Here is a 115,343-nt window from a genome sequence, read left to right on the forward strand (position 1 = left end):
CCGGTACCACTACACCGTCGCCTGGATCGACCTGCTGGCCCGCGGCGCCGCGACCGGCCGCAGCGTGCTGACCCGGGGATCGCACGCCGACCCCGACCTGCTCGGGCGCTCGGCGGCCCGGGACCCGCTGGGGTTCGCGCCGCGCTCGCCGCTGGCCGCCCCGCCGTGGGTACCGTCCGGACTGCTCAACCGGGCCTCGGTACGGGCGTTCAACGAACTGTGGTTCCGGAAGGCGCCGCGCGAGCGCCGTGGCGAGGTCACCTCGATCCCTTCCTTCTTCCACCCGCTGGACGGGGTGCGGGGGTGGAACCGGCTGTACGGGCGGCACGGGTTCGTGCAGTACCAACTGGTGGTTCCGTTCGGCGCCGAGGACACGCTGCGCTCGGTCGTACGGGATCTGTCCCAGGCGGGGGTGGCGTCGTTCCTGGCCGTCCTGAAGCGGTTCGGCCCGGGCAACCCCGCGCCGATGTCGTTCCCGATGCCCGGCTGGACGCTGGCCCTGGACATCCCGCTCGGCGACCGGCGGCTGCCGGACATGCTGCGCGACCTCGACCTGCGGGTGGTCGGCGCCGGTGGGCGCGTCTACCTCGCCAAGGACTCCACCCTGCGCACCGACCTGCTGCCCGCGATGTATCCGCGGCTGCCCGCCTGGCGGGCGGTCCGGGCGCGGGTCGACCCGGACGGCGTGCTGCGTTCCGACCTCGCCCGGCGGCTCGGGCTGTGACCCTGTGTCTCTGTGACCCTGTGTCTCTGTGACCCTGTGACCCTGTGACTCTGTGACTGTCGAAAGCGCACGAAGGAGATCGTCGTGAAGAACGCCGTGGGCGGCGTGGACACCGTTCTGCTGTTCGGTGGCCGCAGCGAGATCGGCCTGGCCGTCGTCCGCCGCCTGGTCGAGGGCGGCGCCCGCTCGGTGCTGCTCGCCGTCCGCGGCGGCAAGCCCGACCCGGACGCCGTGGCCCGGTTGCGGGAGTGCGGGGCGACGCTTGTCGACGGACTGGAGTTCGACGTCACCCGCCCGGACACCCACGAGGCGGTGGTCGAGGCGGCCGCCGCCCGGCTGGGCGACCTGGACGTCGTGATCGACGCGGCCGGCGTGCTCGGCTCCACCCCGGCGTACGAACAGGATCCGGAGAGCGCCGCGGACGCCGCGGTGGTCAACTTCGCCGGGCACGTCAGCCTCGGGCTCGCGGTCGCCAACCGGCTGCGCGGCCAGGGACACGGGACGCTGGTCGTGCTGTCGTCGGTGGCCGGAGTCCGGGTCCGCCGGGCCAACTACGTCTACGGCGCGGCCAAGGCCGGGCTGGACGGGTTCGCGCAGGGACTCGGCGATGCGCTCGCGGGTTCCGGCGCGCGGGTGATGGTGGTCCGGCCCGGCTTCGTGCGTACCCAGATGACCGAGGGGCTCCCGAACGCGCCGTTCGCCACCGGGCCCGAGGAGGTCGCGCAGGCGGTGGTCACCGGGCTCGCGCAGGGCCGGGAGACGGTGTGGGCGCCGGCCAAGCTCCGTCTGGTGTTCGGCGTACTCCGTCTCGCCCCGCGCGCGGTCTGGCGCCGGCTGCCCGGCTGACCGTTGCTCTTCCCGGCCCCGACTGCCGCCGCGGCTGCCCGCACGGTCCGCGACCTGGGTAGATTGCGGCGGGTGAGGCCGGTCAGGATCCTGTCGACACTGTGGGGGCGCTTCGAGGTCGCGCTCGCCGAGGTGGCGAAGTTCGGGACCGTGGGTGCCGCCGCCGCGGCCGTCGACATCGCCGGATCCAACCTGCTGCGGTTCGGCGTCGGCATGGAGCCGCTCACCTCGAAGGCGCTCTCGGTGACCCTGGCCGCGACGGTCGCCTTCCTCGGCAACCGGTTCTGGACCTGGCGGCACCGGGCGCGGCACAGCCTGGCCAAGGAGTACCTCCTCTACTTCGCGCTGAACGCCGTCGGCCTGGCGATCGCGCTCGCGGTGGTCGGCTTCACCTACTACGTTCTGCGACTACACGGACCGCTCGCGTACAACCTGTCCGCCAACGTCGTCGGGCTCGGGCTGGGCACGTTGTTCCGCTTCTGGTCGTACCAGAGGTGGGTGTTCCTGCCGCCGGAGCTCCCGCCGGTCGATCCGCACACCGGGCTGCCGGTGCCCACCGAGGGCGAGCCCGATGCCGAGGGCGAGCCCGAACGCGCCGGAAGAGGGAGTCAGGGGTGAGCCGGGCGACCGAGGAGTCCAACCGCCGGATGCTGCGTGCCCGGGACGCGATGGACCGCTCGTACGCCGAGCCGCTCGACGTCGCCGAGCTGGCCCGGATCGCGCACGTCTCGCCGGCGCACTTCATCCGGACATTCCGGGCGACCTTCGGGGAGACCCCGCACCGCTACCTGCAGCGCCGCCGGGTGGAGCGCGCGATGTTCCTGCTCCGCGAGACCGACGCGCCGGTGACAGAGATCTGCTTCGCGGTCGGCTTCGGCAGCCACGGCACCTTCAGCCGGACGTTCCGGGACATCGTGGGCCAGTCGCCCTCGGAGTACCGCGCTCAGTCGCCCCGGCTGGGCGCCCCCTCGTGTTTCGTACGGGCGTGGACCCGGGTGAGTAGTGAGCAGTTTCGGAGAAGCGGCCGTACGCCGGGCTCCGTAGGTTGAGGGGCATGTTCAACACCACGCGAATTTCACAGATCTTCGTCCTCGACCAGGACGAGGCCCTCGACTTCTACGTCGGCAAGCTCGGACTCGAGGTCAGCGCCGACATCGATCTCGGCTTCATGCGCTGGCTGACCGTGCGCGTCCCCGGCGACGGCGACCGGGAGATCCTGCTGGAGAAGCCCGGCCCGCCGTCCCACGACGAGGCCACCGCCGCGCAGATCCGGGAACTCGTCACCAAGGGCGCGCTGGGATTCACCGTCGGCTTCACCACCGACGACTGCCAGAAGACGTACGAGACCCTGCGGGCCAAGGGGGTCGAGTTCACCGACGAGCCGACCGATCGGGACTACGGCATCGACTGCGGCGCGCGGGACCCGTTCGGCAACCACTTCCGGTTCGTACAGCACAAGACGCCGACTTCCTGAAGAGGCAAGAACTGCGCGGGCCGACCGAGGTGGGCGATGTGGAGCCCCACTCGGTCGGCCCGTTGCCGTTGCCGGTCGGCGTCGGTCAAGCGTCTGTCGACGTCGGACGGTCAGGCGGTTTCCTCGCGGGCGGAGTCCAGGCGGGCGTGCGCGATGACCGAGTGCAGCGCGCGGAGAACCGCGCCCGCCTCGGCTCCCCAACTGGACAGGTAGGAGAACTGCCACCACCACAGGGCCTCGTCGATCCGGCCGGCCCGGTGGTGCTTGAGCCCGTGGACGAGCGCGGCCGCGATCCCGGCGAGGTCGTCGGACAGCCGGCCGTTGAGCAGCTCCGGCGGCTGGGCGTAGGGGTCGAACACCTCGGTGTAGACGTCGACGTCGGTGAGAAGGTAGCCGAGCCGCTCGCGCAACTCGTCGAGGTCGGGGTCGGGCCCGATGTCGGGTTCGAACCGCTCGACGGGTACGACGTCGCTGATAGCGCCCAGCCGGCCACCGGCCAGCATGAGCTGGCTCACCTCGAGCAACAGCATGGGCACGCCGGTCGCGAGGTCCTCCGCCCGGGCGATCTCGCGCAGGGCGATGAGGAAGCTCTCCACCTGGTCGGCGATCTCCTGCGCGAAGTCCTCCACCTCGCTGGGTGGCGTCTCGCTGGTGGTCGCCTCGTCGAACCCAGCGGTCTTCATCTCACTTCCCCCCGTCTGCGTCTGGACCTCCATACCGGCCTTCGGGCCGGCCGCGGCGTCGGCTTCCGCGACGCCGCGCGATGCACGCGGGCCGGTGTGCGGGCGCCGCGCCGACTGCTCGGCGCGCAGGCCGTTCACGTCAGGTCGGCCGTTCACGTCAGGCATCGAGCAGTCTCCTTCCTTCGAACGCCCGTCCGAGGGTGACCTCGTCGGCGTACTCCAGGTCGCCGCCCACCGGCAGACCACTGGCGAGGCGGGTCACCCGCAGACCCATGGGACCCAGCATGCGCGCGAGGTAGGTCGCCGTCGCCTCCCCCTCGAGATTCGGGTCGGTCGCCAGGATGACCTCCTGCACCGTCCCGTCGGCCAGCCGCTGCATGAGCTCCCGTACCCGCAGGTCGTCCGGCCCGATGCCTTCGATCGGGCTGATCGCACCGCCGAGAACGTGATAACGACCGCGGTACTCCCGGGTGCGCTCGATCGCCACGACGTCCTTCGGCTCCTCCACCACGCACAGCACCGTAGGGTCCCGGCGGGTGTCGCGGCAGATGCGGCAGCGTTCCTCCTCGGCGACGTTGCCGCATTCCTCGCAGAAGCGCATCTTCTCCTTGACCTGGACGAGCACCTCGGCCAGTCGGCGGACGTCGATCGGGTCGGCGGCGAGCAGGTGGAACGCGATGCGCTGGGCGCTCTTGGGACCGATCCCGGGCAGCCGACCGAGCTCGTCGATGAGGTCTTGGACCACGCCCTCGTACATGCGTACCTCTGCTCTCTCGCGGCTGTGCGGCTCCCCACCGCTCGGTGCGGACGGCTCGCCGCGTCTCGGCCTAGCCGGGCAGTCCCAGGCCGCCCGGCATCCCGCCGCCGAGGCCCTGGGCCAAAGGTCCCAACTTCTGCGAGGCCAGCTCGCGCGCGTTGTTGGCGGCGTCCCGGACGGCGGCGACCACCAGGTCGGACAGCGTCTCGGTGTCGTCGGGATCGGCCGCCTCGGGCTTGATCTCGATGCCCTGAAGCTCGCCCACGCCGTTGACGGTCGCGGTCACCAGACCGCCTCCGGAGGTGCCCTTGACCTCGGTCTGGGCGAGTTCCTCCTGGGCGGACATCAGGTCCTGCTGCATCTGCTGCGCCTGCTGGAGTAGCTGCTGCATGTCGGGCGTTCCGCCAGGGAACACGATGATCTCCCTCGTCTTGGGCCGCGGAGCTTCTTTCCCGCCGGAAATCTTCCGCCCCGAGACCGCCGTGCGCAGGCCCCGAAAGGACCTCACACGGGCCCTGTTCGAGACGAACCGACCGGCGTACGACGAGCCTACGATGCCGCACCCCCAGGAGGGATGCCGGTCCCTGGGGCTTTCCGGGGCTGGAGCTGATCGCGGGACCTCCCGGAACTCCCGCCCGGTCCACTCACCGCCCGCCCAGCGTTTTGTCCACAACCGCCTCACCGGCGAGTTTCTCCACGGCCCGCGAGCGGCCCACGCTCCCGGCCCGCCACTCCCCCGAGCATGAGTCGCGATCGCTCAGGCCCGTCCGCTCTCGGAGGAAAGCCCATGCCGGCCACGCCCTCGCCCACTCGTTCGCCCCTCGCTCGTTCGCTCGCGGCTCACTCGTCCCGCACCGGACCAGACGTCGCCACGCGACCATCCGACACCGGAGCCCACTCGGCCCGGCGTCCACACCTTCGACCCGCGCTACTCACCGCCGCGCTGGGCGCGACTCTCGGCGCCACCGTGTGCATGTTCGGTGTAGCCGTCGCTCCCGTGCAGGCGGCGACCACCGTCCGCGTCGCCGGCGCGATGCCCGACTCGGAGCTTCGGGGAAGCGTGGACCGTTGCGTCGGCGCGCAGGTCCCGTGCGCCACGTGGGCAGGCACCGGCGACGACCACACCGCCCGCCGGCCGCTGGACGGCTTCCTCGTCGGGCCGGTCCCGGCCGGGGTCGGTGCGCTCGTCACCGACTTCGCGTTCGAGTGGGAGGAGGTCGAGCACCGCAGCCGGGTCTGGGAGAGCGGGCCGGACTCGGACGGCGGCTACCACGTCGACCTGACCGTCGACGTGCTGCGCGGGGAGTCCCTGACCAGTGCGAAGGCGCTGCGCGACTACCTCACCGACTACTACGAGCGTGACCCCGCCATCTGGCGGCTCGACGCGTTCAAGCAGCACGGGCAGCCGGGCTGGCACGACGACACCATCGCGTTCTGGCTGGCCGCGCCGGGAGTGGGGGTGGCGGTGAAGGTCGACCGGGAGCGGTTCGGCGCCGGCGACCTGCTTCGCACCGCCTACGGCATCCGACCGGTGACCGACCGCTGAACCTAAGCCTCGCCGCGTTCAGGCTCCTCCGGCCGGGTGTGCCCACCGCGGGTGGTGCCCTCCGGGCCGGAGGGGTCGTCGATCAGCTCCGGCTGCCTGGCGTATCTCGTCTCCGGCATCCGCAACGCCAGCAGCGGACCGAACACCAGGATCGCCGCGGTGGCGCCGAACGCCGACCCGAACGACAGGTTGTCCACCAGTACGCCGGCCACGAGCGGCCCGACGATCGCGCCCAGGTCGGAGGACATCTGGAAGACGGCCACCACCTGTCCGCCGCGCCCATGCATGATGTCGCCGATCACCGCACCCGGGGCGACACCGAGGAAGGCAGCCCCGACGCCGAACAACCCCATCGCGAGGAGGTACGTCGGCACCGTGGAGGACACAGTCACCACCACCATCGCCACGAACGCCACCGACCCGCCGAGGATCATCGCCGGACGACGGCCGGCCTGGTCGGCGACCTTTCCAGCGGACACGAGGGACAGCGCCTGGGCGACCGACCCGACCAGGAAACCGATACCGGTCCAGATCGCGCCGACCTTCAGCCCCTCCACGACGAACAACGGGATCAGGCTCGACCGGACACCGAACAACGCCCAGCCGGTACCGAAGTTGCTGACGAGCGCGGCCTGGTAGGCCCGGTGACGAAACGCCTGCCGCAGGCTCGTCCGGTTCGCCTCGCCGTCCTGCCGGCCGAGTCGCTCGTGCAGGGTCGTGCGCGCCAGCGAGAGGGCTCCGATCGTGCCGGCCACCGCGAGCGTCGCGCCGTAGACGAAGAACGGCAACCGGGGCGAGACCTCGGTGAGCAGGCCGCCGACCACTGGCCCCATCAACCCGCCGACGAGGAACCCCGCCTGGAACAACCCGTTCGCCCGGCCCCGTCTGTCGGCGTCCACGACGCGCAACAGCAACGAGACCGCGGACACGGTGAACATCGCGCTGCCGACACCGCCGACGGCGCGCAGGACGAGGAGTTGGAGGTAGCTCTGGGCAAGGCCCGCCACGGCCGAGGACGCGGCCACGAAGAAGATCCCGGCGAGCATGACGGTGCGCTCGCCCACCCGGTCGACCAGCCGCCCGGCCAGCGGGGCCGACACGAACCTCATCAGTGCGAACGCGGAGATCACCGCGGCGGCCGCGGTGTGGCCGACACCGAAGTCCCGGGCGAACACCGGCAGTGCCGGGGCGACCACCCCGAAGCCGACGGCTACCGCGAACGCGATCGCGGCGAGGACGGCGACCTCGCGCGGCATACCGGCGAACGGATTGGATGGTCTTCGCACAGGCGCAGATGGTCCCACAACGGTAAGGACCGTCGTATCCCGGTGTCGCTGACCGGCCAGTGCACCGCGAGGACAAACCCGCTGGTCAGCGCGAGCTCTTGCCGAAGGCCTGCTCCGCTGAGAGGCCTCTCCCGTTGAGGGGACCTTCCTCTAGTTGAGGGGGATCTCCTCGATCAACTGGGCGCCGAACTCGCGCTCGAGGAGGTCGGTGTGGGACCTCGGGTCGTCGGACAGCGAGTTGTCGGTGTCGGGGTCGACGTCACCGTCGGGATCGTGGGCGGGCTCGGCCGGCCGGGGGGTGTTACCCGCGGCCGCGGCGGCACGGGCCCGGGCGCTGGACATCGGGCGGGATCCGTTCCCCTGGCTGCCGGCGCCGCTCTGACCGGCAGGCGCGCCCCGATCGGTGCCGCCTCTCCGATCGGCGCTGCTCCTCCGATCGGCGGCATCGTTGTGATCGGAGCCGGCGTTCTGCTCGGCGGCGTTCTGCTCGGCAGCTCCCGAGCCGCCCGGGGTGGACACGGCAACGTCGGCCCAGCCGGAGCCGTTGTCCCAGCCGGTGCCCTTGCCCTGCCCGGAAGCGCCCGCCTGACCCGGACCGTCCGGGCGGTCGGCGCCGCCCCGATCGCCGCCGCGGGGTCGGTCACCAGGAGATCGGCCGGCAGTTCGGTCGTCGGCGGCGTGGGTGCGTTCCCCGGCCGGGGACCCGTCGTCGGCTGAGCGTTCTGAGGCAGGCTCGCCGGGTGGGGTGGAGCCCGGCACCGGCGCCGGGCTCGGCCAACCGTCGTCCTGACCGGCCGGGTCTGGTGCGTCCGGAGTCGGCCCGGCGTCGCTGTCGCGGGAGCGGCCGTTCGTGGCAGCCGGTGCACCTCTGCCGTCGTCGGCCGCCTCGCCCCCCGGCCGGGTCGTACGCCCTGAACCCGGGGAGTCGCTGCCGCCACCCCGGCCGGCTGCGGCCCGACCGCCCGGATTGCCGGCGCCGGATGCACCGCCGCGGGGTTCGGCAGCCCCGCCGCCCGGCCCCTGGCCGCCTCTGCCCGAGCCCGAACCGCCCGATCCCGGACCACCTGGTCCCGAGCCACCCGGGCCCGAGCCACCAGAGCCACCCGAGGGGTCGATGATCGCCTCGATCCGCCAGTCGACGCCCAGCACGTCACGCAGCGCCTGCCGCAGCAGTTCGTCGCTGCCGCTGCGGGTAAACGAGTCCCTCGCGCCGGCGTTGACGAGCGCGACCGTGAGGGTGCTGCCGTGCAGGTCGGCGACGTGGGCGTTCTGACTCAGCATCACCCAGCTGAACCGGCGCTTTCCCTTCACCGCCTCGAGGACGTCCGGCCACAGCCGGCGTACGTCGGTGATTCCCAGCGCGCCCGGCGTCCCCGCGCCCGCGGACGCCGCGCCACCCGACGCCGCGCCGTCGGACCCGGCACCACCGGACACCGCAGCGCTCGCGTCCGACTCCGCCGACGTGGATCCACGAGTGTCGGACCCGTCCGGCACAGCTCCACCCGGGGCGGACCCGCCCGTCGGCTCGGTGGACGGCGCGGACACCGACCAACCGGCCTGGTCGACGGACGTGCCGGCGGCCGACGCGTCGGAGGGCTCGTGCGGAGCCTGGGGAGTACCCCAGTCGGCGGCGGCCGCCTCGGCGGCCGAGGGCCGGGCGGGGCCGTCCGACCGCGCGGACTCCGGCTCCCCGGCACCCACCCCGGGATCTTGCGTCGCAGACTCCGGCGGCGGAGCCGCCACCGGAGTGGAGCCGGCGGGCTCGGCCGCCGAGGGCCGAGCGGAAGTTCGTTGCGTGGAGGCCGGTTGCGCTGCGGGGGTGTCCGCGTCGCGGCCGGTGGCCTCGCCCGCCCGGGACGAACGCTCGGTGTTCACGGCGTTGCGCGCCGCGTCGCGCCCGCCGCCCACCGAGGGCCGCTGGCCCGACGGGCCCCTGCCCAGCTGGTCCCTCGCGGCGGCCGCGCCACCGGCCGAGCCGGCCGAACGTGCCGAGCCGGCCGAACCCGTCGACTCTGCCGAACCCGTCGACCCTGCCGACCCCGCCGAACCACTGGGGCCGGCCGCCGACGGCACGTCCTCCCCGCCCGCGATGGACAGCCGGCGTTCGAGCCGGTCGAGCCGGGCGTGCAGACCCTGCTCGCTGTCGTCGACCGCGGGCAGCAGGATCCGCGCGCAGATCAGCTCCAGGTGTAGGCGGGGCGCGGTCGCGCCGCGCATCTCGTTCAGTCCGTCGTTGACCAGGTCGGCGGCCCGGGTGAGCTCCGCGGTGCCGAGACGCGCCGCCTGAGCGGTGAGGCGTTCGGCCTGGTCGGCCGGCCCTTCGAGCAGGCCGCGTTCGATCGCGTCGGGTACCGCCGAGACGATCACCAGGTCACGAAGCCGGCGCAGCAGGTCCTCGGCAAAGCGGCGGGGATCCTGCCCGGACTCGATCACCTTGTCGACGACGGTGAACACACTGCCGCCGTCACCCGCCGCGAGCGCGTCGACCACCTCGTCCAGCAGCGACTCGTGGGTGTAGCCGAGCAGCCCGACCGCCCGGGCGTAGGTCACGCCGTCGTCTCCGGCGCCGCCGATCAACTGGTCGAGCACCGAGAGGGTGTCGCGGACGGACCCGGCGCCGGCCCGGACGACCAGCGGCAGGACGGTCGGCTCGACCGGCACGCCCTCGCGCTCGCACAGGTCGGCGAGGTACTCCTGCAGCAGCTTCGGCGGGACCAGCCGGAACGGATAGTGGTGGGTGCGAGACCGGATGGTGCCGATGACCTTCTCGGGCTCGGTCGTGGCGAAGATGAACTTCAGGTGCTCCGGCGGCTCCTCGACCAGCTTGAGCAGGGCGTTGAAGCCCTGCGTGGTCACCATGTGCGCCTCGTCGACGATGTAGATCTTGTAGCGCGAGGACACCGGTGCGAAGAACGCCCGCTCGCGCAGGTCGCGGGCGTCGTCCACGCCGCCGTGGCTGGCCGCGTCGATCTCGATCACGTCGATGCTGCCGGGTCCGCCGCGGGCCAGGTCGCGGCAACTCTGGCACTCACCGCAGGGCTCGGGAGTGGGACCGACCTCGCAGTTGAGGCAGCGGGCGAGGATCCGGGCGCTGGTGGTCTTCCCGCAGCCACGCGGACCGGAGAAGAGGTACGCATGGTGCACGCGGTTGTTGCGCAGCGCCTGCTGCAGCGGCTCGGTGACGTGATCCTGGCCGATGACCTCGGCGTACGTCTGCGGTCGGTAGCGACGGTAAAGGGCGAGCGGCGCTTCCACGATAGGGACCCTAGCCCGCGCCACCGACGGTCGCGGAGCAGCGGGCCGGCTCGGCGCGGCCGCACCGCGCGCCGGTCACGACGCGAGGCACGTCGAGGGCGGCGGTGGTACGAAAGGACTCCCCGCGCACCCGGTAGAGCTTGCTTACCCTTGCTGCCTTCCGGCCCTGGGGGAGTTGGGCAAGGTACCGCCGCGCGGGGAGCCGCGGAGCAGTCTACGCGAGACCTGCACGACCTCGCTCACCGCCGCCGGGCAAGTCGGGACAGAGCGACTCAGGGCTCTTCAGAGGGCACAACCGCACCCAACCGGCCGTTGTCCACCCCGCCCCCGGTTGGCCCGGCGGACCAGCGAGCGGGTACTGTCTCGCGCGGAGGATTCGCCTAGTTGGCCTAGGGCGCACGCTTGGAAAGCGTGTTGGGAGCAATCCCTCAGGGGTTCGAATCCCCTATCCTCCGCCAGCGCCGACACCCGAGCGTCAGCAGTGAAAGGTCCCGGACCGGAGTTCACCGGCCGGGACCTTTTCGCGTCGCCGCCTGGCACAGGCCGGCTGATACAAGAAGACATGCCTTCCGAAAACCGCACAGCCGAGGTCGCGGCGGTCATGGAACACCTGCGTGAGGCGTGGCGCGCTGCCGACATCGACCCTCGTCTCTGCGGGTGAGCACATAGGTCGCGTGCGGCTGGCGGGTCGCCACCACGAACGTCGTTCTCCGGCAATGACCCGGCGGACACTCGGAAGGTCGCTCAGGCGGCGAGGACATGGTCCATCCGCCGGGCGACCCGTCCGTGGAACGCGAGCGTCGCCACCGAGCAGGCGATGCCGGCCAGCAGGGCAGTCCACCACAGCACACCCGGGCCGAGACCGGAGTACAACCCGACGCCCAGGGTGAGGGCACCGAACCTCGCCGTCCCCCAGACCCAGCCGAACGCGCCCTGGTAGCGACCGCGCGCGTGCGCCGGGGCGAGGTTGGCGATGACCGACGCGGCGATTCCGGCGACGACCACCTCGCCGACGGACCAGACGACCACGGAGAACGCATAGCCCGCGACCGTGTTCGCGAGACCGGTCATCGCCACACCGACGGCGACCAGGACACCGCCGGCGCACTGCACCGGAAGCTGCGGTAGCCGGGCCAGCCGCGCCGTCACCACGGGCTGGAGGAACACCACCATCACCGCGTTCAGGGCAGCCATCGCGCCGTAGACCGACGGGGACAGGCCGCTGTCGTGGATGGCGAGCGGCAGCGCCACCTCGGTCAGCGAGTAGACGAACAACTGGACGCCGAACAGCGGAAGCAGGGCCAGTCCGAGCCGGTCCCGCAGGACGACCCCGTAGCCGATGCCGTCCTTCCGCTTCGGCGCGTCCCCGCCCTCGTCCGTCCCCGCGTCCGCCGCGGGCCGGTGTTCGCGCAGCCGGAACGCCACCACGGCGGCGAAGACCAGCATGCTCCCGGCGTCGACCGCGAACAGCAGCCAGTAGCCGCGCGCGGCGAGGAACCCGCCGAGCACTCCGGCCACGGCCGTACCGATGTTCACACCCCACTGGAACAGCGCGTACGCCCGCCGCCGGTGTTCGGCGTCCACGGCGTCGGCCAGCAGCGCGTACGCGGCCGGGCTCACCATCGACCCCGCGGCGCTGATCAGCAGTGCGGCGGCGGCCATCGTGGCCACGCCGGGAGCGAGGAAGAGCGCTCCCTGTCCCACCGACGCGGCGACCAGCCCGGCCAGCATCGTCGGACGCCTGCCGATCCGGTCCGCGAGCAGTCCGCCGACCGCAGGTCCGAGGAGGTTGCCGGCGCCGAGCGCGCCGAGGACGTAGGAGACGTGCGTCCCGGTGACGCCGCGGGTGGCCAGGAAGAACACCAGGAACGGGGTGACGAGGTAGCCGAGCCGGTTGACGACCGTGCCGGCGAAGACGGTCCAGACGACGGGTGGAAGCCCGCGGAAGGAGGAGAGCATGGCCAGACCCTGCGGCTAAGCCCATCCGCCGGGCCATTGATTAAGCTCAGTCCGAATCCAACCGCCCCGAAGAGGGCCGGACGGCACGAGCGACCCGACCGGTCGGCAAGAGGTACGTGAGGAGTACGCATGGAGTCGGTGCTCAGCTTCTCCACCGCGGACCTGGCGCTGACCCGGTACGCCGTCTCGCCGATGTGGGAGGTCGTCACCAGCTTCCGGCTGCTCCGGGGCGAGGTGGGCCCCCCGCTCCACCGGCGCTGGGCCGCACAGGTCCGCCCCCGGCTGGTGAGCGCCGGACTCGACCGCGGCTGGCTGGCCGAGCTGATCCCGCCGAACGGCTACCTCGCCGACTTCCTCAATCCCACGCCCGCCTCGCCGTTCCCCGCCCTGTCCGGGGAGCTGGAGACGATCCGGGCGACCTCGGCCGACCAGGTGCGGATCGAGCTGGACATGTTGGCGGCCGACCGGGACGGGGACAGGCAAGCCGGGCGGGGCGGCGGCCGGTCGGCCCGGTCCAGGCTGCTGTACGACGCGCCCGAGGAGGCGCTCGCGAAGGTGGCCGCCGAGATCGAGACGTACTGGGAACTCGCCCTCGCGCCCTACTGGGCCCGTATCCGGCACCTCCTCGAGGCCGACGTCTTCTACCGGGCCCGGCAGGCCGCCGAGCACGGCTCCGCCCACGTCCTCGACGAACTCCACGACTCCGTGCGCTGGGACGACGGCACCCTGCGGCTCGTCCGCCGGCACTGCTCGATCACCCGAGGCCAGGCGGGCGGAGGGCTGCTGCTGGTGCCGTCGGGGTTCGTGTGGCCGCGCGTCCTGACCCGGTCGGTGGCCGGCGAGCCGCCGCAGCTCGCCTATCCCGCGCGCGGGGTCGGCAACCTGTGGGAGCCGCGGACCCCGACGTCGGCGGCGGCGGTCGCCGGCGTTCTGGGGCGATCGCGTACGCGCATCCTGACCGAGCTCGACACCCCGTCCTCGACCACCGAGCTCGCGCGGCGGGCCGGCATGTCCGCCGCCGGGGTCTCCCAGCACCTCACCGCCTTGCGGGACGCGGGCCTGGTCACCGCCCATCGCAGTGGCCGGTCGGTCCTCTACGCCCGTACGTCCGTGGCCGACGCGCTGCTGACCCCCGACGCAGGCTGAACCTCCCCCGCTGTCAGTCCCAGTACGGCCGGACCTCGATCGCGCCGCACCTCGCGACCGGGTGCCTGGAGGCGACCTCGACCGCCTCGTCGAGGTCGGCGCACTCCAGCAGGTCGTACCCCGCGATCTGTTCCTTGGTCTCGGCGAACGGGCCGTCGACCACCAGCACGTCCTCGCCGCGGACCCGTACGGTCCTCGCGTCGGCGACCGGCCGCAGCCGGCTGCCCTGCAACCGCACCCCGCGTGCGTCCATCTGCTCCATCCAGGCGATCGAGTCCCGCCGCATCGCGGCCGACTCCTCCGGACCGCGCTCTTCGCCCTCGGCCCAGCACACCAGCATCATGAACTTCATCTCGGTCGCTCCTTCGCTCACTTCGGTCGCTCACTTCGGTCGCTCACCGGGCGGCGGCGACCATCCGGTCGAGGGTGGTGCTCATGTGCCGGCGCAGCACGGCCAGCCGGCCGGCGACGACGGCCTCGGCGCGCTCGGGGTGTTCGCGGACCGCCACGGTGAGGCCGGACTCTCCCGGACCGTGCACGAACGTGTGCCGTACGCGGGTCCGGCCGGGCGCGTCCGCCGGCAGCAGTTCGTAGGTCCAGACCGAACCCGGCCGGTCCGGGTCGTCGGAGGCGTCGAGCACCACCCACGCGAACACCCGCGGCCGCGTCGCCTCGGTGACCACACAGGTCACCCGGCCGACACCACCGTGCGCGAACCGGTTCGTGGCCGCGAACCGCGCGCCGGCCACCGGACCGCGGCCGGGGTCGCGCCAGTGCGCCTCGACGCACTCCGGGCTCCACTCCCCGATCCGGGTCACGTCGGCGAGCAGGTCCCACATCCGTTCCGGTGGTACGTCCACGACCCGCTCCAGGTCGACCCGCGCCCCGTGTACCTGGATCACCAGTTCTCCGCCCGGTTCGTCTCGTACGCCGCGAACGCCTCGTACGTCTGACACATCGGATTCCGTGCGCACTGCTTCCTTACCGGATACCCGTTGCCGCATGTGTTCCTCCTCACTCCCTCTCCGCTCCATGTCCGCTCCCAGTCCGCTCCCTGTCGGTTGCCGTCGACCACCTGACGAGCGACTCCGGGTCACATCGACAACGCTCCGCGACCGAGGCCGCACCGGGGTGGCCGGGAAGGAACGAACCGAACGCCCGGAAGCGGCCCCGCGAACCCCGCCGGTCCGCCTCCTGCCGACCAGCGAGCAAGGGTGCGCTGATCTAGGCTCTCCGGATGAGCGCGACCCCTTCCCCCTCCGCTCAGTCCGGGCTGCCCGGTCTGCCGGGCGGCCGCACCCTCGTGCCGTTACGCCCCTGGGCCGGCCGGCACCGCAACCGCCGCAGAGTGCTCGCGCCGGTCGGCCTCATCGTGGTGATGGCCGCACTCGTCACCCCGCTGATCGGGCTCACCGTCCTGGGCGCGGGACCAGAGCCCGCGGCGCTCGGCACCTTCTTCGCGTTCCTGCCGGTCGTCCCGGTGGTCGCGGTGTTCTTGTGGATCGACCGGTGGGAGCCCGAGCCCGGTCGGCTGCTGCTGATGGCGTTCCTCTGGGGAGCCGGAGTGGCGGCGCTCGCCGCGGCGGTCAGCAACTTCGCGCTCAACTACGCCTGGTCGCGCACCGTCGGCACCGAGGTCGGCGACCTGGTGAGCACCGTGGTGACCGCACCGTTGGTGGAGGAGGCGGTCAAGGGTGCGTTCCTGTTCGCACTCCTCGCCACCCGCCGGCGCGAGGTGGACGGCGTCGTCGACGGGATCGTCTACGCGGGCCTGGTCGGGGTGGGGTTCGCGTTCAGCGAGAACATCCTCTATCTCGGCACCGCGATCGCCGAGGGCGGACTCCACGGCGGCATCATGCTGTTCGCCCTGCGGTGCGTGCTGTCGCCGTTCGCCCACCCGATCTTCACCGGGATGACCGGGCTCGCCGTCGGCATCATGGTGCGCAGCCGGCGACCGATCCGGTTCGTCTACCCGCTGGCGGGTTACCTCGTCGCCGTCGGCCTGCACGCGCTGTGGAACGCCTCGGCGTCGCTGCTCAGCCAGCCCGGCTTCCTGCTCGTCTACGCCCTCTTCATGGTGCCGGTGTTCGCCGCGATGGCGATGGTGGTGCTCTGGCAGCGGCGCCGTGAACAGCGCATCGTGGCGAGCCAGCTGCCGCGGTTCGTCGCCGCCAACTGGATCTCGCCGGAGGAGGTACGCCTGCTGTCCAGCCTGGCCGGACGCAGCGGATGGCGCTCGGCGGTGAAGCGCAGGTGGGGCGCCGAGGCTGCCCGGGCCGTCCGCGACTACCACACCGCCGTCACCGAACTCGCGTTCTTCTACGACCGCTACCAGCGCGGCGCGATCGGGTACGACGCCGACCACTGGCGCGACGACCTGATCGGCAAGGTGCTGGAGGCCCGCGAGCGGGCCGTGCTGCACCCGCGGGCGATGGCGACCGCCGAGGAGGTCACCGGTCCGCCGCCGGCCCACCGATCGGCCGAACCGATCAGCTGAGCCCGTCAGCTGAACCCGATCGGGCGAGCGGCCGTCAGCCGAGCCGACCCCGCAGGGCAGCCTTGACGTCGGGTACCGCACTCGGCGTCATCGAGAGTTCGTCCACGCCCATCCGAATCAGCCGGACCGCCGCGTCCGGCTCCCCCGCGAGCTCGCCGCACACCGCGACGTGCCGACCGGCCGCTCGCGCGGCGTCGACGAGCGTCGCCAGCAGCCGCCACACCGCCTCGTGGCCGGGCTGGTAGAGGTCGCCGACCGCGTCGTTGGTCCGGTCAGCGGCCATGACGTACTGCGTGAGGTCGTTGCTCCCCACACTCACGAAGTCGACCTCGGCGCAGATCTCGTCGGCGGCCAGGGCGGCCGCCGGGACCTCGACCATCACCCCGACCTTCGCCGGCCGGGCGAACGCCGTCCCCTCGGCCGCGAGCTCCCGGGCCGCCTCCTCGACCAGGAGCCGGAACCGCCGCGCCTCCGCCGCCGTCGTCACCATCGGCGCCATCAGCCAGACCTCGCCGCGCCCGTACGCCGCGCGCAGCACCGCCCGCAGCTGGGTCCGCAACAGGTCCGGGTGCGCGAAGGCGTAGCGGAGCCCGCGCAGCCCGAGCGGCCCGTGACGCCACGGGTCGAGGTCCAGGGCCGGCAGCAGCTTGTCCCCGCCCACGTCCAGGGTGCGGACGACCGCGCGCCGGTCACCGAGCTCGGCCAGCACCTCGCCCAGTTCCTCGGCCTGCTCGTCCTCGCCGGGCAGGCGGGGCCGGTCGACGTAGAGGAGTTCGGTACGCAGCAGACCCACCGCGTCCGCACCGGCGGCCACCGCGGCGCGCGCCTCGGCCGTACCGCCGACGTTCGCGCTCACCGTCACCGGCGTCCCGTCGGCACGCACCACCGTGCTCGCGGCCTCCGCGCGGGCCCGCTCCCGGTCGGCGGCGAGGTCGCGGGCGGCCTGCCGGGCGGCGGACAGCTCCGACTCCGGCGGGTCGACCCGCACCTGCCCGGTACGCGCGTCCAGGACCACCGGCGTACCGTCGCGAACGTCCAGCACCGCCGGGCCGAGCCGGACCACCATCGGCAGGTCGAGGCCGCGGGCGAGGATTGCCGCGTGGGACGTACGCCCGCCGCGCGCGACCGCCAGGCCGGCCACCCCGGCCTCGCCGAGGGCCGCGACGTCGGAGGGAAACACCTCCTCGGCGACCACGACGGCACCGGAGACGTCCTCCGGTCGTACCGACGGCCGGGCGTCCACGCCCAGCGCGCCGAGCACCGCGCGGCCGAGGTCCTCCACGTCCACCGCGCGTTCGGCCACCTGGTCCGCGCCGCCGGCCAGCAGGTCGCGCGCCTCCAGCACGGACCGCCACCAGGCCACCTCGGCCGGCGTGGCCCGGTCGAGCTTCGCCTCCGCTCCCGCGTGCAGCGCCGGGTCGGCGAGCATCGCCTGGTGGGCACCGGCGATGTCGGCGCCGGACCCGCCACCGGCGGCTCGGCTGCCGAGTTCGGCGTCCACCTGCTCGACGGCGGCGGCCAGCCGCCTGCGTTCGGCCATCGGGTCGTGGGTGCCACCGGTCGGCGGCAGCCGGGGTTCGGTACGTCGCAGATGCCGGGCCGGCGCCACCACCAGCCCGGCCGAGGCGCCGACACCTCGCAGAGTGCCGGGCTCGGGCGCCGCGGACGCCGCGGGCTCGGCCCGCGCCGACGGCTCGGGCGGCACCGGAGGCCCGGCTGCCGACATCTCTTCGTCCAGCTCTCCGAACCCCGCGTCGGCCAGGGCGAGCACCGCGTCCACGGCTGCCCGGGCGTCCGGACCGGTCGCGGCGACCTCGATCTCCGCGCCCACCCGCAGGCCCTGGGCGACCACCGTGAGCACACCGGCCGCGTCCGCCCCGGGGCTTCCCGGCCGGCCGACCGTGACCCGCGCGTCGTACTCCCGAACCAGGTGCGCCAGCGCCGCCGCCGGTCGGGCGTGCAACCCGGCCGGGTTACGCAACGTCGTCCGCGCCCGTTCCTCGCCCTCGACAGGCTCCTCCGCCGGCCCCCGCGACTCCGGTGACTCCGGCGACTCCGGCATCCCTGCCATGCTCGCCCCGGCGGTGGGCGCGTACGCAGCCCGCGCCTCGGCGGCGACCTCGGCCGGCCCGGCGCCCCCTGCCGCGGTGGTAGCGGCCGCGACCGCGCCCTCCACCAGCGGCGCGTCAACGAGCAGAACCCGGTCCGCCTGGTCCGGGTCGAGCGTCTCCAGGACGAGTTCGGCAGTGAGCTGCGCGCTGCCCAGGTCGTACAGCACGACCACGCCGGCACCTTCGTCCGGACCCGCCTCGGCGAGCACGGACGTCACCGCCGCCAGGATCGCGTCGAAGCTGGTGCCCACCCCGCCGTCGTCGGTACCGCCGACCGCGCGGATGTCCACCTCCGGCGCCATCTGGGCGGCGAGGGTGCGTACGCCCTCGGCCAGGGTGGCCACGTGTGCGACCAGAACCAGCCCGACCGGCGTCGCCATGCCTACGCGGAGTGGTCGGCGACGTCGGCGAACACCCGGAACAACAGCGCCGACGACGTGGCGCCGGGATCCTGGTGACCGGCGCTGCGCTCGCCGAGATAGCTCGCCCGGCCCTTGCGGGCGATCAGCGGGATGGTGGCCCGCATGCCCTCCTCGGCGGCGTCGGCCGCCGCGGCGAGCGCCTCCCGGGTGGATCCGCCGGCCGCGACGACGCGCTCGGCCGCCTGCACGGCCGGGTCCCAGGCGTCGACCATCGTCTTGTCGCCCACCTCGGCCTTGCCGCGCGCCACCACGCCGCCCAGGCCGGCCCGCAGGGCACCCGCGAGGTCGGCGGCGCCGAGCTCGTCGCGCCCCTTGACGCTGGTGGCGGCACGCAGGAACGCCGTGCCGTACAACGGGCCCGCGGCTCCCCCGACCTTGGAGATCAGCGCGGTCGCCACCGCCTGGAGCACGTCGGCGGGCGTACCGGGCTCGGTCTCGGCAAGCCGGTCCACCGCCGCCTTCATGCCGCGGTCGAGGTTCTCACCGTGGTCCGCGTCCCCGATGGCGGCGTCGAGTTCGATCAGGTACGTACGGTTGGCCGCCACCACGGCCGCGTAGTCGGCCACCACGCGGAGCAGGTCCCGCGTGGTCATCGACAGGTCATCGGAGGGCATGCGGCGTCACCGTCCCCAGCGCAGGGCGGGCGTGTGCACGGGCGCGTCCCACAGGTCGATCATCTCCTCGTCCAGGCGCAGCAGGGTGATCGACATGCCCGGCATCTCCAGCGAGGTGATGTAGTTGCCGACCAGCCGCCGCTCGACGGCGATGCCGCGCTGGGCCAGGACCTTCTCGGCGTGGGCGTAGGCGATGTAGAGCTCCATCAGCGGAGTGCCGCCCATGCCGTTGACGAACAGGAGCGTCCGGTCGCCGGACTCGAACGGCATGTCCTCCACGATCGGGGCCAGCAGGCGTTCCACGATCGCGTTCGCGGGCTCCAGCGGTACGCGTTCCCGGCCGGGCTCGCCGTGGATGCCGATGCCGATCTCCATCTCGTCCGGCCCGAGCTCGAACGTCGGCTTGCCGGCGTGCGGCACCGTGCACGAGTCCAGCGCCATCCCCATGCTGGCCACGTTGTCGTTGACCCGGCGGCACAGCGCAGCCACCGAGGCCAGGTCGTCACCGCGCTGGGCGGCCGCGCCGACGATCTTCTCCGCGAGGACCGTGCCACCGACCCCGCGCCGCCCGGCGGTGTAGAGGCTGTCCCGGACCGCCACGTCGTCGTCGATCACCACCGCCGCCACCTCGACGCCCTCGGCCGCGGCCAGTTCTGCGGCGGTCTCGAAGTTCAGGACGTCGCCGGTGTAGTTCTTCACGATGTGGAGTACGCCCGCACCGCCGTCCACCGCCTTCGTCGCGGCGAGGATCGGGTCCGGCGTCGGCGAGGTGAACACCGGCCCGGGGCAGGCCGCATCCAGCATTCCGTACCCCACGAAGCCGGCGTGCAGAGGCTCGTGCCCGCTGCCGCCGCCGGAGACCACGCCGACCTTGCCCCGGCGGGGCGCGTCCACCGACACCACGTAGTCGGGGTCCAGATGCACGCTCACGAGGTCGCCGTGCGCGGCGGCCAGGCCGGCCAGTGCCTCCGCGACGACGTTCGCCGGATCGTTGATGATCTTCTTCATCCCCGCACCCTCCCACCGTGCAGTCCTGGCGTCACCCTGTTGGTCCTCCCGGGTTCGGTCCCACCGAGTTCGGTCCCACCGGGTTTTTGGGCTCCCGAGTTCGGTCCTACCCGAGCGCTCCGCCGCCGACCCCTGACTCGGCCAGGGGGCAGCGCCGGGGAACGATTCGGCCTACGGTGAAGACACCCAGCGCTTCTGCCCGGTCACTCGCGGGAGCGCCACTACACTGCCCAACCGTGATCTTCAAGCGCGTCGGCGACGGACGCCCCTATCCCGAGCACGGCACGACCCAACGCGAGTGGGCCGAGCTGCCGCCGCGCCCGATCCGGCTGGACCAGTTGGTCACCACCAAACGCACCCTCGATCTGGACACCCTCCTCGCGGAGGACTCCACCTACTACGGAGATCTCTTCGCCCACGTGGTCGAATACCAGAACGAGCTGTACCTCGAGGACGGCTTGCACCGGGCACTGCGAGCCGCCCTGCACCAGCGCATGGTGTTGCACGCCCGCGTGCTTCGGCTCAAGGGCTGAGGATTTCCCGAACGGGGAAGGGGGCGCACATGGCATGGGACGACACCGCCGAGCTACGCAGAGCCCGGCGGCGGCGCAGGCGGAGGATCCGCGGTCCCCTCACCCTGGTCGTCCTCATCGGCCTCGTCGCCGGAGCCGGGTGGTTCGGCTGGCACGCGGTCCTCAGGGCCATCCCGGGCGTCGGGCCGGACCTCGTGTGCAGCACACCCTCGCCGGGCCAGAAGCAGCGGATCACGGCCACCAAGGTGATCGTGAACGTCTACAACGCGAGCAAGATCGGCGGACTCGCGGAGCGTACGGCGACCGACCTCCGCCAGCGCGGCTTCACTGTCGGCACCGTGGCCAACGACCCGAAGAAGGCGACCGTGAGGGTCGCGGAGGTTCGCGGCCGGGCCAAGGACGCACCGGAGGTCATCCTGGTCGCCGCGCAGGTCGCCAAGGAGAAGGTCAGCGTGGACGACCGGACCGACGCGAGCGTCGACCTGGTCCTCGGCAGTGACTTCCACGGCTTCGTCACCAAGGCGCCGACGGCCATGGACGTCACCACCACCGTGCCGGTCTGTGTGAAGCCGAGTCCCACGCCGGGCGGCGTCGCCGGCTGACGGCCCGCACGCCACCTGCCGGCCCCGCGGCCCGACCCTCCCGGGATCAGGGCCGGCGGACCCACCGCATCCGCGGGTGCGTCGTCGACGGGTGGCCTTCCAGCCAGCCCGCCAGCCGGCCCGAACGGCTCACCGACCGCAGCCGGCGTTCGGTGGCCTCGCGTACCCGCCGCGGAGCGACCACGAGCAGGTCGTCGCCCGCCTTCAGGATCGTGCGCAGCCCGGGCACCAGGCTGCGGCCCTCGCGGACCACCAGCGCCACCGACGCCCCTTCGGGCAGCCGCAGCTCCCCGACCTCGACGTTGGCCAGCCGGGACCGGGGCAGGATCCGGATCTGCAACAGGTCTGCGTCCAGGCGTTCCAGCGGCGCGGCCTCCACGTCGAGGTCGCGCACCTCGTCCTCGCCGCCGAGCCGCAGCACCTTGCCCACCCACGGCAGGGTCGGAGCCTGCACCAGCGTGAACACCACGACCAGGACGAAGACCACGTTGAACAACCGGTCGGCGCGCTCCAGCCCGGCGGCCAGCGGGATGGTGGCGAGCACGATCGGCACCGCACCGCGCAACCCGGCCCAGGCGAGGAACACCTGGTCGGGTATCCGCGGCCGGAACGGCAGCAACGACACCACCACCGACAGCGGCCGGGCCACGAAGGTCAGCGCCAGCCCGCCGACCAGGCCGGCCAGGACGTCGCTCCAGTCCAGCCGGCTCGGCCAGGCGAGCAGTCCGAGCATCACGAACAACCCGATCTGGGCCAGCCACGCGAGCCCCTCCACGAAGGACCGCGTGGTCGGCCGGTGCGGGAGTTCGGCATTGCCGAGCACGAGGGACGCGACGTAGACGGCGGCGAAACCACTGCAGTGCACGAACGACGTGAACGCGTACGCCAGCACCGCGAACGACACCACCGCCAGCGGATACAGGCCCGACGACGGCAACGCCACCCGCCGCAGCAGCCATGCACCGCCCCACCCGATGATGAAGCCGAGCACCGTGCCGCCGGCGAGCTCGCCCGCGATCAGCCCGACGATGCGGGGTACGCCCTCGTGCGTCAGGGCGGAGGAGCTGAGCAGGGTGACCAGCAGGACGGTCGGGGCGTCGTTCAGGCCCGACTCGGCCTCCAGAACCCCCGCCAGCCGGCGGGGCAGCGGCACCTTCCGCAGCACCGAGAACACCGCCGCCGCGTCGGTGGGCGAGGTGACGGCGCCGAGGAGCAGGGAGAGCCGCCAGCCGAACCCGAGCGTGCCGTGCACGATCACCGCCACCACGACCACACTGACCGCGATTCCGACGGTGGCGAGGACGAGCCCGGGCAGCATCGACCCGCGTACCTCGGCCCATCGGGTGGTGAGGCCACCTTCGGTGAGGATGACCACCAGGGCGGCGAAGCCGAGCGCATGGGCGAGCTGGGCGTCGTCGAACCGGATGCCGAGCCCCACCTCGCCGAGCGCGACGCCCATCGCGAGGTAGATCAGCAGGCTGGGGAACCCGAACCGCACCGACGCGCGGACGGCGAGGATCGCCAGCAGCAGGACCAGGGCGCCGTACAGCAGGAAGTCGTTGAGCTCGGCGACTGTGATCATCGCCGGCACCTCCCCCCGCCCCCGGTCGACCCCGGTGGGGCCCAATTCTTCGCCAATGCCGAAGGGCCTGGGCACGTCAGGTACTCGTGCCCAGGCCCTCCTGCTGCGGTGGCGGTGGGATTTGAACCCACGGAGGGTTGCCCCTCACACGCTTTCGAGGCGTGCTCCTTCGGCCGCTCGGACACGCCACCGCCGGGTAGGTTACCGGACGGGGCGGGAAGCGCCTCACACGCCCCGGCGGGCGGCGAAGAACCGCCGCAGCACCTCGCCGCACTCCTCGGCGAGCACGCCCCCGACGACCCGCGGCCGGTGGTTGAGCCGGCGGTCGCGTACGACGTCCCACAACGAGCCGACCGCACCGGCCTTGTCGTCGTACGCACCGAACACCACCTGGTCGACCCGGGCCTGCACCAGCGCGCCCGCGCACATCGTGCACGGCTCGAGGGTCACGACGAGCGTGCAGCCGGAAAGCCGCCACTCACCCAGCGCGGCGGCCGCCTCCCGGATCGCCAGCATCTCCGCGTGGGCGGTGGGGTCGCCGGTCGCCTCCCGCGCGTTGCGCCCCCGGCCGATCACGGCGCCGTCGGGGCCGAGTACGACACAGCCGACGGGTACGTCACCGGTGTCCGGGGCCAGCGCGGCCTCGGCGAGGGCGGCCCGCATCGGGTCCTCCCAGCCGGACCCCTCGCACCCGGACCCTTCCCCGCCGGGCCCCTCCCCGCCGGAGCTCAGCGGACGGCCTCGAGCGCCTCGGCGAACCCCAGGCGTTCGGCCAGGAACGCCACCGCCGCCGCGGGGGGCGTGCCGATCGCCTCCGCCAGGCGGTTGAGGTCCTCGGCCCGGATGCCGAGGTCGTCCAGCAGCCCGGCCTCGCCGATGGGTTCGGACGGCAGCTCGACCGGCTCGTCCTCGTCCTCGTCGAGGTCGGTGGCCGGCACCGGCACCTCACCACCAACGTCGCCTGCGACCACGGCGGCGAGCCGGTGTTCCTCCGCCAGCTCACTCACCAGGGCCTCACCGACCGGAGAGCGGAACGTCTCGGCCCCGTCGGACACGTACACCCTGGGTTCCTCGTCGCCTTCCACCCGAACGACGCCGAACCAGTTCTCCTCCTCGACGAAGACCAGGACGATCTCGTCGTCGGACTCGACCTGATGTACCGCGTCGACCACGTCCTCCACGGTCTCCACGTCGTCGAGGTCGGTCTCACTCGCCACCCACTCGCCCCCACTGCGGGCGAACGCCGCCGCGAAGTACGACACCGCGCACCATTCCTTCGAGTTCTCGATCTGCACCTACGGCTTGTCTGGACCTGTCTTTCGCCGGGGTCCGCGATCGAAACCTAAGGGTCGCGATCCACGACGGTGCGGGTCGGCCGACATGCACATGGTCGGCGTGGTCAGCCGACCGAGGCCTCGACCGCCCGCTGGAACGCCGGGCCGTACCCGAGGCGCTCGGCGATCTTGGACAACATCTCGTCGGGGTAGAGGTCGAGGTCGTCGCACAGGGCGCCCATCTCCATCGCGGCCATGCCGAGGTCGGCCACGATGGTGAGGTCGCCGGCGGGCTGTGCCTGCTCCTCGTCGTCCTCGATGGGAACCGGCAACGCCAGCTCGTCGAGGACCTCCCGGGCCAGCGGCCAGTCGGTCGCCGCGGTCACGTCGGAGAGGAGGTAGCGCACCTCGTCGCCCACGACCCGGACCAGGATGAAGAAGTCGTCGTCGACCGAGACGGAGCCGATGCAGCCGATGTCACCCTGCATCTGGCGCAGCGTGCGCACGAACGTGTCGAGGTCGCGCGCCGCCGTGGTCGCCAGTGACGACGCCCGCCAGCAGCCTTCCTCGAGGTAGGTGACCACCGCGAAGTCGATCGCCGTGCTGCTCTCCTCGGCCATGTAGGGCATCGTGGCAGACCCGCGCGAAAATGCACCGGCTTTTCCCGCCCTTTGTTCGCCCGATCCGTACCTTTTCGCGGAACTTCCACCGAAGTTCCACCGAACCCGGACCGCACGCCTTGATCGGACGTACGCCTCGATCGGACGTACGACGGCTACAGCGCGCGGCGCAGGGCCTTGCGCTGCCGGCGGAGCTGGTTGGCCCGGACGGCGAACAGGTCCTTGGCCTCGGCCAGGTCGCGCAGCAGCGCGGCCCGGCGGCGCAGGCGTTCCCACTCGCGTTCGGTCAGGGGGCGCGGGTCCGCCGCCTCGGAGGCAGCGGAGGAGGTGGCGGAGGCGGCAGCGGGGGAAGTGGCGGAGGCACCGGTGGCGTGGTCGGGGGTACGGCCGGCAGTCGAGCCGGTACCTGGACCAGGAGCTGAGCCGGTGGGACGCGCTCCGGGGTCGCCGGGAGGGCTCGTGGCCTGCGTGAGAGGTGTGACCCAACCGCCGCGGACCGCGCCTGTCGCCGACGCGTGGAGAGCTGGCGAGTCCGACTGCCGTCTCTGTGCTGCGCTCATGACCCTGACCGCCGATCCAGACGATCCCCGTTGTGACGAAGGGGCCACCAGCCGGGTTTGGGCGACCCCAGACATGCCTCACTAAAGGTGGACCTTGTCCCGGGACCGGAGCAATGTCTATGACCGGTTTTTTCAGGCAGAGTTGCACTTTTTACGTGCCAGGCGCGCCCTCGGGGCGGATCGCTGGCTCTCCGAGAGGACGTGTTCACGGTGCGGGTTCGGCTCCACCACCGCTCCCACCGCAGGGCCCACCACCGCTCCCACCGCAGGCTCCGGCTCCGCGCCGCGATGGCCTAGGGTCACGCCCATGCGGATCCACGTCGCCGACCACCCTCTGATCGCGCACAAACTCACCGTGCTGCGAGACGCCGGTACCGACTCCCCGACGTTCCGGCTGCTCACCGACGAGCTGGTCACGCTGCTCGCGTACGAGGCCACCCGGCACGTCCGGACCGAGCCGGTCACCGTGACCACCCCGGTCGCCGAGGCGGAAGGCATCAAGCTGGCGGCGCCCAAGCCGCTGGTCGTGCCGATCCTGCGCGCCGGCCTCGGGATGCTGGAGGGCATGGTGCGGCTGCTGCCCACCGCCGAGGTCGGCTTCCTCGGCATGGTCCGCGACGAGAACACGCTGAAGGCCTCGACGTACGCCCAGCGGATCCCCGAGGACCTGTCCGGCCGGCAGTGCTACGTGCTCGACCCGATGCTGGCCACCGGCGGGACGCTCGCCGACTCCGTGCGGTTCCTGGTCGAGCGGGGCGCCGACCACATCACGGCGGTGTGCCTGCTCGCCGCCCCGGAGGGCCTCCGCTTCCTCGAACGCGAGCTCGCGGAGCTCGAGTCGGAGGGCGTCCCCGTCACGATCGTCACCGCCGCGGTCGACGACCACCTCAACGAGCACGGTTTCATCGTCCCGGGGCTCGGCGACGCGGGCGACCGGCTGTACGGCATCGCCGGCTGAGCTGTCCGACCCGCTGTCCGACCCGCCGGCCCGACCCTGGCCGACTCCATGCGCTGAGTTGCCCGACCGAATGTCCAACCCATCTGCCCGACCGACCTGACCCTGACGGTTACCGGTCCCTTACCGGTCCACAGGTTTGTCGACGGGACGTCCGGCCCATGCTGACGGCATGGGGGGATTCCCATGGGCGTGAAGGTCAGCGTCGTCGTCCCGGTGTACAACCTGGGAGCCGATCTCGACGCCAGCCTGGAGTCTCTGCTGGGCCAGTCCCTGGGGCCCGGTGAGTACGAGATCCTCATGGTGGACGACGGCTCACACGACGGGACCGCCCAGCGGCTGGAGAAGCTCGACCGGCTGCATCCGCCGCTGCGCGGCATCATGGCCGCCCACACCGGCGGGCCCGGCCGGCCGCGCAACATCGGGATCGAACGCGCTCATGGCGAGTACATCTACTTCCTCGACCCCGACGACCGGCTCACCCCGAACGCGCTGGAACGCATGTACGCCACGGCCGCCCGTACGAACGCCGACATCGTGATCGGAAAGCTGGTCGGCCACGGCGGCCGGTCGGTCTCCCGGCACGTCTTCCGGGCGTCCCGGGACCAGGCCGACCTCGTGGAGGACCAGCTGTTCGGGCTGCTGACACCGCACATGCTGTTCCGGTCGGCGTTCCTGGCCGAGCACCACCTGAGGTTCGCCGAGGGCGCGGCCAGGCTGGGCGACCAGCTTTTCGTCGCGCAGGCGTACTTCCGGGCGAAGGTGATCAGCGTGCTCGCCGACGAGGTGTGCTGCCACTGGATCCGCCGGCCCGAACGCGAGCAGGCCGCCCGCCGGTTCGACCCGCGGGCTTACTACCGCGCCCTGCGCGGAGTGCTCGACGTCGTGGACAGCCACACCGCTCCCGGCGACGAACGCGACCAGATCTACGCGCAGTGGTACGACGCGGAGATGCTCCGCCTGCTGGGCGCCCGGACGTTCGGCGGACTGCCGGTGCGGTACCGCCAGCACCTCCTCTACCGCGAGGTCGGCAAGCTGGCCGCGGAGCGGTTCGGCCCGGCCGTGGAGACCTGGCTGCCGCTGTCGATGCGGGTCCGGGCGGGACTGCTGCGCGCCGGGGCGTACGCCGACATCGCCCGGCTGGCCCGCGCCGAACGCGAGCTGACCGTGGTGCCAACCCTGGAACGCGTCGACTGGGACGGCGACCACCTGCTGATCCGGGTCAGCGGCCGGTTGACCTACGCCGACGGGCGCCCGGTGACCTTCCACCGGTTGGGCGGCCGGTTGCTGTGGCAGCCGCCGGTGCCGCTGCGGGTCGACGTACCCGAGGACGCCTACGACGTGACGGCCGCGATCAGCCGCAGCCGGCTGGACGTGTACGTACAGAACCGCAACGACTCCGGCGACTACCGGCTGCCGACGACCAGCCACCTGGTGCCCGACACCGCCGACGAGACCGAGCAGGTCGTGCTGCGCGGCACGGCCCGGCTCGACCCGCGCGTCGCGAAGGCCGGCCGCCCGCTGGAGGACGGGCTGTGGGACTGCTTCGTGCGCGCGGACAGCTGTGGCTGGGACGTGCAGCGGCGGATCGCCCGGCCGAGCCTCTACCAGACCGAACCGCCCTGCTCCAGCCACGTCGTGGGTACGGGAACGCTGGTCGAGCCGCACTGGACCACGCTGGGCAACCTCAGCGTGCGGGTCGCCGCGATCTGAGTCCCGGCAGGTCCTGGCGTAGGGCCGACCTCACTCCGGGCGGGGGTCCCAGCGGAACCGCCGGACGGCGACCAGCGCCCCGGCGACACCCCACGCGGCCAGTACGCCGAGGCTGGTCCAGGCGAACCCGCCGTGGCCGAACGCTCCGAGCAACGCCTGGTTGAACGGCCGTACCGGCAGGAAGTCCGCGACCCGGTTGACCACGTCCGCGTGGATCGGCATGTACGTGCCGGACACGAACACCAGCGGGAAGAGGACGAACTGCACGACCGCGGGCGCGGCTTCGGCGTTGCGGATCAGCGAGGCCACCCCGACGCCCAGCGCGCAGAAACCGGCCGCACCGAGCACGAGTGTCACCGCCAGCGCCGGCCACTGGGAGGGGCCGGGCAGCGGCACGCCGAAGACCCGGCCGATGCCGAGGATGAGCAGGACGTCCACGACGCTCACCAGGACGCAGTGCGCCAGCAGGCCGAGGAAGTACGTCCCGCTCGGCAGCGGAGTGGCCCGGACCCGTTTGAGCAGGCCGTTCTGCCGGCGCGTCGACAACACGATCGCGAGCTGGCTGTAGCACGCGCCGAGGACGGAGGTCGCCGCGATGGTGCCCACGTAGTACTGCAGGGCCGTGAGCCCGAAGAAGTAGTCGCTCGGGCCGATGCCGCCGAACAGCAGGCCGAACACGGTGATGATCAGTACGGGAAAGGCGAACGTGAAGAACGCGCTCTGCGGGTTGCGCCAGAACGTCAACTGCTCGTAGCGGATCTGGTGCCACAGCAGCGCGAGGTCGCGGCTCATCGGGAGCTCCTCTCCAGGACGGTCTTGGACGAGTCGGCTTCGAGCGAGTCGGCTTCGCGCGAGTCGGGGTCGGATGGGCGCTCGCCCGCCGCGCCCGTGAGGCGTAGGTAGACGTCCTCCAGGCTGGGGCGTTCGACGGTGAGGCCCTCGAGTACGGCACCCGCGCCGAGCGCCCAACCGGTGAGCCGGTGCAGCGTCCCGGTCGGCTCCGCGGTCTCCACGGTCACCAAGCCGCCGCGGTCCGGGCCGGCCACTGACTCCCCCGCCGCCACCGGTATCCCGTCGAGCGTCCAACCGCCGGGCAGGGCGAACCGGACCCGCGCCCGGGCGTTGTCGCGGCCGCCGAGCGTGGTGGGCGTCCCCTCGGAGATGATCCGGCCGCCGGCGATCACCGCCACCCGGTCGGCGAGTTCCTGCGCCTCCTCCATGTAGTGGGTGGTGAGCACGATGGTCGTTCCGGCCGCGCGCAACCGGCGTACGAGCTCCCAGGCGCCCTGCCGGGCGGCGGGGTCGAAGCCCGTCGTGGGTTCGTCGAGGAACAGCAGGCTCGGGTTGCCGATCATGCCCAGCGCGAGGTCCAACCGGCGCTTCTGGCCACCGGACAGCGAGCGGACCTTCCGGCGCCGCTGCTCGGTGAGGCCGACCAGGCCGATCACCTCGTCCACGTCGCGGGGAGCGCGATAGTAGCCCGCGTCGCGCGCGATCGTCTCGCGTACCGTGAGGTGCGGCTCCACCGCGATGTCCTGCAGCACAAGGCCGATCCGCTCACGTAGCTCCCGTTCTCCCGACCGGTCGCCGGGGTCGATGCCGAGCACCTCGACGTGGCCCGAGTCGCGGGTACGGAAACCCTCGAGGATCTCGAGGCTGGTCGACTTGCCGGCGCCGTTGGGTCCGAGCAGGGCGAAGATCTCTCCGTGCCGGACCGTGAAGCTCACACCGCGTACGGCACGGACGGGGCCGTAGCTCTTGTGGAGGTCCGCCACCACGACGGCGTTCCCGTCGGGGGCGGTACGGGTCTCGTTGGTCACCCGCTCAGTCTGGGTACGGCGCGACGGCTCGCACCACGGCGTTCGGTTGCCATCGCGTGCGACTTTCGTAGGGTCCGCCGGTGCGGTGTCGCTTGTCGGTGAATGGGAATACCGTGAGCGCACCCGAACCACCGCTGCCTGCCGAGGAGCGCGCCATGACCACCCTGAGCGACCGTCCGCACACCGCACTGCTGGTGATCGACGTGCAGAACGACGTCGTCGCAGGCGCCCACAACCGCGACGCCGTTGTCGCCAACATCGCCGCGCTCGTGGACCGGGCCAGGTCCGAGAACGTCCCCGTGGTGTGGGTGCAGCACTCCTCCGCCGACAACCTGCCGGTGGGCAGCGACGGCTGGCGGTACGTCCCCGAGCTCACCCAGAAGGACTCCGAACCCGTTGTGCACAAGCGGTATCCCGACTCGTTCGAGGACACCGACCTCGAGGCGGTCCTCGCCGAGCGCCGTATCGGACGCCTCGTCGTCGCCGGCGCGCAGACCGACGAGTGCATCCGCTCCACGCTCCATGGAGGAATCGTTCGGGGGTACGACGTGACGCTGGTCGGTGACGCCCACACCACCGAGGACCTGTCCGAGTGGGGCGCGCCCACGCCCGACAAGGTCATCGACCACACGAACCTCTACTGGGCAAACCACACCGCTCCCGGCCGGGAGGCAGGAACGGTCACCACCGATTCCGTGGACTTCGGCTGACCGTCTCCACGCACCACCGCTCTACTCGTCGCTGTCGGCCGAGCCCGCGTCCCCGCAACCTGCGGTTGACAGGTACCTGGGAACCACGTTTTTGTCCACAGGTAGCGGATCAGTTGCACATCAGATCTCCTTGTGGACAACGGATCTCGCAGCCGCGGCGGCCTCTAGGCTTCGAACATGCATTCGACGACGCAGGACCTTCCCGGCACCGGTGGCAGTGGAGCCGTCGGCCGGTTGAGGGCTGCGCTGGCCACGATCCGCGCCGGGGTGGAGGAGGCTTTGTCGACGCCGACCACGTGGGTGGAGGTCGGTGAGCTGGGGGCGCTGATCGGTGAACTGGAGGCGGAGAAGGCACGGACCGACGCGCTCACCCTGGCCTGGGTCCGCCAGGCCGAAGCCGGCGACATCGGGAAGACCACGGGTGCGGCGACCACCGCGGCGTGGTTGCGTACCGCGCAGCGGATGTCGAAGACCGAGGCCTCCGCCACCGTCGGCCTGGCCCGGGACCTGGACCGCACGGTCACCCTGACAGCCCGCGCGTTGGCGCGGGGAGAACTGTCGTTCAAGCACGCCCAGGTGATCGCGTTCGCGGTCAAGGACCTGCCCACCTGGATCGGTCCCGAACAGCGGATGAAGGCCGAGGAATACCTGATCACCTGGTCCAAGCGACGTAACCCCGACGACATACGCCTGCTGGGCCGGGCGTTGCTGCAGTACCTCGCACCACAAGAGTGGGAACGCCGGCTCGGGAAGGAGCTCGGCGACGCCGAACGTGCCGCCGAACGCAAACGGTCCCTGCGCTACCTGGCCAACGGGATTCCGGGGTCGGAAACCGTGGTGATCAAGCTGCCGGTGGTGGAGATGGAAGCCCTGCGGAAGATGGTCGAGGCGCTGATCGCCTCCGACACCCGCCCCGACCCCGACGAACGCCCCCTGGACCAAAAGTGCGGGGACGCCTTCGCCGAACTCCTCGCCCAGTGGGCGCAGCAGCAGGCATCCCCCAACAGAGGACGCGGACGCGACTGCGTCACCGTGCTGATCGGACTGCAGCAACTGATGAACGGCACCGGGTTCGGCACCATCGACGACCTCAACCCCGTCCGCCCCATGCCCTGCAACTGCCAAACCCCCGACGCCAAACGCCAAGCCCAGCGCAAGACCCGACAGCAGAACACGAGCACCAACGACACCGGCAGCACCACGGGCACCAAGCCCACAAGGTCGAAGACCACCAGGAACGAGCACGGCAAGGTCCCCGGCGACACCGAGCGCGAAGCCGGGACTGGTGGCGGTGTCGTCGACCCGGAAGCAAGGACTGACTCCGGCGAGACCACCAGACCAGCCCCGACCGGTGACCTGGGTACGGCCGGCGCCGAGTGCAGGGCGGCTACGCGGGAAGCTCAACCAGACAAGGAGAAACCGCCGGGCGATCCGGGTGGGGTCGCCGACCGGATACCCGAACCCCGAGAACCCGAGCACCACCCACAACCACATACCGAGACCGGAGCGGATCCAACAGGTGAAGCAGATCCGGAGGTAGACGCCGAACCCGAGGAGAGTGCGGCGGGGCCGGAGGCTGCCATCGACCACACCGGCCCCATCGACCCCCACGACGGCTGCCAGAAGTGTGGCGGTGGTGGGTCGGCCTGGATCCTCGGCCTCCGAGGAGAACCGCTCTCAGTCGCCACCATCCGCAGGATGGCCTGCGACGCCAACATCATCCCCGTCGTCCTCGGCGGCAACGGCGAAATCCTCGACATCGGGATGGCCGACCGGTTCTTCACCGAACCCCAACGCCGAGCACTCGCCATCCGCGACGGGTCCCACTGCCACTTCCCCGACTGCCAGGTCCCCGAACGCCGCTGCGTCGCCCACCACATGAACCCGTGGGACCACTTCGGCCCCACCAACCTCGCCAACGGAGTGCTGCTCTGCAAGACCCACCACACGTTCGTCCACCACAAAGGCTGGACAGTCCGCATGGGCGACCACGGCCACCCCGAGTACATCCCGCCCGAGTGGGTGGACCCGCAGCAGAAAGTACGCCGGCCATGAGGACCTCGGGCCGGAGAGTGCCACCCGGGCACGTCACACCCGCCCTGGCCACACCCTCCCCGGTCACCCCTGAGCAGGTCACTCCTGCCCAGGGCCCGCCCTCACACCGAGCGGAGCGCGGCGACCAGCCTCGTCAACGACTCCTTGGCGTCACCGAACAGCACGGTCGTCTTCGGGTCGTGCAGCAGGGGGTTCTCGATCCCGGCGAACCCCGGTCTCATCGACCGCTTGAGGAAGACCACTGCCTTGGCCTCGTCGGCGTTCAGGATCGGCATGCCCGCGATGGGCGAGCCGAACGGCTCACGTGCGGATGGGTTCACCACATCGTTCGCACCGACCACGAGCGCCACGTCGGTGGCCCGAAACTCCGGGTTGACGTCGGCCATCTCCACCAACTGCTCGTACGGCACGTCGGCCTCGGCGAGCAGCACGTTCATGTGGCCCGGCATCCGGCCGGCTACCGGGTGGATGGCGTACACGACCTCCACGTCGCGCGCGGCCAGTGCCTCGGCGAGTTCGCGCAGCACATGCTGTGCCTGCGCGACGGCCAGCCCGTACCCAGGGATCAGCACCACCCGGCGCGCGTACCCCAGCATCACCGCGATATCCCCGGCACCGGCCGACTTCACCGGCCGGGAACTCTCCTCCGTCGCCCCCTGCGTCGACGGCCCGGCGAGCCCACCGAACAGGATCGTCGTCACACTGCGGCCCATCGCCTGGGCCATCAGCCTGGTCAGCAACGAGCCGGCCGCACCGACCAGGGTGCCCGCCACCAGCAACAACGCGTTGCCCAGCAGATAACCACTCGCGGCCACCGAGAGACCGGTGAAGGCGTTCAGCAGCGACACGACGATCGGGACGTCCGCGCCGCCGACCGGCAGCACCAGCAGCACACCCACGCCGAGCGACAGCACCGCCAGCACGATCCCGAACACCACCGACCCGAGCAGGACGGTGGTCACCGCCGCGGCAAGGGTCAGGACCAGGACGCCGCCGTAGACCAGCCGCGTGTGGGGTACGACGATCGGCCGGCCGGGCACCCAGTCCTGCAGCTTGCCGAACGTCACCAGCGAACCCGCGAAGCTCACCGCGCCGACCAGCACCGTGAACGCCACCGCGATCCGGACGCCCACTCCCGCGTCGGCGATCTCGCCGAGTTCGAGCAGCGCCACCAGGGCGGCCGACGCACCGCCGACACCGTTGAACAACGCCACCAGTTGCGGCATCGCCGTCATCACCACCCGGCGGGCGGCGACCGCGCCCACCACGGCGCCGAGGGCGATGGCGACCAGGATCGGGAGAAGATGGGCAGGGCGTACGGCGGCGAACGTCAGGGCCACCGCGAGCACCGCGCCGGCGGCACCGACGAGGTTGCCGATCCGCGACGTGCGCGGTGCGGCCAGTCCGCGCAGGGCGAGGATGAAGCACACCGCCGCGACGAGATAGCCGAGCTGCGCCCACACGGGCGTCGTCGTGGGGTCAGCCATGACGTCTGGGGGTCCTGGCAGGAGTCCTGGCAGTAGTCCTGGCACGGAACATCTCCAGCATTCGGTCGGTCACCACGAAACCGCCCACGAGGTTCAGCGTCGCGAGGAACACCGCCACCAGTCCGACCCAGAGCTCCACGGTGTCGCGGGCCCGGCCGGTCACCAGGATCGCCCCGATCAGGATCACGCCGTGGATCGCGTTCGCACCCGACATCAACGGCGTGTGCAACGTCGTGGACACCTTCGAGATGACCTCGTACCCCGTGAACGCGCTGAGCACGAAGACGGTCAGCAGAGCGACTCCCTCGGTCACCTACCCCACCTCCCCGAGGAGTTCGAGTGTCGGCCGGTGGACCACCTCACCCGCGTGGGTCACACAGGTGGCGGACAGGATGTCATCACCGAAGTCGAGATGCAGGACACCGACCCGCACCATCAGCAACAGCACGTTGACGACGTTGTGTCCGTAGAGTTCGCTGGCCGGCCGCGGCAGCTGACTGGCCACGTTCGAACCGCCCCAGACCAGCACGCCCTCGACCATCACCTCGTGCCCGGGAATGCTGCCCTCGACGTTGCCGCCCTGGTCGGCGGCCAGGTCGACCACCACCGAACCCGCGCGCATCGCTGCGACCATGTCGGTGGTGACCAGCACCGGCGCGGTCCGGCCGGGCACTGCCGCGGTGGTGATCAGCACGTCGGCGGCGGCGACGTGCGGGGCGAGCAGCTCGCGCTGCCGGGTGGCGCGTTCCTCGGTCATCTCCCGCGCGTAACCTCCGGCGCCCGCGAGCGGCGGCAGGCCGAGCTGCACGAACTTCGCGCCGACGCTCGCCACCTCCTCCGCCGAACTCTCGCGTACGTCGTAGGCCTCCACCACCGCACCGAGCCGGCGCACTGTGGCGATCGCCTGGAGCCCGGCCACCCCGGCGCCGAGCACCAGTACGGTCGCCGGCCGCACCGTGCCGGCCGCCGTCATGAACAACGGGAAGAACCGCTGCAGACGTTCGGCGGCCACGATCGCACCGCGGTAGCCCGCGACCATCGACTGCGACGACAACGCGTCCATCGGCTGCGCGCGGGCGGTGCGCGGCACGAGGTCCATCGAGAACGACGTGATGCGGCGCTCCCGCAGCCGGCGGACGAGCGGACCCTCCTCCGCCGTCGGCAGGAACGACACTGTCACCACACCCTCGCCGAGCTGGCGGGCGGTGCTGAGGTTGATCGGCTGCACCGACACCACGATGTCGGCACCGGTGAGCACCTCCTCGCTCACCTGCGCGCCCACCGCGCGGTAGTCGTCGTCGGTGGCGCCCGCCTCGTTGCCGGCACCGGACTCCACCGACACCTCGACGCCCGCCGCCAGCAGCCGGGGAAGCTGCTCCGGCAGCAGCGCGACGCGGCGTTCGCCGGTCCTGCGTTCCCGAAGTACGGCTATCCTCACGGGCGGCCACCATACGGCACCCCCGGACGCGGAGGTAGGTTCGGAGCCGTGCCCGGACAGCGGTACCTCACCGACGAAAGGAGCGCCCCATGTGCTTCGCCGCGGATGCCCTGCCTCCCGACCCACCCGGTGGCGCCGAGCCCGTCGCCGGCTCCCGCATCACCCTGACCGCCGCCGACGGCGCCACGTTCGGCGCGTACGAGGCGGACGCGCCCGCATCCAGTGGTGCCGGTGTGGTGGTGATGCCGGACGTGCGCGGTCTGTTCGGGTTCTACGAGAACCTCGCCGAACGCTTCGCCGGTGTGGGCATCGACGCCGTCGCCATCGACTACTTCGGTCGTACGGCCGAAGAACCGCCACACGCGCGCGGTGACGACTTCGACTTCCGCTCCCACGTCGCCCGCACCACACCGGAATCGGTCGCGGCCGACGTCGGCGCCGCGGTGGACCGGCTGCGGGCCCGTGGCCGGGTGACCTCGGTCTTCACCGTCGGCTTCTGCTTCGGCGGGTCGTACTCCTTCCTCGCCGCGTCACGCACCGACCTCGCCGGCGTGGTCGGCTTCTACGGCGGCATGCGCCAGCGGGTGGAAGGCGGCCCGACGCCGATCAGCGAGGCCGCGCGGTACAACACGCCGGTGCTCGGCCTGTTCGGCGGCGCGGACCAGAGCATCCCGCCGGAGAAGGTCGAGGAGTTCCGGGCCGCGCTGGAGTCCGCCGGGGTCGAGCACACGCTGCACACCTACCCGGGCGCGCCGCACAGCTTCTTCGACCGCAGCTTCGACGACTACGCGGCCGAGTGCGCCGATGCGTGGACCCAGGTACGGGAGTTCATCGCCATCCGCTCCGGCCCCCGGCCCGCCTGACGCGCAGAGGCCGACCCGCCGAGCCCGACCCGCCGGGTCGGGTCGGCCGAGCCGGTCAGCGAAGCCGGTGGTGGGTGGCCCGCGGGTGGCCGGGCCGGTCGCGGACCGGTCCCAGCTGGCGGGCAGGCGCTTTCCACCGCTCGCGAAGGTGGCCTTACGGTGGTCTGAGAACGATCCCACCCAGGAGGGCCACCCATGGCTGCGAACGATCCGACCGGGCGGCCCGACGCCCACACCGCGAACCCCGCCGGCACTGACCCCGCGACCGTCCCCGACGCGCTCGGCGCGCTCCGGGTGTGGGAGACGCCGGAGTTCACCGGCGCGAACCGACTGCCCGGCCGCGCGACCCTGCTCCCCTACCCGACCGCCGAGCAGGCCCGCGCCCAGACCGGCGCCCGGGTGCTGTCGCTGGACGGTGACTGGGCGCTCAAGGTCGTCGACCGGCCCGAGGACACCCCATCCGACTTCCCCGCCGCGGACCTGGACGTCTCCGGCTGGGACACCGTGGCGGTGCCGGGCAACTGGACGATGCAGGGCCACGGCCGCCCGCAGTACACCAACGTGCAGATGCCGTTCGCGCCCAACCGGCCACCGTACGTACCGGCGGCCAACCCCACCGGGCTGTACCGCACGACGTTCGACGTGCCCGGCGACTGGGACGGCTCCCGCGTCGTCCTGCACGTCGGCGGCGCGATCTCGGTGTCCTCGATCTGGGTGAACGGCGTCCCGGTGGGCATCGGCAAGGACTCCCGGCTGCCCAGCGAGTACGACGTGACGGCGGCACTGCGCCCCGGCGCCAACTCCCTCGCCGTCCAGGTCATCCAGTGGTCGGACGCGAGCTACGTCGAGGACCAGGACCAGTGGTGGCAGGCCGGGATCCATCGTTCGGTCTATCTCTACGCGACCAAGGCGACCTACCTCGCCGACGTGGCGGTCACCGCGGGCTACGACCACACCACCGGAGCCGGGACCCTCTCCGTCAAGGCCGAGGTCGGCGAACTGCCCGGCCCCGGCTGGCGGGTCACCGCGACCCTGGACGCCCCCGACGGCGGACCGGCCCTGGCGCAGCCGCTGACCGGCGAACCCGCCGCCCGCGCCGGTGACCTGCCCGGTCTCGGCGTGGTCACCGTCACGGCAGACCTGCCCTCGGTGTCGCCCTGGTCGGCGGAGGTGCCCACGCTCTACACCGTCCTGGTGAGCCTGGTCGACCCCGACGGCAACGAGGTCGAGGCGACCCGCGTCCGCACCGGTTTCCGGACGGTCGAGATCCGCGACCGCGAGCTTCTCGTCAACGGCCGCTCGGTCTACATCCGCGGCGTCAACCGGCACGAGCACCACGAGAAGTTCGGCAGCGCGGTGCCGAAGGAGACCGTGGAGCAGGACGTCCGGGTGCTGAAGGCGTTCAACGTCAACGCGGTCCGCACGTCGCACTACCCGCCCGACCCGTACTTCCTGGAACTCGCCGACCTCCACGGCTTCTACGTCGTCGACGAGGCGAACATCGAGGCGCACGCCAACTACACCACCATCTGCGACGACCCGCGCTACCAGGCGGCGTTCGTCGACCGGGTGAGCCGGATGGTGCTGCGCGACCGCAACCACCCCAGCGTGATCGCCTGGTCGCTCGGCAACGAGTCCGGTTACGGCCCCAACCACGACGCGGCCGCCGGCTGGGTTCGCCGGGTGGACCCGACGCGGGTGGTGCACTACGAGGGCGCGATCGCGCCGGACTGGTCGGCCGGCCACCCGTCCTCGGACCTGATCTGCCCGATGTACCCGTCGATCGACCGCATCGTCGAGTGGGCGAAGACCACCACCGACCACCGGCCGCTGATCATGTGCGAGTACGCGCACGCGATGGGCAACAGCTGCGGCAACCTCGCCGACTACTGGGCGGCGATCGAGGGTCACCACGGGCTGCAGGGCGGATTCATCTGGGAGATGCTCGACCACGGCATCGCGAAGAGCCCGGACGACCCGCGGCCCGGCTTCTCCTCCGGCGACCAGCCCGGGTACTGGGCGTACGGCGGCGACTTCGGCGACACCCCACACGACGGCAACTTCGTCTGCGACGGGCTGTTCTGGCCCGACCGGACGCCGCACCCGGCGATGTGGGAGGCCAAGCGGCTGTTCCAGCCGTTCGACGCGACGCTGGTCGGTGAGGACCGGCTGCGCGTACGCAACAAGTACGACTTCCGCGACCTGTCCCACCTGCGGATCTCCTGGGAGGTCACCGTCGACGGGACCGTGGTGGAGTCCGGCACGCTGCCGGGGCTGTCCACCGCGCCGGGCACGGAGGAGGAGATCGCCGTGCCGTGGAAGCGGCCGGCGCTCGACCCGGGCCAGGAGGCGTACGGCACGCTGCGGATCCACGCCGACGACGTGCCGCTGGCCGGGCCCGAGCACGAGGTGGGCTGGGTGCAGCTGCCGATCGGCACCGGTCGCGCGGCTTCCGCCGAACCAGCCGATTCCGTCGATTCCGCCGGCTCCGCCCTGGCGGTCGAGGAGGCCGGGGACGGTTGGACCGTTCGCGGTGACCGGGTGGAGGTGGTGGTCCGCCGGGCCGACGGCGCGCTCACCGCGTGGCGGGTGGACGGCGTGGACCTGCTGGAGTCCGGACCGGTGGTCGACACCTGGCGGGCGCCCACCGACAACGACGGCATCCGGCTGGACGAGAACCCCTGGCAGCGCGGCCACCAGGCATACTTCCGCTGGCTGGACGCCGGCCTGGACCACCTGGTCACGAACACCGAGTCCATCCGGGTGGAGTCCGGCAAGGACGGCGGCGTCGTGGTCACCCGGGTCGAGCGGCTCGCCCCAGAAAGTGGCACAGAAGGCGGTAAGGAGAGCGGCACGTCGGCCGGGGACACCGGGATCGTGCACGAGGCCCGCTGGGAGATCCGCGCCGACGGCTCGGTGACCGCGAGCCACCACGTCGAGGTGGGCGCCGGCCTGCCGGACCTGCCGCGCGTGGGCGTGCTGGCCACCGTGCCGGCGGGCTTCGAGCAGGTGGAGTGGTTCGGCCGTGGGCCGCACGAGAGCTACGTCGACCGGAAGGCCGGCGCGGCGGTCGGCCGCTGGTCCGGGACGGTGGACGAGCAGTACGTGCCGTACATCCTGCCGCAGGAGCACGGCAACAAGACCGACGTGCGCTGGCTCGCGCTGCGCCGGGCCGACGGCGCCGGGCTGCTGGTGAGTGCGCCGACGCCGGTCGAGGCCGGGGTGTCGCACTATTCCGCGCGGACGCTCGGCACGGCCCGGCACACCGCCGACCTGGTACGCGACGAGGTCACGTACCTCACCGTCGACGTCCGCCAGCGCGGGCTGGGTGGCGCGAGCTGCGGGCCGGACACGCTGGAGGTCTACCACGTGCCGTCGGGTACGTCGTACGACCTGGCCTACCGGCTGGTCCCGCTGCGTGACGGCGACGACCCGGCGCGGGTGCACCGGGCGGTCTGAGCAGGTAGCCGGTAGGTAGCAAGCAGGTAGCCGGCACCGGCGAGTACGAGCGAAGCGGCGGTCCTATCCCGAGGGGTCGGACCGCCGCTTCGCTGTTCGGACCGAGCGCTGTCACGCAGCTGGTAGCGGACCGATCCTGACGCCGGCGTCGGACTGGCCGGCCCCTGGGTCCGCAACGTCCCACTCGCGTAGGTGGGATTTCGGACGCCAGTCGAAGTGGTGACGTAGAACGCGGTTCCACGGGTTGGTCACAACTGTGGGGTTGAGAAGGGCGAGGGCAACGCAGTATTTGCTGATGCTGACCGGCCGGACTCCGAGTTCGCGGAGAATCCGGTCGGCAGCGCTCCTGCCGCCGACTGTCTTGCTCTCGACGAGGATCTGGTCCGTGAGCCCGCCGGCTGTCCGACCGTGGTGCTCGCAGACGAGGTCGAGGTCGCAGGTGAAACGGTTTCCTTCTTCGAGGTCGACGAGGGTTCCGCGAAGGTACCTGGTGGTGACGACCGGTGCCAGCGCGGGCGCGCTGATGCCGTACTCGGTGTGGAGCAGGTCGTCGAGAAGACGGTGGCCCTGATCGGTGAGCACTGCACGATGCTCGGTCGCGTGAGGGAAACGGGTCTTGATGGTCTGGGAGCGCCGGCCTTTCAGTTTGACCTCGAGCATGCAGATGTCGGAGTCCACATAGGTGCGCGTACGGACCTTGTAGCGGAGTCGGCGGCCCTGCAGATGCTGGCGGTAGAGGTGGAGCTGAGGGGTGTCGAAGTACACCGACTCGTACTGGAACAGTCGGCGGTCATCGATCTCCAGGACGGAGTACCGCTCGCCGAGCCGGGTGAGAAGCTCGGTGAAGGTTTGGGTGGGAACGAGGTACTTGCGGTCGACCCGGGACTGCAACTCTGCCTGCTCCAGCACTGTCGGCAGGTCCACTGCGGTCAGCGGTGCGAGGGCGTCGGCGACGAGCGCGCTGGTGCGGGTCGGGAGCTCGGCAGGGTGTGGCGTCACGACGGGAGTCGTCGTGGGGGTCGACACGGGGGTCGACACGGGGGTCGACACGGAGGTCGACACGGAGGTCGACACGGAGGTCGACACGGGGGTCGACACGGAGGTCGTCACGGAGGTCGTCACGGAGGTCGTCATGGTGCAACCCGGTCGAGTTGGCGGGCGACGTACGTGGGGGCGGTGCGGCGGTCGAAGAGGCGGAACCGCACGTCGACGACAGTGATGTCACGCACCAGGTCGAGTTCACGGACGACACAGTGTTTGACCTTGCCGGCCAGGAGTTGTTCAAGGACTGCGTAGAGGCGGCCCGGGTCAGGGTAGGCGGCGTCGAGGGTGACCGTCTGCCGTCGGGTCCGGACGAGTAGTCGAGGGTGGTCCGCGACGTACATGACAGCGAGGAGCGTCGCGGACAGCGCGGGCGTGAACCACACGCGTCCCGTGTGCAGCCCGTTGATGAGACCGAGGGCCAGGGAGATGAAGTAGTAGGCGACCTCCTCCTGGGTGATCGAGTCCGAACGCAGCCGGACGATCGACAATATGCCGAACAATCCAAAGCCGAGGCCCAGGCCGGTGGCGGCGCCGGCGCTGGCGAGGAGGGTGGTGACGACAAGGACGCCGACGTTGAGAGCGATGTACGCCAGCAGCAGGTCGCGACGGTAGTAGCGCCGGAAGTACACGAAATAAGCCAGGATGCTGATGGCGACCAGGTCGGCGATCAGCGCCGTCCAAAGGTTGTCGGCGATTAGTGCCGTCCAAAGGTTCCGCATCACTTCTCCTCGAAGACAGCCGGTGTTCACTGGCCGTTGACGTCGGCCGGATGTATCCAGAATCGGCGATGCCTGGCGACGATGCGGGGTCTTTGAGCACGGGTTGAGAGGTCTCTCATCTGGTTCGTGGCGGTCACGGTGGATGACGTATCGGTCGTCCAGGGACGTCCGGAAGAGGGCACTCCGACTACACCTGACACCTTGGGGCCACGTCCATCAACCCCTTGTCAGCAACGGCTTTTTGTCGGCAACCACTTCTCGGGGAACGTCACTGGCCGGGCACCTCTGTCGTGGGCCAGGACACCAGCAGCCGTACGGACCGTTTGTCGACGACGTGCTTTCCCTCGTACGTCCCGGTGTCGTCGGCGCCGCCGGGAAGCGGCAGCGCCTCGACCCGCAGCCGCTCGCCTCCGGGGCGGCCAGCGTCGTCCCACGCCCGGGCCGCGGTCACCAGCCGGGTGGCCAGTGCGGACCCGTCGGCGCCGTAGCCCCGGACCACCAGCGGCGCCGCCGTCGACCGGTCGTCGGTCCGCGGCCTCGCCAGCAGCGCGGCACTTCCGTCGGCCACCAGTCCCGAACCCATCGCGGCCGACGGGCCGGACGGGCCGTCGTAGACGACCGGCAACTCCACGGGTCCACGTTCGATCGCCTCGGCGCCGGCGTACATCCCACAGCTGTCCGGTTCGGTGAGCGCGAGCCAGCCGAAGAGGCCGTCCACGAGTTCGGGGGTGGTCAGCTCAAGTCCGGTGGCGATCTCGACCGGAGGCGCGGTCAGAGCCTCCCCCAGCACGTCGACGTCGACCTCGCGCTCGTCGTCGACCGACAACGAGATGCCGGCGTCCTCGGGCGCACCGATCCGGAGCCGCCGTCCTGGCCCGGCGGCCAGCCCGCGCAGCGGCATGAAGCCGCAGGTGTGCGCCGACCGGCTGCGCCAGCGCCACCGCGCTCCGGCGTTCCCACCGACTGCGTCGACTGGTTCGAAGGCGATCGACCGCATCACACCCCGCAGGTCCAACGGCACCACCAGCCGGCCGTCAACCGCGAGTTGCTCGTACCACGCCGGCGGCAGGTCCCACGCGCCGGCGGTGACGATCATCCGGTCGTACGGCGCATCGTCGGGCACCCCCAGCGCACCGTCCCCGCACACGACGCGCACCCGCGCGTACCCTGCCGCGACCAGTGCGTCCCGGGCCGCGTCGGTCACGTCGGGCTGCAGGTCGATCGTGGTGACGCTGCCGGTCGGGCCGACCAGGTGCGCGAGCAGCGCGGCGTTGTAGCCGGTGCCGGCGCCGATCTCCAGCACCCGGTGGCCGGGCCGCACGTCCAGCTGCTCCAACATGATCGCCATGATCGCCGGCTGCGAGGACGAACTCGTCGCCGTACCCTCGGCGTCGCGACGGGTGACCACCGCCTCGTCGGCGTAGGCCTCCGCGGCCGGTACGCCGGGCAGGAACAGGTGCCGCGGCACCGTCGTCAGTGCGTCCGCCACCCGCTGGTCGTGCAGCACGTCGCGCGCCACCAGGTCGGCGACGAGCGTGTCCCGCAGCGCGCGCAAGTCCGGCTTGACAGCCACTCAGCCCACCCCAGCCAACCTCTCAGTCATCCTCACAGCCCACCTCAGGGAACCCGCGCCTCGAGCGCGTCGTCGCCGGGCGGAAGCTCCGGATCGGCCTCCTCGCGTTCGGCCTGGTCCACGTCGATCCGGTCGGTCCAGCGCGCGTCGGGGTCCGGTTGTGGGACCGATGCCAGCAGCAGCTGGGTGTACGGGTGCTTCGGCGTGTGCATGACCTCCGCCACCGGGCCCTGCTCGACCACCCGGCCTCTCGTGATCACCATGACGTCGCCACCGACGTAGTAGACGGTGGACAGGTCGTGGGTGATGAACAACGTCGTCATGCCGTAGTCGCGCTGGAAGTCGACCAGAATGTCAAGGAACAGCTTGCGCACCTGCGCGTCCAGCATGGACACGGGTTCGTCGGCGATGATGAACGCCGGCCGCAGCATGTGCACCCGGGCCAGCATGACCCGCTGGCGCTGCCCGCCGGACAGCTGGTGCGGGTAGCGACCGAGCACCTGGCCGGGGTCGAGCTTCACCGCCCGCAGCGACTCCTCCATCAGCTCACCGGCCTGCTCCTTCGACCGGGTCAGACCGAACTTCCTGATGGCGCTGCGCAGCACGCGGTCCACCCGGTAGACGGGGTTGAAGATGGCGTACGGATCCTGGAAGACCGGCTGCACGTTGCGCCGGTAGTCGTCGTACTCCGCCCGCGACAGCTTCGAGATGTCCTTGCCGCCGTAGGTCACCGAACCCGAGCTGGGTGCCTGCAGGCCGAGGATGATCCGGGCGATGGTGCTCTTGCCGCTGCCGCTCTGCCCCACCAGGCTGACGATCTGCGGCGGGTCCGAGCGCAACGCGAACGACGTCTCGTGTACGGCGGTGAGGAAGCCGGTCGCCGAGCCCCGGGCGTGGAACCGCTGCACCACCTGCCGCAGCTCGATGTCCTTGCCCCGCCTGTCACCGGGCCGTGTGTCGCGCGCCTGGGTGTCCTGCGCCTGGGTGTCCCGCGCCTGGCTCACCGCACCTCACTCTCCCTCTGCTGCCGGCCGCCGGGCTGCTGGTTCCTGTGCTGCCAGGGCGCGTCGCCGATCCGCGGGATCGACTCGATCAGGCTGCGGGTGTAGGGATGCTGGGGCTGTTTGAAGACCTGGCGTACGTCACCCACCTCGACCACGCGTCCCTCGTACATCACCGCCACGCGGTCGACGAGCTGCGCGTGCACGCCCATGTCGTGGGAGATCACCACCAGCGTCACGCCGAACTGGTCGCGCAGGTCGCCGAGGCTCTGCAGGATGACCCGCTGGATGGTCACGTCCAGCGCGGTGGTGGGTTCGTCGGCCACCACCAGGTCGGGTTCGAGCGCGATGGACATCGCCATCAGCACCCGCTGCTTCATGCCGCCGGACAGCTCGTGCGGGTACATCCGGGACACACCGGGGTCCAGGCCCATCGAGCGCAGCAGCCGCGGGATCATCTCGTCGATCTCGCCCCGCCGCCGGCCGGCGTGTTCGAGGATGACGTCGCGGAACTGGTCGCCCACCCGCATCACCGGGTTCATGGAGTTCATCGAACCCTGCGGGAGGTACGACAACGCCCGCCAGCGCAGTGCCCGCAGCCGGCGTTCGTCCACCTTGAGCAGGTCGACCGACGGCCCCTCGCTCGGGTGGAAGGCGATCTCCCCGCCGGCGACGTAACCGGGCGGGCGGAGCAACCGCAGCAGCGACACCGCCATCGTGCTCTTGCCGCTGCCGGACTCACCGGCGATGCCGAGGATCTCGCCCCGTCGCACGGTCAGGTCCACGCCGTCGACGGCGGCGACGTCACCGCCGGTCGTGCGGTAGTGGACCTTCAGCCCCTTGATCTCCAGCACCGGCCGCTGCTGCGCGGCGTCCGGCGGCGGAGGGTTCGGAGGCGTCGCGGGTTCGGTCGCGCTGGCCCTAGGCACCGGCGACTCCTCTCAGTCGCGGGTTGTAGACCTCTTCCAACCCGATGTTGCAGAGGTTCAGCGCGGCGAACAGCAAGGTGAGCAACAGGATCGGCGCGACGAACATCGGCCACGCGCCGAGCGTCAGCGCACCGGTTCCGATCGCGCTGAAGATGATCTTCCCCAGGTCGATGGTCTCGCCCGGCCCGAGCCCGATCACCTCCAGGCCGACCAGCGCGAAGATCGCGCCCAGCGCGGACGAGGCGAAGCCCACCCCGATGTAGGGAAGCATGTTGGGCAACAGCTCGTAGGCGATGATCTCCAGGTCGCGGAACTTCGTCACCTTGGCGAGTTCGACGTACGGTCGCGCCCGCAGGCTCAGCACGTGCGCGCGGATCGTCCGGGCCGCGAAGGGCCAACTGAACACCGCGAGCATCAGCGCCACCTGCGTGATGCCGACGTTCTTGGTGTACGCCGACAACGCGATCAGCAGCGGGAAGCTCGGCACCACCAGCACCATGTCGGTGAACGTCGACAGCACCCCGTCGACCGCACCGCCCTTGTATCCAGCGATGAACGCCATCAGCACGCCCACGATGGTGGAGATCACCCCGGCGATCGCGCCGACCTTCAGCGACACCGCGAGGGCGCCGATCGTCATCGCGAACACGTCCCGGCCGAACTGGTCGGTGCCGAGCCAGTGGGCGGGCGAGGGCACCTGCCACTTCTCGTACGCCGCGATCGCCACCGGGTCCTGCCCGCCGCCCACCGCCGAGGCGATCAGCGGACTCGCCACCGCGGTGAGGATCAGCAGCACGAGCAGCGCCAGGCCGGTCGTCAACTTCCAGTTGCTGGTGAGCACGCGCCCCAGGCCACGTACCAGTTTCATGCCCACTCCCTAACGCCAGTACTTGACCCGCGGATCGAGCAGCGGGAGCAGGAGGTCGAGGATGAGGTTGGCGGTGAGGACCGCGAAGATCGCCAGGTTGGTGACACCCAGGATCGTGTTGAAGTCGAGGATCTGGATGGCGTTCACCAAGGTCGCGCCCAGCCCCGGGTAGTTGAACAGCTGCTCCACCAGCACGTTGCCGTTGAAGATGAAGCCCAGCGAGATCCCGAACGCGGTCACCTGCGGGAGGTAGCAGTTGCGCAGCGCGTACTTCGTGAGGATCTTCCGCGGCCGCAGCCCCTTCGCCTGGGCGTAGGTGAGGTAGTCCTCGCCGAGCACCGGCACCATCAGCATCCGGGTGGACAGCAACCAGCTGAACACCCCGATCACCACGATCGACAGGCTGGGCAGCAGGCCGTACTTCAGCAGGCTGAACACGAACTCCGGTGAGATGCCCGGTGTCAGCCGGGCGTTGTACGCCGAGCGCGCCGGCAGCCAGGCCAGCTGGTAGGCGAAGACGAACGTCAGGATCAGCGCCAGGAAGTAGTACGGCACGTGCGACAACGCGATCGCCAGGTTGGTGACCAGGTCTGCACCGGCCTTGCCCCGCCGCCACCCGGCGAGCGCACCGACCAGCAGGCCGATCACCCAGGCCAGCACCGCGGACAGCCCGAGCAGGCCGACCGTCCACGGCAGCGCCCGCATGATGACGTCCTGGGCCGGTGTCGGGTAGTTGAGCAGCGACGGCCCGAGGTCCTGCTGGAACAGCACGCGGTACATGTAGTGCAGGTACTGCGAGAAGAGGTTGCCGTCCAGGCCGAACTCCGAACGGTAGCGCTCGATCACCGCCGCGCTGGCCTGCGCGTTGTAGACGTAGTTCTGCTGCAGGGTCTGGATGAACGTCTGGATCGGGTCGCCCGGGATCAGCCGGAAGAAGAAGAACGCGACCGTCACCGCGCCCCACAACTCCACGAGATAGAGGCCGAACCTTCGGACGGCGTAGCTCGCGAGGGGGTGCGCGGCGAGCCAGGACCGCATCCGTCCCGGCTCGACCGCGACCTCCGAGCTCACTTCTTCCCCGTGGGCTGGAGCTTCCCGATCACGAACATGAACTGTCCCCACCAGTTGTTCGGGACCTGGTAGAGGTCGTCGCCGGTCGGCCAGCCCTTCCAGTACGTCGTGTTGTAGTACGACGGGTAGGCGGTCTGGATGACCGGGATCACCGGCAGCCGCTTGTAGTACTCCGCGAGCGCCTGCTGCATCAGCGGCTTGGCCTCCGGGCTCTCGGGGTTCATCACCGCGAGCCGCTGGGACAGCGCGTCCAGCTCGGGGTCGTTCAGCCGCACCTCGTTACGCCCGACCGAGTTGACGCCGATCTTCTTGGCGTACTTCCCCTGCAGGCCGACGTAGAGCTGGTTGGGGTCCCAGGAGACGCTGCACACCCACTGCGAGGAGATGTCGAACTGGCCGCGCTCGAACTTCTCGCTGTGCACCGAGCCGCTGTAGCTGCGGATGTTGGCGGTGACGCCGAGCTTCTTCAGCTCGCTGACGATGAGCTGGCCGATGACGAACTCCGCGCCGTCGACGCCGGACGGCGTGATGACCTCGATGGTGGCCGGCTTGCCCTTCCACATGCGCTTGCCGCCGGCGCCCTTCTTCGCACCCATCTCGTCCAGCAGCTGGGCGGCCTTGGCCGGGTCGTACTCCATCTTGTACTTGCCGGCGACCGACGCGACCTCCCACTTGTCGTTGCCGTCGTAGTCGGCCCAGGGGTACTGGGCGGTCGGCGTCTTCACCGGCCACACCGTCGAGCCGACCTTCTGCCGGTCGATGACGTAGGAGATCACCCAGTGCATGCGGGGGTCGCCGATGATGCCGCGGGCCGGGTCGCAGTTCAGCCACAGCGCACGCGGGCACGGGTCGTGGAACGGCGTGGTGACGAGGTTCGGGTAGCCCTGGCTGCGCAGCGACTTCGCGTGCTGCTCGTCCAGCGAACCGACGTCGAACTCCGCTCGCTTGAACGCCTGGCTGGCCGCGTCCTGGGACTGCGCGGTCGACTGGAAGATGACGTACTGCACCTTCGGGTAGAACTTGTCCTTGTTCCAGTAGTCGGGGTTCAGCTTCCAGACGAACATCTTCTGGCTGGCGATCGCCTTGTCCAGCACGTACGGTGCGGTGCGGATGGGCGGGTTGTCGCGGAACTTCGTCGGGTCCTTGCCCTCCCAGATGTGCTTGGGCAGCACGTCGAACCCGCTGGCGATCGTGCAGATGAAGCCGTAGTGCAGCCGTGGGTTCGGCTTGGACAGCTCCATGATCGCGGTGTGCGGATCGGGGGTGGAGACGTCCTTGACGAAGTCCTTGAGGTCGCCGCCACCGCCGAGGAGCTCGGCGTTGTCGCGCATCAGCAGGACGGTGAACTTGAAGTCCTCGGAGGTGAACGGCTTGTTGTCGCTCCACTTCGCCTTCGGGTCGAACCTGAACGTCAGCGAGGTGAAGTCCTTGTTGTACTCGTAGCCGGTCGCCAGCCACGGCATCAGCTCGCCGGTCGGCAGGTTGAGGTAGAAGAGATACTCCCGCCCCACGGTGTCGAAGCCGTTGCCGGCCGCGTTGCCGTTCGGGATCCGCAGGTTGAAGCTGTTGAAGACCTGGTAGTCGACCTGGCCGATGACGAGAGTCTTGTTCCGCGGCGTCGGGATGTTCGCCTTGCCGACCGCGGGCTCGTTGTCGGCGCCCTCCGGCTTCTTGCCGTTGCCGGAGTAGCTGCCGCCACTACTGGAACACCCGCTGAGGAAGCCGCCGCCGAACAGCAGCGCGGCACCGGCGCCGAGGCCGGTCTTCAGCGCGTCGCGTCGGTTCATGAGCTGATAGCTCAACACCTCTTCGACGTTCTCGAACTTGCGGTCCGACGACTCCATCGGGGCACCTCCATGCATACGCCGAACATTGGGACAGTGCGTCGGCGCCAGACATCTGGGCACACCGATGTACGCCCACGAGGGGCGTGAAAGAAGAGCGGGATGTAACTGAGGGGCGACTCGGCACTGCGTGACGCCGCCCAAGTAAATTCCTGCGGACAGGGGGAGTCAACAGCCTGCGCACGGACAGTGGTTGCCAGATCTGGACCTGTGTTCAAGTTTCGAAACCAGGGCCACGGGTAATCCCCGGAGACTGGGGTGTCCAAGGTCGGCAACCCGCGAGGCAAACCCCGCAGAAGCCGGGAACACTGGCCGGTACGCATGCAAGCTGGGAGGTTGGCGTGTCCCGGGAACAACGCATCACCGAGGCATTCGTCGAGTTGGCCGGCACCGCGGTGAACCACGACGACACCGCCGACTTCCTGCGGCTGTTCGCGCAACGATGTGCCGACCTGGTGGACGCGGCCGGCGCCACCGTGATGCTCGCCGACGACCACGGCCGGCTCGGTCTCGCCGCCACCTCCTCACCGGCGGTCCGGCTGGCGGAGGTCACCGGTCTACGTGTCGGCAGCGGACCCGGCCCGGAGGCCTACGCACTCGGCCGCCCGGTGGCCTGTCCCGACCTGCACGCACCGCCGGAACGCTGGGACCGTTTCGCCGCCGCCGCCCGCGCCGAGGGATACGCCTCCGCGCACGCGTGGCCCCTGCGCGACCGTGACGAGGTGCTCGGTGCGGTGGAGCTCTACCGCACCACGTCCGGTCCATACGACGAACCCGATGCCGAGCTCGCCGGGGCACTGGCCCACGTCGCCGCCATCAGCCTGCTGCGCGGACGCCGGCAACAGCGCGCCGACGTGCTCACCCGGCAACTCCAGCAGGCCCTCGACAGCCGGCTGGTCATCGAGCAGGCCAAGGGCGTACTCGCCGAACGCCGCAGCCTCGGCATCGACCAGGCGTTCGTCCTGTTGCGCGGCCACGCCCGCCGGCACCAGATGCGGCTGGCCACGCTGGCGGGCCAGGTCCTCGACGGCACCGCGGACGGCAGCCTCATCGGCCACCCGGACCCGCGTACGGCCGGCAAGGGACCAGCACCCGCCGAGTCCGCGCGTACGGCCGGGAGATCACCGGGCGTCCGGCCGCAGCCACAGCCGCAGTCGCCGCGCACCCAGCCCGCCCGTCCCGGACCCGCCGACCTGGCCAGGCTGAGTGCACGCCGGCCGACCGGACAGCCGCGTCCGGACCGCCCCTGACGACAGCCCCGCCGGGAAACCCCGCCGGCGTCAGCTCGACCGGACCACCGCGAACGGCGTACCCGTCAGCCGCTGCCGCATCGGGTTGTCGGCCAGGACCGCGACGAGCGTCGAGGCCGGCATCGAGCGGGACGAGACCGCACGCACCGAGCCGCCGAAGTCGTTGATGTCCACGATGGCGACGCCCACGCCGAGCCGGCGCTCGAGGTCGGCGCACACCCGCGCGGCGTGCTCGGGTTCGAACGGCGGGAACAGCAGGTGCTCGTACGGCGGACGGCCGCCGTCGATGTCGCGGGCCAGCGACCCGGCGATGCGGTAGAACGTCCCCTTCACCCCGAAGAACCGCCCGACCGCGCCACCCGCCGCCGCGGCGTAGATGCGGGCCCGTCCGGTCCTCCACAGGACGTACGCCATCTTCTCCGGCACCGACAGCCCACGGGAGCCGGGGCGGGGCCGGACGAACGACGCGAGCAGACGCGCCTCGCGTCCCACCCGTATGTCGCCGGTCGGCACCCCACCGTCCTCGAGCAGCAGGGCGACCTTCTCGCTGATCGCCACGGTGTCGCCGGGTTCCAACTCGAAGAGGTACTCCGACAGCACCTCGGCCAGGTCGTCCTTCTCCGTCAGCCAACGGGTCCTCACCGGAAGCCGCTGGAAGGACCGCCCGTCCACGGTGATCTTCGTCCAGGTGCGCGCCGCAGAAACCGACATGACTCTCCCCCGTCCAGCGCGTCGTCGCCAGGCAAAAGCCAGTCTCAACGCCAGGCAACGCGCCGGTTAAGGGATGAGATCTTTCTAATTTGTCCGCGCATTCGGGAATCTGCAGGACCGATTCCGTTGCGGCGGTCAGAATGTCGGTTTCCCGGTCCTGGCTCGACGAGCCGGTCGAGATCAGCGGCGTGATCAGCCGCGCGTGATCAGCCGTGGGATCCGACCGCGACGTTCTCGCCGACGAGCCGGTATCCCTGACCGCGTACCGTCTGGATGCGCTCCGAACCGAGTTTGCGGCGGAGGTACCGCACGTAGACGTCGACCACGTTGGAGCCGGGGTCGAAGTCGTATCCCCAGACGTGGGACAGCAGTTGTTTACGGGACAGCACCTGGCCGGGATGGCGCAGGAACATCTCCGCGAGCAGGAATTCCCGGGTGGTCAGGTCGACCGCCCGGTCTCCGACGACGGCACGCCTGGTGCGCAGGTCCAGGGAGAACTCGCCGTGGCGTACCACCGTGACCGGCGGGCGCGGAACCGCGTTCAGGCGAAGGCGAATCCGGGCCAGCAGCTCCTCGAACCGGAACGGCTTGCTCATGTAGTCGTCGGCCCCGCCCTGCAGGCCCGCGACCGTGTCCGCGACCGACGTGCGCGCGGTCAGAATCACCACGGGGATGGCGTTACGCGCCTCCCGCAGTCGCCTGAGCACGGTGAACCCGTCCTTGCCCGGCAGGCCGAGGTCGAGCACCATCAGGTCGTATTCGCCGGACGCGGCCTGACGCAGCGCCGAGTCCCCGTCGGTGACGGTGGTGGTGTCCAGCCCGTTGCCCCGCAGGCCCTTCTCGATCAGCGACGAGATGCCCTGCTCGTCCTCGGCGATGAGGATGTGGGTCATCACCGGACTCCTTCCGACTCGTTACGTCCGGTACAAGTGCCGGCCATAACTGCGATTCCCCCGCCAATTGAGTCGTAACTTCGGATAATGAGGCGGATCGAATCGAGGGCAACTGGGGCAATCTGTGGCTGTGAGCATTGGCGGGTATTCACCGCACCAACTGGTGCGCGTGCCGCGGGCAGCACGGATCCGTGTTCTCGGTTGGCTGGTGGCGTTGTGCGCCGTGGTGATGGCCGCGGCCGGCGGTGCCGTGATGGCGATAGAACACGGCCGCATGACCTCAGAAGTCGACGTCGAACTGAGTCGCGATGTCCGCCAACTCGCGACCTCGCAGCCGGTGCGGCTCGACCCCGGCAGCGGGCAGGCCGTCGCGCCGACGCGCCGGGACTTCTCGGCCGCGTTCGCCGCCCACCCGCCGCGACCGGACGAGGCGTACTTCGGCTTCGTCGACGGCCTGCTGCTCGCCCGGTCGGCCGGCAGCGACCTCGCCGGCCCGGCCACCTTCCGCGGTGTCCTGTCCGTCGCACGGGCGACAGCCCAGAAGACAGCCCAGAAGACAGCCCAGACAAAAGCCCGGACAACAGCCGACGGCGCCGCGCCCGGCGAGGTGGCGGCCGCCGACGACCTGCGCCTGCTCAGCACGTCTCTGCCCGGCACAGCCGGCCACCGCGCCACGCTCGTGGTGGCCAGGGACACCACGCGGCTGAATGCCGGCCTCTACGCGGCGTTCCGCACGTACGCCCTCGTCGCGCTGGCCGGGCTGGTCCTGCTGGCCCTGGCCGGGTTCGCGGCCACCGGCCGGATCCTCACCCGCCTGCGGCTGCCGCTACGCGCCACCACGGGGCAGCCGCTCGCCTTCGCACCGTTCACGCTGCACCGGCAGGTCCTCGACGACGCGGGCCACGAGCTACGGACGCCGATCACCATCATGCGCGGGCACCTCGAACTGCTGAACCCGAACGACCGGGCCGAGGTCGCCGCCACCCGCGAACTGGTGCTGGACGAACTCGACCGGATGGCCCGGCTCGTCGACGACCTGGCGACCCTGGCCACCGCCGACCGGCCGGACTTCCTGCGGCCCGCCCCGGTCAACGTCGGCGTACTCGTCAAGGAGATCGCCGAGAAGGCCCGGACCCTCGGGAACCGCGACTGGGTGGTCGAGGCCAGCGCCGACGCCACCGTGGTCGCCGACGCACAGCGGCTGACCCAGGCCCTGCTGCAGCTGGCCGACAACGCCGTACGCCACACCGCCGAGGACGACACCATCGCTCTCGGCTCCGCTGTCGACGAGAGCATCCGGATGGCCAGGCTGTGGGTCCGCGACACCGGCCCGGGAGTGAGCGAGGCCGACCAGGAACGCATCTTCGGCCGGTTCGAGCGCGCCGCCCAGGAGGAGCCGGGGTCCGGTTCGGGGCTGGGTCTCGCGATCGTGGCCGCGATCGCGAAGGCGCACGACGGCCGGGTCGTGCTGTACTCCACGCCCGGCGTCGGTTCGACGTTCACCGTGCTGATCCCGCTGGTGGGCAGCGGCACCGAGCAGGCCGGCGACCGCGCCGGCGAACGGGAGCCCGTGTCCACCGGCCACGCCGGCAGGCGTACCGAGGTGGTCGAGGGCGCCGACGACGACGCGGCGCGGATCCCTGCCTCCGGCCATGTCCGGGTGATCCGCTGAGCGGGGGCCGGCGGGCTGCCGTCGTCCGCTCCTCCGCACTCCTCGTCGGGCTCACCGCCGTCAGCCAGGTGCTCGGCTTCGCCCGGGACGCGGTGATGGCCGCGGTGTTCGGTGCGGACGCCGCCGTGGACGCGTTCCTCGTCTCCCAGGGCGTGATGAACGTCGTCCTCGGGCTGGTCTCCGGAGCCATGGCCAGGTCGCTGGTGCCGCCGGTGGCGCGGGCGGTCGACGAGAACCGCCCGACGGAAGGGCAACGCACTGTCCAGGTCGCCTTGACAGTGACGATGGCCGTCCTGCTGGTGGCGTCCGCGGTGATGTTCGTCCTCGCCGACTCGGTGGTCGACGTACTCGCACCCGGCTTCGACCCGCACACCGAGACCCTGGCCATCACGATGACCCGCATCGTCCTGGTCGCGACGGTGTTCGTCTCCGGCACCAACCTCCTGGCCGGCGCCGCCCAGGCACACGGCCGGTTCTTCTGGGCCGGGGTGCAGGGCGTGCCGTTCAACCTGGTGATGATCGCCGCGATGGTCGCCTTCGGCGGGCGGTACGGCGTGGCCGCGCTGGCCGGCGGTTTCGTCGTCGGGTCGGCCGCCCGCTTCGCCGTCCAGCTTCCGGCGGTGCGCGGCATCGGCCTGCGGCTGCGGCCCTCGCTGCACATCCGTGACCCCGGTTTCCGGGAGATGACGCGGATGGTGCCGCCGCTGCTGGTGGGCAGCGCCATCGTCAACGTCAACACGACGGTCGACCGCGCGGTCGGCTCCGCCCTGGGCGCCGGCACGATCTCCTCCCTCAGCTACGGCTGGCGGGTGGTCACGCTGGCCGAGGTCGTCCTGGTGACGGCGTTCGCCACCGCGTTGTTCCCCGCGTTCAGCGCACTCGGCCGGCCCGAGCGCCGGGGAGAGCTTCGCCGCGCGACCGGACGGGTTCTCGGTGTGGTGCTCGTGGTGATCACCCCGGTGGTGGTGGTGCTCGCGGTGGCGGCCAAACCGATCGTCGTGCTGCTGTTCGCCCGGGGCAGCTTCGACGAGCGGGCCGTCCACCTGACCACGCTGGCCGTGTCGACGTACGCACTGGCGCTGCTCGGCCTCGCGGTGCGCGAGGTGGTGGCCAGGGCGAGCCTCGCGGTCGGCGACAGCCGCGCACCGGTGCTCACCGCGCTGGGCGCGATGGGCGTGAACGTCGTGGGCGACCTGACCCTCGGTGTGCGGTACGGCGTGCCCGGACTGGCGGCGTCCACGTCGATGTCGGTGTTGCTGGCCGCGACCGTGCTCAGCGTGCTGACCGCCCGGCGCCACCGGGCGCTGGCGCTGGCGCCGATGGCGCGGACGGTCCTCGCGGTCGCGGCCGCAGCGGCGGCGTCGGCGGCGACGGGCGCGCTGGTGTCGCGGCAGCTGCCGGACGGGGGTGCCCGGGAGGCGCTGGTCTCCCTCGCCGCGACCGGTGCCTGCTGCCTGCTGACGTACGCCGTGGTGCTCGTGCTCACCCGGGTGTCCGCGCTGGCCGATCTGCGTACCGCCCTGCAGGACCTGACCAGCAGGCGCCGCTGAGTGCCGTCGACCGCTCCCGTCGCACCGAGCGCCGTCGACCAGGCCTCGTCAAGGCGCGCTTGCGCAAGTCCGGCTTGCGCCCGGAACCATCAGCCGCACGGCTCGTCTGCGGCATCTCTCCCCCGAATGTCGGCCCGCGCCGCCGGACCCGCGCATAGGCTGATCCACGTCGCTCTGGGTCGACGGGGGCTTGGGGAGATACGCCCAAGGAGCTCGCCATGTCCGACAGACCGGACAGCCTGCACAACGCGGACGGGCCCGCGATCGCCCGGTTCGGGCTCGGCGGGGCCGACAATGCCGTCGATCCGTGGTCGAAGGCGGCAGCGGAGAACTTCCCGGTCGCGCTGCGGGTGGTGCCCGTACGTATCCGGCAGGACCTGGAGGCGGTCTACCGCTACACCCGGCACGTCCACGACATCGGGGACGAGTCACCCGCCGACCGGTCGGCGGTGCTCGAGCGGCTGGCCGGCATCGAGGCGGACGTCCGCGCGCTCTACCACGGTGACCCGGTGAACGATCCCGTCGTCGCCGACCTCGCCTCGCTGGTGGCCAGGCAGCGGATACCCGCCGATCCGTTGCTACGGCTGGTCGAGGCCAACCGGCGCGACCAGCGCGTCCACCGGTACGACACGTTCGCGGACCTGCTCGACCACTGCCACTACTCCGCGGACCCCGTGGGCGAACTCGTCCTGCTCGTCTTCGGCCGGGCCACCGCCGAACGCGTCCGCCGCTCGAACCAGATCTGTACGGCACTTCAGCTGCTGGAGCACTGGCAGGACGTGGGCGAGGACTACCGCCAGGGCCGGATCTACCTGCCGCGGGAGGACCTGCGGGCGTTCACCGTCGGCGAGGAGGAGCTCGGCCAACCCCGGGCGAGCGAGGCCCTGCGAGCGCTGATCGCCTTCGAGACCGCCCGGGCAAGGAACCTGCTGGAGGCGGGCGCACCGCTGCTGGGCACCCTGTCGGGCTGGGCGCGGGTGAGCCTCGCGGGCTACGTCGCGGGCGGGCGGGCCACCTGTTCGGCGCTTCGCCGCGCCGACTACGACCCGCTGCGCCGGGTGCCGCGGCCCACGTCGCCGGTGATCGCCGGGGCCTGGCTGCGGAGCATGTTCGGTTCCCGGCGTACTCCGGCCGGTCGCCGGGGATGAGAAGGGGATGAACGTCGACCAGGCCTACCGCGAGTGTGCGGCGATCACCCGCCGGGAGGCACGGAACTTCTCGTACGGCATCGCACTGCTTCCCGGGCCGAAGCGGCGCGCCCTGTCGGCGGTGTGCGCCATGGCCCGCCGCGTTTACGACATCGGCGACGGCGACCTGCCCGTGGCCGAGAAGCTGCGCCGGCTGGCGGTGGTGCGCACCCAGGTCGAACGGCTCCTGGCCGGTCCGCCGCCCGATCCCGGCGAGCCCACCGACTCCACCGAGCCGGCGGCCGACCCGGTGGTGGTCGCACTGGCCGACGCCGCGCGGCGGTTCCCGATCCGGCTGGACGCCCTCCTCGAACTCCTCGACGGGTGCGAGGCCGATGTCCGGGGGATGCGGTACAAGACGTTCGAGGACCTGGTGGGCTACTGCCGGCAGGTCGGTGGCTCGGTGGGCCGGTTGTCGCTCGGAGTGTTCGACCCGCTGTCCTACGCCGAGGCCGAGCCGCTCGCGGACACCCTCGGCGTCGCGGTGCAGCTCACCTGCCTCATCCGCGACCTGTACGACGACCGGCTGCGCGGCCGGATCTACCTCCCGGCGGCCGACCTGGACGACTACGCCTGCACCCTGGAACTCCGCGAGCCACGCGAGCCACACGAGTCACACGAACGCCGCGAGGGACCCGACACCGGGCATGGTGACGGCGAGCCGCGCTCCGGCGCCGCCGACGAGGGCCTGCTCGACCCGGACAGCTTCGCAGACCTGGTGCGGTTCGAGGCGAACCGCACGCGGGCGTGGTACGTCCGCGGCCTCACCCTGCTGCCGCTGCTGGACCGCCGCAGCCGGTCGTGCACGGCGGCGATCGCGGGGGTCCACCTGCGGCTGCTCGACCGGATCAGCGCCGACCCCGACCTCGTCCGCACCCAGCGCCTGGAGTCGCCGACCGGGGCGAGGCTGGCGGCGGCGGCGCGGGCGCTGACCCGAGGTGACGCATGACGTCGGTCGTGGTGGTCGGCGGCGGCCTGGCGGGGATCGCGGCCGCGGTCCGGCTGGCCGACCGGGGTGCCCGGGTGACGCTGCTGGAGGCGCGCGCGCACCTGGGCGGTGCGACGTACTCACTGGACCGGCCAGCGGTCGCCGGCCGGTCCGGCCTGGTCGCCGACACCGGTCAGCACGTGTTCCTGCGGTGCTACCACGCCTACCGCGCCCTGCTGGAACGCCTCGACGTGGCCGCGCTCGCACCGGTGCAGGACCATCTGGCGATCCCGGTGCTGCGACCGGGCGAGCATGCGGACAGGCCGGACTGGATCTACCGCACCCGGCGCGGACCGGCGCCGCTGCACCTGGCCCGGTCGCTGGTGGCGTACAAGCCGTTGACCCCGCTGGAACGGCTCCGCGCCGGCACGGCCACGCTCGCGCTGCGCCGGGTCGACCCGGACGACCCGCGCCGGGACACCGCGACATTCGGCGAGTGGCTGCGCGAACGCCGCCAGTCCGGGCGGGCGATCGAGCGCCTGTGGGGGGTGATCGCGGTCGCCGCGCTGAACCTCCCACCGGACGAGGCGTCCCTCGCGCTGGCCGCCAAGGTGTTCCGCACCGCGTTCCTCGGCCGGCCCGAGGCGGCCGACCTCGGCGTACCCACGGTGTCCCTGCGGCAGTTGCACGCCCAGCCGGCGGGCCGGCTGCTGGAAAGCCTCGGGGTCGACGTACGCACCAACGCGAAGGTGCTGGCCATCGAGCCGGTTTCCGATGTCGGCACCGACCCGGCCACCGAGCGGTTCGTCGTGCGTACGCGTACCGGCGAACTCTCCGCGGACGCCGTGGTGGTAGCGGTCCCGCACCAGGCCGCCGCCCGGCTGGTGCCGGCCCGCGCGGTGCCCGACGAGGGGCGGGAACGCTGGGCCCGGTTGGGTTCGGCACCCATCGTCAACGTCCACTTGCGCTACGACCGCCGGGTGACGGCGTTCCCGTACGCCGGTGCGCTCGACTCGCCCGTGCAGTGGATCTTCGACCGTACGCGCGCCGCGGGAGTGGACCGCGGCCAGTACCTCGTGGTGTCGGTGTCGGCCGCGCACGCCGAGGTCGCCATGCCCACCGAGGAACTCCGCCGTACGTACGCCAACGCGGTGGACGACCTGCTCCCGGGCGCGCGCAGCGCCCAGGTGGTCGAGTCGTTCGTCACCCGCGAACCCCACGCCACGTTCCGCCAGGTCCCCGGCACGGCGGCGTTGCGTCCACCCACCCACACCGGACTTCCCGGGCTCACCCTCGCCGGCGCGTGGACCGCCACGGGGTGGCCGGACACCATGGAGGGCGCGGTACGCAGCGGCCTGCGGGCGGCGGACGCGCTCTCCCTCACCAGGACCCCGACTTCGCGACCCCTTGGAGAGGCCCTGCCATGACGCTGCTCCCCACCGAACTCCGCATCGCCGAGACCCACCGGATGGTCGAGCCCGTCCTGCTCGCCGCACTCGACCGGCTCGACGCGGACACCCGGCGCGCCTGCGGCTACCACCTCGGCTTCTGGGACTCCGACGGCCAGTTCCCGGCCGAACCCATCACCCGCGGCAAGGGCCTTCGTTCGGTTCTCGCGGTGCTGTCCGCGCAGGCTGCGCAGGCTCCGCCGGAGGTGGGCGTTCCGGCCGCGCTCGCCTGCGAACTCGTGCACAACTTCTCGCTGCTGCACGACGACGTGATCGACGGCGACACCGAACGCCGGCACCGGCCGACGGTGTGGGCGCGGTTCGGCGTGCCCGACGCGATCCTCGCGGGCGACGCGCTGCTGTCCCTGGCCAACGAGGTGCTCGCCGAGGCCGACTCCGTTCATGTCCACGTGGCCGTACGCCGGCTGGGTGAGACCGTGCGGCAGCTGATCGCGGGCCAGACCGCCGACATCGCGTTCGAGAAGCGCGACGACGTGACGCTCGCGGAGTGCACGAGCATGGCCGCGGACAAGACGGCCGCCCTGCTGGCGTGTTCGGCCTCGCTCGGCGCCGTGCTAGCGGGCGCGCCGGCCACGCTGCTGGCGGCGCTGACGACGTTCGGCCGGCACGTGGGCATGGCGTTCCAGCTCACCGACGACCTGCTCGGCATCTGGGGCGACCCGGTGCGCACCGGCAAGCCGGTGTTGTCCGACCTGCGGGCGCGGAAGAAGTCCGTTCCGGTGGTCGCCGCGCTCACCGCGCCGACGATGGCCGCGGACGAGTTGCGCGACCTCTACCGCCGGCCCGACCCGCTGGACGAGACCGAGCTCGCCCGGGCCGCGTCCCTGGTCGAGCAGGCCGGTGGCCGCGGCTGGACCGAGGACGAGGCGGACCGCCAGCTCGCGTCCGGGATCCGTGCGCTGGCCACGGTCGACCTGCCCGGCCCGGTGCGCGACGACCTGACCCGGATCGCGGGCCAGCTGCGTGGACGGAGCACCTGATGGCCGGCCTGTCCCCGTACCCGGAGTACCACAAGGCCCCGGAGCCCCAGAAGCATCCGGACGACGACGCGCAGGCCCACGCGGCGCTGGAACGTGCCGTCGAGCACCTGCTGGACCTGCAGGACCCCGCCGGCTGGTGGAAGGGCGAGCTGGAGACCAACGTCACGATGGACGCCGAGGACCTGCTGATGCGGCAGTTCCTCGGCGTACGCACCGACGAGCAGACCACGCAGTCGGCGGCCTGGATCCGAAGCCAGCAACGCGACGACGGCTCGTGGGCGAACTTCCGGTTCGGGCCGGGCGACGTGTCCACGTCGGTGGAGGCCTACGTCGCGCTTCGGCTGGCCGGTGACGACCCCGACGACCAGCACCTCAAGCAGGCGCGTCAATTCATCCTTGACAACGGCGGAGTCGAGGCCGCCCGGGTGTTCACGAAGATCTGGCTGTCGTTGTTCGGCGAGTGGAGCTGGGACGACGTGCCGGCGCTGCCTCCGGAGATCGTGCTCGCCCCCCACTGGGTGCCGTTCAACGTGTACGACTGGGGCTGCTGGGCACGGCAGACCCTCGTGCCCCTCACCATCCTCGGCGCACTCCGGCCGAACCGCCCGCTCGGGGTGAGCATCGACGAGCTGCGCACCGGGACGCCCGAACCGCCACCGGACCGGGCGACCACCTGGCGGGGCGCGTTCGCCCGGCTGGACCGGGCCCTGCACCGCTACGAACGCCACCCGGTCAGGTCCGTGCGCAGGCTGGCCTTGCGCCGGGCCGCGGAGTGGGTCGTCGCCCGGCAGGAGAAGGACGGCTGCTGGGGCGGCATCCAGCCGCCGTGGGTCTACTCCCTGATGGCGCTGCACGCGCTCGGCTACCCACTGGACCACCCGGTGCTGACCGCGGGCCTGGCCGGCTGGGAACGCTTCACCATTCGCGAGGACACCCCGCACGGCACCGTACGCCGGATCGAGGCGTGCCAGTCGCCGGTCTGGGACACCGCACTCGCCCTGGTCGCGCTCGGCGACGCGGGCGTGGACCCCGAGGCCGGCCCGATGGTGCGGGCGCGCGACTGGCTGCTGGCGGAGGAGATCACCGTACGCGGCGACTGGTCCGTGCGGCGGCCGCGCACCCCCGCCGGCGGCTGGGCGTTCGAGTTCGACAACGACGGCTACCCCGACACCGACGACACCGCCGAGGTGGTGCTCGGCCTGCGCCGGACCGCCGAGACGCCGCGGCTGGAGGAGGCGGTACGCCGGGCCCGGGTCTGGCTGCGCGGCATGCAGTGCCGGGACGGCGGCTGGGGCGCGTTCGACGCCGACAACACCCGCGAACTCGCCTACCAGTTGCCGTTCTGCGACTTCGGTGCGGTCATCGACCCGCCCAGTGCGGACGTCACCGCGCACGTGGTGGAGATGTTCGCCCACGAGGGGCACGCCGACGACCCGGAGGTGCAGCGCGCGGTGCGCTGGCTGCTGGACGCGCAGGAGGCGGACGGGTCGTGGTACGGCCGGTGGGGCGCGAACCACGTCTACGGCACCGGCGCGGTCCTGCCCGCGCTGGTGGCCGCCGGACTCTCCCGGCACGACCGCGCGGTCGTCCGGGGCGCGAACTGGCTGACCGCGCACCAGAACGCCGACGGCGGCTGGGGCGAGGACCTGCGCTCCTACTCCGACCCGTCCTGGGTGGGCCGGGGTACGTCGACCGCATCCCAGACCGCGTGGGCACTGCTGGCGCTGGAGGCCGCCGGGCTGCGCGACTCCCCCGCCGTCCGCGCCGGTATCGCCTGGCTGGTGGCCACCCAGCGCCCCGACGGTGGCTGGGACGAGCCGCAGTTCACCGGCACCGGGTTCCCCGGCGACTTCTACATCAACTACCACCTCTACCGGCTGGTGTTCCCGGTCACCGCGCTCGGCCGGCTGCTCGCCCCGGCAGGCGACCCACAGGACCGAGCGTGAGGGGAGCTGCGATGCCGGCGGAGTACGTCCTGTGCGCACCGACCCGGTTGGAGGCGGCCGCCGTCCGGCGCGGCCTGGCCGGAGACGCCTCCGCCAGGGTGCTGCGTACGGGCATGGGCCGGCGGCACGCCGAGAGCGCGGCTCACCTGCTCGCACACACCGGCCCGCCGCCGTCAGGCGTCGCGGTGACCGGGGTGGCCGGCGCGCTCGACCCCGGCCTCGCACCGGGCGACGTGGTGGTGGCGACGGAGGTACGCGCGGGCGAGCGCACCGTCGCGTGCCCGAGCGCGCAACTGCTGGCCGCCCGGCTGGCCCGGCTCGGCCTGACCATACGCACCGGGCCCGTGGTGAGCCGGGAGCGGCTGGTCAGCGGAGCCGCCCGGACCGCGCTGCGCGACACCGGCGCCCTCGCCGTCGACCTGGAGTCCGGCTGGCTCGCCGCCGGCCTGCCCACCTCCACCGCGACCGCGTGCGTGCGGGTGGTCGCCGACCCGGCGACCGGTCCGTTGTGGCGGCCGGTGACGCTCGCCCACCTACGGACCGCGGTACGCACGCTCGCCACCGTCGCGCCTGCCCTGGCCGACTGGGGTGCGGCGACCGGGGCGCGGACGGTCCTGCTTCCCAACCCGCGCTCGTTCTGCGCCGGTGTGGAACGCGCCATCGACATCGTGGAGCGGGTCCTCGCCCAGCGCGGCGCTCCGGTCTACGTCCGCAAGCAGATCGTGCACAACTCCCACGTCGTCGCCCGGTTGGAGGGCCTCGGCGCGGTGTTCGTCGAGGAGCTGGACGAGGTGCCCGCGGGCGCCACCGTCGTCTTCTCCGCCCACGGTGTGTCTCCCGGCGTACGGAAGGAGGCCGCCGCCCGCGGCCTCGGCGTCGTGGACGCGACCTGTCCCCTGGTGGCGAAGGTGCACAGCGAGGCACGCCGGTTCGCCGACCGCGGCGACACCGTGCTGTTCATCGGACACGACGGGCACGAGGAGACCCAGGGCACCGTCGGCGAACGCCCGGGCAGCACGGTACTGGTGGAGGACCTCGCCGGCGCCGCCCGCGTGCGGGTACCCGACCCGGACCAGGTGTCCTACCTCGTACAGACCACGCTCGGAGTGGACGAGGTCGCCGAGATCGTCGACGTCCTGCACGAACGCTTCCCCGCGCTGCAGGGGCCCGCGTCGGACGACATCTGCTACGCCACCACCAACCGTCAGCACGCCCTGCGGTCGGTCGCCCGGCAGGCCGATCTCGTCCTGGTGGTCGGCTCCCGGAACTCCTCCAACGCCAACCGGCTGGTCGAGCTCGCCCGCCGCCTGGGCACCCCGGCACACCTGATCGACGACCCGGGCGGCATCGACCTCGCCTGGCTCACCGACGCGGCGACGGTCGCGGTCACCGCGGGCGCATCGACGCCCGCGTCCCTGGTGGACGCGACCGTCGACGCGCTGCGCGGCCTCGGCCCGGTGGACGTGCGCGAGCACGTGGTCACCACCGAGGACATCGAGTTCACCCTGCCGAAGGAGGTGCGCAACCCATGACCATGCCGATGCGGCAGAGCCTGCGAATCGGGCGGTACCTGCTGGCCCAGCGCCTGCGTGGCCGGGAGAAGTTTCCCCTGCTGGTCGAACTCGAGCCGCTGTTCGCCTGCAACCTGCAGTGCGCGGGCTGCGGCAAGATCCAGCACCCGGCCGACGAACTCCGTCGCCGGATGCCGGTCGAGCAGGCGGTGGCCGCGATGGAGGAGTGCGGCGCACCGATGGTGTCCATCGCCGGCGGCGAACCACTCATGCACCCGGAGATCGACCGGATGGTCGACGAACTCGTGCGGCGGAAGATCTACGTCTTCCTGTGCACCAACGCGTTGCTGGTACGCAAGTGGTGGGACCGCTTCGACTTCCGGCCGTCGCGCTACTTCGCGTTCGCCGTGCACATCGACGGCCTGCGCGAACGCCACGACGCGTCGGTGGACCACGATGGCGGTTTCGACGAGGCGGTGGCGGCGGTCAGGTTCCTGCAGGCACAGGGATTTCGGGTCACCACGAACACCACGTTCTTCACCAGCGACAGCCCGCAGAACGTCATCGACGTGTTGGACTTCCTCAACGACGACCTGCACGTCGACCAGATGATGGTGTCGCCGGCGTACGCGTACGAGAAGGCACCCGACCAGGACCACTTCCTCGGCGTCACCCAGACCAGGGAGCTGTTCCGCAAGGCGTTCGCGAACGGCAACCGTGCGCGCTGGCGGCTCAACCACTCACCGCTGTTCCTGGACTTCCTCGAGGGCAAGGTGGACTTTCCCTGTACTGCTTGGGGAATCCCGTCGTACTCGCTGTTCGGCTGGCAGCGGCCATGTTACCTGATGAGCGACGGGTACGCCGCGACCTACCAGGAACTGGTCGAGGAGACCGACTGGGACAGCTACGGCCGGGGCCGGGACCCGCGGTGTGCCAACTGCATGGCCCACTGTGGGTACGAACCGACGGCGGTGCTGGCCACGATGGGGTCGCTGCGCCAGTCGCTGCGGGCGATCGCCGGCGACTGACAAGCGCCCGTTGACAGGCGCGGTGGCTCAGCCGTCGCCGCCCCAGCGCTCGGCCAACCGGTGGTAGGTCGTCGGCGCCAGCGAGCGTACGGCCACCGGGACCCGGAGCCAGGCGGGTACGACGACCTCGGCCTGGTCGCGTTCGACGGCCCGCACCAGCGCGGCCGCCACCCGCTCCGGCGGGATCGGCCGCGGGAAGCGCCGGGCGTAGGGCGCGCCACGCCGGACGAAGAAGTCGGTGTCCACCACGCCCGGGACCACTGTGCTCACCCCGACTCCCGCACCGGCGACCTCGGCCCGCAGGCTGACCGCGAACACGTGCAAGCCCGCCTTGACAGCGGCGTACGCGGACTCACCGGCGACCCCCAGCACCGCGGCGATGGAGGAGACGAAGACGAGGTGGCCGGAGCCGCGGGCGGTCATCGCCGGTAGCACGGCCCGGGTGAGCAGCATCGGCGTACGGAGGTTGACCGTCAGCAGCCGGTCCAGGTCGGCGCCGTCCACGTCCACCGCCGGGCCGACGGCACCGACGCCGGCGTTGTTGACCAGCAGGTCGGGCGCCTGGTCCCGGTCTGCCAGCCGGGCCGCCAGGCCCGCGACGTCAGCGGCGTCAGCGAGGTCGGCGACCAGCGTCTCCCCGCCGGTGGACCGGGCCACCGCTGCGAGCCGGTCGGTGTCCCGGCCGACGAGCAGCAACCGGCAGTCGGCGGCGGCCAGCCGCTCGGCCACCGCACGCCCGATCCCGCCGGATGCGCCGGTCACCACCGCGAACCGCTGGGCGACCCGCACTCACACCTCCCGCAGCAGCGGAGCGAGACGAGCGAACTGCTCGGTCGCCGTGCGCAGGTCGGGCGCCACCGGTTGAACCAGGACGTGATCGGCGCCCGCGGCGAGGTGTTCGCGGACCCGGCGCGCGACGGCGGCCTCGTCACCCCATGCCAGCACCGCGTCCACGAACCGGTCGCCGCCGATCTCGTCGGCGTCGAACCCGAGGCGCACGAAGTTGGTCGCGTAGTGGCCCTGTTTGGCGGTGAGGACCGGCCCGACGTACTCCGTCACCAGCCTGCGCACATCGGAGCGGTTCGAGGCGAGCACCACCATCTGGTGCGGGACGACGAGCTTGTCCGGGCCGACGGCCTTGCGGGCACGGGCGGTCTGCTCGACCGGCATCAGGAAGGGGTGCACGCCGTCCGCGCGCTCGCGAGCCAGGTCGTGCATCCGCGGACCGAGCGCTCCCAGCACCCGGGCGAACGGCGTCGACGGATGCGGCGGCGCGGCGGCGGCCGCGTCCATGTCGTCGAGATAGCCACGCATCCGCCGCAGGGGCCGGTCGTCGTACGTCTGCCCACCCGCGCGCTCCACGACGGCTCGCGCGCTCACGCCCAGGCCGAGCACGAACCGGCCTGGGTATGCCTGGGCAAGGGTCGCCGCGCCGCCCTGCATGGCCGCAGGATGGCGAGCCCAGATGTTCGCCACGCCGGCGCCGACGACGAGGCGCCGGGTCGCGGCGAGCAGGAGACCGAGGTGGGCGAAGATCTCCTTGCCACCGATGCGGTCGCCGGTCCACAGCGAGCCGTACCCCAGGTCCTCCGCGGCGACCACGGCATCGCGTTCGGCTTCGGGAGTGGTGATGTCGAGCATGGCCGGCGGCAGCCACACGCCGACCCGGCCCAGCGCGGCTCGCGCGGTGGCGACCGACCCGGTCGACGTCATGGCACGCGATCGGAGTTCGCCTCGCCCCGCATCACACCTCGGGCGGGACGTCGGTCTCGCGGTAGACGCGCCGCTCGGCGGTGGTCTGCCGGCCGTTCTCGATGACCTGCCGCTCGCTGATCGAGGCCGCCCGGCGCCGCTTGTTCCACAGCGTCAGCGTGATGGCCAGGATGCTCGCGCCGGTCAGCATGAACACCCAGCCCACGACGTCCAGGCTCAGCCAGTCCGGCTGAGCCTTCACGGCGAAGGCAAGGATCGCCCCGAATGCGATGAGAAAAATGCCCGCGCCGATACTCATGTCGGAACCTCCGTCGAACGTCGCGTACCCCCATATTCAACTACTTTCCGGCGGCCGACTCCGGCACCCGCACATCGTGGGCGCGTGCGGGGTACCGGAGTCGGCCAGCGGCGGTGGCCACAACGGCCGCTACGGCAGCCGGCCGCCGGTGACACCGAGGATCTGCCCACTGACGAAGCTCGACTCCTGGGAGGCCAGGAACACGAACGCGGGCGCGAGCTCGGCCGGTTGGCCGGGCCGGCCCAGCGGCGCGTCCGCACCGAACGACGCTGCCTTCTCCGCGGGCATCGACGCCGGGATGATCGGCGTCCACACCGGACCGGGCGCCACGGAGTTGACCCGGATGCCGCGCTCGGCGAGCTCCTCCGCGAGGCCCTTGGTGAACGTCACGATGGCGCCCTTGGTGGTGGCGTACGGCAGCAGCGCCGGCGTCGGCTGGTAGGCCTGGATCGAGGAGGTGTTGATGATGGTGCCGCCCTCGGGCATCGACGGCAGCACGGCCTGGGTGAGCCAGAACATCGCCAGGATGTTGGTGCGGAACGTGTGCTCCAGCAGGTCCGACGGGATCTTGTCGAAGCTGTCGAAACTCATCTGGTACGCCGCGTTGTTGACCAGGATGTCGACCTGGCCGAACTCCTTCACCACCTGGTCGGCCAGCCGGCGGCAGTCGCCCTCCTCGCTCAGGTCGGTCGCGAAGCGCAGCACCTTGCGGCCGGCCTCCTCCACGACCCGCGCGGTCTCGGCCGCGTCGGACTCCTCGGCCTCGAGGTAGGCGACCGCCACGTCGGCACCCTCGCGGGCGAAGGCCAGGGCGACGGCCCGGCCGATACCGGAGTCACCACCGGTGATCAGCGCCTTCTTGCCCTCCAGTCGGCCCAGCCCGCGGTAGGTGTCGTAGCCGTAGTCGGGCTTGGGGTCCATCTCCGAGTCCAGGCCGGGGTGTTCCTGGGTCTGCCCGGGAAAGTCCGGGCGGGGGTGCTGGTGTTGCGGGTCCTGCTGGGTCGCCTGGTCCGGTTGGTCGCGCTGTGTCATGGATCTCCCAGCTCGTGCACTTGTGATGGCCCGCCGGTCGCCGCCGCGGAACGCTCGTGCCGGGGACTTACCCCGTAAGTCCCTCCGATCACGTACGGGAGCGACCCACCCGTCGCTCCGTTTCGCACCGGCGACCACCGGTCCTCCTTCTCGGACAATCCGCCCAGGTCAGGCGCGGTTTGCCTGCCGCCGGTCCGGGACGCAGGCTGGCAGTGAGGGGTGCCTGCCGCGTACCGGAACCGCGAGGAGAGTGAGGAGAGTTCCGTGACACAAGGACACGCCAAGATCACCAGTGAGGTCTCGGGCAAGGACGTCGCCAAGGTCCTGCAGCCGGTCCTGGTCGACCTCGTGGGCCTGGCCCTGAACGGCAAGCAGCTGCACTGGCACGTGCGGGGCCGCTACTTCCTGCCCGTCCACGAACGACTGGACGCCGTGATCGACGACGCCCGCGAGTTTGCCGACACCGTCGCCGAACGCCTGGTCGCGCTCGACGTGCTCGCAGACGGGCGGCCCGCGACAGTGGCGACGACCACCAACCTGCCGGAGGTGGCGCCGGGCTTCACCAGCGACGACAAGGTCGTCGGCGCCGTCGTCGACCAGCTCGACGCCACGATCGCGCGGGCACGCGCGGCGATGGAGGCGCTGGAGACGACGGACACGGTGAGCCAGGACATCGTGATCGAGGCCCTGCGGGCGCTGGAGAAGCACCGCTGGATGTTCGCCGCCCAGCTCGGCTGAGCCGCCCGAAGCCCGAGCTGCGCGGCTACTTCGCCTCCGACCAGCGGGCGACCACGCTGACGTCGGCGACGAAGCGGACCGAGCTGCCGGACGCCCAGAACGCCGCCGTCGACTCCAGCGCGCTCGTCAGCAGTGCGGCGGCCGCGTCGGTGTGCTCGGCGGGTACGTGCAACAGCAACTCGTCGTGCAGGCACAGCACGATCCGGCCGCCGAACGGGCGCAGGCCGGTGCGCACCGCCGCCGCCCACGCCTTGAAGAACTCTGCCGCCGCACCCTGGACGACGGCGTTCCGGGCAAACCTGCCGTGGCCATGACGCCGGGCCCGGTCCGATGGCCGCGAGCCCGGTGGTGCGTCGGCCGCGAGAGGGTCCACGAGGTCGTCGCTGCCTTCGCCGCTGTCGCCCTCGCCGGGGCGGAGCCGGATCAGCCGGCCGCCGTGCGTACGGATGTCCCGGCCGACCAGGCCGGCCTCCTCGGCCGCACGGAGGTAGCCGATCGCCCGTGGGTAGGCGCGCTCCATCCGCCGCAGGGCCGCACCGGCCGTGCCGGAGGTCTGGCCGTACATCGCGGCCAGGACGGCGACCTTCGCGGTCGGCCGGTCACAGTGCAGCTGCGCGGCGACCGGGGCGTACAGGTCGTCGGCGCGCGCGGCCCGGGCCAGCGCGGCGTCGCCGGACACCACCGCCAGCACCCGGGGTTCGATCTGGCCCAGGTCGGCGCGGACCAGCACGTGGCCTGGCTCGGCGGCGACCGCCACCCGCAGCCCGGCGGGGAGGTTGTGCAGCCCGGCGCCCGCGGTCATCCGGCCGGCCGCGCCGTCGGAGGCCGCCCAGGTCCCGCGCAACCGGCCGTCGGCACCGACGTGCCGGTCGAGCCAGCCGTAGCCGTAGGTCGTGGCGATGCGTTCGGCCTTGCGCCAGTCGAGGAACGCGGCCACGCCCGGATGGGAGTCGCGGAAGGGCTCCAGCCGCCAGGACCGGGTGTCGGGAACGTGCAGCCCGATCCGGCCAAGCAACTCGCGTACCTGCACGGGGTTGCGCAGGTCGACGCGCCCTCCGCCCTCGGCCGAGCCGGAGCGGAAGAGGTCGACCACCGCGGCGTCCCGGTCTGCCCGGGCGGCCGTCTCGGCGGCGGGAGTGGCCAGGCGGGGTCCGACGAAGCCCGAGATGTACTGCTCGGCCGCCCGGCGGTCGAGCGGAAGCCCGTCGTGCTCCAGCTCCACGGCCAGCAGGGCGGCGGCGGACTCGGCATACGCGGTGAGGACGGCCAGCGGGAGCACCCGGGGAGTGGCCCGCGGGTCGGGTAGTGCCCGCAGGCCGGCGTCCTGGGCGGCGCGGACCCGCAGGGCGAGCGCGGCCCACCTGGCCGCGCGGTCGAGCACGTCGTCCGCGCGACCTCTCACGTGGTCGGCGAGCCAGTCCTGGCCGGCCAGGTCGGCCCGCAGCTGGCCGTCGTGGGTGAAGAGGTCGGCGGACCCGGCATCGGAGCCGACGTCGGTGCCGGCCCCGGAGCCGGCACCGGTGTAGGCGGCGGGCTCGGACCAGTCGAGCAGGGTCACCTCCCGCCGGGGCGGGGATGGCTCGGGCAGGCCGGTGGCGGCGGCCCACACCGCGGCCGGGTCGTCGCGCCGGCCGCCGAACAGCACCCGGTGGGTGGCGGCGAGGTCCCAGCAGGCGCGGACCCGGACGTCCGCTGCGAGCAGCTCGCCGGCTGTGGTGCGGGCGTCCCACCAGACCCACCTCGGCCGCAGCTCCCGGTCGAGCTCGGCGACCAGCCCGGCAGGATCGGCGCACGGGACGGCCCGGCGGTGGCCGTCGACGGCGAGGCCGACGCCCTGGCCGCGGACCACGACCAGCGCGACGCAGCGACCGGGCGTGGCTTCCACCAGCCGAGCGAGCTCGGCCGTCGACCACGGCTCCATGCTGATCATCCTGCCCGTGACCACCGACAGTCCCGCCGGACAGTCCCGGCAGACCGTCCCGGCAGTCCTGGCGGACAGTCCCATCGGGGACGGCCGACGCCGTTGGCCGGATCGTCCAGGGTCCAAGGTCCTCAGAACCGGACCGGAATTCGCCGCAGATTTTCCCGCAATACGGACATCGAGCTTGGCATTCGTCCGGTCGATCCCGCAAACTGCCCAAGGTCGGCCACGGGGGCCGAACCGGCAACACAACGCAAAAGCACCATCGCACCACGGCTCCCGGAAGGCTTCCGGCGCCGGCACATCTGCCGGCGTCCACCGTTCGTCGCGTGATCTTCCTTTGCCCCGCGCACCCCCGCCCGCTCGGCGGAGTCCGGTGCGCAGTTGCGGGCTGCCCGCGTCCTGGGGACGTGCCGTGAACGCGCCGCCACTGACGAAGGAGATCGCTCGATGCCGCCGAAACCGCCGCGACGCAGGTCAGCCCGACATCGCTCCGACGGCCCCAGCGGCCTCGCCCGTCCCGGCGACAGTGCTCGTACTCCCCGCCGGCCCCTTCGCGTACTCGCGGTCGTCGCCGGCGTACTCGCCCTCGCCGCGGGCGCGGTGACCCCGTGGATCCTCACCCGCCAGGCCGGGCACCTCGACGACTCCGCCGCGAAGGTGGCGGCGTACGACTCGGTGAGCAAGCAGGTCGACACGGCCCGCGAGCGCGCCGGGCGTGAGCGCGCCTCCCGCTCGCAGACCCGGGTGGCACCGCCGGCGAAGCCGACCGCCACGGCGACCCCCACGCCGAAGTCCACACCGAAGGCGACGAAGAAGCCGACCCCGAAGGTCACCAAGAAGGCCACGCCGAAGCCGAAGGCGACCCCGAAGGCCGCGAAGAAGGCCACGAAGAAGACCGCCCCGAAGCCGAAGGCCACCAAGAAGGCGGTCGTCAGGAAGCCGGTGGTCAAGCGCTCCGGCGACGGCCGTCCCAACTTCGCGCTGCCCGCCAGGTGCGGCACCAAGCTGCGGTTCACGACCTACGTCGGACACGCCCCGGACGACATGAAGATCGACTTCTTCAACGAGAGCGGACCGACCGACGGCATGGTCGTGGGGGCCTCGGCCGCCGGCACCGTGGTCAAGCTCTCCGAGCCGGGCGGAGTGAAGATCGACCACGGCAACGGGTGGTACACGCTGTCCCTGCACATGCAGGAACGCGACGTCTCCGTCGGCCAGAAGGTCAAGCAGGGCCAGCGGATCGGCCTGGCCGGCGCGGTCGGCACCGGCGTCTCCCACCTGCACTACGAGCAGATCTACGACAGCAACCACGACGGCTGGGCCGACAGCCCCGGCGAGATCACGCACTCGCGTCTGCAGGGCGTGCTGTACTCCGTGCAGCCCGGCGGCGCCGAGCCGGTGGTGGCGAGCACCAACTCCTGCTGAGCGTCTCGGCCGGTACGCCGGCCACACGCCGGCCACACGCCGGGCACCGGTCGCGTGACCGATGCCCGGCGTACCGACGAAGCACTTCGCGACACGCCCTAAGCTCGGCCGTGACGTAGAACAAAGCGGAACCGAGCCGGGAACAGTCGCCGGCACGATCCGGCCGATGCCTCGAGACGGAGTGAGCGCGCGTGCGGCCCCTGGGAACAGCCGACCCGACCCGGATCGGCGCCTATTCCCTGCGCGGCCGGCTGGGCAGCGGTGCGATGGGCACCGTCTACCTCGGCACCTCACCGGGCGGCCGGGCGGTCGCGGTGAAGGTCGCCCGCACCGACCTGGCCGACGACCCGGAGTTCCGCGAGCGGTTCCGTCGCGAAGTGGCGATGGCCCGTTCGGTCGGCGGCTTCTGGACCGCCACCGTCGTCGACGCCGACTCGGAGGCGCCCCAACCGTGGCTGGCCACGGAGTACGTCGTGGGTCCCACCCTCCAGCAGGCGGTGTCGGAGTACGGCCCCCTGCCCGCGCCCGCCGTACGCCGGCTGGCGGCCGGGCTGACCGAGGCGCTGCAGGCGATCCACGCGGCCGGGCTGATCCACCGTGACCTCAAGCCGTCCAACGTGCTGCTCGCGGCCGACGGCCCCCGGGTGATCGACTTCGGCATCTCCCAGGCGCTGGAGGGAGTACGCCTGACCGCCACGGGCGAGTTCCTCGGCACGCCCGGCTTCCTGGCGCCCGAACAGATCAGCGGTGCCGGCGTCGGCCCCGCCACCGACCTGTTCGCGCTCGGCGCCGTACTCGCCTTCGCCGCGACCGGGCAGGGGCCGTTCGGCAGCGGACCGACCGACGCGCTGATGTATCGCGCGATGCACGACGAACCCACCCTCGACGGCCTGTCCTCCGATCTCGTCGGTGTGGTGCGGGCCTGCCTGGACCGCGATCCGGCCCGTCGGCCGACGCCAGGGCAGGTGCTGGACCGCATCGGTGGTATCGACCCACCAGGGCCGGACGGGTCGGACTGGCTGCCGGCGCCGGTCCAGACCCTCGTGCAGCAGTACGCCACCCACCTGCACACCACCCCCGCTCCGGAGGTGCCGTCCGCCGAGCGGCAGGCGCCGCCGGTTGCCGAACAGGCGCCGCCATCCGGGTCGGGAGTCGGGCCTGGCGAGCTGGAGAGACGGCCCGCCGCGCCGGCGGCGTCGGCCACCGACGGCGGCACGGTGCGCTTCCGGACCAACCGGCTGCCCGGGCTGATCATCGCTGCCTGCCAGGTCGTCGTCGGGTTCGCCCTGGCCGGCTGGGCCGGGCAGGCGTCCGGCTCCGACCCGGTCATGCGGGTGGTCGCGGTCCTCGCCTTCGTCGTCATGTTCGTCCTGGCCACCAGGCATCTGATCCGGTCGGCGCGGCGCGGGTTCGCGCTGGAACTGAGCCGGCAGGGACTGATGGCGGCGAAGGGGCGGCGCCGCTGGCAGATCCCGTGGGAGACGGTCGCTCGGGTGCGGGTGGTCGGCGACCGCTCCGAGCCGTGGGTGGTGGTGTGGCTGGTGGACGGCTGGACGCCGCCGCGCAAGCTGGCCGGCCGGGTGTTCCGCACGTACCACGGCGGCTACCGGCTCTACCCCGTCGGCCACCAGGACGGCCGCCGGTCGCGGGCCCGGGAGATGGACGAGGTGCGGTCCGCGCTGGCCTGGCACGCCCGGCGCGCCTTCGATCCCAGCGCCTGACGCCGTACGACTGGCCGAAGGGACTGGCTGAGCGACTGGCCGGAGTCAGCCGCCGTCGGACAGGTCGTGTCTCGGGTCGTACGCCGCGACCCAGTAGTACCCGCCGTCCGGCTCGTAGTCGTAGATCAGCGCGGTCGACCCGGGCGGTAGGTCCTCCTCGCCGTTCTGGCGGACCTGGATCCGCGTGGCCGCCCCGTCCGGCCCGGGCGCGTCGGCCGTACCGACGTACCGGTCGACCCGCACCGAGCGGGTGGTGCACACCTGGCCGAGGAGCGCGCGATGGGTGGCGAACGGGTCGGGCTCGGAGCCTCGGCGCGGGCACAACCTGACCAGCCGGCCGGGCGAGCCCGCCGGCACGACGGCGACCAGCAGCACAACGAGCAGTACGACGGCAATCAGCGCGATGGCGAGCGCGGCGTACGCGTCCATCGGTTCGTTCCCTCCCGCCACCGCACGCCGCATGTCCTGGGCGGAGTGGCGGGGGGACTATACCGCGCCGACGATCATGTTCTCGGCCAGCATCCGAACCACCTCCCGGGCAGCCGCCCGGCCGGCCCGGTTGGCTCCGACGGTGCTCGCGGAGGGGCCGTACCCGACCAGGTGCAGGCGCGGCTGCGCCACCACCCGGGTGCCGTCCATCCGGATGCCGCCGCCCGGTTCGCGCAGCCGCAGCGGCGCGAGGTGGCCGAGGTCGGGACGGAAGCCGGTCGCCCACACGATGACGTCCGCGGGCACGAACCGCCCGTCGGACCACAGCACACCGTCGGGCAGGATCCGGTCGAACATCGAAAGCCGGGTCAGCGCGCCCTTGCGCAAGGCTTCCTTGACGACAGTGGTGTACGCCAGTCCGGTGACGCTGACCACGCTCTGCGGCGGCAGCCCGGCGCGTACGCGTTCCTCCACCCGCGCCACCGCGGCCCTGCCGTCCTCGCGGGTGAAGCTGTCGCGGAAAACCGGCGGGCGACGGGTCACCCAGGTGGTCGCGGCGGCCACGTCCGCGATCTCGGACAGGATCTGTGCGGCGGAGTTGCCGCCGCCCACCACGACCACGCGCCGGCCGGCGAACTCCGCCGGGCCGCCGTAGCCGGCCGAGTGCAGTTGCCGCCCCGCGAAGTCGGCGGCACCGGGGTAGGCCGGCCAGTAGGGCCTGCGCCAGGTACCGGTCGCGTTGATCACCGCGCGGGCTGCCCACTCCCGGTTGCCCGCGCCGACCAGGAGCCGGTCGCCGTCCTCGCGCACGCTGTCCACCGGGACCGGGCGCAGCACCGGCAGGTCGTTGCGGCGTTCGTAGGCGGCGAAGTAGTCGGCCACCACCTCGGCCACCGGCCGGCTCGCGTCCGCGGAGTCGTCGGGGTCGGCGGTGCGGTCGGTGCTTTCGGCAGTACGGAACCGGCTGCCCGGCAGGTCGAAGATGCCGTGCACCTTGGCCATGGTGAGCGTCGCGGGCCGGTGCCGCCACGCACCGCCGGGCAACGGGTCGGCGTCCAGCACCACGAACCCGGTTCCGCGCGCCGGCCCGTCGCGCCGCAGGTGGTACGCGCTGGACAGGCCGGCCTGCCCCGCTCCGATCACCACCACGTCGACCTCGCGCCGAGTGTTCGATTCGTCCGGGCTGCCCACGCCCTGTCCAACCAGCGAAGCGGCCGAAGCCTTCCCGGCAACGGAAAGGGCGGACGTCGGCCCGAACGTCCCGGTCACTGCTCCACCGTTCTGTCAGGACATCACGGACGCCCCGTCCTCGGCGTCGACGGGCGCCGCCGAGAAGATCGACCGCACATGGTCAGGCCAGGCCCGCCAGGTGGCCGCGGGCACCCGGAGCGAGTGCGCCCGCCAGGACAGCCAGGACCGCTGGTAGACCACGGCGAGCATGGAGCGGGCATCGCCGGACTCGTTGGGTACGCCGCGGTGCCACAGCCGCAGGTCGCGGACCACCACCGATCCGGCCGGCACGTCCATCCGGGCCGACGCCAGCGCCTGGGCCCTGGTGGTGAGGTCGACGTCGGCGTCGTCGGCCGAGTCCACGATCAGGTGCGACGCCGGCCAGACCTCCGTGCTGCCGTTCTCCCGGGTGAAGTCACACAGCGGGATGTTGACGACGACCGCCGTGGTGGGGGTGGGTACGCCGAGGTCGGCGCCGAAGACCGGGCCGGCGTCTCGGTGCACCCGTTGGTACGTCGAACCCGGGAACGCAGTGTTGGAGTTGTAGTACGAGCAGTGGAAGTTCTCGCCGAGAATGCCGGTCAGCACCTTCACCAGCAGCGGGTGCGCGACCGTCTCCACGTCGGAGAACGGCGGCACCAGCGGCAGCTGCATCTGCACGTGTTTGCGGCCGTCGGTGGGCTGCACCCGATCGGAGGAGTTGCCGCCGGAGGTGTCGTGGCCGAGCTCGGCTCGCAGCAGTTCGTCGTACGCCGAACGCAGGGCCGCCACCCGCCCCACGTCGAACACGTCGGGCAGCACCAGCATGCCCGAGTCACGAAAGGTGCGCCGCGCCGTCGCCAGTGCCTCGTCGTCTCGCAGGTCCACCAGCCCGCCCTCCTCCATCGTCCATACGAACCTGTGAACGTAGGTGTACGGCGTTTGGGAAATCAAGGAAACCCGAACCGATGCGGCCGACTCCGGACACCTGCCCGAACGCTTGGTCACCGCCGATCACCACGTGATGGGTGTCCCGTCACCACCAGCCGGAATTTCCGCGAACGACATCTCCCGGTAGCGCGCCGAGGGCCGGCCGAGGGTTCTGAGTTCGGACGTTGAACGCGAAGCTGTCATGCCTCGGACGCTACGAAAGCCCTTCCTGGCAACGCGTCCCCCACGGAGCCAGGTTCGCCGTCGTGCCGCGGAGGCAGCGATACCAACCTGGTACATGACCGAGAATGCCGTTGTCATTGACACTTCACCACCCCGTCATTAGCGTCCCGTTCACGTCTTCGCCCCCGGGTGTGCCGTGTCCGCCGGCGAAGCGTTTCCACGCACCGAACGCAGCACTGCCATGCATCGAACGCATCACCGCAGCACGTTCCGGATCCAAAGCTTTGACACGCATTGAGATGTGAAGTCACCACACGCAGTTTCCAGACCTCGTGGGCGAGGCGGTGAGCATGCGTACGGCCGTCTTCCCGCGCTCCGTACCGATGTGTCCTCCTCCGCCCCGCGGGTCGCTCGACCTTGCTGACAGCTGGGCTGATCGCTGGAGGTACGCATGTCTCCCATGTCGCCGGACGGTTCGCGACGGGACTTCCTGAAGCTCACCGGACTCGCCACGTCCGGCCTGGTCCTGGCCGCCGCCTGTGGTACCCCCGAGGCGCCACCCGGACCGCAACCCTCGCAGACGTCCTCCCGCCCGGTCCCGCGTGGCAAGCCGAAGTCGGTGCCCCGGGAGAAGACCCTGATGCTGGCCAACGGCGACGGGTCCGACGTCGGCATCTGCAACCCGTACGCCTCCGGCTTCAACCACCAGCGCGGGCTGGCGGCGATGTTCGAGCCGCTCTACTTCTACTCCGCGTTCACCGGCGAGACGATCCCGTGGCTCGCGGACGGCCAGCCGACCTACACCTCCGACAACACCCAGGTCACCATCAAGACCCGCAAGGACGCCAGCTGGAGTGACGGAAAGCCGTTCACCGCGGGCGACGTGGCGTTCACCCTGATGATGCTCAAGGACAAGAAGAACACCGCGATGCAGTACTCCGCGGACATGCGGGAGTGGGTGAAGAGCGCCCGCGCGGTCGACGACAACACCGTCGAGATCAGCTTCACCAAGCCCGCCCCGAGGTTCGTCTTCGACTACCTGTACATGAAGAACGACCTGGGCATCTTCCTGGTACCCGAGCACATCTTCTCCCAGCAGAAGAAGCAGGCGGAGTTCCTCTTCTACGACCCGGCGAAGAAGTGGCCGGTCGTCACCGGCCCCTACCAGATGGTGGACTGGACCAACCAGCGCCGGCTGCTGGACCGGCGCGACGACTGGTGGGCGGTCAAGGCCCAGATCGCCGAGCAGCCCGGGCCGCAGCGGGTCATCGTCGTCCCGTTCACCGACCCGACCAACACCGCGCAGCGGCTGATCAACAACGAACTGGACTCCTCCCTCGACCTGCGGCCGCCGGTGATCAAGCAGGTGGTGAAGGAGAACCCGAAGGTCGTCACCTGGACCGGGCGCTCCGCGCCCTACGGCTACATCGACTGGTGGCCGCAGTCGCTGTTCTTCAACTGCGCGGTCCCGCCGTACAACGACCCGGACGTACGACGGGCGGTCAACCACGCCATCAACCGCGACCAGCTGGTGTCGGTGGGATACGAGGGGGCGGGGACGATCTCGCAACTGCCGTTCCCGAACTTCCCACCGCTGCAGAAGTACTTCGACGCGATCCAGTCGCTCCTGCAGCGCTACCCCACCAACGCCCACGACCCGGCCAAGACCGAGCAGATCATGACCAGCAAGGGGTTCAAGAAGGACAACCAGAACCTCTGGGTGGACAAGTCCGGCAAGCGGGTGGACGCCACGATCTACGGCCTGCAGGACCTCACCACCGACTACGGCCCCATCCTGGCCGAGCAGTTGCGGGCCGCGGGATTCAACGCCTCCCACCAGGCGCCCTCGGACAGCGGGACGCGGATCGCCGACGGCTCGGCGAAGCTGTTCCTCTTCGGCTTCGCCGGCGCCATCGCCGACCCCTACCCGTCGCTTGAGCTGATGCACTCCCGGCACGTGTCCAAGATGGGGGTGCAGGGCGACATCAGCACCCGCTGGAAGAACGCCGACTACGACAAGATCGTGGAGCGGATGAGCAGTCTGCCGGTCGGTGACCCGGGCGAGCTGCCGCTGTTCGTACAGGCGATGGAGATCTATCTCAAGAACCTCCCGCACACGCCGTTGCTGCAGTGGCTGCACCGGATCCCGTTCAACACGACGTACTGGACCGGCTGGCCGTCCAAGTCCGACCCGTACCTGCCGGGGGCGTTCTGGTTCAAGACACTTCCACTGGAGCTCAGCCACCTCAAGTCCGCGAAGGGGTGAGCCGGTGTCGTGGCGCTACCTGGTTCGCCGCATCCTGCTGCTGTTGCTGGTGATGTGGACAGCGGCGACGATCAACTTCTTCATCCCCAAGCTCAGTCCGCGCGACCCGATCAAGGAACGCCTGCAGCTCGCCGCGACCCAGGGTGGGCGCAACCAGACCGGTCTGCAGGCGATGGCCGACGCGTACGCCCATCAGTACGGCCTGGACCAGCCCCTGTGGAAGCAGTATCTTCACGCCCTGCTCAAGGTGGTGCAGTTCGACTACGGATACTCGATCGCGCAGTATCCGCGGACGGTCAACTCCGTCATCGGTGACGCCCTGCCGTGGACGATCTGCCTCGGCCTGGTGTCGATCCTGATCGCGTTCGTCGTCGGCACGGTGCTGGGCGCGGCGCTCGGCTGGCCGCGTTCGCCCGGCTGGCTGCGGGCACTCGTGCCGGTGAGCATGCTCACCAGCGCGGTGCCCGCGTTCGTGCTCGGCTTCCTGCTGATCTACCTGTTCGCGTTCCGGCTGAAGGTGTTCCCGCTGGCCGGGGCCTACTCCCAGACCGCCAACCCCGGTTGGAGTCTGACCTTCATCGGCGATGTCGTCGACCATGCGTTCCTGCCCGCGATGGCGCTGGTGTTGTTCCAACTCGGCGGTCAGGCGCTGCAGATGCGCGGCCTGATGGTGATGACCGTCGGCGAGGACTACATCACCTTCGCCGACGCCAAGGGGTTGCGGCCGCGCCGGGTGTTCCTGCGGTACGCCGTACGCAATGCGTTGCTACCCCAGGTGACCGGCCTGGTGATGTCGCTCGGCACGTTCATCTTCTCCACCGTGCTGGTGGAGACGTTGTTCGCCTACCCGGGGCTCGGCAGCCTGATCAACTCCTCCATCCAGGTGCTCGACTACAACCTGCTGTACGGAATCACCATGATCCTGGTCTTCGCCGTGTGCATCGCCACCCTGGTGGTCGACCTGATCTATCCCCTGCTCGATCCCCGCATCCGCTACGACCGGAGGTGAGCATGGTCACCCCTGCGACAACATCGATGACCATGCCGGGACGGCAGGCCTGGACAGGTCGCGCCGGCTCGTTCCTGCGCTACATCCGCCGCAACCCGCTCCTGGCAGTAGGGCTGATCATCTTCGTCGGCCTGGTGTTGTTCTCCACCGCCGGCAGCCTGTTCGTGGACACGGTGAAGGCGCCCTACCCGCTGGCCGCACCGGCCAGCCTGGCGCCGTCCTGGCAGTATCCGTTCGGCACCGACGCCCAGGGCCGGGACATGCTCGCGGTGATGATCGTGGGCACCCGGCTCAGCCTGAAGATCGGCCTGCTGGCCGGGTCGATCGGCCTGGCCGTCGGCATCGTGCTCGGGCTGATCTCGGCGTTCTACGGCGGCTGGCTCGACAGTGCCATCCGCTGGATCGTGGACGTGATGTTCACCATTCCGAGCTTCCTGGTGATGGTGGTCATCGCCTCGCTGCTGCAGCAGTACATCTCGATCGAGAACATGGCGTTCATCCTGGCGGCGTTCGCGTGGCCCGGGCCGACCCGCGGCATCCGGGCGCAGGTGCTGTCGCTGCGGGAACGCCAGTTCATCCAGATGGCCCGGCTGTCCGGGATGCGCGGACCGGAGATCATCATCCGCGAACTGCTGCCCAACCTCGCGCCGTTCCTGCTCGCGGGCTTCGTGGGCGCGCTGATCGGTGCGGTCTACGGCGCGCTCGGCCTGGAGCTGCTCGGCCTGGGCTCCCAACGTGAACCGACGTTGGGAATGACGTTCTTCTGGATGCAGAAGTACTCCGCGCTGCTGCGAAACCTGTGGTGGTGGTGGGGCATCCCGATCGCCATCATCATCCTGCTGATCCTTTCGCTGTACTTCATCTCCTTCGCCCTCGACGAGTGGGCCAACCCGCGTTCCCGGAGGTCCGCATGAGCTCCGCGTCCACCGCGTCCTCGGCGCCCTCGACGTCCTCGGCACCCTCGACGTCCTCGGGATCCTCGGCGAGCCCGGACCCCGCGGCGAGGCCGGTGCTGTCGGTACGCGACCTGCGGGTGGAGTACCACACCGACACCGGCGTGGTGCGGGCCGTGAACGGCATCTCCTTCGACCTGATGCCCGGCGAACGGATGGGCCTGGTCGGGGAGTCCGGCTCGGGCAAGTCCACGGTCGCGCTGGCGCTGATGCGGATGATCCGCCGGCCGGGCCGGATCGCCGGTGGGCAACTCGTCCTTGACGGCACCGACCTGGTGCCGCTGCCGGAGCGGGCGATGCGTGCCCGCCGGGCACGGGAGATCGCGATGATCCCCCAGGGCGCGATGAACTCCCTCAACCCGGTGGCCCGGATCGAGGACCAGATCATCGACACCCTGGAGGACCACTCCGGCGGGCGTACGTCCAAGCGTGAGCTGCTGGGGAGGGCACGGGAGGCGCTGGAGTCGGTCGGCCTGCGCCGCGAGGTCGGCCGGATGTATCCGCACGAACTGTCCGGCGGGATGAAGCAACGCGCGTGCATCGCCATCGCCGTGGCGATGCGGCCCAAGGTGGTGATCGCCGACGAGCCGACCTCCGCACTGGACGTCGTCGTGCAGCGTCAGGTGATGGACACCATCGTTCGGCTGCAGGAGGAGCTGCACGTCGCGGTCATCCTGATCGGCCACGACATGGGACTGATGGCGCAGTCGGTGGACCGGCTGGCGGTGATGTACGCCGGGAAGCTCGCCGAGCTGTCCCCGATCCGGGACATCTTCGCCGAGCCCCTGCACCCGTACACGAATCTGCTGATCGAGAGCCTGCCCAAGCTCGAGGACCGCGGAACCTTCCGCGGCATCCCCGGGCTGCCGCCCTCGCTGAAGTCGCTGCCGCCGGGCTGCCTGTTCCATCCGCGGTGCCCGCGGGTGATGGACGTCTGCCGCACCACCGTGCCCGCCTACCGCGAGCACCGGCCCAACCAGTTCGCCGCCTGTCACCTGCACGAGGAGCGTCATGGCGAAGCCGACCACTGACCAGGAGGTCACCACCGAGGCCGGGAGCGGGCGTACGGGCGCACCGCTGATCGAGCTCCGCAACGTCACCAAGGTGTACGGCGGCCGGGTGCTCTCCCGCCACGCCACCGTCGCCCTGGACGACGTCTCGCTCACCGTCGCCGGCGACACGCCGCAGATCATCTCGGTGGTGGGCGAGAGCGGCAGTGGCAAGACGACGTTGGCGTCGCTGCTGATGGGCTTCATCTCGCCCACGTCGGGCACGATCCACTACCAGGGCAGCGATGTCGCGAGACTTGGCGGTGCCCGGATGCGGGAGTTCCGGCGCGACGTGCAGGCGGTGTTCCAGGACCCGTTCTCGGTGTTCAACCCGTTCTACAAGGTCGACCACGTGCTGACGGTGCCGATCGCGAAGTTCCGGCTGGCGAAGTCGCGGGCGGACCGGCACGACCTGATGGTCTCGGCCCTGGAGACGGTGGGGCTGCGGGCGGACGAGACGCTCGGCAGGTATCCGCACCAGCTGTCCGGCGGCCAGCGCCAGCGGGTCACCGTGGCCCGGGCGCTGATGATGCGGCCCAAGCTGATCGTGGCCGACGAACCGGTGTCGATGGTGGACGCCTCACTGCGGGCGACGATCCTGGAGAGCCTGCGCACTGTCAACCAGACGTTGAAGGTGCCGATCCTCTACATCACCCACGACCTCGGCACGGCCTACCACGTGAGCGACCACATCCTGGTGATGTACCGCGGCACCATCGTCGAGGCCGGTGACGTCGAGTCGGTGATCAGCGCGCCGAAGCATCCGTACACCCAACTGCTCATCGACTCGATTCCCTGGCCGGACCCACAGCGGCCGTGGGGACAGGAACGCGCCCGGCACGGTGAGAAGGTGACCGTCCCGGAGGACCACCAGGGTTGCCGGTTCGCCGACCGTTGCCCGGCAGTGATGACGAGGTGTGTGGAGAACGCGCCGCCGCCCTACCTCACCGGGCCCGACCACGCCGCGACCTGCTTCCTGCACGCCGAGCAGCCCGCCCTGCCCAAGGAGAGGCTGAGCGAGCTGCTCACCGTGTCCGCCCAGGCCGGCCCGGCCGGCCAGGGAGGTCAGGTGCGGCCCTTGTAGGCGCAGGCGCTGTCGAGGTCGTCCGCGGCCTGCTTGACCGCGGTGCCGCTCTCGCTCTCGCGCAGCGCCTCCTTGACCCGGTTGTGGATGAAGCCGTAGTCGGGGTGCGCGGACCTGATCAGCTCGTTGGTGAACGCCACGTTGCTGACGTCGGCCTTCTTCACCTTCAGGGACAGGTCGACGACCGCCGGCAACAGGCTCTGCGGGATGTCGGTCAGCACGATGTCCTTCGCCGTCTTGGCCAGCGCCTCGTACCTCGTGAGCAGCTTCACCGGGTCGGCCTGGTCGACGATCGCCTTGACGGTGCAGCGTTGCCGCCGCATCCGCGCGTAGTCGTCGGCGCCGTACCGCGCACGGGCGAACCACAGCGCGTGGAACCCGTCGAGGTGCTTGTTGGGTCCGGGCAGGATCCAGCCGCCGGGCTTGAGGCCGGCCGACGACTCACCACCCATCGGGATCTTGGAGTTCACGTTGACGGTGATGCCGCCCAGGGCGTCGACCAGCTCCCGGAAGCCCTCGAGGTTGACCAGTACGTAGTAGTCGATGTTCAGGCCGGTCGCGCCACCGGCGGCGAGCTTGACCGCGTCCGCACCCGGGTTGTCGCTCTTCAGCAGGCCGGGGAACTGCTCGGGAACGTTCCTGTAGACCGCGGTCAGCATCCACTCCAGCCTGTTGCCCTTGCCGTCGAAGATGCCGTTCGGGTACGCGTCGGCGAGGACCGATCCCTTCGGGAACGGGATCTTCTCCAGGTTGCGCGGAAGGCTGAAGAGCACGGTGTTGCCGGTGTGGGTGTCGATGCTGGCGATGATCACCGTGTCGGTGCGCACGCCCACCCGGTCCGGACCGCCGTCGCCGCCGAGCAGCGCGATGTTCACCCTGCGCTTGCCGGCCCAGGGATCCTTCACCGACACGTTCTTGGGCGCGGTGGCGCTGCGGCTGTGCGAGCTGGCGAAGACGTTCTGTACGACGTCCTTCTGCACCAGCGCATAGTGGCCACCGACGCCGAGAGGCACCACGGTCACCAGCGCCAGCACCGCCACCAGGCCGTACCCCATGACCCGCTGGAAGGTCGCGACTCCGCGCGGCAGCAGGGAGCGGTACGTGGCGACGATGACGCACACCCAGGCCAGCGCCAGAACGGGCAGCACCATACCGATCACCACCAGTGCACCGGGCTGAACCGCCCAGTGCAGCACGGTGTCGCGGCGCAGCAGCAACAGATAGCCGAGGAAGGCGGCGGCGAGTGCGGTCAGCACCACAATCGCCCAGCCGATCCTGCGCCGGCCCGCGATCACCAGACCACTTCCGGGAATGATCGTTCCGAGCACGGTGAAGCCCAGTGCCCGGCGGTAACCATGCTCTCGGCGGCGAGATTTGTCGTACTGTTCGTAGTGGTACGACAACGGCCCCTTGCTCTGCTCTTCGTCCTCGCGCATATCCGGAACCTCTCCCGCGTGCCACTACGTCCAAACCCGTCGGGAAGGACTCGTGGAAAGCCCGGAGAACCCTTTTACATTCCTCGCCGAATTCGATGTGCGCATCAATCGTGAGGCGAATTCCGCGGCGGCGCAATAGCTCTGTGCGACAACGTCCCCACACTGGGTGACCGACCGGGGGTCGGTGTCGCCGGGCACGTCAGCGCGGGTCGGGAGCCCACTCCTCCAGTGCGAACACCGCGCACAGCCGCCGCTGCAGGGGGTCGAGGTCGACCAGCACCCGGCGCGCCCGCGGCCGCCCACCCGTCGACGGATAGGAGACGACGGTCTCCTCGATTCCGGCCAGCCTCGCGAAGAGGTCGCGTACCGACAGGTCGACTCCCGCGTGCTGTGCGCGGCGCCGCATCACGTGCGCGACCGTGGTGGCGAGCAGGCAGACCAGCGAGTGCACCGCCACGCGTTCGTCGGACCACCGCCACCGGGGCGACGGCGCGGACGTCACCAGAGCGACGAACTGGCGCAGCGTCGACTCCAGGCGGTAGCGCGCGCGGTAGGCGGTGAGGACGTCGGCCACCGGCCAGTCCTCGTGGTCGGTGACCAGCACCTGTTTGCCGAACACCTCGTGCCGCAGCCGGCCGAGTGCCGCCTCGTCGATCTTCCAGCGCAGCCGCAGTCCCTCGTCGCCGCCGGTCAGGCTGGTGGACAGCACGCGTTCGACCCACCGGAAGCGGGTGATGCGAGCCACCTCGGCGGCCACCTGCTCCCGTGACCGGTGCAGGGTACGGCGTTCCAGGGACCCGGCGAGGTCGGCCAGCCGCCGGGTGGCGCTGCTCAGGTCGCGGGCGAGGGCCTGCGTCTGCGCCGCCCGCAGGGCGTTGGAGTGCACCAGGATGACCCGCCGGTCCACCCCCGCGACCCGGGCGCGGGTGTCCAGTGCGGTCACGCCCGGAAACCGTTCGCGGTCGACCGCCCGCCGGCCCGTCGCCGGCCGCGCGGCCAGTTCGGGATGGTCGGTCAGCGGCAGCGAGGCGACGAAGTGCCGGCCGGTACGCGTGGCGAAGTCGACCTCGGCGGACTGGCCGGCGTCCACCACGACGGTCACCGGTGCCTGTCCGCCCAGCCCGGCGTACCGGGTGGCGAGCCGTTCGCTGAGCACGGTGAACGCGGTGGTCGCCGGGTCGCCGTGCCGGTAGAGCTCGGCGGTCAGCGGCACCGCGCCGTCCAGGGTGACCGCGGCCGCCAGGCCGGCCAGCCACGGCTCGTCGGTGGACTCCTCGCCGCCGGCGTCGGTGTGGCCGGCGTACGTCGTGAAGTGGGGTACGTCGAGCACGAGCACCGGCCCGCCCGCCTCGGCGGGTTCGGTCGCTTCGGCGAGTTCGGCGCGCAGCCGGTCCAGCACGCCCGCCTCGAGCAGCCGGCGCCGCTCCGGCCCCAGCCGGCCCATTGCCCGCCAGAACGCCCGGCGGTCCAGCACGCCCGGGTCGATCCTCGGCCGGACGAACCGCTGCGCCGCGGTGGTCGACCACCACTCCCCGAGGTCGACGTCACCCGGCTCGGACTCGGGGGCGACCGCCTGGTGGGCCACCGCCAGCGCGAGGTAGGTGCCGACCGAGACGCGACCGCGGCCGGAGCCGGAGCCGGAGCCGGAGCCCACGAGATCGTCGACCAGGTCCACCACGGCGAGGTCGGTGAGCACCCGCCAGACCGCCGCGACGTCGCCGAACGCCAGGTGCCGGGTGTGCGTCGGTGTGGGCGCGGGCCCGCGCCCGCCGGCCAGCGCCGCGGCGATGTCCTCGGCACTGCCGAGGTAACGCTGGGCCACCACCCGTGGCGCTCCGCCGACCCGGGCGGACTCCGCGAGGTAGTAGAAGGTCCGGCCGTTCACCGTCTTGCCGATCACCGACGCCATACTTTAGGTAATACCGTCCGGCGCTGGTTCTCGCCACCCGGCCATTCCGCTGTGACCAGCACGGACGCCCCTCCGGAGGGTGTCAACGAGGCCTTGCCACCGGCGCACGGCGGCGGCGTGGTGGCGGGTGCCCGAGGCGGCGGCCTAGCGTTCCGGACGTGGATTCCCAGCGCACGCAGCCGCCCGCCACCTCCGACACCACGGCCGCGACGGTCGCGCCGCCGACCGCGAGGGCGCCCGCGGAACCGACACCACCGGCGTCGGCGATGCGGCGCGCCCTGGCCCGGGCCGGCGCCGGCAAGACGCTGAACGTCGACGAGGCGGCCGTTCTCCTGCACGCCAGGGACGCCGACCTCGACACGCTCACCGGGCACGCCTCCCGGGTGCGCGACGCCGGGCTGGTCGCCGCCGGCCGCCCGGGCGTGATCACGTACAGCCGCAAGGTGTTCATCCCGCTGACCCGGCTGTGCCGGGACCGCTGCGGCTACTGCACGTTCGTCACCGTGCCCGGCCGGCTGCCCGCGCCGTACCTCAGCCCCGACGAGGTGCTCGACATCGCCCGCCAGGGTGCGGCGATGGGCTGCAAGGAGGCGCTCTTCACCCTCGGCGACCGACCCGAGGACCGCTGGCAGGCTGCCCGTGACTGGCTGGACGAGGCGGGCTACGACGACACGCTCTCCTACGTACGCGCGATGGCGATCCGCGTGCTGGAGGAGACCGGACTGCTGCCGCACCTCAACCCCGGGGTGCTGTCGTGGCGTGACCTGCAGCGGCTGAAGCCGGTCGCGCCGTCGATGGGGATGATGCTGGAGACCACCGCGCGCCGGTTGTTCACCGAGCGCGGCGGGCCCCACTTCGGCTCACCGGACAAGGACCCCGACATCCGGCTGCGGGTACTCGAGGACGCCGGCCGTAGCGCCGTGCCGTTCACCACCGGCCTGCTCATCGGCATCGGCGAGACCCGGCACGAACGCGCCGAGGCGCTGTTCGAGATCCGCCGGATCGCCCGCACCTACGGCGGCATCCAGGAAGTCATCGTGCAGAACTTCCGCGCCAAGCCGGACACGAAGATGCGGTCCGCACCCGACGCCGACCTGCGCGACCTGGCCGCGACGATCGCGGTCGCCCGCCTCGTCCTGGGGCCGAGCGTGCGCATCCAGGCGCCGCCGAACCTCATCGACGACGAGTACGCCCTGATGCTGGCGGCCGGCATCGACGACTGGGGTGGCGTCTCGCCGTTGACCCCCGACCACGTCAACCCCGAACGCGCCTGGCCGCAGGTGGCGGACCTGGCGCGGCGTACGGCGTCCGGCGGGTTCGAGCTGCGGGAGCGGCTGACGATCTACCCCGAGTACGTCCGGGCCGGCGAGCCCTGGCTCGACCCGCGCCTGCGCCGGCACGTGCAGGCGCTCGTGGACCCCGTCACCGGGCTGGCCGACGAGGACGCGCTGCCGCAGGGCCTGCCCTGGCAGGAGCCCGACGGCGGCTGGCCGGCCGACGCCGGCACCGGTCGTACGGACCTGCACGTCACCGTGGACACCGAAGGCCGCACCGAGGATCGGCGCGGCGACTTCGACTCGGTCTACGGCGACTGGGACGAGCTGGCCGGCCAGGTGTCCAGTGTGCCGCAACGCTTCGACGCCGATGTCAAGGCCGCCTTGCGCCGGGCCGAACGCGACCCGGCCGGGCTGAGCGACGACGACGCGCTGGCGCTGCTGCACGCCGACGGCGCCGAGCTCGACGCGCTCACCGGGATGGCCGACGACCTGCGCCGCGAGGCCGTCGGCGACGACATCACGTTCGTGGTGACGCGCAACATCAACTTCACCAACGTCTGCTACACCGGCTGCCGCTTCTGCGCGTTCGCCCAGCGGCGTACCGACGCCGACGCCTACACGTTGTCCCTGGAACAGGTCGGCGACCGGGTGGACGAGGCCTGGGAGGCCGGCGCGACCGAGATCTGCATGCAGGGTGGGATCCATCCCGACCTGCCGGGTACGGCGTACTTCGACCTCGCGGCCGAGGTGAAGCGCCGCCGGCCGGACATGCACCTGCACGCGTTCAGCCCGATGGAGGTCATCAACGGCGTCTCGCGTACGGACCTGCCGGTCCGGGAGTGGCTGCAACGTGCCCACGAGGCCGGTGTGGACTCGTTGCCAGGTACAGCCGCGGAGATCCTCGACGACGACGTCCGCTGGACGCTGACCAAGGGAAAGCTGCCCACGGCCTCCTGGGTCGAGGTGGTGAGCACCGCGCACGACCTCGGCATCCCCACCACCTCGACGATGATGTACGGCCACGTCGACACCCCCACCCACTGGGTCGGCCACCTCAAGCTGATCGCCTCCCTGCAACGCCGGAGCCTGGAGGCCAACGGGCGGCCGGGGTTCACCGAGTTCGTGCTGCTGCCGTTCGTGCACACCAGCGCGCCGATCTACCTCGCCGGGCTGGCCCGCCCGGGGCCGACGGCGCGGGAGAACCGTGCCGTGCACGCGTTGTCCCGCTTGCTGCTGCACGGGCTGGTGGACAACATCCAGTGCTCGTGGGTGAAGCTCGGCGCCGACCTGTGCCGTTCGGTCCTCGACGGCGGTGTCAACGACCTCGGCGGGACGCTGATGGAGGAGACGATCAGCCGGATGGCGGGCGCCGACAACGGTTCGTACAAGACGATCAGCGACCTGCGCGCACTGGCCGCGCCGACCGGCCGCCCGCTGCGGCAGCGCACCACCGGCTACGGCGTACCCGATCCGCACCGTGTGGCCGCCGCCGAGGCCAGCGACGGGGTGTGCGCTTCCGTCCGCCGGCCGCTGCCGCTGCTGCGATGACCGCTCGGTGGGTGCCCGCCGGCGGTGTGGTGGAGCGGGTGGCCTCGACCCGGCTGCCAACGGAGTACGGCGAGTTCACCGCGTACGGCTACCGCACGGCACGCGGCGTCGACCACCTCGCGTTGGTACGTGGTGAGGTGGCCGGCGGTGAGGTGGCCGGCGGCGGTGACGACGTCGACGGCGCCGGAACGCTGGTCCGGTTGCACTCGGAGTGCCTGACCGGTGACGTGCTCGGCTCGCTGCGCTGTGACTGCGGGCCGCAACTTCGGCTTGCGCTGGCCATGATCGCCGAAGCGGCCAAGGGCGTCGTGGTCTACCTGCGCGGCCACGAGGGACGCGGTATCGGCCTGGCGGCCAAGCTCGCGGCGTACGCACTGCAGGACGACGGACACGACACGGTCGACGCCAACCTGGCACTGGGGCTGCCCGCCGATGCCCGCGACTACTCCGACGCCGCGGCGATCCTCACCGATCTCGGCGTGGGCAAGGTCCGGTTGCTTTCCAACAACCCGGCCAAGGCAGCAGGCCTTTCCGAGGGCGGCATCGGTGTCGTCGGGCTCGAACCACTCGTGGTTCCTGCCAATCCCGAGAACGCCGGGTATCTCGCCACCAAACGGGACAGGTTCGGGCACATCCTCCCGACCAGGTGACCAGTTCTGCCCGAGGCGCAGCGTCAAGGCCGGCTTGCACGGGCTCGACGGGTGAACCTCTGCGTTCTTACGTACCTACCTAGGTATGGCTACGGATGCACTGCGAGGGTCCTGGTGCAAGCGTGGGAAAGGTCCCACCAGATCGATGACCAAAGTCCCACGGTTCTCAGGCCCCAAGGTCCACGCAATGCCTCCGAAGATCAACGCCACGCAGGAAGCCCTCCGGCACCGGTTCACGCCGACGGCGGCCGCGGTGTCCGCCGCGCCCACCCTGCAGCCGACTCCGAACCCGGCACCGCAGCCGGCCCCGGACGCCTCCCTCCACGAACTGGGTTCGGAGTGGTGGCGTCGGGCGGTTGTGTATCAGGTGTATGTGCGGAGTTTTTGTGATGCTGATGGTGATGGTGTGGGGGATCTGGCGGGTGTGGTGGAGAAGTTGCCGTATCTGGCGGGTCTGGGTGTGGATGGTTTGTGGTTGAACCCGTTCTACGCCTCTCCTGGCCATGATCATGGTTATGACGTGGCCGATCACTGCGCGGTCGACCCGGCGTATGGGTCGCTGGAGGGTTTCGACGATCTGGTCGCAGCGGCGCACGGGCACGGGATCCGGGTGATCTTGGATGTGGTGCCCAACCACGCCTCGATCGCTCACCCCTGGTTCACCGCGGCGCTGGCCGCCGGGCCGGGCAGCCCGGCGCGGGCCCGGTTCCACTTCGCCGACGGCCGCGGCCCCGGCGGCAACCAGCCGCCGAACAACTGGCGGTCCATCTTCGGTGGCCCGGCCTGGACCCGGATCAGCGAACCCGACGGGACTCCGGGGCAGTGGTACCTGCACACCTTCGCCGCCGAACAACCCGACTTCAACTGGACCCACCCCGACGTGCCCGCCCACTTCGAACACGTGCTGCGGTTCTGGCTGGACCGCGGAGTGGACGGATTCCGGGTCGACGTGGCCCAGGGCCTGCACAAGAAGGCCGGCCTGCCCGACCACCCCGACGCGGCCGCGGACGAGGCCACCGGAGACCCGGTCAACCCCAACGCCTGGAACCAGCCGGCCGTGCACCAGGTGTGGCGCTCCTGGCGGCGCCTGGTCCGCGACTACACCGCCGCCGACGGGCGAGACCGGCTCCTGATCGGTGAGGTCGGGCTGACCGACCCCGCCGCCGTCGGTGACTACACCCGGCCCGGGGAACTCCACCACACCTTCTGCTTCCCCTTCGCCCACGCCCGCTTCGACGCCCAGACCTACCGCAGCGTCATCGACACCGCCCTCAGGCACCACCCCGCAGGCGTGGCCTGGGTCGCCAACAACCACGACCTGCCCCGCTCGGTCACCCGCCACACCCCCACCCACGACGAGGACCTGCCCGCCGGAACAGACCCCGCCCAGATCGGGCTCGCCCGCGCCCGCGCCGCCGCCGCCGCCGCGCTGATGCTCGCCCTACCCGGAGCGGTCTACCTCTACCAAGGCGAAGAACTCGGCCTGCCCGACGTCCTCGACCTGCCCCCAAGCCTCATCAAGGACCCCATGTACCACCGCAGCAACGGCACCCGCCCCGGCCGCGACGGCTGCCGCGTCCCCCTGCCCTGGACCACCAGCCCCGACCACCACCACGGCTTCTCCCCACCCGCCACCACCACCCCCGCCTGGCTACCCCAACCCCCCACCTGGGCCGACCTCGCCGCCGACACCCAACACCACACCACCACCTCCACCCTCAACCTCTACCGCCAAGCCCTCGCCCTACGCCGCACCATCCCCGACCTGACCACCACCACCCTCACCTGGCACAACAACACCCCACCCGGACTCCTCGCCCTGTCCCGCGGCACCCACCTCACCACCTACACCAACACCACCAACCACCCCATCCCCACACCCCACCCCGGCCAACCCATCCTCACCACCCACCCCACCCCCCACCCCACCGACACCATCCCCCCCAACACCACCGTCTGGTACCACCACGACACCGAGGCGAGCAGCTGAACCGACGGACTCGGACGAACGCGATCGTGGATCGTCAGGAGTCGCGCGGTGTGGCGAGGCCGGACTCGTAGGCGAGGACGACGAGCTGGGCGCGGTCGCGAACCCGTAGTTTGACCATGGCCCGGTTGACGTGGGTCTTCGCGGTCAGCGGGCTGATCACCATACGTTCGGCGATCTCGTTGTTGGACAGGCCTTTCGCGACCAGTGCGACGGCCTCGCACTCGCGGTTGGTCAGTTCCGCCAGCCGCGGGTGGATGCCGGTGCCGGGAGGCTGGGTGACGTACCTGCTGATCAGTTTGCGGGTGATCGACGGGGCGAGGAGGGCGTCGCCGCGCGCGGCGACACGTACGGCGTGCAGGAAGTCCTCGGGCAGGATGTCCTTGACGAGGAACCCCGCTGCCCCGGCACGCAGCGCTTCGAAAACGTACTCGTCCAGCCCGTAGTTGGTCAGGATGACGACGTGCACCCGCGCCAGGGCAGGGTCCGCCGCGATCCGCCGGGTTGCCTCGATGCCGTCGAGCACCGGCATCTGAACGTCCACCAGCGCGACGTCCGGTAGGTGTGCGGCGGCCAGCGCCAGGCCCTCGGCACCGTCAGCGGCCTCGGCCACCACCTCGATGTCGTCCTCGGCATCGAGCAGCGCACGGAACCCACCGCGAATCAGCGACTGGTCGTCGACGATCAGGACCCGGATCACGACGCCGGTTCCGCGGGGAGTTCGGCGCGGACGGGGACCTCCGTGGAGACTTCGGCGGGTACGGGGAGTTCGGCGTGCACGGCGAATCCGCCCTCGCTGCGCGGCGCCGCCCGCAGCCGACCGCCGAGGGCGGTGACGCGTTCGCGCATCCCGAGCAGCCCGACACCGGGCACCGGTGCCGCGTCCGCCGTCGCCTGCCCGTCGTCGTCGACCCGTACGACCACGGTGTCCGGCCGGTAGCCGATCCGGACCGACACGTGGCCGGCGGCGGCATGGCGGGCGACGTTGGTCAGCGACTCCTGGACGATCCGGTAGGCGGTCCGGTCCACGGCCGCCGGCACGCCGCGGCGTACTCCCTCGATCGTGAGCTCCGCGTCCAGCCCGGCGGCCCGGGCTCGCCGCAGCAGTTCCGGAACGCCGTCGAGCCCGCTCGGTGGGTTCTTCTCGTCGTCTCGCAGTGCCTCGAGGGTCGCGCGTAGGTCCCGCGCCGCCTCCCGGCTGGCCTCGCGGATCGTCACCAGGGCCTCCGGCACCGGCTCGCCTCGCTTGTTGGCCAGGTGAACGGCGGCCTCGGCCTGCACTTTGATGACGGAGATCTGGTGGGTCAGCGAGTCGTGGAGTTCCCGCGCGATGTGCAGTCGCTCCTCGTCGGCGCGGCGCCGCGCTGTCTCCTCCCGGGTGCGTTCGGCCTCGTCGGCCCGGCGCTCTGCCTGTCGCAGGGCCGCACCGGCCGCCCCGGCGGCGATCAGCCAGGCCACCTGGAGGACGTCCCGGGCCTGGGCGAACGCCTTGCTCACCGAGGAGTCCTGTGGAGAGACCACGATGGCGAACGGGAGTACGGCGAGCATGATCACCGAAGCCGCCACGGCGACGACGTGGTGGCCCGCCCGCACCGCGGCGTACACCGCGAACAGGTACGCCACCACGGGCACGTTAAAGCCGGCGGCCTGGTAGCCCAGCGCGCACAACCCGGTGACCACCAGCACGGCGACCGGGGCCCGGCGACGCGCGACGAGCGCCAGCCCGCCGGCCGCCAGCAAGGCGTAGCCCAGCAGGTCCAGGCTCGTCGCGGGGCGGCTCTCGGAGAGCCCGGCGGCCACCAGGGCAGCGGCCACGCCGACGGCGATCACGAAGTCCCTGACCCCGAAGAGTTCCCTGCTCACCTGCGCACCATAACCGTGGGCCTTCGCCGGTGGCTCCCTCTCCAGGCCGAGGGACGACTACCGCGACCGCTGTAGCCACGAGGCTCCTACGGCGTTCGCCGCAGCCGGCTACGGCACCCGCATCAGCGCGAACAGCCTGCGTCCGTACGACGACCGGCGGCGAGTGGCGCGACATGCTCGAGGTGTCCAGTCGTGGCGTGCGACGTCCAGTCGCCAGCGCGTGAAGGAGCCCTCATGTCCGTCCCTGCCCTCCTTGCCGGGTACGTCCTGGCCCAGCCGGCCACACCCGGCGCCTACACCCTGACCGCCGGGCGATTCTGGTCCCTGGTCGCCATGCTGCTGGGAATCGCCGGTGTGATCGTCGGCGGGCTGGCGCTGGCCAACCGAGCCGGCGGTAAAGGCAATACAGGCAGCACAGGCAGCACGGCGAGTACGGCCGCCCGGAGAAGACGGGCCTTCGCGGCCCTGATCGCGGGCGCGGCCTGCACGCTTGTCGGCGGGCTGGTCGTGGCCGCCGCGGACGGCGGTCCCGGCACCGGTTACGGCATCGTCGGCGGCGTCATGGCCCTGGTGGTCGGGGTGGTCGCCATGCTGCTCGGCGGCCTCGCGCTGGCTCGCGTCCGCCGGGGGGCTACGCCGGAGGAAGAGGCTCGAGCAGCCGGTGCGGCTTGGCCATCGCGCGGCTGACGGGATCGTCGCGGACCGGTCCGGCGCCGGGGCCGAGGCGGGTCTCCACCTCACCGGCGGGAACGACGGAGCCGCAGGCCGGGCAGGCACCGGTGAGGTCGAGGCGCCGGCCGCACCCGGCGTGCCAGAACACCCGGCGCGGCTTGCCGGTGGTCCGATGGCGTTCGCCCCAGCGGGACAGCGCGTACAGCGCCGGCCACAACTCCTGGCCCACCTCGGTGAGGACGTACTCGTCGCGCGGCGGCGACTCCTGGTAGCGCTGCCGGGCGAGGACACCCGCGTCGACCAGTGCCTGCAGGCGTTCGGTCAGGACGGCGCGCGGGATGCCGAGGTGGTCGGCGAAGTCGCTGAACCGGCGTACGCCGTAGAACGCGTCCCGCAGCACCAGCATGGTCCAGCGTTCGCCGACGAGTTCGAGCGCGCGCGCCAGCGAGCAGTCCTGTCCCTGGTAGTCCTTGCCGAGCGCCATGTGGCTGATCCTACTCCCCATGAGTTCATTCACCGAACCAACTCCTGGTACGGTTGGGAACCTGCCGTCAGTTCGTTCACTGAACTCACCATCCGGGAGCAGCCGCCATGCCGAACATCCTGAACATGCCGGACAGATCGGAACCGGACCACCGCCCGACCCTCACCCTGCTGGCGGCGTGCGTGTCGACGCTGCTGGTGCTGATGAACTACGTCCAGCCGATGACCGTGCTTCCGCAGATCGCCGCCGACCTGCACGCGGACACCACCGGGCAGACCTGGATCCTCAACGGCATCGCGCTCGGCCTGGCCTCCCTGCTTCTGGTCGCGGGCAGCCTGGCCGACAACCACGGTCGGCGTCGGATGTTCCTCCTGGGTACGGCGGTGTCGGTGGTGGGAAGCGTCGTGGCCGCGACGGCGGGTACGACACTCGTCCTGGTCCTCGCCCGGGTGGTGCAGGGCGGGGCGGGCGCGGCGATCCTGGTCGCCACGCTGGGCATCATCGGCCACGAGTTCCCGGCCGGGCACCACCGGTTGCGCGCGACCGGCCTGTGGGGCGGAAGCCTCGGCGCCGGCATCGCGCTCGGGCCGCTCGCCTCCGCGGGCCTGGCCGCCGCGGCCTCCTGGCGCGCCTTCTTCTGGGCGTACGCCCTCGCCTCGGCGGTCCTCGGCCTGCTCGGCGCGCTGGCGCTCCGGGAGTCCCGTGCCGCCGTCCGGCGCCGGCCCGACGTCGCCGCGGTGGTGACGCTCGGCGCGGGAGTGGCCGTACTGCTCGCCGCGGTCACGGCCGGCCGGCAGGGCTTCGGCCGCCCCCTGGTGCTGGTGCTGTTCGCGGTGGCGGTGCTCCTGCTCGCCGCCTTCGTCGCGGTGGAGGCCCGGACCCGAGAGCCCATGCTCGACCTCGGCCTGTTCACCCGGCCGGCGTTCCTGCTGTCGGTGGGCGGCGCCCTGATCACCGGCTTCGGCGTGATCGGGTTGATGAGCTACCTCCCGACCGCCTGGGAACACACCCTCGGCTGGACGCCGCTGGTCACCGCGTGCTGGTTCGCGTTGTGGTCGGGTTCGTCGTTCGTCGCCGCCACGCAGGCCCGCCGCGTGGGGCTGGGCGCGGACCACCAGCTCGCCGTGGGCCTCGCCCTCGCCGGCGCGGGCAGCCTGCTGCTCCTCGGCTCGGCCGGATCCTGGTCACCGGCCCGGCACATCACCGGGCTGGTCGTGGCGGGGGTGGGCAGCGGCCTGCTGAACTCCGCGCTGGCCCGGCTGGCCATCGAGTCGGTGCCGGCCGGACAGGCCAGCATGGGCTCCGGCGCGAACAACACCGCCCGCTACATCGGGTCCTCGCTCGGGGTGGCCGCCACCGTCGCCGTGGTGACCACCGCCGGTGGGGGACACGGCACCGGGCACCAGCTCGGGCACGGCGCCGCGCTCGGCATCGCCCACGGGGTCGACGTCGCGCTGGTCGCGGCCGCCGCGCTGCTTCTCGTCACGGCGGCGGCGCTGGTGCTCGCCCGGTCCGGCGCCGCACCGGCAGCTCCGCCGCGCACCCGCACGGCCGACGGCCCTGCCGCCGACAGCCGCGCTGCCGGCGAAGGCGCCGTCGGTGACCGGTCGACCACCGCTGTCGGCGGGCAGTGAGAGGATCACTGGCCTGAGAGCTTCTCGGGGCGACCCGGGAAGCTCTCCGCGATGATCCGGGGACGATCCCCGGGGGTTCCGGGAGCTGACAGCCAGTCGATCGTGGCCCGAAGGCCGGAAGGGGAGGCGGCGTGCTCGACGAGGACACCGCGAGGTCGGAGGGCGACTGGCTCGCCCGCCAGGTCGGCGAGCGCGCCGCGTTCGTGCTGACCACCTACGCCGTCCCCTGCCTGCACTTCGCCCACGCCGAGGCGGCCAGGCTGTTCGACGCCACCGACTACCTCAATGCCACCGCCTACGGCCAGCTTCGCTACCACATCCTGTGTGAGGTGCTCGGCCGAGTGATCGAGCAACGCCTGCCGGCCGCCGACGTGCACCGGCCCAGCGACCGGATCGGCACGGCGTTCACGGTCGAGTTCGGTGGCCGGGTCGTCTACCCCTACAAGTACTCCGAGGGCGGAGCCGACCCCTACGCCGGCTTCCGGCTGGCCGACGACGACGCGCTCAAGGGCCGGCTGGCCCCAGGCGACGTGCCCCGGCAGGGCATCCTGGCCGGCATGCCGGAGCTACCACCGGGTGAGCTGCTCGTGCTCGCCTGGGCGGGCAACCACCACGAGGGGCTCGCCCGTGCGGTCCTCGGCGTCCCGGTCCTGAACGCCGGCCGGCTGCGCTGGGCCCATGGCCGCGTGGTCGAACTCGACCTGCGCATCGGGCAGGACCACACCGGACGCGACGACCAGGGCCGGCCCACCCTGGACCTGGACCGGATCGACGCGGACCTGGATGTGGACTTCGACGCGATGTTCCCCCGCTTCGGACGAAGCTGACACAACTCACCCGACCGGATTTATCCGGCCATAATCTTTTCACCGGTCACAGCTTTTTACCGGCCACGACTATTTCACCGGCCACAACCATTTCGCCGGTCACAACGCACCGGGGCCGATAACGTCCCGACGCCGGAAATAGCGTGCATTCCCGGTTTGGAACCATGGCAATTCCGGTGTCGATTTAGTTCCGCCCGGGATTCTCGACATTGCCGATTCACCCACTCCTGTTCGTTCCGTCAACCGGAGGGCGGGTATCGGCAAGCGCGTCGGCAACGCGGGATTCGAGCCCGCTGGGCCACACAACTTGCGGGGGTAGAAGCGCCATGCGAAAAAGGCTGCTCATCGTGGTGGGCACATTCATGACCGCACTCACGATGACGCTCGGACTGGTGCTCTATTTCGGCCGGGACAATTACACCCCGCCGCCGAATCCCCCGCGCGCACTCGACGAGGGGCCGGTCATTCTGGCCCCGCCCAACGCGAGCATCCGCCAACTCCAGGACCACCTGCGCAAGCAGCCCCGGGACTACCAGGACTGGGCACGCCTCGGGGTGTCGCTGGTCGACCAGGGACACGCGACCGTCGACCACACCCTCTACAGCCAGGCCGACCGGGCGCTGTCGAACTCGCTGCGGATCGAGTCCGACTACAACGACCTCGCCCTGCGGGGACGGGCCCAACTCGCGTACGTGCGCAACGACTTCGGTAGCGCGCTCGGCTGGGCCGACCGGGCCCTGTCGGTCAACGCCCGCGACCAGACCAGCAACCTGCTGCGGATCGACTCGCTGATCAGGCTCGGCCGCTACGACGAGGCGTTGCTCTCGGCCAAGGAGTTGCACGCCATGGAGCCGTCGGCGGGCGCGGTGATCCGGCTCGCGCAGCTGTCCGAACTCGGCGGGGACGCGGCCCGGTCGAAGGCGCTGCTCACCCGCGCCGGGGAGCTCGCCACCGCCAAGTCCGACCGGCTCCAGGTCTTCACCGCCCAGGGCGACCTCGCCCTCCGGCAGGGCGACTTCGCCGCCGCCGCCACCGCCTACCGCGAGGCGCGCCGGATCGACGCGACGTACCCGCCCGCGGTGGCCGGCACGGCGCAGGCGCTGTATGCCCAGGGCCGGCTCGCGACCGCGATCCGGTGGTACCGCGACCTCGCCCAGCGGGTTCCCGAGCCGGAGTACGTCGCCGAGCTCGGCGACCTCTACACCGCCGCCGGCAAGAACGGCAGCGCCGCCAGCCAGTACGACGTGGTGAGTACGTGGCAGACGATCGCCAGCGACAACGGCGTCCGGGTGACCATGGACCTGGCCAACTTCGCCGCCGACCACGGCAAGCACCAGCTGGCCCTCCGGCTCGCGAAGGCGGAGTGGAAGAAGCGGCACAGCATCGAGGTGGCGGATGCGGTCGCGTGGGCGCTGCACGTCTCGGGCCAGGACAAGCAGGCGGTGCCGTTCGCCAACTACGCCGCCCGCACCGGTTACAAGGACGCGACGTTCCTCTACCACCGCGCCATGATCGAGCGGGGAGTCGGCAACACCGCCCGCGCCCGCCAGCTGCTGACCGAGGCGCTCACGCTCAACCCGCGCTTCTCACCGCTGCAGGCGCCGGTGGCCCGCAAGATCCTCCAGGCACTGCAGGCCAAGCCGGCCGCCTCGTCCGTGTCGAAGGTGGCCGGGTCGAAGAAGTCGTGACCTGCGGTGACTCGGGGACTCAGGTGTCGAGCGCGTGCAGGCCGTCGCGTACGGCCTGCACGTGGCCCGCGAACCAGTCCCCGCCGGCCGCGTGTTCCCAGACCAGGGCGTACAACGACCACAGCACGCGGTAGAGCACGATCCGGCGTTCGAACTCCGCGTCCCGGTCCGGCTGGTAGCCACGCAGGACGAGTGCCAGCGAGGCGTCGCCGGCCCGTGAGTAGCGGCCGAACTCGTACGCCGGATCGCCGACGGTCGCGTCTCCCCAGTCGATGATGCCGGTCAGCCGGCCCTGCTCGGCGAACACGTGCCGCGGATGCAGGTCCGCGTGCAGGAGCACGCCGCGACGGTTGCCTCCCGCGCCACCACCGCCACCGTCGCCACCGACGCCGCCGGTCCCGTACGCCAGCAGCCCGGCGTCGGCGGCGAAGGCCGACCGCACCCGGTCGGCCAGCGGCTCGTCCAGGATCTCCTCGGCCACCAGGCCGGGGAGCTCGCCCAGCGGGCGGGCGATGACGTCGGCCCAGTTGGACTCCCGCCCACGCACCTGCTCCCCCGTCCCGCGCCCGGACGCGGTGAGCAGGCCGTACCCATCCACCTCGATCTCGTGCACCGCGCGCAGCCAGCGCCCGGCCGACTCCAGCGCGGCGTCCGCGTCGTCGACCGGGCCGCCGGGCAGACAGCGCATCAGCAGGTACGGCAGCCGCAGCGTCTTCCGGTCGGCGTCGACGGCCACCACCTCCGGCGCGGGCACGCCCACCGCGCGGACGCGTTCGCACGCCCACGCCTCCGACACCACCGCGTGGGCGTCACCGGCCTTGAGCACGAAGTCGCCGCTCCCGGTGGTGACGAGGAAGTCCTGGTTGCCGACGAACCCGGCCAGCGGCCGGACCGCGTCGACCGGCGCACCCACCTGCGTGCGCACCGCCGCCGCGACCGCCGCGTCCGGCAGGCGTTCGCCCATCGCCTCGTACGCGTGCACGTCCACATCCGCGTTGCTGTCCGCCATCGCACCCACCCCTTCCGGCCCAGGGCCTGTCCTGCGGACCCGGGCCGCAGTGACACTACCCGGGCCCGCCGAGCGCGGCTGGCCCGCCCGATAGCGGCCACTCACCGAAGATCCGTAGTCACGCCCCGCTCCGGACGCCTACAGTCACGCCGTTGTTCGCTCGACGTTTCACCGGCGGTCAGCGCATTCCCAGGTGGGCGCCGGATGATCACCGCCGCGTACGTCGCACGTACGGCTGCTGAGTGGAGGGGCACGCATGCGAGTCAGACGAATCGCCGGAGCGGGAGCCGCGGTCGCGGCCGCCGCGTTCCTGGCGGCAGGAACGATGGCGCCGGCACAGGCGAACGGATCGGGGAACGGCCCGAACGACGGGCCGGGCACCAAGACGGCGACGCCCATCAAGCACCTGGTGGTCATCTTCGGCGAGAACGTCTCGTTCGACCACTACTTCGGCACCTATCCCAACGCCGCCAACCCCGCGGGCGAGCCGGCGTTCAACGCCGCACCCGGAACCCCCACGGTGAACGGCCTCAGCCCGCTGCTCCTGAACCACAACCCGAACGTCATGGACGGGCACCAGGTCAACCCGAAGCGGCTCGGCCCCGACCAGGCGCTGACCTGCGACATGGACCACAACTACAAGGACGAGCAGGTCGCGGTCGACCGTGGGCTGATGGACCAGTTCGTGCCGGCGACCAACCGGACGTGCAAGGACCCCAAGCACTACTCCTCGCCGACGCAGGTGCTCGACTACTACGACGGCAACACCGTGACGGCGTACTGGAACTACGCCCAGCGGTTCGCCATGAACGACAACTCCTTCGACACCAACTTCGGGCCGTCCTCACCCGGCGCGATCAACCTGGTGTCCGGGCAGACGTCGGGCATCTACTCCGTGGGCGCCGACCGCAAGAAGACCGCCACGCCCGACCCGTACGTCGTCGTCGCGCCGAACGCCGAGGGCGTGGGCACGATGATCAACGACCCCGACCCGGCCTGGGACGACTGCTCCAACGCGTCCAAGAACCTCGCGGTGATGACCGGGACGAACGTCGGCGACATGCTCAACAAGCAGAACGTCACCTGGGGCTGGTTCGAGGGCGGGTTCCGGCCGCAGTCCTACACCGACTCCTCGGCGTACGACCCGGAGTTCGGCAAGACCGCCCAGTGCACCGCGAAGCACCCGATCGGCGCCGCGCTCGGCTACACCGGCGAGGCAGGCTTCACCGGTGACTACAACCCGCACCACGAGCCCTTCCAGTACTACAAGTCCACCGCCAACCCGCACCACCTCCCGCCGACCAGCGTGGACATGGTGGGCAAGCAGGACCAGGCGAACCACCAGTACGACCTGACCGACTGGTACGACGCGCTGGGCAACGGCAACCTGCCCGCGGTGAGCTTCCTCAAGGCGGCCAACTACCAGGACGGGCACGCGGGATACTCCGACCCGCTGGACGAACAGCAGTTCGTCGTCGGCGTCGTGAACAAGCTGCAGAAGTCCCGGGACTGGGCGTCGACCGCGGTCGTCATCGCCTACGACGACAGCGACGGATGGTACGACCACGTGGTGCCGCCGATCGTGAACGCCTCGCAGACCGACCAGGACGCGCTGAACGCGCCGGGCCAGTGCGGCACGGGTGCGCCGATGGGTGGTTACCAGGCCAGGTGTGGTTACGGTCCCAGGTTGCCGCTGCTGGTGCTCTCGCCGTACGCCAGGAGCAACTACGTCGACGGCACCATCACCGACCAGACCTCCGTCATGCGGTTCGTCGAGGACAACTGGCTCGGCGGTCAGCGGCTCGGTGAGGCGTCCGGCGCCGCGATCGACAAGGCGTCGTTCGACACGCTGGCGAACAGCCTGGACGCGATGTTCGACTGGCGGCACCGCGACCTGCGGCCGCTGATGCTGGACCCGGTGACCGGCCAGCCGGCGAAGGACCACAACGGCGCCTGAACCGGGCGAGAAGCCTCAACCAGGCGAAAAGATCCAGCAGCACAAGGGGTTCTCGGTGCGGACGCACCGGGAACCCCTTGTTTCGTTCAGGTCTCTCCTACCGGACCGATGTCGGCGCGGGGCGAGGCTGGTCCGGTCGCACTTCCGCCGCGGTGCGCCACCAGTGGCGTGACGCCAGCCCGGCCAGCGCGGCGCCGGCCGCGTTGACCAGTACGTCGTCCACCGACGACACCCGGTCCAGCCAGAAGACGTACTGTGCGATCTCGACCAGGGCCGAGCAGCCTGCCCCGAGCGCCAGGATCCGCGGCACGGACGCCAGGGCCGCGAACCGCATCGGGGCGAAGAACCCCAGTGCGGCGAAGATCAGCAAATTGCCGCCGATCCCGATCGGCCCCATCGTGGGCAGGTCCCGCAGCGGGATCAGACTCAGCCGGCCGGGGACGATGCCGGCGCCCGGCCCCGGCATCAGGGTCAGCCACACCATCGGCACCGTCCCGTAGACCATGCCCACCTCGGCCAGCGACGTCCGCCACGCCGAAGTGCTGCCGGCGGCACGCCGCCGGCACGCCAGCGCCCACGCGACCAGCGCGGGCAACGGCAGCGCGGCCAGCATCATGAACAGGACGCCGTTCTCGGTGTCGAGGCAGCCGTGCCACTGCCCGGCCAGGCACGTCGGAGCGGACATCAGGAGCGGGCGCCGCACGGCGAACGCCACGCACGCCACGCACGCCACGCACGCCAGGCCGAGGATCGCCAGGCTGACGAGCACGGTCCTTCGCGTACGGCCGGCCGGTGCCGGTGGGGCTGGGTCGAGGTTCACGCTCCCATTGCAGACGGGCGGCCGTTGCCGTGGCGTATGCGATTTTCGATACGTCCGCGATACACCGTCACCCCCGAGGCGACGCCGATCAGCCCCGGCGGTCGGGCACAAGCGTCACCTCGACGAACCGCGGCCGGTAGATCGTCACGTCGTCGTACAGATCGGCGTTCGGGTCGAGACTGTTGACGTTGTACGTCACCAGCAGGCGGTCGCCGCGGCGCAGGTCCGGGTGCTCGTGCGCGTTGTAGGTGAAGATGTCGGCGTCGGCGTAGGAACCGGCCGCACCCGTCTCCGGCGTCGTGTAGAGCGTCGCGGCCTCGGTGAACGGGCCGGTCGGCGAGCATCCCACGTAGGCGAGGATGCGCGAGCTGAACAACTCGCGGGTGTCCTGGGTGACCAGCAGGTAGCCGTCGCGCCAGCGGGAGACGCTGTACTCGTTGGCGACTCCCGGCATCAACCGGGCCGAGTCGGTCTCGGTGGGCGACCAGGTGCCGCCCGTCCAGTACTCCCACCTGCCGCTCGCGAGGTCGGTGCCGCGCACCCGCGCGAGGTGCATGTACTTCGTCAGGCCGAGGTCCTCCACGCCGTACACGTAGGTGAAGCCGCCCGAACGCAGCAGCCAGGACGCCCACTGCACGCCGGCCGCGGAGGGCATCGGAACGACGTCACGCAGCCGCAGGGTGTCCGGGTCGAACCGGCCGAGCTTGTTCTTCCGCCAGCCGAAGTCCAGCGGCCCCGGCCCGGTGCGGGCGAACTCGAGGAACATCACGTCCAGGGACGCGGGAGTCGCCTGGCCCGCGCCCAGCCAGTTCCACGTGCCCGGTTCGTCCGGCGGAACCAGCGAGTCGGGTGCCTCCGGCGTGCCGCCCGCCACCGTGCGCAGGGCCCCGCCGCGCTCGACGACGAACGAGTTGTTGAGGAACGGCACGGTCGTGGGGCGGCTGAGGTCGGCGTTCACCAGCCCCCAGAACGTGTCGGAGAACAACCACACGGTGCGGTGCCCGGGCAGCGGCACCGAGTAGGTGCTGTCGCCGCCGGTCCAGCCGACGCCGCTGTTGCCGTACGCCGCGAACCGCTCGGTGCGGGCGCGGTCGACCCGGGCCTGCGCGGTCCAGTGCCGGCCGGGCAGCGAGCAGTGCGCCGTCGTCCCGGGACCCGCGGCGGGTGCGCCGGCCTCGTCGGCCGCCGCGGGCGGGCCGGCGCCGAGCAGCGCGCCCGCGCCGACCAGCAGGCCGAGCCCGCTCGCGGCCAGCGCCGTGAGCCTGGCCGGCCTGCGTCTGCGCTGCGTGGTTGTGGTCGTCGCGGAGTTCGTCATGTCGGCTCCCGAGGCTCGCACGTCGATCGAACGGACGCCTTCACCTCAGCGGCCGGGTGGACGCGGGTCAACGGGGACGGACAGATGTAGGGCGGTTCCGGCCACGTGTCCTACGCGGCCGGGGTCCGCAGGACAGACCCTGGGCTCACCGCCCGCGGTCCGGTCTCACCCCAGGCCGAGCTCGCTCCAGCGTCGGTCACCCGGGTGGGGCCCGTCTCCGTCGAGCTCGTCCCGGCCGTGCTCGATGCGGTCCGGCTCACCGTGGCCGGCCTCGTCGACCGGGCCGCCCTCGAGCTGCCAGGACACGTCGGCGGACCGGTGCGACCGGCGTCCCTCGGACATGTTCGGCACCTGACCGAGGCGGTCGACCTGTTCGGCCAGCGCCTCCAGCACCGACCGGAACTGCACCTGCGCGACCCGGGCGAACGTACGGACGTACTCGATCTCCGACACCGGGATGTCGTATCCGGACCCGCCGTGGCCGGCTCGAACGTCCGCCGCTCCGCCGGGTGACCGGGCACCCGCCTCGCGCGCGGCGGCCTGCGCCGCCTCGTGTGCGCGCTCCATGATCTCCCGCTCCTGCGAACGCGCCGCCGACATCAGGTCACGGGCGTGCTGCACAGCCTCCTCGACCAACCGGTCGGCGACCTGCTGCGCCTGGCTGAACAACGCCACCGCGCGCTCGTTGATCTCCGGCGGAGCGTCCTGCCGATCCCGCAGCTCGGTCCGCAGCCGGTCGACCTCGGCCCGCAGCCCGTCGGCATCTGCCCGCAGGTCGGCGCACTCGGCCTCGGCAGCCTCGACCTGGCCCGCGACCCGGCCCAGAAAGGCACGAACCTCGTCCTCGTCGAAACCCCGCCTGCGCTGGGAGAACGTCGCGGACCGGATCACCTGTGGCGACCGCCTGGGCGCACGCGGCTCACGGGGGAAGTCACTCACTGCCCATCACCTTGCCTGCTGGCTTGCTGCTGTGACTGGTTGACGTCCCCCGCCGCTCCGAAGGACTCGAAGCGGATGTGCGTGCGGGAGATTCCGGCTTCGGCCAGCTTGGCGACGGTGTGCTCGACCATCGCCGGCGAACCGCAGACCAGCGCCGTCCGCCCCTGCCAGCTGCCGCCGCGTGCCGCGACGGTGCCGACCGGGCCTCGCGCGCCGGGGTAGGACGAATCGTCGGACACGACTTCTGTGTAGTCGAACCACGGCCGATGCGCCAGCTGGGACAGAAGCTCCCGCTCGTAAAGGCTCCACGGCATGCGTACGCCGTGGAAGAGATGCACCCGAGGCACCTCACCGGTGACCTGCCACCGCCGGTCGACCTGCTCGAGGACCGCACGCAGCGGCGCGAGTCCGGTTCCGCCGGCCACCATCAGCAGGTCGGTGGCAACGTCGTCGGGCAGCGTGAGCGCGGTGCCGATCGGCGCACCGAGCCGCACCGTGTCGCCGACCTTCGTGGACCGGACGATCGACGTGCTGACCTGGCCGCCGTCGACGAGCTGGACGTGAAGCTCGATCGAACCGTCCCGGCGCGGGGCGTTGGCCGGGCTGAAGTAACGCCACTGCCGCGGGCGCTGCGGCACCTCCATGGCGAACGACTGACCCGGACGGTAGTCGTAGCGCTCCTGTGGCTGGAGGCGGAGCACCGCGACGTCCAGCGTGCGGCGTTCGATCGCGGTCACGTCGGCCGACCACCACGCCGGGGTGTCGGCGGCCGCCTCCGCGGCCTCCACCATCGTCCGCGCGACCAGGCCGTACGCCGCGGACCAGTCGGCGGCGAGCTCAGGCGTCCAGGCCGGCCCGAGGAAGTGCTTCAGCGTGGCCAGCAACGACGCGCCCACCGCGCCGTAGTGCTCGGCGACGACGGAGAACCGCCGGTGCTCGCGGCCGAGCTGCTGGATGAGGGGTACGACCTCCTCGATCCGGTCGACGCTGCTGACGACGGCCCCGAGGGCACCCACCAGCTTGTCCCGCTGGGCGGCCATCGAGATGGGGAACAGCTCCCGCAGCTCGGGGTGGGACAGGAACAGATGGGAGTAGAAGAACAGCGGAACGTCGTCGCCTGACTTCGCGACGATCTGCCAACTGCTCTGGAGTGCGGCTGTGTCCATGTCTGGTCAGCCCACGGGATGGGTGACGATGTCCTTCTCGGCGGCCCCGAGGGCGGCACCGACCCGGGCGATCACCTCGGGCGGGACGCCGGCCTCGGTCAGCGCCGCCACCAGGTGGGCCACCACGGCGCCGAAGTGCTCCGCGGTGATCGGGAGGTCCGCGTGCGCGGCACGCAGCTCCCGGCCGGTGAACTCCGCCGGACCGCCGAGGACCTGGGAGATGAGCAGCGCCTGGTGCCGCTTGAGGCTGGTCATGTCCACGCCGACGAAGAACGGCGCGAGGTCGGCGTCGGCGAGAACCAGCTCGTAGAAGCGCTCGACCACGGCACGCACCGCGGGTCCGCCACCGATCCGGTCGTAGTCGCTCTCAGCCCCCGTGCCGTTGCTGTCGGCCATCCGATTTGCCTCATTTCATCCTGAAGGGCATGGATCAAGGGCATTGGTACCAGCGTGACGCGTTCAAGCGCAAGCTCAGGTTGGCAGCCGGACAGGAGCCCGGTCCACCGATCGTCCGGAATCAGCTGATCGTCGGGCACGTCCGGCCTTGCCCACAAGGAGATTCGGCACGGGCTGACGTGGCGGCATACCATGCGGTTGTGGGGCGGCAACCGCTAGTAGCCGTCCGCACATCGCTATGACCAGGGCCGGATCGGACGCCGCCGCACAGGTGGGCAATCTTCCCGTGGACGCGACCAGCTTCGTCGGGAGACGGCGGGAGCTGGCCGAGGTCAAACGCCTGCTGGCGAGCACGCGGATGGTGACGCTCACCGGATTCGGCGGAGTCGGCAAGACCCGGCTCGCCCTGCGCGCCGCACACGCCCTTCGTCGTTCGTTCCGCGACGGTGTGTGGCTGGTCGACCTCGCCAACGTCACCGACCCCGCACTGGTCGCACCGACGGTGGCGGAGTCGCTACGAATCCTCGAACGCTCCCGGCGCGACCCGACCCGGATGCTCGCCGACCACCTGCGTGACCGGCAACTGCTGGTGGTGCTGGACAACTGCGAGCACCTTCACGAGTCCTGCGCCGCACTGGCCGACCGACTGCTGGCGGCGGCACCCGGCCTGCACCTGCTGGTCACCAGCCGGCAACGGCTGGGCGTCGCCACCGAGCACACCCTCGCGGTCGCCCCGCTTCCGCTTCCTGACGCGCACGACCGGGCCGACGGCGACGGGACGGGTGCGCGGCAGGTGCCCGGGCGGTTCGAGGCGGTGGCGTTGTTCGTCGACCGGGCCGCCGCCGTCCAGCACGACTTCACCCTGACCGAGGAGAACCAGGACGCCGTGGTGGCGATCTGCCGGCGGCTGGACGGTGTCCCGCTGGCCATCGAGCTCGCCGCCGCCCGGGCGCGCGCCCTCACCCCGGCCCAGATCCGCGACCGGCTCGACCAGCGCTACGGCGTACTGACCACCGGTCCGTGCTCCGCCGACCCACGGCACCGGACGCTCGCGGCGATGCTGGACTGGAGCTACGACCTGTGCTCGGCGGGCGAACAGGCGATGTGGGCGCGGTCGTCGGTGTTCGCCAACGGTTTCGACCTGGACGCCGCCGAGTCGGTGTGTGCCGGCGACGACCTGCCCCGCGAGGACGTGATGGACCTCGTGACCGGACTGATCGACAAGTCCGTGCTGCTCCGGGAGGACCAGGCGGCCCGGGCGAGATACCGGCAGCTCACCCTCGTCCGCGACTACGGCCTGCGCCGGCTGGCCGACCAGGACATGGACGCCACCCGCCGGCGGCACTTCGCCTACTTCCAGGAGGAAGGCGTACGCACCGCGCGGCATGCCTTCGCGCCGCAGCAGGTGGAGTGGTTCGCCCGGCTGCGCCGCGAGCACGACGACCTGCGGGCGGCGCTGGACCACGCGCTGGCCCGGTCGGACCTGCGGCAGGCCGGTCTCAGGCTGGCCACCGACCTGCTCTTCCACTGGCTGAACGGCTACCTGAACGAGGGCCGGGAGTGGCTGGACCGGCTGCTGGCCGCCGACACCGCACCGACCGTCACCCGGGCCGACGCGTTGTGGGCGAACGCCTGGCTGGCCGTCATCCAGACCGACTTCGAGGCGGCGCGCACGATGTTGGCCCAGGCGCGGTCGATCCTGGAGACGGTGGACTCACCGAGCACGCTGGGGTACGTCGAGTTGTTCTCCGGGATGCTCGCCACCGCGACCGGCGACACCGATGCCGGGCTCGCGCACTACGCCCGGGCGCTGGAGATCCACCGTGCGAACCGGAACCAGCAAGGGATCGCGTCCACCCTGATCCGATCGTCCATGGCGCACTCCGCGCTCGGCGACTCCGCGCGCGCCGTCGAACTCGCCGACGAGGCGCTGACGGTCTGCGCCGCGGCCGGGGACAGCTGGCACCGTGCGAACGCGTTGCTCGCCCTGGGCATCGAGGTCTGGCGGCAGGGCGACGTCGCCCGGGCGACCAGCCTGGAACGCGAAAGCCTGCGGTACAACCAGCGCCTGGACGATCAGGTGGGCGTGGCCCTGAACCTCCAGGTGCTGGCACTCACCGCGGCGTCGGCCGGGCGGCCGGCCCGGGCGGCCGGGTTGTTCGGTGCGCTGGACACGCTGAGCCGCTCACTCGGGGTCTCCCTCACCGGCTACACCCACCTGTCGGGATACCAGGACCGCTGTGTCCGCGAACTCCGGGCCACGCTGGGCGAGGATGCCTACGCGCGTGCCTTCGCCGAAGGTGCGGAGCGCGGACACGACCATGCGGTCGCCGCCGCCCTGCAGGAGGGGCCGGACCGGCGCAGCGTCCACAGACCTGCGGGCAAGTCTCCGTTGACACCGCGCGAACGCGAGATCGCCGACCTGATCGCACAGGGACGTACGAACAAGCAGATCGCCGGCGCACTGGTGATCGCACAGCGGACGGCGGAGAGCCACGTGGAGAACATCCTCGTCAAGCTGGGCTTCACCTCACGCGCGCAGGTCGCCGCCTGGACCGCCGAGCAGGACCGCGCCGACGAAGGTCGCGGCGACGGTTAGGGTCTGCGTGTCCTGCGGTGTGGAATGGCCTGGCGGAGGGTGCTGTGAAAGTCACGGCGGTGGTGGTGCGTCCGGACGACGGTGCGGTACTCGTGCTGCCCTCGGGACTTCCTCGGGTGGAGGTCGCCGAGAAGCCCTGGTTCTTCGATGTCGAAGCTCCGGTGCGGGCTTTGCGGACGCAGCTGGGGATCGAGGCCTGCGTACTTGTCTGCCTCGACGACCAGCCGGACGCGACGGACTACCTGATGACCGTGGTCGGCGCGGTGCCCGACGAGGCTCGCTGGGTGAGCGACCTCGACGATCCGCTGGTCTTCGCCGCTCGCAAACACCTCGCGCTGCCTCCGGACTCTCCGGTGACTCCTGCCTGGACGATGCCAGGCTGGTATGCCGAGGCGATGCCGTGGATGGACACGCACCTCGAGGCGGCAGGTGCGCCGCGTACCGGCCTGCCGGTACAGGTGCGGTCGTGGGGCCTTTCGAACGTACTGCGGTGCCCGACGGCCAAGGGGGACGTGTTCTTCAAGGCGCTCGCACACTCCACGACGATCCGGCCCGTGCGACGGGATGCGTTGCCGTTGTTGTTCGCGCACGAGCCCCTGCTACTCCGGGAGCTCTCCGACGAGCGGCCCGCCGCGGTTCCCGCGCCGCTGGCGATCGACGAGAAGAGGGCCTGGATGCTGCTGCCGGACCTCGGGCCGGCCCTGGCCCACGAGCCGGACCTCTCGCTGTGGGTCGAGGCGGTCAAGGGGCATGCCCGGTTGCAGCGCAGCTACGCCGGCCAGGCCGATCGACTGCTGGCGTTCGGTTGTGTCGATCGCCGGCTCGCGGTCCTGAACGGCGAGATCGACCGGTTGCTCGGTCCGAACCCGGCGACCGAGCGGCTCGAACCCGCCGAGCGCGCGTTGCTGCCCCGACGGGCAGAGCAGTTGCGCGAGGCGATCGCCGAGCTCGCGGCGATCGGCGTACCGGAGACCTTGCTGCACGGCGATCTGCACCCGCGCAACGTCGCCGTACGCGATGGCCGCGTACTGGCCTTCGACTGGACCGACGCGGCGGTTTCGCACCCGTTCCTCGATCTGGTGACGTTTGCCGAGCAACGCTCACCGACCTCGCAGAACCCTCGGCTGAAGGACGTCTACCTCGCCGAGTGGGAGGAGTACGCGACACCGGCCGGTCTGCGCCGGGCGTTCTCGCTGGCGGAGGAACTCGGCGCGCTCCACCAGACGATGACCTCCCTGCACCTGCGCGACCACGTGTCCGACCCCGGCGCCGACGCGATGGTGCGGGGCGCCACCTCGTGGCTCCGCCGGCTGATCAGCTGACCGACGTCAGGAAGGCTTGACGGCCTACTGAGCCTTGCTGGGCGTGGGGGCCGGCGCGGCGAACGACCCGGAGACCGTGAGGCCGCCGGCCATGCCCTGCTGCTGGTGCCCCGTCGAGTAGAACGACACGTTGCCGTGGGCCGGGAGGGTGAACGCCAGCTTGGCGAGCGAACCCGGCTGCAGTTGCACGTCCAGGGTTTTGTCCGACGTGGTGAACGTGTGCGGCGTCTGGCTCTCGTTCTCCACCAGCAGGGTGATCTTCTGCCGCGGGCGGCCGCGGATGATGGTGGGCGAGAAGTAGAAGTCCTCGATCTCGACGTAGACGCTGCGCGCCTTCCGGACGTCCTTGGTGCCGTGGTAGTTGGCGCGGATCCCGGCGACCTTCACCTTGGCGCCGTACGCCAGAGGCTTCGGGGCGATGGAGACCGGCGTCACCTTCGGCTTGGGCGCACTCGCGGGCTCTCCACCGCCGCAGCCGGCGACCGTCGCCAGTGCGCACGACCCGACGACCAACCCGGCGACCAGCATCCTTGCCCGCATGGGAACCCCCCGACACCCAGTGGCCAGGTCCGACACAACGCGTTGGGCGCCGGCCGCCGCGAACAGTCCGACCCTAGGTCACGGTGGGGACGTGCGGATGGCGTTCGGGCCAACTGCTCGGTCGCTGCCTGGTCAGCTGCCCACGCCGAGCGCGGTCAGCAGGACCAGAACGATCGTGACGACCGCGAACCCGCCGTGGACGTAGACCAGCTCGCGGGGCAGCCCGGCCTCGGGTCCGGACCGGGACTTGCGCCACCGCAGGAACATCACGTCGCCGAGCACCGCTCCCACGATCAACGCCACGAACGACACCCATGTCAACACGTCCTTGTCAGCGGCGAGGTAGATGATCCACACCACCAGCCCGGCCAGCACCACCAGGAAGTGCCCGAAGACCACGCCCGGAGGAAACGACGTGGGCGGCGTTCCAGATCCCGCCGCCGCCTCTTCCGCACCTGCGGCGGTCCCTGCCGTACCGGCAGCCCCGGCCGTACCGGCGCCATCGGCCCGCGCCGCGGCCAGTCCTCCGCCGGACACCCACTTCCGCAACATCGTGAAACCCAGGATCGCGGTGATCACCCAGGTGATCAGTGCGGCAACAGCCATCGCTCCGGTCCTTTCCTAGTCGCGCTTCGGGGGCACACCACCGGAACCACCCGCCTTGCCCGAACCACTCCCCCCACCCGAACCGCCCGAGCCGCCCGAACCACTCCCCCCGCCCGAACCGCCCGAACCGCCCGAACCGTCCGGTTCGAAGCCGGCTGCCTGGATGGACTCGGCCGCCACCCGGACGCCGTAGCGGAACGCGAGTTCGCCGCCGAGGTAGCCGGAGCCGCCGAGCAGGGAGAGCCCGACCGCGGAGAGGATCAGCTGTCCCCATCCCACCGGGCCGAGCGGGTTGGCCCGGACGAAGAAGTTCACGACGTACAGCACGATCACCACGAGGTTGAGCGACATGTGCAGGACCGCCGCGCGGTAGGCACGGGTCCGCCCCGGGATGATCAGGAAGTCGAGCAGCCCGACGGCCGCGGCGACCACGGCCCCGACGATGCCGATCCCGACCAGCCAGTGCGAGGCCTCGGCGAACAGCACCGGCATGCTGGAGAACCTCGAGACCACGTCGAAGACGAAGCTCGCCACCCAGCATCCGATCGGGACCGTGACCAGCGCCGGGTGCAGCGGGTGGCCGTAGGGTCCGGCCGCCAGCGTGGCCGGACGCTTCGCCGGCAGCCGACTCGTCCCGGCGCCCGCCATCTGCCCTCCCGAAACCCGCCGCGCACCCCCGTGACCCTGCCGCGGCGTCGTCGACCTGTTCCCTTACCCGTCCGCCCGGCAGCTAGTCTCGCTGCTGTGGCCGCACCCGCACCTTCGCACGTCGAGCTCTTCACCGACGGGTCCTGCCGGCCGAACCCCGGCCCCGGCGGCTGGGCGTACGTGCTCCGGCATCCGGCCAGTGGCAAGACCCAGGAGCGCTCGGGCGCCGCGCCGGAGGCGACCAACCAGCGGATGGAGCTGCAGGCGGTGATCGAGGGGCTGGCCGCGCTCCGGCGACCGTCGGCGGTCGACCTGACCTCGGACTCGCAGTACGTCCTGCGCGGCCTGCGCGACTGGATGCCGCGCTGGAAGGCCCGCGGCTGGCGCAAGGCCGACAACAAGCCGGTGGAGAACCTCGACCTGTGGCAGCGGCTGGACGAGCTGGTCGCGCCGCACGACGTCCGCTTCCACTGGATCAAGGGGCACAGTGGTCACCCCGAGAACGAGCGCTGCGACGAGCTCGCCAACGCCGCCCGGGAGAGCCTCGCCCACGCTCCATGAGCCGGCACCCGCCCTGGGCTAGCCGCGGTGCCGGCGGAGGAACTCGGTGAGCGCGGCGACGTAGGGGCCGGGCCGGTCCCGGCGTACGGAATGACCGGCGCCGTCGATCCGGGCGACCTCCACGTCACCACCGGCCGCCATCGCGCACGCGGCCGCGATCGCGGGCGGCAGCAGCGAGCCCCGGTCGACGTCGCCGTGGACCAGCAGCACCGGGCAGGTCACCTTCGCCAGCAGGTCGCGCAGTGGTACGAACGGCTCGGTCGGCAGCTCGACCACGCGCGGGTCGAACTGCTCCTTGGACGTCGCCCAAGGGACCAGCTCCTCCTCCGACCACTCCGGGTTGTCGGCGCGGCCGCGGGCGATCCGGGCTGCCGGGTCGAGCGCGCGTACGGCCGCAAGCCACTCCGGCATCTGCCGCGGCGGACCCGGCCGCGGCGGCGCGGAGGGGGTGGCCGGCGTGGCGCCAGGCCTGTTCTGGCGTTCTCCCGGGGGCGGGTCCTCCAGCACCACCGCGCGCACCAGGTCCGGTCGCAGGCCGGCCAGTGCGGCCGCGGTCACCGCCCCCATCGAGTGCCCGACCACGATGACGCCGTCGGTGTCGAGGTCGGGCTGGTCGTCCAGTACGGCAGCGGCGTCGCGGGCGTGCGCGCTGTGGCCGAAGGGCTCCTCCGGCAGGCCGGACTCACCATGCCCGCGTGCGTCGGCGGCGAGTACGCCCCAACCGGGGCCGAGGGCGGATACCACCGGATCCCAGCAGGCACCGGAGTCGCTGAAGCCGTGCAGGAAGAGGACCTCCGTCCGGTCGCCCCGGCGGGTCCAGGCGATGTGCCCGGTTCGCCCGGGTTCTGGCCGCGGCTCTCGGATCTCGGATTCGCGTGCGGTGCTCATCGTTCGACGCTAGTGCCGGTAGGTACGCCTGGACAGTCCGGCGGCCACCACCGGTCGCCGGCACGGTGGGCGATCGAGACGGTGAGTGAGAGGATCGGTCCGGCCCGCTCCTACCCGAGTGGGCCGAGCAGGCCCGAGGAACGCGAACGCGAACGCGGAAAGGGAATCCGGATGACCGGCCCACGGATGAGCTCCACACCACTGCCAGGGATCGGGGTGCAGTACGACCTCACGACCCGCGACGACCGGCACCTGTCGGTGGTGGCACACCGCGACGGCGCCCGGACGCTTTCCGCCTACCGTGGCGACGACCCGGACGCGTGCGCACTCTCCCTTCAGCTCACCGGCCCCGAGGCGGCCACCCTGGCCGAGGCCTTGCTGCCGACGCACAAGAGCCCGAGCCTGCTGCACAACACCGACCTCGGCCTGGTCGCGGACCGGATCCCGCTGTCGGCCACCTCGATGTGGAACGGCCGACTGCTCGGCGAGACCCGGCTGCGTGCGGAGACCGGCGCGTCGATCGTCGCGGTGCTCCGGCGTACGGACGCGATCCCGTCCCCGCGTCCGGACTTCCGGCTGGCGGGCGGTGACACCCTTATCGTGATCGGCACCCGGGAGGGCGTGGACGCGGCCGCGGCGATCCTCGAGCAGGAGTGATTCGGTGCACTCGACCCTCCTGCTGATCGAGCTCGGTGCCGTCATCCTGGGGTTGGGGCTGCTCGGCCGGATCGCCGGCCGCTACGGCTTCTCCCCGATTCCGCTCTACCTGCTGGCCGGCCTGGCGTTCGGCCACGGCGGACTGCTTCCGCTGGACGCCAGCGAGGAGTTCGTGTCCGTGGGCGCCGAGATCGGCGTCATCCTGCTGCTGTTGATGCTGGGGCTGGAGTACACCGCCGCCGATCTGGTCACCAACCTCAAGACGCAGTTCCCGGCCGGCATCGTCGACTTCGCCCTGAACGCCGTCCCCGGCGCGCTCGCCGCGCTGCTGCTGGGCTGGGGGCCGGTCGCGGCGGTCGTTCTCGCCGGCGTCACCTGGATCTCCTCCTCCGGGGTCATCGCCAAGGTGCTCGGCGACCTCGGGCGGATCGGCAACCGCGAGACGCCGGTGATCCTGAGCGTGCTCGTCCTCGAGGACCTCTCGATGGCGGTCTACCTGCCGATCCTCACCGCGTTGGTGGCCGGGGCCGGGCTGGTCACCGGCAGCATCACGCTGGTGATCGCGCTCGGCGCCGCCGGCGCGGTGCTGGTGGTCGCGCTGCGCTTCGGCCGGGTGATCTCGCAGTTCGTCTCCAGTGACGACCCGGAGAAGCTGCTGCTGGTGGTGTTCGGGCTGACCCTGCTGGTCGCCGGGATCGCCCAGCAGGTACAGGTGTCCGCGGCGGTCGGTGCCTTCCTGGTCGGCATCGCGCTGTCCGGCGAGGTGGCCGAGGGAGCGCACACGCTGCTCAGCCCGCTGCGCGATCTGTTCGCCGCGGTGTTCTTCGTGTTCTTCGGACTGAACACCGACCCGGCGAGCATCCCGCCGGTCCTGTTCCCCGCGTTGCTGCTCGCGGCCGCCACCATCGTCACCAAGATCGCCACCGGTTACTGGGCGGCGCGGCGGGCCGGGATCGGCGAACGCGGACGTTGGCGGGCCGGCGGCACCCTCGTCGCCCGGGGCGAGTTCTCCATCGTCATCGCCGGGATCGCGGTCACCGCCGGCGTACAGCCCGAACTCGGCCCGCTGGCCACGGCGTACGTCCTGCTGCTGGTGATCGCCGGACCGCTCACCGCGCGGTACGTCGAACCCGTCGCCGGCCGGCTCCGGCGAGTCCTGAACCCTCCGCCCCCACCACCGCCCAGCCCGGTCGACGGCCCGGCGGCGGAGGATCAGCCGGCCGACGTCCGGCCGGCGGAAGCGGAGGAAGAGGCGCCCCGGCGACGTCTCGCCTGAAGGCCGGCGACTCGACAGCCGCCGGGCGAAGTCACATGTTGATCATGTGACCCGCGAGCCCGTGGATCGCCTCCTTGACGGCCTCGCCGAGCGTCGGGTGGGCGTGCACGTTGCGGGCGACCTCGTTGACGGTGAGGTCCCACTGCTGGGCCAGGGTCAGCTCGGGCAGCAGCTCGCTGGCGTCCGGGCCGATGATGTGGGCGCCGAGCAGCTCGCCGTACTCGTTGTCGCTGAGGATCTTCACGAAGCCGCCGGGGTCGCCGAGTCCGTGCGCCTTGCCGTTGGCGGTGAACGGGAACTTCGCCACCTTGACGTCGTGGCCGGCCGAGCGGGCCTGCTCCTCGGTCAGCCCGAAGCTCGCGATCTGCGGCTGGCAGTAGGTGGCCCGCGGGATCATCACGAACTCGAGCTCCTGCGTCTCCGCGTCGCCGATGGTCTCCGCCGCCACGATGCCCATCGCCTCCGCGGCGTGGGCGAGCATCAGCTGGGCGGTCACGTCGCCGATGGCGAAGATGTGCGGGACGCTGGTGCGG

Annotated in this window: 101 protein-coding genes, 2 tRNA genes, 1 other RNA gene and 1 pseudogene (2 of these 105 cut by a window edge); 48 read left to right on the forward strand and 57 right to left on the reverse strand. The window is 71.5% G+C overall.

Translation table 11 applies throughout. The features are described 5' to 3' along the window. The 5 genes from F4554_RS28050 to F4554_RS28070 all read left to right on the forward strand — a co-directional run. On the forward strand, window positions 1-724 hold the 3' portion of the coding sequence (locus F4554_RS28050) for a decaprenylphosphoryl-beta-D-ribose oxidase (RefSeq protein WP_179790537.1). 635 nt of this gene lie to the left of the window's left edge; only the last 724 of its 1,359 coding nucleotides appear in the window; its start codon lies off the left edge, out of view; the stop codon is at window positions 722-724. An 84-nt stretch (window positions 725-808) separates the two neighbouring features. Continuing rightward, the gene (locus F4554_RS28055; RefSeq protein ID WP_179790539.1) at window positions 809-1,570 is read left to right on the forward strand and encodes a decaprenylphospho-beta-D-erythro-pentofuranosid-2-ulose 2-reductase; all 762 of its coding nucleotides are present in this window, start codon (window positions 809-811) and stop codon (window positions 1,568-1,570) included. 72 nt (window positions 1,571-1,642) lie between these two features. Further along, complete coding sequence (locus F4554_RS28060; RefSeq protein WP_179790541.1) at window positions 1,643-2,188, forward strand: GtrA family protein; 546 nt, start codon at window positions 1,643-1,645, stop codon at window positions 2,186-2,188. Then, complete coding sequence (locus tag F4554_RS28065; protein WP_179790542.1) at window positions 2,185-2,619, forward strand: helix-turn-helix domain-containing protein; 435 nt, start codon at window positions 2,185-2,187, stop codon at window positions 2,617-2,619. The genes F4554_RS28060 and F4554_RS28065 overlap by 4 nt, the downstream gene beginning before the upstream one ends. 5 nt (window positions 2,620-2,624) lie before the next feature. Next, complete coding sequence (locus F4554_RS28070; RefSeq protein WP_179790544.1) at window positions 2,625-3,044, forward strand: VOC family protein; 420 nt, start codon at window positions 2,625-2,627, stop codon at window positions 3,042-3,044. A 110-nt stretch (window positions 3,045-3,154) separates the two neighbouring features. Here the strand turns inward: F4554_RS28070 and F4554_RS28075 are convergent, their stop codons facing one another. The 3 genes from F4554_RS28075 to F4554_RS28085 form a co-directional block, all read right to left on the reverse strand. Next, window positions 3,155-3,892, reverse strand: coding sequence for a DUF5063 domain-containing protein (locus F4554_RS28075; protein WP_238341426.1), 738 nt, complete (start codon window positions 3,890-3,892; stop codon window positions 3,155-3,157). Beyond that, window positions 3,885-4,484, reverse strand: a complete 600-nt coding sequence (gene recR / locus F4554_RS28080) for a recombination mediator RecR (RefSeq protein WP_179790546.1) — start codon at window positions 4,482-4,484, stop codon at window positions 3,885-3,887. The genes F4554_RS28075 and recR overlap by 8 nt, the downstream gene beginning before the upstream one ends. 70 nt (window positions 4,485-4,554) lie before the next feature. After that, complete coding sequence (locus F4554_RS28085; RefSeq protein WP_202884556.1) at window positions 4,555-4,899, reverse strand: YbaB/EbfC family nucleoid-associated protein; 345 nt, start codon at window positions 4,897-4,899, stop codon at window positions 4,555-4,557. A 558-nt stretch (window positions 4,900-5,457) separates the two neighbouring features. Here F4554_RS28085 and F4554_RS28090 point away from each other — a divergent pair. Beyond that, complete coding sequence (locus F4554_RS28090; protein ID WP_179790548.1) at window positions 5,458-6,030, forward strand: hypothetical protein; 573 nt, start codon at window positions 5,458-5,460, stop codon at window positions 6,028-6,030. A 2-nt stretch (window positions 6,031-6,032) separates the two neighbouring features. Here F4554_RS28090 and F4554_RS28095 read toward each other — a convergent pair whose 3' ends face one another. The 3 genes and pseudogenes from F4554_RS28095 to ffs all read right to left on the reverse strand — a co-directional run bounded on the left by F4554_RS28095 (window position 6,033) and on the right by ffs (window position 10,778). Beyond that, window positions 6,033-7,286, reverse strand: coding sequence for an MFS transporter (locus F4554_RS28095; RefSeq protein WP_179790549.1), 1,254 nt, complete (start codon window positions 7,284-7,286; stop codon window positions 6,033-6,035). A gap of 1,551 nt (window positions 7,287-8,837) precedes the next feature. Next, a pseudogene (locus tag F4554_RS34180) lies at window positions 8,838-10,595 on the reverse strand (DNA polymerase III subunit gamma and tau); the annotation flags it as partial. 86 nt (window positions 10,596-10,681) lie between these two features. Further along, an RNA gene (gene ffs / locus F4554_RS28105) (signal recognition particle sRNA small type) lies at window positions 10,682-10,778 on the reverse strand. A 162-nt stretch (window positions 10,779-10,940) separates the two neighbouring features. Between ffs and F4554_RS28110 the strand changes: the two genes are divergently transcribed. Further along, a tRNA-Ser gene (locus F4554_RS28110) sits at window positions 10,941-11,029 on the forward strand. Between the two features lie 286 nt (window positions 11,030-11,315). Here F4554_RS28110 and F4554_RS28115 read toward each other — a convergent pair. Next, window positions 11,316-12,530 (reverse strand): MFS transporter, encoded by a 1,215-nt coding sequence (locus tag F4554_RS28115; protein WP_179790551.1) that lies wholly within the window; start codon window positions 12,528-12,530, stop codon window positions 11,316-11,318. Window positions 12,531-12,659: 129 nt separating this feature from the next. Between F4554_RS28115 and F4554_RS28120 the strand changes: the two genes are divergently transcribed. After that, complete coding sequence (locus F4554_RS28120) at window positions 12,660-13,676, forward strand: ArsR/SmtB family transcription factor (protein ID WP_179790553.1); 1,017 nt, start codon at window positions 12,660-12,662, stop codon at window positions 13,674-13,676. A gap of 13 nt (window positions 13,677-13,689) precedes the next feature. On the opposite strand, the gene F4554_RS28125 is transcribed toward F4554_RS28120, so the two are convergent. Together F4554_RS28125 and F4554_RS28130 are read right to left on the reverse strand one after the other, a co-directional pair. After that, window positions 13,690-14,028, reverse strand: coding sequence for a YciI family protein (locus F4554_RS28125; protein ID WP_179790555.1), 339 nt, complete (start codon window positions 14,026-14,028; stop codon window positions 13,690-13,692). 43 nt (window positions 14,029-14,071) lie between these two features. Continuing rightward, a complete protein-coding gene (locus tag F4554_RS28130) occupies window positions 14,072-14,578 on the reverse strand; it encodes an SRPBCC family protein (RefSeq protein ID WP_179790556.1) in 507 nt (168 codons plus the stop codon). Window positions 14,579-14,913: 335 nt separating this feature from the next. Here F4554_RS28130 and F4554_RS28135 point away from each other — a divergent pair, with 335 nt between their 5' ends. After that, the gene (locus F4554_RS28135; protein ID WP_238341427.1) at window positions 14,914-16,173 is read left to right on the forward strand and encodes a PrsW family intramembrane metalloprotease; all 1,260 of its coding nucleotides are present in this window, start codon (window positions 14,914-14,916) and stop codon (window positions 16,171-16,173) included. A 34-nt stretch (window positions 16,174-16,207) separates the two neighbouring features. Here F4554_RS28135 and ptsP read toward each other — a convergent pair whose 3' ends face one another. From ptsP to dhaK, 3 genes are read right to left on the reverse strand one after another with little or no spacing between them, the layout of a single operon-like run. Beyond that, window positions 16,208-18,664, reverse strand: coding sequence for a phosphoenolpyruvate--protein phosphotransferase (gene ptsP / locus F4554_RS28140; RefSeq protein WP_179790558.1), 2,457 nt, complete (start codon window positions 18,662-18,664; stop codon window positions 16,208-16,210). A gap of 2 nt (window positions 18,665-18,666) precedes the next feature. Beyond that, on the reverse strand, window positions 18,667-19,320 hold the full coding sequence (gene dhaL / locus F4554_RS28145) for a dihydroxyacetone kinase subunit DhaL (protein ID WP_202889491.1): 654 nt from the start codon (window positions 19,318-19,320) through the stop codon (window positions 18,667-18,669). Between the two features lie 6 nt (window positions 19,321-19,326). Beyond that, complete coding sequence (gene dhaK / locus F4554_RS28150) at window positions 19,327-20,328, reverse strand: dihydroxyacetone kinase subunit DhaK (RefSeq protein ID WP_179790560.1); 1,002 nt, start codon at window positions 20,326-20,328, stop codon at window positions 19,327-19,329. Between the two features lie 236 nt (window positions 20,329-20,564). Between dhaK and F4554_RS28155 the strand changes: the two genes are divergently transcribed. Both F4554_RS28155 and F4554_RS28160 read left to right on the forward strand, forming a co-directional pair. Next, on the forward strand, window positions 20,565-20,861 hold the full coding sequence (locus tag F4554_RS28155; RefSeq protein WP_092652259.1) for a type II toxin-antitoxin system VapB family antitoxin: 297 nt from the start codon (window positions 20,565-20,567) through the stop codon (window positions 20,859-20,861). A 29-nt stretch (window positions 20,862-20,890) separates the two neighbouring features. Next, window positions 20,891-21,463 carry a LytR C-terminal domain-containing protein gene (locus F4554_RS28160; protein ID WP_179790562.1) on the forward strand — a complete coding sequence of 191 codons (573 nt, stop codon included), beginning with the start codon at window positions 20,891-20,893 and terminating at the stop codon, window positions 21,461-21,463. Window positions 21,464-21,509: 46 nt separating this feature from the next. Here F4554_RS28160 and F4554_RS28165 read toward each other — a convergent pair whose 3' ends face one another. The 6 genes from F4554_RS28165 to F4554_RS28190 form a co-directional block, all read right to left on the reverse strand. Beyond that, a complete protein-coding gene (locus tag F4554_RS28165; protein WP_179791822.1) occupies window positions 21,510-23,042 on the reverse strand; it encodes a potassium/proton antiporter in 1,533 nt (510 codons plus the stop codon). 109 nt (window positions 23,043-23,151) lie between these two features. Beyond that, window positions 23,152-23,236, reverse strand: a tRNA-Ser gene (locus F4554_RS28170). Between the two features lie 34 nt (window positions 23,237-23,270). After that, window positions 23,271-23,708, reverse strand: coding sequence for a tRNA adenosine(34) deaminase TadA (gene tadA, locus F4554_RS28175; protein ID WP_179790563.1), 438 nt, complete (start codon window positions 23,706-23,708; stop codon window positions 23,271-23,273). A gap of 65 nt (window positions 23,709-23,773) precedes the next feature. Next, the gene (locus F4554_RS28180) at window positions 23,774-24,340 is read right to left on the reverse strand and encodes a tRNA adenosine deaminase-associated protein (RefSeq protein ID WP_179790565.1); all 567 of its coding nucleotides are present in this window, start codon (window positions 24,338-24,340) and stop codon (window positions 23,774-23,776) included. A 104-nt stretch (window positions 24,341-24,444) separates the two neighbouring features. Continuing rightward, on the reverse strand, window positions 24,445-24,939 hold the full coding sequence (locus F4554_RS28185) for a tRNA adenosine deaminase-associated protein (protein ID WP_179790567.1): 495 nt from the start codon (window positions 24,937-24,939) through the stop codon (window positions 24,445-24,447). 155 nt (window positions 24,940-25,094) lie between these two features. Then, window positions 25,095-25,499 (reverse strand): hypothetical protein, encoded by a 405-nt coding sequence (locus F4554_RS28190; protein ID WP_179790569.1) that lies wholly within the window; start codon window positions 25,497-25,499, stop codon window positions 25,095-25,097. 307 nt (window positions 25,500-25,806) lie between these two features. Between F4554_RS28190 and upp the strand changes: the two genes are divergently transcribed. After that, window positions 25,807-26,457, forward strand: coding sequence for a uracil phosphoribosyltransferase (gene upp, locus F4554_RS28195; RefSeq protein WP_179790571.1), 651 nt, complete (start codon window positions 25,807-25,809; stop codon window positions 26,455-26,457). Window positions 26,458-26,640: 183 nt separating this feature from the next. Next, window positions 26,641-28,167 carry a glycosyltransferase family 2 protein gene (locus F4554_RS28200; protein ID WP_179790573.1) on the forward strand — a complete coding sequence of 509 codons (1,527 nt, stop codon included), beginning with the start codon at window positions 26,641-26,643 and terminating at the stop codon, window positions 28,165-28,167. 30 nt (window positions 28,168-28,197) lie between these two features. Here F4554_RS28200 and F4554_RS28205 read toward each other — a convergent pair whose 3' ends face one another. Further along, entirely contained in the window at window positions 28,198-28,959 is a 762-nt protein-coding gene (locus tag F4554_RS28205; protein ID WP_179790575.1) for an ABC transporter permease, read from the reverse strand. Next, entirely contained in the window at window positions 28,956-29,987 is a 1,032-nt protein-coding gene (locus F4554_RS28210) for an ATP-binding cassette domain-containing protein (protein WP_179790577.1), read from the reverse strand. The genes F4554_RS28205 and F4554_RS28210 overlap by 4 nt, the downstream gene beginning before the upstream one ends. A 155-nt stretch (window positions 29,988-30,142) precedes the next feature. Here F4554_RS28210 and F4554_RS28215 point away from each other — a divergent pair, with 155 nt between their 5' ends. Next, on the forward strand, window positions 30,143-30,697 hold the full coding sequence (locus F4554_RS28215; RefSeq protein ID WP_179790578.1) for a cysteine hydrolase family protein: 555 nt from the start codon (window positions 30,143-30,145) through the stop codon (window positions 30,695-30,697). Between the two features lie 177 nt (window positions 30,698-30,874). Next, window positions 30,875-32,752 (forward strand): DUF222 domain-containing protein, encoded by a 1,878-nt coding sequence (locus tag F4554_RS28220; RefSeq protein ID WP_179790580.1) that lies wholly within the window; start codon window positions 30,875-30,877, stop codon window positions 32,750-32,752. 101 nt (window positions 32,753-32,853) lie between these two features. Here F4554_RS28220 and F4554_RS28225 read toward each other — a convergent pair whose 3' ends face one another. From F4554_RS28225 to F4554_RS28235, 3 genes are read right to left on the reverse strand one after another with little or no spacing between them, the layout of a single operon-like run. Continuing rightward, window positions 32,854-34,239 (reverse strand): NAD(P)(+) transhydrogenase (Re/Si-specific) subunit beta, encoded by a 1,386-nt coding sequence (locus F4554_RS28225; protein ID WP_179790582.1) that lies wholly within the window; start codon window positions 34,237-34,239, stop codon window positions 32,854-32,856. Next, the gene (locus tag F4554_RS28230) at window positions 34,232-34,552 is read right to left on the reverse strand and encodes a proton-translocating transhydrogenase family protein (RefSeq protein ID WP_179790584.1); all 321 of its coding nucleotides are present in this window, start codon (window positions 34,550-34,552) and stop codon (window positions 34,232-34,234) included. Before F4554_RS28230 ends, F4554_RS28225 begins: the two co-directional genes overlap by 8 nt. Further along, window positions 34,553-35,677, reverse strand: coding sequence for an NAD(P) transhydrogenase subunit alpha (locus F4554_RS28235; protein WP_179790586.1), 1,125 nt, complete (start codon window positions 35,675-35,677; stop codon window positions 34,553-34,555). It lies immediately after the preceding gene. Between the two features lie 89 nt (window positions 35,678-35,766). On the opposite strand from F4554_RS28235, the gene F4554_RS28240 reads away from it, so the two are divergent. Beyond that, complete coding sequence (locus tag F4554_RS28240; RefSeq protein ID WP_179790588.1) at window positions 35,767-36,540, forward strand: dienelactone hydrolase family protein; 774 nt, start codon at window positions 35,767-35,769, stop codon at window positions 36,538-36,540. A gap of 195 nt (window positions 36,541-36,735) precedes the next feature. Continuing rightward, entirely contained in the window at window positions 36,736-39,999 is a 3,264-nt protein-coding gene (locus F4554_RS28245; RefSeq protein ID WP_179790590.1) for a glycoside hydrolase family 2 TIM barrel-domain containing protein, read from the forward strand. A 111-nt stretch (window positions 40,000-40,110) separates the two neighbouring features. Here the strand turns inward: F4554_RS28245 and F4554_RS28250 are convergent, their stop codons facing one another. The 8 genes from F4554_RS28250 to F4554_RS28285 all read right to left on the reverse strand — a co-directional run bounded on the left by F4554_RS28250 (window position 40,111) and on the right by F4554_RS28285 (window position 49,048). Beyond that, window positions 40,111-40,998, reverse strand: a complete 888-nt coding sequence (locus F4554_RS28250) for a VTC domain-containing protein (protein ID WP_202889493.1) — start codon at window positions 40,996-40,998, stop codon at window positions 40,111-40,113. Window positions 40,999-41,129: 131 nt separating this feature from the next. Continuing rightward, complete coding sequence (locus F4554_RS28255; protein WP_179790594.1) at window positions 41,130-41,762, reverse strand: DUF4956 domain-containing protein; 633 nt, start codon at window positions 41,760-41,762, stop codon at window positions 41,130-41,132. A gap of 268 nt (window positions 41,763-42,030) precedes the next feature. After that, window positions 42,031-43,335, reverse strand: coding sequence for a methyltransferase, FxLD system (gene fxlM / locus F4554_RS28260; RefSeq protein WP_179790596.1), 1,305 nt, complete (start codon window positions 43,333-43,335; stop codon window positions 42,031-42,033). 44 nt (window positions 43,336-43,379) lie between these two features. Continuing rightward, complete coding sequence (locus F4554_RS28265) at window positions 43,380-44,339, reverse strand: ABC transporter ATP-binding protein (protein WP_337796231.1); 960 nt, start codon at window positions 44,337-44,339, stop codon at window positions 43,380-43,382. Continuing rightward, a complete protein-coding gene (locus F4554_RS28270) occupies window positions 44,336-45,265 on the reverse strand; it encodes an ABC transporter ATP-binding protein (protein WP_337796232.1) in 930 nt (309 codons plus the stop codon). The genes F4554_RS28265 and F4554_RS28270 overlap by 4 nt, the downstream gene beginning before the upstream one ends. Further along, a complete protein-coding gene (locus F4554_RS28275; RefSeq protein ID WP_179790598.1) occupies window positions 45,258-46,133 on the reverse strand; it encodes an ABC transporter permease in 876 nt (291 codons plus the stop codon). The genes F4554_RS28270 and F4554_RS28275 overlap by 8 nt, the downstream gene beginning before the upstream one ends. Before the next feature lie 9 nt (window positions 46,134-46,142). Then, on the reverse strand, window positions 46,143-47,204 hold the full coding sequence (locus F4554_RS28280; RefSeq protein WP_337796233.1) for an ABC transporter permease: 1,062 nt from the start codon (window positions 47,202-47,204) through the stop codon (window positions 46,143-46,145). Next, window positions 47,201-49,048 carry an ABC transporter substrate-binding protein gene (locus F4554_RS28285; protein ID WP_179790599.1) on the reverse strand — a complete coding sequence of 616 codons (1,848 nt, stop codon included), beginning with the start codon at window positions 49,046-49,048 and terminating at the stop codon, window positions 47,201-47,203. The genes F4554_RS28280 and F4554_RS28285 overlap by 4 nt, the downstream gene beginning before the upstream one ends. Window positions 49,049-49,389: 341 nt before the next feature. On the opposite strand from F4554_RS28285, the gene F4554_RS28290 reads away from it, so the two are divergent. Beyond that, complete coding sequence (locus F4554_RS28290; protein ID WP_179790601.1) at window positions 49,390-50,298, forward strand: ANTAR domain-containing protein; 909 nt, start codon at window positions 49,390-49,392, stop codon at window positions 50,296-50,298. A gap of 30 nt (window positions 50,299-50,328) precedes the next feature. Here F4554_RS28290 and F4554_RS28295 read toward each other — a convergent pair whose 3' ends face one another. Then, window positions 50,329-51,009 (reverse strand): hypothetical protein, encoded by a 681-nt coding sequence (locus F4554_RS28295; RefSeq protein WP_238341428.1) that lies wholly within the window; start codon window positions 51,007-51,009, stop codon window positions 50,329-50,331. A 206-nt stretch (window positions 51,010-51,215) separates the two neighbouring features. Beyond that, window positions 51,216-51,902 (reverse strand): response regulator transcription factor, encoded by a 687-nt coding sequence (locus tag F4554_RS28300; RefSeq protein WP_179790603.1) that lies wholly within the window; start codon window positions 51,900-51,902, stop codon window positions 51,216-51,218. A 130-nt stretch (window positions 51,903-52,032) separates the two neighbouring features. On the opposite strand from F4554_RS28300, the gene F4554_RS28305 reads away from it, so the two are divergent. The 9 genes from F4554_RS28305 (at window position 52,033) to hpnH (ending at window position 64,173) form a co-directional block, all read left to right on the forward strand. Beyond that, on the forward strand, window positions 52,033-53,574 hold the full coding sequence (locus F4554_RS28305) for an ATP-binding protein (protein ID WP_179790604.1): 1,542 nt from the start codon (window positions 52,033-52,035) through the stop codon (window positions 53,572-53,574). Next, window positions 53,571-55,124, forward strand: coding sequence for a murein biosynthesis integral membrane protein MurJ (gene murJ / locus F4554_RS28310; protein WP_238342455.1), 1,554 nt, complete (start codon window positions 53,571-53,573; stop codon window positions 55,122-55,124). The genes F4554_RS28305 and murJ overlap by 4 nt, the downstream gene beginning before the upstream one ends. A 218-nt stretch (window positions 55,125-55,342) precedes the next feature. Then, window positions 55,343-56,272, forward strand: coding sequence for a squalene synthase HpnC (gene hpnC, locus F4554_RS28315; RefSeq protein WP_179790606.1), 930 nt, complete (start codon window positions 55,343-55,345; stop codon window positions 56,270-56,272). A gap of 7 nt (window positions 56,273-56,279) precedes the next feature. Beyond that, window positions 56,280-57,260, forward strand: coding sequence for a phytoene/squalene synthase family protein (locus F4554_RS28320; RefSeq protein ID WP_179790608.1), 981 nt, complete (start codon window positions 56,280-56,282; stop codon window positions 57,258-57,260). Then, a complete protein-coding gene (hpnE, locus tag F4554_RS28325) occupies window positions 57,257-58,666 on the forward strand; it encodes a hydroxysqualene dehydroxylase HpnE (RefSeq protein ID WP_179790610.1) in 1,410 nt (469 codons plus the stop codon). The genes F4554_RS28320 and hpnE overlap by 4 nt, the downstream gene beginning before the upstream one ends. After that, on the forward strand, window positions 58,663-59,688 hold the full coding sequence (locus F4554_RS28330) for a polyprenyl synthetase family protein (RefSeq protein ID WP_179790612.1): 1,026 nt from the start codon (window positions 58,663-58,665) through the stop codon (window positions 59,686-59,688). The genes hpnE and F4554_RS28330 overlap by 4 nt, the downstream gene beginning before the upstream one ends. Continuing rightward, window positions 59,688-61,634, forward strand: coding sequence for a squalene--hopene cyclase (gene shc, locus F4554_RS28335; protein WP_179790613.1), 1,947 nt, complete (start codon window positions 59,688-59,690; stop codon window positions 61,632-61,634). Before F4554_RS28330 ends, shc begins: the two co-directional genes overlap by 1 nt. Further along, window positions 61,631-63,166, forward strand: a complete 1,536-nt coding sequence (ispH, locus tag F4554_RS28340) for a 4-hydroxy-3-methylbut-2-enyl diphosphate reductase (RefSeq protein WP_337796234.1) — start codon at window positions 61,631-61,633, stop codon at window positions 63,164-63,166. Before shc ends, ispH begins: the two co-directional genes overlap by 4 nt. Next, a complete protein-coding gene (hpnH, locus tag F4554_RS28345) occupies window positions 63,163-64,173 on the forward strand; it encodes an adenosyl-hopene transferase HpnH (protein ID WP_179790614.1) in 1,011 nt (336 codons plus the stop codon). Before ispH ends, hpnH begins: the two co-directional genes overlap by 4 nt. A gap of 27 nt (window positions 64,174-64,200) precedes the next feature. Here hpnH and F4554_RS28350 read toward each other — a convergent pair whose 3' ends face one another. The 4 genes from F4554_RS28350 to F4554_RS28365 all read right to left on the reverse strand — a co-directional run bounded on the left by F4554_RS28350 (window position 64,201) and on the right by F4554_RS28365 (window position 67,216). Further along, window positions 64,201-64,962 carry an SDR family NAD(P)-dependent oxidoreductase gene (locus F4554_RS28350; RefSeq protein WP_179790616.1) on the reverse strand — a complete coding sequence of 254 codons (762 nt, stop codon included), beginning with the start codon at window positions 64,960-64,962 and terminating at the stop codon, window positions 64,201-64,203. Then, window positions 64,963-65,886, reverse strand: a complete 924-nt coding sequence (locus F4554_RS28355; RefSeq protein ID WP_179790618.1) for a TIGR03620 family F420-dependent LLM class oxidoreductase — start codon at window positions 65,884-65,886, stop codon at window positions 64,963-64,965. It lies immediately after the preceding gene. A gap of 31 nt (window positions 65,887-65,917) precedes the next feature. After that, entirely contained in the window at window positions 65,918-66,184 is a 267-nt protein-coding gene (locus F4554_RS28360) for a DUF6458 family protein (RefSeq protein WP_179790619.1), read from the reverse strand. Window positions 66,185-66,313: 129 nt separating this feature from the next. Further along, on the reverse strand, window positions 66,314-67,216 hold the full coding sequence (locus F4554_RS28365) for an SDR family oxidoreductase (RefSeq protein ID WP_179790621.1): 903 nt from the start codon (window positions 67,214-67,216) through the stop codon (window positions 66,314-66,316). Window positions 67,217-67,480: 264 nt separating this feature from the next. On the opposite strand from F4554_RS28365, the gene F4554_RS28370 reads away from it, so the two are divergent. Beyond that, window positions 67,481-67,954: a Dps family protein gene (locus F4554_RS28370; protein WP_337796235.1), complete on the forward strand. Its 474-nt coding sequence runs from the start codon at window positions 67,481-67,483 to the stop codon at window positions 67,952-67,954. 25 nt (window positions 67,955-67,979) lie between these two features. Here the strand turns inward: F4554_RS28370 and F4554_RS28375 are convergent, their stop codons facing one another. After that, a complete protein-coding gene (locus F4554_RS28375; RefSeq protein WP_238341429.1) occupies window positions 67,980-69,875 on the reverse strand; it encodes a DNA polymerase in 1,896 nt (631 codons plus the stop codon). 450 nt (window positions 69,876-70,325) lie between these two features. Here F4554_RS28375 and F4554_RS31660 point away from each other — a divergent pair, with 450 nt between their 5' ends. After that, window positions 70,326-71,303 (forward strand): M23 family metallopeptidase, encoded by a 978-nt coding sequence (locus tag F4554_RS31660; RefSeq protein ID WP_202889494.1) that lies wholly within the window; start codon window positions 70,326-70,328, stop codon window positions 71,301-71,303. Between the two features lie 191 nt (window positions 71,304-71,494). Continuing rightward, window positions 71,495-73,024 (forward strand): protein kinase domain-containing protein, encoded by a 1,530-nt coding sequence (locus F4554_RS28385; RefSeq protein ID WP_179790625.1) that lies wholly within the window; start codon window positions 71,495-71,497, stop codon window positions 73,022-73,024. A gap of 45 nt (window positions 73,025-73,069) precedes the next feature. On the opposite strand, the gene F4554_RS28390 is transcribed toward F4554_RS28385, so the two are convergent. The 3 genes from F4554_RS28390 to F4554_RS28400 form a co-directional block, all read right to left on the reverse strand. Further along, complete coding sequence (locus F4554_RS28390; RefSeq protein ID WP_179790627.1) at window positions 73,070-73,453, reverse strand: hypothetical protein; 384 nt, start codon at window positions 73,451-73,453, stop codon at window positions 73,070-73,072. Window positions 73,454-73,510: 57 nt separating this feature from the next. Continuing rightward, entirely contained in the window at window positions 73,511-74,644 is a 1,134-nt protein-coding gene (locus F4554_RS28395) for an FAD-dependent oxidoreductase (protein ID WP_179790629.1), read from the reverse strand. 93 nt (window positions 74,645-74,737) lie between these two features. Beyond that, window positions 74,738-75,568 carry a phytanoyl-CoA dioxygenase family protein gene (locus tag F4554_RS28400; protein WP_179790631.1) on the reverse strand — a complete coding sequence of 277 codons (831 nt, stop codon included), beginning with the start codon at window positions 75,566-75,568 and terminating at the stop codon, window positions 74,738-74,740. Window positions 75,569-76,226: 658 nt separating this feature from the next. On the opposite strand from F4554_RS28400, the gene F4554_RS28405 reads away from it, so the two are divergent. The 5 genes from F4554_RS28405 to F4554_RS28425 are packed head-to-tail and all read left to right on the forward strand — an operon-like array spanning window position 76,227 to window position 82,136. After that, on the forward strand, window positions 76,227-78,041 hold the full coding sequence (locus F4554_RS28405; protein ID WP_179790633.1) for an ABC transporter substrate-binding protein: 1,815 nt from the start codon (window positions 76,227-76,229) through the stop codon (window positions 78,039-78,041). Window positions 78,042-78,045: 4 nt separating this feature from the next. Next, window positions 78,046-79,050 (forward strand): ABC transporter permease subunit, encoded by a 1,005-nt coding sequence (locus tag F4554_RS28410; RefSeq protein ID WP_179790635.1) that lies wholly within the window; start codon window positions 78,046-78,048, stop codon window positions 79,048-79,050. Between the two features lie 32 nt (window positions 79,051-79,082). After that, entirely contained in the window at window positions 79,083-79,964 is an 882-nt protein-coding gene (locus tag F4554_RS28415) for an ABC transporter permease (RefSeq protein WP_179790637.1), read from the forward strand. Then, window positions 79,961-81,034 (forward strand): ABC transporter ATP-binding protein, encoded by a 1,074-nt coding sequence (locus F4554_RS28420; protein ID WP_202889495.1) that lies wholly within the window; start codon window positions 79,961-79,963, stop codon window positions 81,032-81,034. The genes F4554_RS28415 and F4554_RS28420 overlap by 4 nt, the downstream gene beginning before the upstream one ends. Beyond that, window positions 81,015-82,136, forward strand: coding sequence for an ABC transporter ATP-binding protein (locus F4554_RS28425; RefSeq protein ID WP_179790639.1), 1,122 nt, complete (start codon window positions 81,015-81,017; stop codon window positions 82,134-82,136). The genes F4554_RS28420 and F4554_RS28425 overlap by 20 nt, the downstream gene beginning before the upstream one ends. On the opposite strand, the gene F4554_RS28430 is transcribed toward F4554_RS28425, so the two are convergent. Together F4554_RS28430 and F4554_RS28435 are read right to left on the reverse strand one after the other, a co-directional pair. Beyond that, complete coding sequence (locus tag F4554_RS28430) at window positions 82,118-83,572, reverse strand: LCP family glycopolymer transferase (protein ID WP_179790641.1); 1,455 nt, start codon at window positions 83,570-83,572, stop codon at window positions 82,118-82,120. The two genes, F4554_RS28425 and F4554_RS28430, sit on opposite strands and share 19 nt — an antisense overlap. Before the next feature lie 199 nt (window positions 83,573-83,771). Then, window positions 83,772-85,481: an IS1634 family transposase gene (locus F4554_RS28435; protein WP_179790643.1), complete on the reverse strand. Its 1,710-nt coding sequence runs from the start codon at window positions 85,479-85,481 to the stop codon at window positions 83,772-83,774. A gap of 158 nt (window positions 85,482-85,639) precedes the next feature. On the opposite strand from F4554_RS28435, the gene F4554_RS28440 reads away from it, so the two are divergent. The 3 genes from F4554_RS28440 to F4554_RS28450 all read left to right on the forward strand — a co-directional run bounded on the left by F4554_RS28440 (window position 85,640) and on the right by F4554_RS28450 (window position 90,946). Next, entirely contained in the window at window positions 85,640-88,306 is a 2,667-nt protein-coding gene (locus F4554_RS28440) for a bifunctional FO biosynthesis protein CofGH (RefSeq protein ID WP_337796236.1), read from the forward strand. Then, window positions 88,303-88,956 (forward strand): GTP cyclohydrolase II, encoded by a 654-nt coding sequence (gene ribA / locus F4554_RS28445; RefSeq protein ID WP_179790644.1) that lies wholly within the window; start codon window positions 88,303-88,305, stop codon window positions 88,954-88,956. Before F4554_RS28440 ends, ribA begins: the two co-directional genes overlap by 4 nt. 187 nt (window positions 88,957-89,143) lie before the next feature. After that, on the forward strand, window positions 89,144-90,946 hold the full coding sequence (locus F4554_RS28450; protein ID WP_179790646.1) for a glycoside hydrolase family 13 protein: 1,803 nt from the start codon (window positions 89,144-89,146) through the stop codon (window positions 90,944-90,946). A gap of 34 nt (window positions 90,947-90,980) precedes the next feature. Here F4554_RS28450 and F4554_RS28455 read toward each other — a convergent pair whose 3' ends face one another. Both F4554_RS28455 and F4554_RS28460 read right to left on the reverse strand, forming a co-directional pair. Beyond that, complete coding sequence (locus tag F4554_RS28455) at window positions 90,981-91,643, reverse strand: response regulator (protein WP_179790648.1); 663 nt, start codon at window positions 91,641-91,643, stop codon at window positions 90,981-90,983. Next, on the reverse strand, window positions 91,640-92,806 hold the full coding sequence (locus F4554_RS28460) for a histidine kinase (protein ID WP_202889496.1): 1,167 nt from the start codon (window positions 92,804-92,806) through the stop codon (window positions 91,640-91,642). The genes F4554_RS28455 and F4554_RS28460 overlap by 4 nt, the downstream gene beginning before the upstream one ends. Window positions 92,807-93,040: 234 nt before the next feature. Here F4554_RS28460 and F4554_RS28465 point away from each other — a divergent pair, with 234 nt between their 5' ends. Further along, window positions 93,041-93,493 carry a DUF6223 family protein gene (locus F4554_RS28465; RefSeq protein WP_179790650.1) on the forward strand — a complete coding sequence of 151 codons (453 nt, stop codon included), beginning with the start codon at window positions 93,041-93,043 and terminating at the stop codon, window positions 93,491-93,493. On the opposite strand, the gene F4554_RS28470 is transcribed toward F4554_RS28465, so the two are convergent. Next, a complete protein-coding gene (locus F4554_RS28470; protein WP_179790652.1) occupies window positions 93,438-93,962 on the reverse strand; it encodes a winged helix-turn-helix transcriptional regulator in 525 nt (174 codons plus the stop codon). The two genes, F4554_RS28465 and F4554_RS28470, sit on opposite strands and share 56 nt — an antisense overlap. A 125-nt stretch (window positions 93,963-94,087) precedes the next feature. Between F4554_RS28470 and F4554_RS28475 the strand changes: the two genes are divergently transcribed. The 3 genes from F4554_RS28475 to F4554_RS28485 all read left to right on the forward strand — a co-directional run bounded on the left by F4554_RS28475 (window position 94,088) and on the right by F4554_RS28485 (window position 98,111). Further along, entirely contained in the window at window positions 94,088-95,596 is a 1,509-nt protein-coding gene (locus tag F4554_RS28475) for an MFS transporter (protein ID WP_179790654.1), read from the forward strand. A gap of 131 nt (window positions 95,597-95,727) precedes the next feature. After that, window positions 95,728-96,423 carry a hypothetical protein gene (locus F4554_RS28480; protein ID WP_179790656.1) on the forward strand — a complete coding sequence of 232 codons (696 nt, stop codon included), beginning with the start codon at window positions 95,728-95,730 and terminating at the stop codon, window positions 96,421-96,423. Between the two features lie 362 nt (window positions 96,424-96,785). Next, window positions 96,786-98,111 (forward strand): tetratricopeptide repeat protein, encoded by a 1,326-nt coding sequence (locus F4554_RS28485; RefSeq protein ID WP_179790658.1) that lies wholly within the window; start codon window positions 96,786-96,788, stop codon window positions 98,109-98,111. 19 nt (window positions 98,112-98,130) lie between these two features. Here the strand turns inward: F4554_RS28485 and F4554_RS28490 are convergent, their stop codons facing one another. Further along, complete coding sequence (locus tag F4554_RS28490) at window positions 98,131-99,120, reverse strand: aminoglycoside phosphotransferase family protein (protein ID WP_179790660.1); 990 nt, start codon at window positions 99,118-99,120, stop codon at window positions 98,131-98,133. 256 nt (window positions 99,121-99,376) lie between these two features. Here F4554_RS28490 and F4554_RS28495 point away from each other — a divergent pair, with 256 nt between their 5' ends. Next, window positions 99,377-101,077 carry a phospholipase C gene (locus tag F4554_RS28495; RefSeq protein WP_179790662.1) on the forward strand — a complete coding sequence of 567 codons (1,701 nt, stop codon included), beginning with the start codon at window positions 99,377-99,379 and terminating at the stop codon, window positions 101,075-101,077. Between the two features lie 97 nt (window positions 101,078-101,174). On the opposite strand, the gene F4554_RS28500 is transcribed toward F4554_RS28495, so the two are convergent. The 5 genes from F4554_RS28500 to F4554_RS28520 all read right to left on the reverse strand — a co-directional run bounded on the left by F4554_RS28500 (window position 101,175) and on the right by F4554_RS28520 (window position 105,713). Next, the gene (locus F4554_RS28500; protein WP_179790664.1) at window positions 101,175-101,897 is read right to left on the reverse strand and encodes a VanZ family protein; all 723 of its coding nucleotides are present in this window, start codon (window positions 101,895-101,897) and stop codon (window positions 101,175-101,177) included. 88 nt (window positions 101,898-101,985) lie between these two features. Continuing rightward, window positions 101,986-103,212 carry a DUF4185 domain-containing protein gene (locus F4554_RS28505; protein ID WP_179790666.1) on the reverse strand — a complete coding sequence of 409 codons (1,227 nt, stop codon included), beginning with the start codon at window positions 103,210-103,212 and terminating at the stop codon, window positions 101,986-101,988. Window positions 103,213-103,377: 165 nt separating this feature from the next. After that, on the reverse strand, window positions 103,378-104,151 hold the full coding sequence (locus F4554_RS28510; RefSeq protein ID WP_179790668.1) for a DivIVA domain-containing protein: 774 nt from the start codon (window positions 104,149-104,151) through the stop codon (window positions 103,378-103,380). Then, complete coding sequence (locus F4554_RS28515; protein WP_179790670.1) at window positions 104,148-105,317, reverse strand: globin domain-containing protein; 1,170 nt, start codon at window positions 105,315-105,317, stop codon at window positions 104,148-104,150. The genes F4554_RS28510 and F4554_RS28515 overlap by 4 nt, the downstream gene beginning before the upstream one ends. A 6-nt stretch (window positions 105,318-105,323) precedes the next feature. Then, on the reverse strand, window positions 105,324-105,713 hold the full coding sequence (locus F4554_RS28520) for a group I truncated hemoglobin (RefSeq protein WP_179790672.1): 390 nt from the start codon (window positions 105,711-105,713) through the stop codon (window positions 105,324-105,326). A 238-nt stretch (window positions 105,714-105,951) separates the two neighbouring features. On the opposite strand from F4554_RS28520, the gene F4554_RS28525 reads away from it, so the two are divergent. Further along, the gene (locus tag F4554_RS28525) at window positions 105,952-108,312 is read left to right on the forward strand and encodes an ATP-binding protein (protein ID WP_179790673.1); all 2,361 of its coding nucleotides are present in this window, start codon (window positions 105,952-105,954) and stop codon (window positions 108,310-108,312) included. A gap of 44 nt (window positions 108,313-108,356) precedes the next feature. Further along, on the forward strand, window positions 108,357-109,634 hold the full coding sequence (locus tag F4554_RS28530) for a phosphotransferase (RefSeq protein WP_179790675.1): 1,278 nt from the start codon (window positions 108,357-108,359) through the stop codon (window positions 109,632-109,634). 24 nt (window positions 109,635-109,658) lie between these two features. Here F4554_RS28530 and F4554_RS28535 read toward each other — a convergent pair whose 3' ends face one another. The 3 genes from F4554_RS28535 to F4554_RS28545 form a co-directional block, all read right to left on the reverse strand. After that, window positions 109,659-110,174, reverse strand: a complete 516-nt coding sequence (locus F4554_RS28535; RefSeq protein WP_179790676.1) for a cupredoxin domain-containing protein — start codon at window positions 110,172-110,174, stop codon at window positions 109,659-109,661. Window positions 110,175-110,306: 132 nt separating this feature from the next. After that, complete coding sequence (locus F4554_RS28540) at window positions 110,307-110,780, reverse strand: hypothetical protein (RefSeq protein WP_179790678.1); 474 nt, start codon at window positions 110,778-110,780, stop codon at window positions 110,307-110,309. Window positions 110,781-110,795: 15 nt separating this feature from the next. After that, the gene (locus F4554_RS28545; RefSeq protein ID WP_179790680.1) at window positions 110,796-111,428 is read right to left on the reverse strand and encodes a DUF2231 domain-containing protein; all 633 of its coding nucleotides are present in this window, start codon (window positions 111,426-111,428) and stop codon (window positions 110,796-110,798) included. A 96-nt stretch (window positions 111,429-111,524) separates the two neighbouring features. Here F4554_RS28545 and rnhA point away from each other — a divergent pair, with 96 nt between their 5' ends. Further along, window positions 111,525-111,989: a ribonuclease HI gene (gene rnhA, locus F4554_RS28550; RefSeq protein WP_179790681.1), complete on the forward strand. Its 465-nt coding sequence runs from the start codon at window positions 111,525-111,527 to the stop codon at window positions 111,987-111,989. Window positions 111,990-112,007: 18 nt separating this feature from the next. Here the strand turns inward: rnhA and F4554_RS28555 are convergent, their stop codons facing one another. Next, window positions 112,008-112,877, reverse strand: a complete 870-nt coding sequence (locus F4554_RS28555) for an alpha/beta fold hydrolase (protein ID WP_179790683.1) — start codon at window positions 112,875-112,877, stop codon at window positions 112,008-112,010. A gap of 81 nt (window positions 112,878-112,958) precedes the next feature. Between F4554_RS28555 and F4554_RS28560 the strand changes: the two genes are divergently transcribed. Both F4554_RS28560 and F4554_RS28565 read left to right on the forward strand, forming a co-directional pair. Then, on the forward strand, window positions 112,959-113,534 hold the full coding sequence (locus F4554_RS28560; protein WP_337796237.1) for a cation:proton antiporter regulatory subunit: 576 nt from the start codon (window positions 112,959-112,961) through the stop codon (window positions 113,532-113,534). Window positions 113,535-113,538: 4 nt separating this feature from the next. Continuing rightward, window positions 113,539-114,810 (forward strand): cation:proton antiporter domain-containing protein, encoded by a 1,272-nt coding sequence (locus tag F4554_RS28565; protein ID WP_179790685.1) that lies wholly within the window; start codon window positions 113,539-113,541, stop codon window positions 114,808-114,810. Window positions 114,811-114,841: 31 nt separating this feature from the next. Here the strand turns inward: F4554_RS28565 and lpdA are convergent, their stop codons facing one another. Continuing rightward, window positions 114,842-115,343: the final stretch of a dihydrolipoyl dehydrogenase gene (lpdA, locus tag F4554_RS28570; RefSeq protein ID WP_179790687.1), read on the reverse strand. 899 nt of this gene lie beyond the right edge of the window; the window shows 502 of its 1,401 coding nt (coding positions 900-1,401); the start codon falls outside the window, past its right edge; it ends in the stop codon at window positions 114,842-114,844.

It is taken from the genome of Actinopolymorpha rutila (assembly GCF_013407855.1).
Lineage (GTDB): Bacteria > Actinomycetota > Actinomycetes > Propionibacteriales > Actinopolymorphaceae > Actinopolymorpha > Actinopolymorpha rutila.

Excerpts from the sequence above, each read along its gene's own strand:
- F4554_RS28070 (WP_179790544.1), top strand. The coding sequence starts at position 2,625 with ATGTTCAACACCACGCGAATTTCACAGATCTTCGTCCTCGACCAGGAC.
- F4554_RS28075 (WP_238341426.1), bottom strand. The coding sequence starts at position 3,892 with ATGCCTGACGTGAACGGCCGACCTGACGTGAACGGCCTGCGCGCCGAG.
- recR (WP_179790546.1), bottom strand. The coding sequence starts at position 4,484 with ATGTACGAGGGCGTGGTCCAAGACCTCATCGACGAGCTCGGTCGGCTG.
- F4554_RS28090 (WP_179790548.1), top strand. The coding sequence starts at position 5,458 with ATGTTCGGTGTAGCCGTCGCTCCCGTGCAGGCGGCGACCACCGTCCGC.
- F4554_RS28095 (WP_179790549.1), bottom strand. The coding sequence starts at position 7,286 with ATGCCGCGCGAGGTCGCCGTCCTCGCCGCGATCGCGTTCGCGGTAGCC.
- F4554_RS28115 (WP_179790551.1), bottom strand. The coding sequence starts at position 12,530 with ATGCTCTCCTCCTTCCGCGGGCTTCCACCCGTCGTCTGGACCGTCTTC.
- F4554_RS28120 (WP_179790553.1), top strand. The coding sequence starts at position 12,660 with ATGGAGTCGGTGCTCAGCTTCTCCACCGCGGACCTGGCGCTGACCCGG.
- F4554_RS28125 (WP_179790555.1), bottom strand. The coding sequence starts at position 14,028 with ATGAAGTTCATGATGCTGGTGTGCTGGGCCGAGGGCGAAGAGCGCGGT.
- F4554_RS28135 (WP_238341427.1), top strand. The coding sequence starts at position 14,914 with ATGAGCGCGACCCCTTCCCCCTCCGCTCAGTCCGGGCTGCCCGGTCTG.
- ptsP (WP_179790558.1), bottom strand. The coding sequence starts at position 18,664 with ATGGCGACGCCGGTCGGGCTGGTTCTGGTCGCACACGTGGCCACCCTG.
- dhaL (WP_202889491.1), bottom strand. The coding sequence starts at position 19,320 with ATGCCCTCCGATGACCTGTCGATGACCACGCGGGACCTGCTCCGCGTG.
- dhaK (WP_179790560.1), bottom strand. The coding sequence starts at position 20,328 with ATGAAGAAGATCATCAACGATCCGGCGAACGTCGTCGCGGAGGCACTG.
- F4554_RS28160 (WP_179790562.1), top strand. The coding sequence starts at position 20,891 with ATGGCATGGGACGACACCGCCGAGCTACGCAGAGCCCGGCGGCGGCGC.
- tadA (WP_179790563.1), bottom strand. The coding sequence starts at position 23,708 with ATGCGGGCCGCCCTCGCCGAGGCCGCGCTGGCCCCGGACACCGGTGAC.
- F4554_RS28185 (WP_179790567.1), bottom strand. The coding sequence starts at position 24,939 with ATGGCCGAGGAGAGCAGCACGGCGATCGACTTCGCGGTGGTCACCTAC.
- F4554_RS28190 (WP_179790569.1), bottom strand. The coding sequence starts at position 25,499 with ATGAGCGCAGCACAGAGACGGCAGTCGGACTCGCCAGCTCTCCACGCG.
- upp (WP_179790571.1), top strand. The coding sequence starts at position 25,807 with ATGCGGATCCACGTCGCCGACCACCCTCTGATCGCGCACAAACTCACC.
- F4554_RS28200 (WP_179790573.1), top strand. The coding sequence starts at position 26,641 with ATGGGCGTGAAGGTCAGCGTCGTCGTCCCGGTGTACAACCTGGGAGCC.
- F4554_RS28205 (WP_179790575.1), bottom strand. The coding sequence starts at position 28,959 with ATGAGCCGCGACCTCGCGCTGCTGTGGCACCAGATCCGCTACGAGCAG.
- F4554_RS28215 (WP_179790578.1), top strand. The coding sequence starts at position 30,143 with ATGACCACCCTGAGCGACCGTCCGCACACCGCACTGCTGGTGATCGAC.
- F4554_RS28220 (WP_179790580.1), top strand. The coding sequence starts at position 30,875 with ATGCATTCGACGACGCAGGACCTTCCCGGCACCGGTGGCAGTGGAGCC.
- F4554_RS28225 (WP_179790582.1), bottom strand. The coding sequence starts at position 34,239 with ATGGCTGACCCCACGACGACGCCCGTGTGGGCGCAGCTCGGCTATCTC.
- F4554_RS28240 (WP_179790588.1), top strand. The coding sequence starts at position 35,767 with ATGTGCTTCGCCGCGGATGCCCTGCCTCCCGACCCACCCGGTGGCGCC.
- F4554_RS28245 (WP_179790590.1), top strand. The coding sequence starts at position 36,736 with ATGGCTGCGAACGATCCGACCGGGCGGCCCGACGCCCACACCGCGAAC.
- F4554_RS28255 (WP_179790594.1), bottom strand. The coding sequence starts at position 41,762 with ATGCGGAACCTTTGGACGGCACTAATCGCCGACAACCTTTGGACGGCG.
- F4554_RS28275 (WP_179790598.1), bottom strand. The coding sequence starts at position 46,133 with ATGAAACTGGTACGTGGCCTGGGGCGCGTGCTCACCAGCAACTGGAAG.
- F4554_RS28285 (WP_179790599.1), bottom strand. The coding sequence starts at position 49,048 with ATGGAGTCGTCGGACCGCAAGTTCGAGAACGTCGAAGAGGTGTTGAGC.
- F4554_RS28295 (WP_238341428.1), bottom strand. The coding sequence starts at position 51,009 with ATGTCGGTTTCTGCGGCGCGCACCTGGACGAAGATCACCGTGGACGGG.
- F4554_RS28300 (WP_179790603.1), bottom strand. The coding sequence starts at position 51,902 with ATGACCCACATCCTCATCGCCGAGGACGAGCAGGGCATCTCGTCGCTG.
- hpnC (WP_179790606.1), top strand. The coding sequence starts at position 55,343 with ATGTCCGACAGACCGGACAGCCTGCACAACGCGGACGGGCCCGCGATC.
- F4554_RS28320 (WP_179790608.1), top strand. The coding sequence starts at position 56,280 with ATGAACGTCGACCAGGCCTACCGCGAGTGTGCGGCGATCACCCGCCGG.
- hpnE (WP_179790610.1), top strand. The coding sequence starts at position 57,257 with ATGACGTCGGTCGTGGTGGTCGGCGGCGGCCTGGCGGGGATCGCGGCC.
- F4554_RS28330 (WP_179790612.1), top strand. The coding sequence starts at position 58,663 with ATGACGCTGCTCCCCACCGAACTCCGCATCGCCGAGACCCACCGGATG.
- shc (WP_179790613.1), top strand. The coding sequence starts at position 59,688 with ATGGCCGGCCTGTCCCCGTACCCGGAGTACCACAAGGCCCCGGAGCCC.
- hpnH (WP_179790614.1), top strand. The coding sequence starts at position 63,163 with ATGACCATGCCGATGCGGCAGAGCCTGCGAATCGGGCGGTACCTGCTG.
- F4554_RS28355 (WP_179790618.1), bottom strand. The coding sequence starts at position 65,886 with ATGACGTCGACCGGGTCGGTCGCCACCGCGCGAGCCGCGCTGGGCCGG.
- F4554_RS28360 (WP_179790619.1), bottom strand. The coding sequence starts at position 66,184 with ATGAGTATCGGCGCGGGCATTTTTCTCATCGCATTCGGGGCGATCCTT.
- F4554_RS28365 (WP_179790621.1), bottom strand. The coding sequence starts at position 67,216 with ATGACACAGCGCGACCAACCGGACCAGGCGACCCAGCAGGACCCGCAA.
- F4554_RS28375 (WP_238341429.1), bottom strand. The coding sequence starts at position 69,875 with ATGGAGCCGTGGTCGACGGCCGAGCTCGCTCGGCTGGTGGAAGCCACG.
- F4554_RS31660 (WP_202889494.1), top strand. The coding sequence starts at position 70,326 with ATGCCGCCGAAACCGCCGCGACGCAGGTCAGCCCGACATCGCTCCGAC.
- F4554_RS28390 (WP_179790627.1), bottom strand. The coding sequence starts at position 73,453 with ATGGACGCGTACGCCGCGCTCGCCATCGCGCTGATTGCCGTCGTACTG.
- F4554_RS28400 (WP_179790631.1), bottom strand. The coding sequence starts at position 75,568 with ATGGAGGAGGGCGGGCTGGTGGACCTGCGAGACGACGAGGCACTGGCG.
- F4554_RS28405 (WP_179790633.1), top strand. The coding sequence starts at position 76,227 with ATGTCTCCCATGTCGCCGGACGGTTCGCGACGGGACTTCCTGAAGCTC.
- F4554_RS28415 (WP_179790637.1), top strand. The coding sequence starts at position 79,083 with ATGCCGGGACGGCAGGCCTGGACAGGTCGCGCCGGCTCGTTCCTGCGC.
- F4554_RS28420 (WP_202889495.1), top strand. The coding sequence starts at position 79,961 with ATGAGCTCCGCGTCCACCGCGTCCTCGGCGCCCTCGACGTCCTCGGCA.
- F4554_RS28425 (WP_179790639.1), top strand. The coding sequence starts at position 81,015 with ATGGCGAAGCCGACCACTGACCAGGAGGTCACCACCGAGGCCGGGAGC.
- F4554_RS28430 (WP_179790641.1), bottom strand. The coding sequence starts at position 83,572 with ATGCGCGAGGACGAAGAGCAGAGCAAGGGGCCGTTGTCGTACCACTAC.
- F4554_RS28435 (WP_179790643.1), bottom strand. The coding sequence starts at position 85,481 with ATGGCGTCGGTGATCGGCAAGACGGTGAACGGCCGGACCTTCTACTAC.
- ribA (WP_179790644.1), top strand. The coding sequence starts at position 88,303 with ATGACCGCTCGGTGGGTGCCCGCCGGCGGTGTGGTGGAGCGGGTGGCC.
- F4554_RS28450 (WP_179790646.1), top strand. The coding sequence starts at position 89,144 with ATGCCTCCGAAGATCAACGCCACGCAGGAAGCCCTCCGGCACCGGTTC.
- F4554_RS28465 (WP_179790650.1), top strand. The coding sequence starts at position 93,041 with ATGTCCGTCCCTGCCCTCCTTGCCGGGTACGTCCTGGCCCAGCCGGCC.
- F4554_RS28470 (WP_179790652.1), bottom strand. The coding sequence starts at position 93,962 with ATGGCGCTCGGCAAGGACTACCAGGGACAGGACTGCTCGCTGGCGCGC.
- F4554_RS28475 (WP_179790654.1), top strand. The coding sequence starts at position 94,088 with ATGCCGGACAGATCGGAACCGGACCACCGCCCGACCCTCACCCTGCTG.
- F4554_RS28485 (WP_179790658.1), top strand. The coding sequence starts at position 96,786 with ATGACCGCACTCACGATGACGCTCGGACTGGTGCTCTATTTCGGCCGG.
- F4554_RS28490 (WP_179790660.1), bottom strand. The coding sequence starts at position 99,120 with ATGGCGGACAGCAACGCGGATGTGGACGTGCACGCGTACGAGGCGATG.
- F4554_RS28495 (WP_179790662.1), top strand. The coding sequence starts at position 99,377 with ATGCGAGTCAGACGAATCGCCGGAGCGGGAGCCGCGGTCGCGGCCGCC.
- F4554_RS28505 (WP_179790666.1), bottom strand. The coding sequence starts at position 103,212 with ATGACGAACTCCGCGACGACCACAACCACGCAGCGCAGACGCAGGCCG.
- F4554_RS28515 (WP_179790670.1), bottom strand. The coding sequence starts at position 105,317 with ATGGACACAGCCGCACTCCAGAGCAGTTGGCAGATCGTCGCGAAGTCA.
- F4554_RS28520 (WP_179790672.1), bottom strand. The coding sequence starts at position 105,713 with ATGGCCGACAGCAACGGCACGGGGGCTGAGAGCGACTACGACCGGATC.
- F4554_RS28525 (WP_179790673.1), top strand. The coding sequence starts at position 105,952 with ATGACCAGGGCCGGATCGGACGCCGCCGCACAGGTGGGCAATCTTCCC.
- F4554_RS28535 (WP_179790676.1), bottom strand. The coding sequence starts at position 110,174 with ATGCGGGCAAGGATGCTGGTCGCCGGGTTGGTCGTCGGGTCGTGCGCA.
- F4554_RS28540 (WP_179790678.1), bottom strand. The coding sequence starts at position 110,780 with ATGGCTGTTGCCGCACTGATCACCTGGGTGATCACCGCGATCCTGGGT.
- F4554_RS28545 (WP_179790680.1), bottom strand. The coding sequence starts at position 111,428 with ATGGCGGGCGCCGGGACGAGTCGGCTGCCGGCGAAGCGTCCGGCCACG.
- F4554_RS28555 (WP_179790683.1), bottom strand. The coding sequence starts at position 112,877 with ATGAGCACCGCACGCGAATCCGAGATCCGAGAGCCGCGGCCAGAACCC.